We start from the raw sequence: 115343 nt of genomic DNA, 5'->3' as shown, positions 1-115343 counted from the left end.
CACCACCGACAGCCGCCATCTCCTCAACGTCCGGGCCAACAACATGTCGGGCTTCCCCGACGACCGCGACGACCTGCTGAACTGGGCGGCGGAGGCCGGCATCGAGCTCCGCCCGATCGACTTCCTGCCGCGCCGCGACTACGCGCGCTACCTGCGCGACCGGCTCGGGCAGGCTGCGGCGGCCGGGCCCGGGGCGTTGGAGACGGTCGGGGAGACGGTCGTCGACGTCGAGCCGGTCGGTGCCGGATTCCGGGTGCTGACCAGCGACGACGATACGGGCCACGTCGCGGACGCGGTCGTCCTCGCGTACGGTAACCCGCCGCCGCAGCCGCTGGCCGGGCTGCCCGAGGCACCGTGGAACCTGTCGGACCCCTGGGACGTGGCCCGGATCAGCGCCCTGCCCGCCGACGCGACCGTGCTCGTCGTCGGCACCGGCCTGACCGCCGTCGACACCACGGTCACGCTCCTCGACGACTCCCCGGCCCGCCGGGTGATCATGGTGAGCCGCCACGGCCTGGTGCCCAACCCCCACGTCGACGACCAGTTCACCTCCTGGGTGACCCCGATCCCCGACGGCCCGCTGACCGCCGACGGCATCGCCGGCCTCGTACGCGACCAGATCGAGCACGCTGCCACCCTCGGCGTCGACTGGCGTGCGGTCATCGACGGCCTCCGCGGTCCGACCCAGTCGATCTGGCGCCGCCTGCCCGAGCCCGAGCGCCGTCGTTTCCGCGAGGTCTACGCCCGCGAGTGGGAGGTACGCCGCCACCGCATGGCCCCGCGCATCGCCGCCCTGCTCGACACCTATCAGGCCGAGGGCCGCCTGGAGATCCTGGGCGGCGGGGTGCTCGGCTGCCGGGCGGACGGCGTCGAGCCGGTCGTCGCGCTGGCCGACGGTGACCGCGAGGTCACCGCGGTGATCAACTGCACCGGTCCCTCGCCCGACATCACCCGCACCGACAACCCCCTCCTGCTCGCGCTCCAGAAGCGCGGCCTGATCGCCCCCGACCCTCTCCGCCTGGGCATCGACGTCACCGAGGACGGTCACGTCATCGGAGCGGACGGCCGCGTCGTACCTGGTCTTCTGACCGTCGGCCCGCCCTGCAAGGGCGCCCTCTACGAGGCGACCGCCATCCCCGAGATCCGCGGGCAGGCAGCGGCCGTGGCCGCCCACCTCGCCAGCTGAGATCCCACCGCTGGTCGAGCCGCCGGAGCCGCTAGGCGAAGGCGTGTCGAGACCAACACAGTCGCCTCGGCGCTCGATAGGACCGTGTTGGTCTCGACACGCTCGGCCGCAGGCGGCCTCGCGGCTCGACCAGCGGACGAGCTGGTCAGCCGAGGTTGAGCTGGCGGTCGGTGCGCGCGAACGTCTCGGCGGCGAGCTCGGGGTCGGCGCTGAGCTCGGCTCCGGTGGCCGGGATCATCGCCTTGAGCTGCGGCTGCCAGGCGTCCCAACGGTCGGGGAAGCAGCGGCGCAGGACGTTGACCATGATGGCCGGGGCGGTCGAGGCGCCGGGGGAGGCGCCCAGCAGACCGGCGATGGTGCCGTCCTCGGCGGTGATGACCTCGGTGCCGAACTGCAGGACGCCGTCGGGGCGGATGACCTGCACCCGCTGGCCGGCGATGATCCGCTCCCAGTCCTTGCGGTCGGCGGCGGGGAAGAAGTCGAGGAGGTCGTCGAACTTCTTGCGCGGCGAGCGCAGCAGCTCCTTGACCAGGTAGACGGTGAGGTCCATGTTGGTCAGCCCGGCGCGCAGCATCGGCACCAGGTTGTGCGGCCGCACCGACAGGAACAGGTCGGTGAGCGAGCCGGTCTTGAGGAAGCGCGGGCTCCAGCCGGCGTACGGACCGAACATCAGGTGGGTCTTGCCCTCGACGTAGCGGGTGTCGAGGTGAGGCACCGACATCGGCGGCGCGCCGACCGCGGCCTTGCCGTAGGCCTTGGCGCGGTGCTGGGCGACGAGCTCGGGCTTGGACGTACGCAGGAACTCACCCGACACGGGGAAGCCGCCGAAGCCGCGGATCTCCGGGATCGAGGCCTTCTGCAGCAGGGGCAGCGCGTAACCGCCGGCGCCGACGAAGACGAACCGTGCGCGCAGGTGGTACTTCCCGGAGCCGTTGCGGCCGTAGACGTGCCAGAAGCCGTCCATGGTCTGGTGGAGGTCGGTGACCTCGGAGCCGGTCTCGAGGTCGGCGCCCTTGTCGACCAGGGTGCGGGTCAGCATCGAGGTCAGCGAGCCGAAGTCGACGTCGGTGCCGGCGTTGGTCCAGGTGGCCGCGACGGGCTCCTCGGCGAGCGACTTAGCGGAGCGGCCCTCGAGCAGCAGCGGCGCCCAGCCCCGGATGACCTCGGGGTCGGTGGAGAACTCCATCCCCTGGAACAGCGGGTGGTCCGAGAGCGCCTCGTAGCGCTTGCGGAGGTATTCGACGTTGTCCTCGCCCCAGACGAACGACATGTGCGGGACGGTGTGGATGAACTTGTCGGGGTCCGGGATGCGGCCGTTCTCGACCAGGAAGGACCACAGCTGACGGGACAGCTGGAACTGCTCGTTGACGTTGACGGCCTTGGAGATGTCGACGGAGCCGTCGGGCTGCTGCGGGCTGTAGTTGAGCTCGCACAGCGCCGAGTGGCCGGTGCCGGCGTTGTTCCACGGGCCTGAGGACTCCACGGCGAGCGAGTCGAGCCGTTCGATCATCTTGATGGACCAGCTGGGCTCCAGCTCCTGGAGGAGCACGCCCAGGGTGGCGCTCATGATGCCGCCGCCGATCAGCACTACGTCAAGAGGTTCGTCCACAGGTCTTTTGTCTCGCTTTTGGGGCTGCAATGGTTAATCGGGGTCGTTAGATCGGTCTAACTTGTGGGCAACTTCACTGCCCGGACCCCAGGATGAGTCCAGCGGTTTCCGCCCTTCATTGTGGCTCACCGCACATGCCGGTGGTAGTTCAGGGTGGAGTTACGCTCGGGCGGTGCCACGCCTCTCTGACTCCCACCGCGCCTGGATCGACGAAGCCGTACGCCGCGTCGAGGCCGACGCGCAGCGCTCCGCCGACACCCATCTGCACGCCGTGCCGCTGCCGGGCTGTCCGGGCATCGACCTCTACCTGAAGGACGAGTCCGTCCATCCCACCGGCTCGCTCAAGCACCGGCTCGCCCGCTCCCTGTTCCTCTACGCGATCTGCAACGGCTGGCTGCACGAGGGCGCAACGGTGGTCGAGGCGTCGAGCGGGTCGACCGCGGTCTCCGAGGCGTACTTCTCCCGGCTTCTCGGGCTCCCGTTCGTCGCGGTGATGCCGCGCTCGACGTCGAAGGAGAAGGTGGCGCTGATCGAGTGGTACGGCGGCACCTGCCACTTCGTCGACCGCGCCCCCGACATGTACGCCGAGGCCGAGCGCCTCGCCCGCGAGTGCGGCGGCCACTACATGGATCAGTTCACCTACGCCGAGCGGGCCACCGACTGGCGCGGCAACAACAACATCGCCGAGTCGATCTTCGACCAGATGTCGCAGGAGCGTCACCCGGTGCCGACCTGGATCGTCGTCTCGGCCGGCACCGGCGGCACCTCGGCGACGATCGGCCGCTACCTCCACTACCGCCGCCACTCGACGAAGCTGATGGTCGCCGACCCGGAGAACTCCGCGTTCTACGGCGGCTGGGAGATGGACACCTCCGACTACGCCACCGGGATGCCGTCGCGCATCGAGGGGATCGGGCGGCCGCGGGTCGAGCCGTCCTTCGTCGGCGGGGTCGTCGACGACATGGTCCGGGTCCCCGACGCCGCCTCGATCGCCACCATGCGCTGGCTCTCGGCCCGGATGGGCCGCGCGGTCGGCCCCTCGACGGGCACCAACGTGTGGGCATCGCTGGGTGTCGTACGCGAGATGGTGGAGACCGGCGCGCAGGGCAGCGTCGTCTCGCTGCTGTGCGACTCCGGGGAGCGCTACCGGTCGTCCTACTACGACGACGGCTGGGTGAGCGAGAAGGGCATCGACCTGACGCCGTACGCCGCGGCTCTCGCCGACTACGAGCGCACCGGCGTCCTCGTAGACCCCTCCTGACGGGCCCATCGCCTCAGACCCAGGGTGATCAACGCCCAGATCCCGGCGATCAGCAGGATCTCGTTGAGGATGTAGACCGGCCACGGGCCGAGCACGTCGAGCAGCGACCCCGACGCCGGCTTGTAGCGGAGGTAGCCGTAGTTGGCGTCGAGGATCAGGTTGAGGACGTACGCCACCGCGGCCCACACCGCGGTGGTCGCGACCCCCCAGCCGTAGTCGCGCCAGCGTGGCAGCAGCTTGAGCCCGAAGACCAGGTAGACGGCGGCGAGCACGACCATCAGGTGCATGGCCCAGAAGGTGATGTAGCTGACCTCCGGGAAGTCCCGTACGTCCGGGGTGAGCACGCCCTGCGTGGTCAGCGTCAGTCCCCAGAAGCAGGTCAGCGCCGTCGGGTAGGGGCGGTGCGTCCACAGCGCCACCGCGGCCGCCATCCACGCCAGGTCGCACAGATGGATCGGCAGATCGATGAATAGATCGAAGTCGGTGACCCACTCGTGGGCCTGCAGCGGGATCGTCGTGAGCGGGATCGCGAGGGCGAACGCCCGAGAGAATCTCGACGGATTCTCGTCCCTCCGCTGCCGCCTGCCCAGCCAGACCACGGCCACGATCCCCGCTGTGAGCAGGGACAACGGCACCAGATGGGTCAGACCGTAAGCCTGCATATCGAAAGTCTGACGGGATTCCCGAAAAAATTCTTCCCAACCCGCGTCATGGGTCCGCGGGTGGCCCGTTTCATCGGCGAGAAGGTCGTCCGCCGGTGGGGGGCGGACGACCTTCCAACACCGAGGTTGGTGGCTGATCCGGGGGGATTCACCAGCCGGGTGGAGGTCCCTCTGAATGCACACTGCGGGGGTGGTGTGCAATCAGAGGGACGCCTCGCTTTTCAGACCGTTCCGGTCACCGCGGTCGCGTAGAGCTCCTCGTCGTGATGGATCTCCGCGACCAGCCCCTGCTCCCGCATCAGCCTCGCGGTGACGGGCGCCTGCTCCTGACCGGACTCGATGACGAGTACGCCGCCGGGTGTCAGATGCTTCGGCGCCTGCTCGATCACGCGTCGCTGCACGTCGAGCCCGTCCGCGCCCCCGTCGAGAGCCACGTGGTGCTCGTGGTCGCGCGCCTCGGGCGGCATGTTGCGGATCTCGGCGCTCGGCACATAGGGAGCGTTGGCCACGATCACGTCGAACTCGAGGCCGTCCGGGAGCGGGTCGTAGAGGTCGCCGAGGAGCACGCGGTCCGGCGGCAGGTTCTCTCGGGCACAGGCGACGGCGGCGGGGTCGATGTCGGTGGCCCAGATCTCCGCGGCCGGGACCCGGGCCGCAACCGCGGCGCCCAGAGCCCCGGTCCCGCAGCCGAGGTCGAGAACCCGCCTGACGGCGCCTCGCCCGGCAGCCCGGACGGCGAGATCGACCATCAGCGCGGAGCGCTGCCGCGGCACGAACACCCCGGGCGCGACCCGTATCCGGAGCCCGCAGAACTCGGCCCAGCCCAGGATGAGCTCCAGCGGCTCACCGGCCACGCGGCGTACGACCATCGCCTCTCGCTCCTGCGACGAGACGGGTTCGGCTTCGAGGAGGGCCGCCTCGTCCTCGGCGAAGACGCAGCCGGCGGCGCGGAGGCGGGCGACGAGACCCGGGTCGGGTGTTGTGGAGGTCATTGGGACAAGATTGGCACGTGGACGCCGTCACTCTGATCGCATTTATCGTGGCCGGCTACGCCGCATTCGTGACGATCGCGGCCGTCCTCGGGGTGGTGCTGAGAGCGCCCCGACCGAAGTGGCTGGATCAGATCAGCTGGATGCTGGAGGTCCTGGCGGTCGTGCTCGCGCTGGGCGCGCTGGCGAGCTGGTCGGCGGGGCGCAAGCCGGAGTCGCTGTCGACCTTCCTGGGCTACGTGGGGGCGCTGGTGTGCCTGATGCCGCTGGCCCTGCAGACGATGCGCGGGGACCGCTCGACCTGGTCCTCGGGGGTGATCGCGGCGGCCGCCCTGGCGACCGGGGTCGTGGCCGTACGCGTCATGATGGTCCGGTGACCGAGACCTCGCCCGCCAAGACCCGATCCGGTCCGCACCTGGTGCTGCTGACCGTCTACGCGATCTTCGTGCTCGCCGCGGGCGCCCGGTCGCTGGTGCAGGTCCTCACCCGCTTCGACGAGGCCCCGATCGCCTACTCGCTCTCGGTGGTCGCGGCGGCGACGTACGTCGCGGGCTGGTTCGCGATCCGCAGCGCGGCCAACGGGTCGGCGGGCTTCGCGAAGGTCATGCTCTGGATCGAGCTGGCCGGCGTGGTCGTCGTCGGTGTCCTGTCGCTGGTCGTGCCGTCCTGGTTCCCGGACGACTCGGTATGGTCGAAGTTCGGGATCGGATACGGATTCGTTCCCGCCCTGCTGCCGATCCTGGGTCTGCTCTGGCTCTGGAGAGGACGACCCGAAGGAGCCCGATGAGCCAGACGAGTCAGTCGACAGCCACCGCCATCTCGCCTGACTCGGGGGAGCACTGGTCCGCTCCCGGCGCGTGGACGGTCGCCCACGGCGTGCACCGGATCCCGCTGCCGCTGCCGATGGACGGGCTCAAGGCGGTCAACATCTACGTCCTCGAGGGCTCCGACGGGCTCTCGCTGGTCGATGGTGGCTGGGCGATCACCGAGGGTCGCTCCGCCTTGGAGAACGGGCTGAAGAAGCTCGGCTTCGAGTTCGGCGACATCCGACGGTTCCTGGTCACCCACGTGCACCGCGACCACTACACGCTCGCCTCGGTGCTGGGTGAGGAGTTCGGCGCCGAGGTGCTGCTCGGGGCCGGCGAACGGCCCACCCTCGAGCTCACCAACGGCGACCTCGACGGCTGGATCTCGACCGACCGCCTCCTGGCTCACGCCGGCGCACCCGAGCTGGCCGAGAAGTGGGCCGCGAACCCGCCTCCGCTGCCCGATCTCTCGCACTGGCGGATGCCCTCGCAGTGGCTGGAAGGGGACGTACGCCTGGACGTGGCCGGCCGCGACGTCGACGCCGTGCACACCCCGGGCCACACCCAGGGTCATTACGTCTACGCCGACCTGGCCGGCTCGGTCCTGTTCGCCGGCGACCACGTGCTGCCCACGATCACCCCGTCGATCGGCTTCGAGCCGGTCCCGGTCATCGACCCGCTCGGCGACTTCATGGCGTCGCTGACGAAGGTCCGGTCCCTTCCTGACCTGCGGCTTCTGCCCGCCCACGGTCCGGTCGCGACCTCGTCGCACGCGCGTGTCGACGAGCTCCTCGCCCACCACGAGGACCGGCTCGCCCAGTCGCTGGCCTCCTTGCGAGCCGGCCGACGCTCGGCGCTCGAGGTCGCAGGCGACCTCGGCTGGACCCGCCACGAGCGCGCCTTCGCCGAGCTCGACTACTTCAACGCCGGCCTCGCCGTCATGGAGACCAAGGCCCACCTCGAGCTGCTGGTCGCTCGGGGGCTCGCCACCCGGCAGGAGACCGAGGCGAGCGTGCTCTTCGCCCCGGTCGACACGGTCAGCGCCTGAGCCGCATCGGGGTGTGCGGGATGCCGTCCTCGAGGAACTCCTCGCCGTCCTTCACGAACCCGAACTTGGCGTACCAGCCGGCCAGCGGCGACTGAGCGTCCAGCACGATGTCGCGGTCGGTGACGGCCTCGACGGCGGCCCGCATGATCACGTCCGCCAGGCCCTTGCCGCGGTGGGCGGGGGCGAGGACGACGCGGCCGATCCGCCACTCGTCACCGTCGTCGAGGATGCGGGCGGTGCCGGCGAGCTCGTCGTCCTCGGTCAGCACCACATGACGCGTCCCCGGCTCGAGGTCACGGCCGTCCAGGTCGAGGTACGGGCAGTCCTGCTCGACGACGAAGACCTCCTGGCGCAGCTGCCACAGGGCGTACGCGGTCTTCGGGGTGAGGTCGTCGAAGGACGAGATGGAGACGTCGGTCATGGGTGGATTCTCGCAAGCAAGTAGTGTTGCCGGGAACAGACAGGGGAGGCCGAGAGGCCTGAGAGTGCGGCGAGCAGCGCCGCAGACCCTCCGAACCTGCTCCGGTTGACACCGGCGAAGGGAGTCAGAATGCGTACGCGTACGCCTGCCATCACTGCCACCGCGATCGCTGCGGTCTCCGCGCTGCTGCTGACCGCGTGCGGGGGCGGCACGCCCGCCGAGCCGGACGCGGAGAAGTCGAGTAGTGCTGACGACAAGAGCGTCGTGCTGCTGACCCACGACAGCTTCACGCTGCCGAAGGAGGTGCTGGCCGAGTTCACCGAGAAGACCGGCTACACCGCCGAGATCCGGCACGCGGGCGACGGTGGCGAGCTGACCACCAAGATCGCCATGGACACCGGCAATCCCGACGGCGACGCGGTCTTCGGCGTCGACAACACCTTCGCCAGCCGGGCGATCGACCAGGGTGCGCTGGAGGCCTACACGCCTTCCGAGATCCCCGAGGGTGTCTCCGACTTCGACCTTCCGGGCGACGAGGAGCACTTCCTCACCCCCGTCGACAACGGCAGCGTGTGCGTCAACATCGACACCGAGTGGTTCGCGGCCAAGAAGCTGACCCCGCCGGAGTCGCTCGACGACCTGGCCGAGCCTGCGTACAAGGACCTCTTCGTGGCCCCTGGCGCGGCGACCTCGACCCCGGGGATGGCGTTCCTGCTGGCGACCGTCGCCGAGTACGGCGAGGACGGCTGGGCCGACTACTGGGGCAAGCTGATGGACAACGGCACCAAGGTCGTCGACGGCTGGGACCAGGCCTACTACTCCGACTTCACCCAGGGCGGCGGGAAGGGTACGCGGCCGATCGTCGTCTCCTACGACTCCTCGCCGGCGTTCACCGTCAAGGACGGGAAGACCACGACCAAGGCCCTGCTCGACACCTGCTTCCGCCAGGTCGAGTACGCCGGCGTGCTGAAGGGCGCCGACCACCCCGAGGGTGCCAAGGCGCTGATCGACTTCATGCTCTCCGACAGCGTGCAGGGGGCGCTGCCGGAGAGCATGTACGTGTTCCCCGTCTCCTCCCGCGTCGAGCTGCCGGCCGACTGGGCGAAGTTCGCCCAGCAGCCGACCTCGCCGCTCTCCGTCGAGCCTGAGGAGATCGAGGAGAACCGGGAGGCGTGGCTGGCGACCTGGAGTGACACGATCGCGCAGTGAGCTCCACCCGTCGCGTAGGGACACTCGTTGCGCTCGCCGCCCTCCCGGTGGCGGTGCTGGCGGTCTTCTTCGTCCTGCCTGTCACGGGGATGGTGCAGCGCGGGCTGTTCTTCGACGGATCCTTCGACCCGTCGGTGGTCCTGCGGGTGCTGGAGCGCTCGGAGATCCAGCGGGCGCTCTGGTTCACGCTGTGGTCCTCGGGGCTGGCGACCGTGCTGAGCGTCGCGCTGGGGCTGCCGGCCGCGTTCGCGCTCCATCGGCTGGCGTTCCCGCTGCAGCGAGTGATCCGTGCCGGGCTGCTGGTGCCGTTCGTGCTCCCCACCGTCGTCGTCGGCGTCGCCTTCCGTGAGCTCATCGGCGAGGCCGGGCTGCTGGCTCCGCTCGGGCTGGACGGGACGCCGACGGCGATCATCCTCGGTCTCGTCTTCTTCAACGCCTCGGTCGTGATCCGCGCGGTCGGGGCGGCCTGGGAGTCGCTCGACCCGCGTCCGGGTGAGGCTGCCGCCGCTCTCGGGGCGTCGCCTTCGCGGGTCCTGTGGACGATCACCCTGCCCGCGTTGCGGCCCGCGATCGTCTCCGCGGCCTCGGTGGTCTTCCTCTTCTGCGCCACCGCGTTCGGGATCGTGCTCACCCTCGGCGGAGTGCGCTACAACAGCATCGAGACCGAGATCTACAAGCTCACCTTCACCCTGTTCGACCTGCCCGGCGCCGCGGTGCTTTCGGTGCTCCAGCTGGTGGTCGTGGTCGGGCTGCTGGTCGTGGCCGGTCGGCTGCGCTCGGTGCCGGATCCGGCGCAGTCCCGGGTCGTCGTACGCCGCCGCCGGGTGTCGCTGCGGGACCTCCCGGTCCTGCTGTCGACGTCGGTGCTCGTCCTGCTGGTGGCCGGGCCGCTGCTGGCCCTGCTGCTCGGCTCGCTGCGGGTCGACGACCGGTGGAGCCTCGGCAACTACGTCGCCCTACAGACCCCCGGGTTCGACCCGCCGCTTCCGGTGCCGGTCACGACCGCGCTGATGACGTCCCTGGCGGTCGCCGTGCAGGCCTCCGCGGTCGCGCTCGTGCTCGGGCTGCTGGTGGCCTTCGCGGTGACCCGTCGGTCGCGGACCCGGGCCGAGCGTCGGGTGCGCGCAGTGCTCGACGGGCTGTTCATGGTGCCGCTCGGGGTCAGCGCCGTCACGCTCGGACTCGGGCTCTATCTGACCCTCGGTTCGGGCGCTCTCGACTTCCGGGACGAGCCGTGGCTGGTACCGCTGGCCCAGGCTCTGGTCGCGTTGCCGCTGGTGGTGAGGACGTTGGTGCCGGTCCTGGGGTCGGTCGACGACCGGTTGCGGCAGGCCGCCGCCGGGCTCGGGGCCGGGCCGCTGCGTACGGTCATGACGGTCGACGTACCCGCCGTCTGGAAGCCTCTCTTCGCCTCCTCCGGCTTCGCCTTCGCGGCCTCGCTGGGGGAGTTCGGCGCGACCTCCTTCCTCGTCCGCGAGGAGCGTCCGACGCTGCCGGTCGTCATCCTCCGGCTGCTGTCCCGCCCGGGGTCCGACAACTACGGCATGGCCCTCGCCGCCGCCTGCGTCCTCGCCGCCGCCACCGCGGTCGTGATGCTCCTCGTCGAGCGTCTCCGCGTACCTTCGATCGGAGCACTGTGAACCAGGAGCGAGGTGGCGATGCTGTCGCTGCGTGAGGTGTCGGTGGCGTACGACGGGAAGGGTGCCGTCGAGGACGTCAGTCTGGAGCTGGCGGACGGCGAGGTGCTGGCGCTGCTCGGGCCGTCGGGGTCCGGGAAGTCGACGCTGCTGCGGGCGGTGGCCGGGCTCGAGCCGGCGACGGGCGAGATCGGCTGGGACGGACGGTCGGTGCGCGGGGTGCCTACGCACAAGCGTGGGTTCGCGCTGATGTTCCAGGACGGGCAGCTGTTCCCGCACCTCAGCGTGGCGGGCAACGTCGCCTACTCGATGCGGCTGCGTCGGATCCCGGCAGCGGACCGGGAGCAGCGGGTCGCCGACCTGCTGGAGCTCGTCGGCCTCGGTGGCTATCAGAACCGCCTCCCGGGCACCCTGAGCGGCGGCGAGCGGCAGCGGGTCGCGCTCGCGCGGGCGCTGGCGGTCGAGCCGCGGCTGCTGCTCCTCGACGAACCGCTCTCCGCGCTCGACGCCGGTCTGCGGGAGCGCCTCGCGGGCGACCTGCGACGGATCCTTCACCAGGCCGGCACCACCGCGCTCATGGTCACCCACGACCAGGAGGAGGCCTTCGCGGTGGCCGACCGGATCGCGCTGCTGCGCGACGGTCGCCTCGTCCAGGAAGGCACGCTGCGGGAGGTGTGGGCGAAGCCCGTCGACACCTGGGCGGCGCTGTTCCTGGGGTACGCCCGGGTGCTCGAGGGCCGAGCGGCACGGACCGTTCTGAAGGCCGCCGGGCTGAGCCCGGCCGACGCGGTGGCGCTCCGCCGATCCGCCTTCGCCGCCGACCCTGCCGGACCGCTCATCGGCAGCGTGATCTCGGCCAGGGCCACCCCGGAACAGCACCGGCTCGTCGTACGTCTCGAGGACGTCGGCGAGGTCGATGCCGTCGCCGACTCGGCGCCGGCGCCGGGAGAGTCGGTCAGGCTGCGGGTCGAGCCGAACCGTCTGGCTGTACCAGAATCTGTTGTTCCCGAATCGTGCATCCAGGAATCGGCGGAGCAGCCACCCGCCATTTAAACTAAGCGGCTATGTATCGCCGCGCTCAGATCTTCCTCGTCAGTAGCGCGCTGATCTTCGGCCTGATCGCAGTCGTTACCGCACAGATCGTCGACAAGCGCATGCTCGACCCGGAGGGCTTCCTCGGACCGTCCTGGCTCCGGCTGCCCCTCCTCGTCGGTGCTGCCCTCCTCGTCGACCTGGTGCCACGCACGCTGTGGCTGGCGAAGTTCAAGTGGAAGGACATGGGCCCGATCTTCAAGGAGCGGGTCCGCACCCACTGGACGCGCGAGCGACTGACGCTCGTGGCGATGGGCATCGTCTGCTTCTACCTGGTCTACGTCTGCTACCGGAACCTCAAGTCGTTCCTGCCGTTCGTCGTGCCGGAGACCTACGAGTTCGACCACGAGCTGCACCTGATCGACAAGGCGGTGCTCTTCGGCTCCGACCCGGCGATCCTGCTCCACGACCTGCTCGGCACCGGCTGGGTGGCGTGGTTCCTCTCCTACATCTACATGTGGTTCCTGCCGCTGGTGCCGTTCGCGGTCGCCGCGTGGCTGGTGTGGTCGCGCAACCTGGCCTACGGCTACTGGTTCGTCGCCTCGCAGTGCATCGCCTGGATCCTCGGCACCGTGTCCTACTACTGCCTGCCGACCGTCGGTCCGGGCCTGCAGTACCCCTACCTCTACGCCGACCTGCCGGACACCCCCGCGAGCAGCCTGATGGAGTCGCTGGTCTTCACCCGGCAGCACGTCCTCTTCGACGTCGACGCCAACGTGGTGCAGTCGGTCGGTGGGTTCGCCTCGCTCCACTGCGGCATCACCCTGCTGGTGGCGCTGATGATCCATGCCACGATCGAGAACAAGATCGCCCGCTGGGCCGGCTGGATCAACTTCGGGATCACCGTCGTCGCGACCGTCTACTTCGGCTGGCACTACCTCGCCGACGACATCGCGGGCTGCATGATCGCGCTCGTCGCCTACTACTTCGGTGGGCTCGCCGCCGGCCAGAAGTTCCAGCGCAAGGGCGTGCGGCGGCTCGTCGCGGAGTCCGACGAGATCGCCGGACGCGAGGCGAAGGTCGCGCACGAGCTGACCTGATCCGGACCTGATCGGGCCTAGTCTGGTGGCGTGACCGCCATCGATGCAGCCTCACTGACCGCACTTCTCGACGGGCGATACGCGGGAGTCCGGGAAGACGTACGCACGTCCCTGATCGAGCGCGCCGACTTCCTCGACGAGGTCGAGGAGCTGCCCCGGCCGGAATACCGCGAACGGGTCCGCGAGATGCTCCTCGACGTCTCCGCGACGGGACTGACCGGGCTCGGGTTCCCGAAGGAGTACGGCGGGGGCGGCGACGTCGGCGCCTCGATCGCCGCCTTCGAGGAGATGGCCGGCGGAGACCTGTCGCTGCTGGTGAAGTCGGGGGTGCAGTTCGGTCTCTTCGGAGGCGCGATCCTGCAGCTCGGTACCGCGCGCCACCACGACGCCTACCTGGAGGATGTGGTGGCCGGGCGTCTGCTGGGCTGCTTCGCGATGACCGAGCACGGCCACGGCTCCAACGTGGCCGCGGTGGCGACCGTGGCCACCTATGACCCGGCCACGCAGGAGTTCGTCATCGAGACGACCCGGGAGGATGCGTACAAGGACTACATCGGCAACGCCGCCTGTCACGGCGAGCTCGCCGTGGTCTTCGCGCAGCTCGTCGTCGGCGGCGAGGAGCGCGGGGTGCATGCCTTCGTGGTGCCGATCCGGGTCGACGGCGCTCCTGCTCCAGGGGTGCGGATCGCGGACGACGGGCCCAAGATGGGGCTCAACGGCGTCGACAACGGACGGCTGTGGTTCTCGGGCGTGCGGGTGCCGCGTACGTCTCTGCTCAACCGCTTCGCCGACGTCACCGAGGCCGGCGAGTACGTCTCGGAGATCGAGTCCGCGGGGCGGCGCTTCTTCACCATGCTCGGCACGCTCGTCCAAGGCCGGGTCTCGGTCGGCGGGGCCGCGATCCGGGCCTCGGAGGTCGCGCTGACGATCGCGGTCCGCTACGCGCTGCGGCGGCGGCAGTTCGAGGCGTCCGCGGATGCCGAGGAGTCGCTGCTCCTCGACTACGGCCAGCACCAGCGCCGGCTCATGCCGCTGGTCGCGCGGACCTACGCGCTGCGCTTCGCGCAGGAGGTCGTACGCGACGACCTGCACGACGTCTTCTCCGGCGTGACGACCTCGGAGCATGCCCGGCGCGAGCTCGAGTCGCGGGCCGCCGGCACCAAGGCGCTGGCGACCTGGCATGCGACCCGGACCATCCAGGAGTGCCGCGAGGCGTGCGGCGGCGCGGGCTACCTGGCCGCCAACCGGTTCGGGGCGCTCAAGGCCGACACGGACGTCTTCACGACCTTCGAGGGTGACAACACCGTCCTGCTGCAGCTGGTCGCGAAGGGGCTGCTCACCGGCTACTCCAGCGAGTTCGAGGAGATGGACCAGCTCGACCTCGTACGCTTCGTCGCCGGCCTCGCCGTCGAGACCGTCCTGGAGCGCACCGCCGTGCACAAGCTGCTCGAACGGGTCCGCGACGTCGTGCCGATTGCCGGTGAGCGCGAGCCCGACATCCTCGACGCCGACTACCACCTGGCGATGCTGCGCTTCCGCGAGGAGCACATGCTCGCCGGCGTCGCCCGGCGTCTGCAGTCCGGCATGAAGGCAGGGGGAGAGCCCGGAGCGGTGTTCTCGACCGTGCAGGACCACGTCATCGGCGTCGCCCGCGCGCACGTCGAGCGGCTCATCCACGAGGCGTTCCGGGAGAAGGTCCGCGGGCTGCCGTCGGGGCCTGTCCGGGAGGTCCTGGACGTCCTCTGCGACCTCAGCGCCCTCTCGGTCATCGAGGCCGACCGCGCGTGGTTCATGGAGCACGGCCGGCTCTCCTCGGAGCGCTCCAAGGCCATCACCGCCGAGGTCAACCGCCTCTGCCGCGACCTCCGCCCCCACGCCCGGCTGCTCGTCGACGGCTTCGGGGTGCCGGAGGAGCTGCTGCGGGCGGAGGATCTGATCGGCTGAGGGCGGCGGGGGGGGATGCTCACCGAGGTAACTCGGTGAGGTGTCACTGACTTCGTGGAGTTCCGTGAAGGAAGTAGTTGCTCACCGAGGTACCTCGGTGAGCATTCGCCGGCGGATCATGCGACACATGGGCCGCTGACTCTCCACAAGTGACGTTCGGGTCGCGGTTATCCACAGGGCGCCCGATTCCGGTCGGAAATGTCGGTGGGGCGGCGAAGCCTGGGCGCATGGACCCACTGCGAATCATCACCGCCACCGAAGGCTTCTTCACACGCCGTGAAGCGAAGAACGCCGGCTATGCAGACCGCGAGATCACCAGCGTCGTCCGTCAGGGCGCATGGCACCGGATCAGACGCGGGGCGTACGTCTTCGCCGACGAATGGGCAGGGCTCGACGCGGTCGGACGTCACCGTGTGCGTGCCCGAGCCGTGCAACGATCGCTGGGCGGCAAGATCGCTCTGAGTCACGTGTCGGGCATGGTCGCGCACGGGATCGACCTGTGGGGTGTGGACCTCACTAAGGTGCACGTGACCAGGCTCGATGGTGCCGGTCGACCGCTCGAGGGAGACGTCGTCCATCACCTGGGTGCCGTCGAGGAGGACGAGATCGAGACACGCGACGGGCTGCGTACGCTTCCAGCGGTTCGATGTGCGCTGGAGACCAGCCTCCAGGCCAACGACGAGGTCGCCCAGTGTCTTCTCGATGCCGGCCTTCGAGCGAAGGCGTTCACCAAGGAGGAGCTGATCGCCGAATACAAGCGGATGAACCAGTGGCCCTTCAGCCATCCGCTCGGAGCCGCTGTGGGGCACGCGGATCCGCTGTCGGGCTCGATCGCGGAGTCGCGCTGTCTGTGGCTGTTTCGGGTCGGAGGCCTGCCGCGTCCGGAACTCCAGGTGCCGGTGTACCGCGCCGACGGTTCACTGGTCGGCATCGTCGACTGGGCTTGGCCCCAGTTCCGGTTGTTCGGCGAGTTCGACGGCAGGGTGAAGTACGGAAAGCTGCTCAGGCCCGGTCAGTCGCCCAGCGACGCGGTATTCGAGGAGAAGCGGCGCGAGGACGAGATCCGAGAGATCACCGACTACCGATTCGTGCGTGTCGTCTGGGACGACCTGGACTATCCGCGGCGGACGTTGGCTCGGTTCGAGTCCCGGATGCAGATCGCCAGCTGAACACCCACGGTGGTTGACTGGCCGCGTGGCCAGGCTGATCCTCATCAACGGAATGCCCGGCGTAGGAAAATCCACGCTCGCCAGGCGCTTCGCCGCCGACCACCCTGGCACGCTGGTGTGTGACATCGATCTTCTGCGCACCTACATCAGCGGGTGGCGAGACGACTTCATCGGCGCCGGCGCACGGATCCGGCCGGCGGCGCTGGGGCTGATCCGCGGCTACCTCAGCGAGGCCGGCGACGTCGTGCTCCCACAGCTTTTCGCCCGAGTCAGCGAGCTCGAACGCTTCGAGCAGGCGGCGCGCGACGCCGGGGCCGAGTTCGTGGAGGTCATGCTCGAGGCCGTAGAGGACGACGCGCTGCTCCGATTCCACGGACGCGACGACGGCTCCGACCCGTGGCACCCGATCGTGCGCGAGATCGTGGCGGAGTCCGGGGGCGACGAGCACCTGCGTGCGTACGCTTCCAAGCTCGCCGACCTGGTGACCCAGCGCCCCGCCACCAAGGTCGTCCCGAGCGTCGCGGGCGAGCTGGAGGCGACGTACGACGCCTTGCACGCCGCGCTGGGCGGATGCTGACCGAGTTACCTCGGTAAACAGACACTGCCTTCGTGGAACTCCACGAAGGCAGTGAGGCTCGACCGAGTTACCTCGGTGAACATCCCGCGCGCCCGCCGACCGATCGGTCAGCAGCCGGCAGGACTCAGTGAGCGGTGTTCTTGAACCGGTCGATGGACGCGGCGATCTCCGACTCCGCGGCGGCCTTGCCGACCCAGTCGGAGCCCTTGACGGTCTTGCCGGGCTCGAGGTCCTTGTAGTGCTCGAAGAAGTGCTTGATCTCGTTGAGCGTCCACTCGTCGACGTCGGCGAGGTCCTGGATGTGGTCGAAGCGGGGGTCGCAGGGGACGCAGAGGACCTTCTCGTCCTGGCCCTTCTCGTCCTCCATGACGTACATCGCGACAGGACGGGCCTGGACCAGCACACCGGGGAACAGCGGGTAGGGGGTCAGCACCAGCGCGTCGAGCGGGTCGCCGTCGCCGCCGAGGGTGTCTTCGATGTAGCCGTAGTCTGCGGGGTACATCATGGAGGTGAACAGAACGCGGTCGAGACGAAGCCGATTCGACTCGTGGTCCACCTCGTACTTGTTGCGGGATCCCTTGGGGACCTCGATCAGTACGTCGAACTCCTGCGTCACTTCTCTGCCTCCAGACAAACCCAAAAACGGAATGCCGGACAGTCTGACACCGATTTGTGTCAGATCCGGCATCGAGGAGGATATCCGTGGAGTCCCAGAGCCCGCCGAAGTGGCCTTCCGAGGAGCCGGAAGAGGGTCGCGGGAAGCTCGCGATCGTCGTGCCGCTGGTGCTCGCGCTGCTGGTGGGGACGGCGGCAGCGGCGTACGCCTTGGGGTGGGTGCGCTACGCCCAGGGCAACGTCGCGCCGACCCCGCCGCCGGCCCCGCTGAACATCGCCGCGGTCAGCCCCGCAGCGGTCGCGGGCGAGCAGACGAAGACCCCCGGAAAGCCCGATCAGGCCGCGCTGGAACGGGTGATGCGCGAGATCGTCGGCGACAAGCGTCTCGGCCGACACCTCAAGGCGGCGATCGCGCCGCTCGAGGGCGCCCCGCTGGTCACCCACGGCACCGGGGCCGCGACCCCGGCGAGCGTCACGAAGGTGCTGACGAGCGTGGCGGTGCTGGAGGCGTACGGCCCCGAGCGCAGGTTCGAGACCAGCACGACGCTCCAGGGGCGCACCCTCACGCTCGTCGGCGGGGGTGATGTATCTCTCACGACCAGCGACCTCGACGCCCTCGCCGCCGAGACGGCCCGGGAGCTCGGCACCACCAAGACGGTCACCCTCGCCTACGACGACAGTCTCTTCGCCGGTCCGATGATCAGCCCGGCCTGGCGGCGCACCTACCTGGGTGAGGAGGTCGGCGGGATCACCGCGCTCTCCGTCGACCACGGCGGGTCCCAGGCGCGGGGTTACAGCCAGGACCCGTCCCTGCAGGCCGCCGAGCAGTTCAAGAAGGCACTGGCCAAGCACGGGATCAAGGTCGCCGGCAAGCCCACCCGGGGGACGAAGGCGGGCACCCAGCTCGCCGTACGTCACGGCGACACCCTCCGTGAGATCGTCGAATACACGCTGCAGCACAGTGACAACCAGCTCGCCGAGGTGCTCGCCCGCCACGTCGGGGTCGCCGACGGTGACGCGACCTTCGACGGCTCCACCGCGGCGATCACGGCCCGGCTGAAGGAGCTCGGCATCGACACCACCGGCCTCGTCCTGCGCGACGGATCCGGTCTCTCCCGGCAGAACCGGATCCCGCCGACGCTGCTGGTGAGCACGCTCCAGACCGCCGCCAACCCCGACAGTCCCGAGCTCGCGCCCGCGATGACCGGACTCCCGGTCGCCGGCTGGGTCGGCTCGCTCTCGCGCCGGTTCAACTTCGACGCCGAGCCGGGCCGCGGGCTCGTCCGCGCCAAGACCGGCACCCTCACCGGCGTCTCCGGGCTCTCCGGGATCGTGGTCGACGCGCGCGGGACGCCGTTCGTCGTCGTACTCATGGCCGACGGGTTCAAGCCCGAGCAGACCCTGGACGTACGCGACGCCCTCGACGACGCGATGGCGGCGGTCGCGACGTGTCGATGCTCGGCATAGGGCAGCCGGCATAGGTCTGGTCGGCTACGGTCGTACGCATGACCCATCGTGCTGAGGACCCCAGGCCGTCCGGAGCGACCTTGGTTGACTGGGATCTGGCCGTACGCCTCGGTGCGAAGGTCGCCGGGGACGGCCCGATCGTCTCCCGCGACGAGGCCCAGCAGGCCGTGGAGGAGCTGCGTGCGGACGCCGCGAAGGCGACCGAGTTCGTACGCGACTTCACCGGCCTGGACGCGCCCCGCGACACCGCGCCGGTCCTGGTCGTCGACAGGCGGGGCTGGATCCAGGCCAACGCCGACACCTTCGCCCACGTGATCTCGCCGGTCGTCGACCGGATCACCGCGAAGCGGACGCCGGGAGTCCTCACGCAGGCGGTCGGCTCCAAGGTCAGCGCCGCCGAGGTGGGTGGCCTGCTCGGCTTCATGTCCTCGAAGATCCTCGGCCAGTTCGACCCCTTCTTCGAGCCCTCGGGCCGGCTGCTGCTGGTCGCGCCCAACGCCGTCCACGTCGAGCGCGAGCTCGGCCTGGACCCGACCGACTTCCGGCTGTGGGTCTGCCTCCACGAGGAGACCCACCGGGTCCAGTTCACGGCCAGCCCGTGGATGCGCGACCATCTCTTCGCCCAGATCGAGGGGCTCTCCGAGGCGATGGACCCGGCCTCGATCTTCGACGGCGGCCTGCAGCGGGTCACCGAGGCGCTCAAGGGCAACGGATCGATCGTGGACGCGTTCGCGAAGCCCGAGCAGAAGGAGATCATCGACCGGGTCACCGGGATGATGTCGCTGCTCGAGGGCCACGCCGACGTGGTCATGGACGACGTCGGTCCCGGCGTGATCCCGACCGTCACCACGATCCGCAAGGCGTTCAACAAGCGCCGCCAGGGCATCGGCATGCTCGACCGCCTGCTCCGCCGCCTCCTCGGGCTGGAGGCCAAGATGGCGCAGTACCGCGATGGCGCGAAGTTCGTACGCCACGTGGTCGACCGGGTCGGCATGGAGGAGTTCAACGCCGTCTTCGCCGGCCCCGAGAACCTCCCGTCAAAGGCCGAGATCGTCGACCCGGACGCCTGGGTCACGCGCGTCCTGGCATGAGCCTCCACCCCTCGATCGCAGCCGTACGCCGCCCCGTCCGCGCCACGCTCGAGCAGCTCGAGCCGGGCGAGAAGGTGATCGTCGCCTGCTCCGGCGGAGCGGACTCGCTCGCACTCGCCTCCGCGGCGGTCTTCGAGGGCCACAAGCTGGGGCTGCACGTCATCGGCGCGACCGTCGACCACGGGATGCAGGAGGGCAGCGCGACGCAGGCCGCGAAGGTCGTCGGGCAGCTCGCCGAGATGGGCGTCGACGAGACGGTCACCGCCACGGTCGAGGTGAAGGCCGAGCGCGACGGTCCCGAGGCAGCGGCCCGGCAGGCCCGCTATGCGGTCCTCGATCAGCTCGCCGAGAACCTCGGCGCGAGCGTGATCCTGCTCGGCCACACCCGCGACGACCAGGCCGAGACCGTGCTGCTCGGGCTGACCAGGGGGTCCGGTGCCCGTAGCCTCTCCGGGATGCGCGCGCGGTTCGACCGCTACCGGCGTCCCCTGCTCGAGACGACCAGGATCGACACCGAGACCGCCTGCCAGATCGAGGGTCTCGACGTCTGGCAGGACCCGCACAACCGCGACTTCGCCTACACCCGCGCGCGCATCCGTCACCGGGTCCTGCCGACGCTCGAGGAGGACCTCGGTCCCGGGGTCACCGAGGCGCTGGCGCGCACGGCCGAGCAGCTCCGCGAGGACGCCGACTTCATCGACGACATCGCCGAGGCGATGCACCGCGAGCTCGGCGGCACCCTCCCGGTCGAGACGCTCGCCGGATATCCGCCCGCCGTCCGCACCCGAGTCCTCCGGATCGCCGCCCTCGAGGCCGGCAGCCCGCCCGCGGAGCTCACTCGCGAGCACGTCAAGGCGGTCGACCGGTTGATCACGGACTGGCGCGGCCAGCGCTGGATCGACCTGCCGGGACACCTGCGGGCGCGGCGTACGGACTCGTCGATCGTCTTCGAATCAGGCCCATTCACCGGCAGCATCTAGAGTGGCGCTCATGGACACCGAGTACGTCGGCGACGACCTCGTGAAGACCCTGTTCACCCACGACGAGATCCAGGCGAAGGTCGAAGAGCTGGCCCGCCGGATCGAGAAGGACTACGAGGGCGAGGAGCTCCTGATCGTCGGCGTCCTGCGCGGCGCGGTGATGATCATGGCCGACCTCGCGCGCGCCCTGAACCGTCACGTCGAGATGGACTGGATGGCCGTCTCCTCCTACGGCTCCGGCACGAAGTCGTCCGGGGTGGTGCGGATCCTGAAGGACCTCGACACCGACGTCACCGGCAAGCACGTGCTCGTCGTCGACGAGATCATCGACTCCGGTCTGACCCTGACCTGGCTGACCTCCAACCTCAACTCGCGCGGGCCGGCGAGCATCGAGATCGTGACCCTGCTCCGCAAGCCCGAGGCGGTCAGCATGCCGGTCGACGTGAAGTACGTCGGCTGGGACATCCCCGACGAGTTCGTGGTCGGCTACGGCCTCGACTTCAACGAGAAGTACCGCAACCTCCGCGACATCTCGACCCTCGCGCCGCATATCTACAGCTGAGCCCTGGGGCCTGCCTAGCGGGCCGGCCGCAGGCTGGCGATCACCTTCTCCAGCGCTGCGTCCGGGTTCGACCCCTCGGCGCCCCGGTCGGCGACGACCACGAAGAGCGCCGGGCCCGCGGGTGCGGGCACGGACACCACGGTCACCTCGATGCTCGGCACCGGGCACTTCTGGCTGAGCGGGGTGGCCGTGGCGGTCACCGCGGTCGCGGTGGTCCGGCCACGGTCGACCTCGACCGTCCGCGGCTCACCGAGCGACCCGGTCGGGTTGCTACCGCCGTCGTCCTGGGCAGCCTGCTTGGCCCAGTGCATCGCGGTGGCCTCGATCGAACCCTTGTCGGAGATCGAGCCCGGCGTCACGAAGCCGACCAGGGTGTGCCAGTTGTCGTCGCACCAGTCGTCCCCGTACGTCGCGATCCCATGCATGAGCGCGGTGATCTCGCCGGCGGGTGACTCGAAGCCGGCGAGCGTGTCCGGACCGGGCTCCCAGTCCGGAGGTACGTCGTAGGTCATCCGGTCCTTGGCCGAGGTCACCGGCTGCCAGGCACCGTCGGGGACCGGCGCGGGAGCGACCGACGCCGGCGCGGCCGCGCTCGGTGACCCCGTGGCCGCCGTGCCGGACGGCGGCGCCGCCGGACCACGTACGTCATCGGACTCCTGCGCCACGAGCCGCCAGGCGACCAGCCCGGCAGCGACCACGAGGACGACCAGGAGCACGACGAGCACTCCGACGAGAACCAGGGCGAGACGGCTGCCGGAGCCACCGCCCGACCCCGGTCCCGAGACTTTACTTTCGGCCATGGCGACACCCTAGGACGGTTTCGCTCCGGCACCTCGCCGGATCGCCGCTTTCGCTGATGGCAGAACCGCTCAGGTGGGTTCGGGCACGATTTGGCGTGTACCGTCGTTCTAAATGACGTGCACGCTCCCCGGCGTGCGGTGTCTGACCCCGTAACGGTTGAAAGAAGCCTGTGAAGCGCATATTCAAAGGTCCCTGGCTGTGGATCATCCTGGCAGTGCTCGGTGTGATCCTGGCGCTGCAGTACCTGGCCCCTCGTAACGGCGGCGACGAGATCACCACGAGTCAGCTGACGTCCTACATCGAGAAGGACCAGGTCAAGGAGATCACGTTCGTCGACGGCGACCAGGAGATCAAGGCGACCCTGGTCAAGGGCGTCCGCGACGGCGGTTCCGAGGTCACGACCTCCTGGGTCGACGGCGACCAGGAAGCGCTCATCGAGATGGTGCGCAAGACCCAGGCCGAGGGCGACAACCTCGAGAAGTTCAACTCCGAGGTGGCCAAGCCCTCCGTGCTCGGCTCGATCCTGAGCTTCCTGCTTCCGTTCGTGCTGATCATCGTGCTGTTCCTGTTCCTGATGAACTCGGTCCAGGGCGGCGGTGGTCGTGGGGTCATGCAGTTCGCCAAGTCCAAGGCGAAGCTGATCACCAAGGACATGCCGAAGACGACGTTCGCCGACGTCGCCGGTGCTGACGAGGCCGTCGAGGAGCTCCAGGAGATCAAGGAGTTCCTGCAGGAACCGGCGAAGTTCCAGGCCGTCGGCGCCAAGATCCCCAAGGGCGTCCTGCTCTACGGCCAGCCCGGCACCGGTAAGACCCTGCTCGCGCGTGCCGTCGCGGGCGAGGCCGGCGTGCCGTTCTACTCGATCTCCGGCTCGGACTTCGTCGAGATGTTCGTCGGCGTCGGTGCGAGCCGTGTCCGCGACCTGTTCGAGCAGGCCAAGGAGAACGCTCCCGCCATCGTCTTCATCGACGAGATCGACGCCGTCGGCCGTCACCGCGGCGCCGGCATGGGCGGTGGCCACGACGAGCGCGAGCAGACGCTCAACCAGCTCCTCGTGGAGATGGACGGATTCGACGTACGCGGCGGGGTCATCCTGATCGCAGCCACCAACCGTCCCGACGTGCTCGACCCGGCGCTGCTGCGCCCGGGCCGTTTCGACCGCCAGATCCAGGTGGACGCTCCCGACCTCGCCGGTCGCGAGAAGATCCTGCAGGTCCACGCCCGCGGCAAGCCGCTGGCCGGCGACATCGACCTCGACTCCGTGGCTCGCCGCACCCCGGGCTTCTCCGGTGCCGACCTGGCCAACGTGCTCAACGAGGCCGCGCTGCTGACCGCCCGCAGCGACCAGAAGCTGATCACCAACAAGGCCCTCGACGAGGCGATCGACCGCGTCATCGCCGGTCCGCAGAAGCGTACGCGCCTGATGAGCGAGCAGGAGAAGCTCATCACCGCCTACCACGAGGGCGGCCACGCGCTGGTCGCCGCGGCCCTGCCGGGTCCGGACGTGGTCCAGAAGATCACGATCCTGCCGCGCGGCAAGGCGCTGGGCTACAACCTGGTGATGCCCGACGACGACCAATACAGCCAGACCCGGTCGTCGATGCTCAACAAGCTCTCCTACATGCTCGGCGGCCGTGCCGCGGAGGAGCTCATCTTCCACGACCCGACCACGGGTGCCGGCAACGACATCGAGAAGGCGACCAACCTCGCCCGCGCGATGGTCACCCAGTTCGGCATGACCGAGCGTCTGGGTGCGATCAAGCTCGGGGAGTCCAACGGCGAGCCGTTCCTGGGCCGCGACATCGGCCACCAGCGCAACTACTCCGAGGAGGTTGCGGCCATCGTCGATGACGAGACCAAGAAGCTCCTCGCGACCGCTCACCAGGAGGCGTTCGACATCCTCGAGGAGAACCGGGACGTCCTCGACAACTTGGTCCTGCAGCTCCTGGAGAAGGAGACGCTCTCCAAGCAGGAGGTCGCCGAGATCTTCGAGCCGCTGCGTCGTCGCGACCCGCGTCCGGCCTGGACCGGCTCCGACACCCGCCGCCCGTCCGACCGTCCCGCGGTCGAGATCCCGCAGTGGATCGTCGAACGCGACAAGGAGAACCTCGCCAAGGCGATCCGCGCTGCCGGGAAGCAGTCTGGCACCCAGTCCGCCAACGGTGTCGACGTCACCAAGCCGACCGAGGCCGGTTCGCCCGAGGGCACCCCGCCCGCCTGATACTGAGCACATGTCCGAGACCTTCGATGATGTTGCGCCCGTCCACGTCCCCGAGCGGGACGTGGCGGACGTTCCGGCGTTCGACCAGAAGCGGGCCGAGGCGGCCGTGCGCGAGCTGCTCTACGCGATCGGGGAGGACCCCGACCGCGAAGGGCTGCTCGAGACCCCCGCCCGGGTCGCCCGCGCCTACCAAGAGGTGACCCGCGGGCTCCACCAGGCGCCCGAGGACGTGCTCACCACGACCTTCGACCTCGGCCACGACGAGATGGTCCTGGTCCGCGACATCGAGCTGTGGTCGATGTGCGAGCACCACCTGGTGCCGTTCACCGGGGTCGCCCACGTCGGCTACATCCCGGCGGAGTCCGGCAAGATCACCGGCCTGTCCAAGCTCGCCCGGCTCGTCGACGTCTACGCGAAGCGACCGCAGGTGCAGGAGCGGCTCACCACCCAGGTCGCCGACGCCCTCACCGACATCCTCGAGGCCCGCGGCGTCATCGTGGTGATCGAGGCCGAGCACCTGTGCATGACGATGCGCGGCGTCAAGAAGGCCGGGGCCCGCACGATCACCAGTGCCGTACGGGGCTCGATGCGCTCCAACGCCACCACCCGCGCCGAGGCGATGGCCCTGATCAGGGGTGGCACCCGCTAGTCCTGCGACACCTGGAAGGCTCCTCCGGCCCAGGCCGGAGGAGCCTTCCGGCTCAGTACCGCGAGATGCTCACGTAGCCGGGGCTGCCCGAAGCCGGCTTCTCGACGATGCAGCCGGCGTTGTACGCCGCGTTCCAGGCCGCTCTCTTGGCAGCGCTCGAGGAGGAGTAGGCGAAGTTGACCTGCCCGGCGTAGAAGCACAGCTTGTTCCAGGTCTTCGGCCCGACGATGCCGTCGGAGGTCAGGTAGGTCCACTTCTGGAAGCGCCGGACGTTGGTCTCGGTGTTGGCGCCGAAGCTGTTGTCCACGGTGAGCTGGTAGCCGGTGTAGCCGTAGGACTCGTTGTAGGCCGAGTCGATCCCGTTCAGCATGCGCTGGATGTAGCCGATGCAGGTGGAGTAGCCGCCCCGGGAGTACTGGGTCGCCGTGCAGCCCTTGCCGCTCGTGCCGCTGTAGGCGCTCGCCGGGGCCGCGGTCAGGGCGAGGCCGGCGGCGACGACGGTCGAGACCAGGAGGCTGGCGAATGCTCCTGAAATCCACTTGCTCATGAGTGTGTCCTCAACTTTCTGGGATCCGTGGATCCGTGTGTCCTTCGGTCGAAGGGCAGCCGCCACGTTAGGAACGCCGCGGGACGGCGGGTACCAACGAATCCGCGATCTCCGGGACCGAAACCGCAGTGGGTAGGGTCGTGCAGGTGAAGGTCATGGGGATCGTCAACGTCACGCCCGACTCGTTCAGCGACGGCGGACGGTTCTTCGCGACCGATGACGCCGTGGCCCACGGACACCAGCTGCTCGCGCAAGGGGCCGACCTGCTCGACATCGGCGGCGAGTCGACGCGCCCGGGGGCGACCCGGCCGTTGGTGGCCGACGAGCTCGCCCGGGTGGTGCCGGTCATCGAGACGCTGGCTCAGGAGGGCGCGACGCTCTCGGTCGACACGATGCGACCTGAGGTTGCCGAGGCGGCGCTGAAGGCGGGCGCCAAGATCATCAACGACGTCTCGGGCGGTCTGGCCGACCCCGGGATCCTGAAGGTCGCGGCCGAGCACGATGCGACGTACGTCGTGATGCACTGGCGCGCACACGGCGCGGAGATGCAGCACGACGACCACCTCGTCTACGCCGACGGCGTGATCGCCACGGTGAAGCAGGAGCTGGAGCAGCGGATCGAGGCGGCCCGAGCGGCCGGGATCCAGGACGACAACATCGTGATCGACCCGGGGCTGGGGTTCTCGAAGACGGCCGACGACAACTGGCAGCTGCTGGCCGGGGTGGAGGAGTTCCACAAGCTCGGCTACCCGGTGCTCGTCGGCGCCAGCCGCAAGACCTTCCTCGGCCACCTGCTGGCCGCTCCCGACGGCACGCTGCGCCCGGTGACCGAGCGGGAGAGCGCCCACGACGCGATCACCGTCTTCCTGGCGCAACGTGGTGTCTGGGCCACGCGTGTCCATGACGTACGTGCCGCCAAGGACGCCCTCGCGGCGGCCGCGAGACTGGGGATGATTCGATGAACATTGAGGAACCTGCCGACGAAATCCAGATCCTCGGTCTGGAGTGCTACGGCCACCACGGGGTGTTCGACTTCGAGCGCCGCGAGGGGCAGAAGTTCATCATCGACCTGGTCATCGGCACCGACTCCCGCAAGGCCGCCGCGACGGACGACTTGCAAGACACCGTGGATTACGGAAGTCTCGCGATGGCGGTCAAAACCAATGTTGAGCGCGACCCGGTGGACCTCATCGAAACGCTTGCCCAGCGGATCGCGGACATTTGCCTTGCAGACATCCGCGCACTTTGGGTACGTGTTACGGTTCACAAACCGGGGGCGCCTATCGAAGCGACGTTCAAAGACGTCACCCTGACGATCACCCGGAGGCAGAGCACGTGACAGAAGTACCCAACCCGTACATCATCGACGCCGACACGCTCACCGGGGAGATGCGGCCGATCCGGCGGGCGGTGCTGTCTCTCGGCTCCAATCTCGGGGACCGGTTGGCAAACCTGCAGGACGCGTTGAACACCCTCGCCGAGACCCCGGACGTCTGGGTGACCACGATCTCGCCGGTCTACGAGACCGAGCCGGTCGACTCGCCCGAGGGTGCCGAGCTCTACCTCAATGCGATCGTTCTCGCCGACACCACCCTCACCCCGACGCGCCTGCTCGACCGTGCGCTCACCATCGAGGACGCCTACGGACGTTCGCGCAGCGGCATCTTCAACGAGCCGCGTACGCTCGACATCGATGTCATCGCGGTCGGCGACAAGATCCTCGAGGAGGAGTCGCTGACCTTGCCGCACCCGCGTGCCCACCAGCGCGCCTTCGTGCTCAAGCCGTGGCTGGACCTGGAGCCGGCTGCGGAGCTTCCGGGCAAGGGACCGATCGCCGCGCTCTTCGAGCAGTCCGACCAGACCGGCATCACCCGCCGCGACGACCTCGTCCTCGAGCTCTGAGCACAGCACCCGAGGATCCCGACCAGGGTCCTGAGAAGGATCCCGCCGACGACGAGCGCCGGCTCCGCCCGATGTCGGGCGGAGCGATCACGGCATGGGCGGTGATCGGGATCGTCGGCGGCTGGCTGGCGCATCCCGTGCTGGAGAGCTGGCGCGGGGTCGCCCCGGTCGTCACCTGGGCGCAGCCGGTGGTGCTGCTGCTGATCGCGGCCACCCTGGGTGTGACGGCGTGGATCACCCACCGCCAGCTGCAGGTACGCGGTGAGCGGATCGAGGCGCACCAGGCGGTCAACCGGCTGGTGCTGGCCCGCGCCTGCACCCTGGTCGGAGCGCTCCTCGCCGGCGGCTATCTCGGCTACGCGGTGAGCTGGCTGGGCTACGACGCCAACACCGCCGCAGGGGAGCGACTGGTGCGCTCGACCCTGGCGGCGGTGGCCGGAATCGCGATCGTGATCGCCTCGCGACTCCTCGAACACGCGTGCCGGGTCCGCAAACAGGATGAAAACTAGCCGTACCGTGGAAGCATGCCTTCCCCATCCGCAACTTCAGTCACACGCAGGCGTCAGCGAAGCACACGCCTGACGGTTGCTGTAGCCCTGCTGGCGCTGGCCGCCATCACGATCGCTGCCGCGGTGACCTCCGGGTCCTGGCTGGTCGTCGTGCTCGCAGCCGTTCTCGGGCTCGCCTGTGGCGCTGCCGCTACCAAGATCACCCACTCCGAGCTCCTCCAGACCCGCCGCGACTGGGCGCGCGACCGCGCCGCGCAGGCCCAGGCCTACCGGGTCGAGTCGGAGAAGCGCGCCGCGGAGAACGCCGAGTTCCGCGAGCACATGGATGCCAAGCTCGCCGACCGCGTCCAGGCCGTCGAGGAGCTCGAGGCCGCTCTGGCCGCTGCTCACCAGCGTGCCGCCGAGGCCGTCCGCCGTCGTGGCGAGGAGGCCCGCCGGGCCGCTCAGGCCGAGCTCCGCGGTGAGCAGCTCGAGGCCAGGCTCCAGGCGGTCGAGGCCGATGCCGCCGAGGCGGCCATCCGGGTCGCCGAGCTGGAGTCGGAGCTGGACGCCGTACGCGCCGAGCTGGAGGCCGAGCGCACCAGCTGGACAGGGGCCCAGTCCGCCTGACCGACGGGCGGCACACGGATGTACGGATGGTGACGGAACGCCAACATTCGCGTCGCGACCTGCGTCGACGCGCGTAAAACGCCACCGTGATGGCCCGATCCATACTCGGGCGGGTAACTGTCGGCGGTCTGCCTCGTTATGATTTTTCCGAACGGGTAACGCGACCGTCGCGTCCCCGCGCTCCGCGGTGACGCCGCGACGAGGGTCGTTGGAAAGGGGGAAGCCGGTGACGTTGATCGCCGAGCAGGCAGTCACGATCACTGAAGGCCTTTCCTACCTACGCGACCTGATGGTCACGTACGCGAAGAGAACGCCGGTGACCTCGGTCGCTGTGCTGGGGAACGCCCCTCTGGGCCCCAGCGACATCCGGGCACAGGCGATCGACGACTCCGACCTGGTTATCCGCGTGAACAGCTTCGTGCTGGATGTCCCCGGCGAGCCGCGCTGCCAGGGGTCGCGGGCAGACGTCGTGGTCTGGAACCGGATCACCCGCCCGACCCGGTTCACGTTCGATCGCTACCGCGAGCGCCTCTACCTTCTCGCCGAGCCCATGCGCTTCCATGGCCGTCCCGAGGTGTGGCCGCAGTCGTGGCCGCCCGATCTGGGGTTCGTGCCTCTCCCCAATGCCGAGATCCTGCCTCGTATCGGCGACGAGCTCGACATCCCCTGGCGCGCAGAGAAGCTGGCTCCGACAACCGGATTCACCGCCGCGTGGCTGGCGGTCAACCTGTTCCCGGAGTGCGACATCCGGCTGTCGGGGTTCTCGTTCATCGATGATCCGGGTCAGACGGAGTGGACCTACCAGGTCGGTGGGTCGTCGCCGGTGGCCCCGGAGCATCGGATCGAGGCAGAGGCGCGTGTGATGACTGACTGGCTCAAGGAGGAACGGGTGTCCCTATGGCGTTGAACCGGCTGCGGGGCGAGGTCATCAGAAAGGTCAGGTCTGCTGCTGAGGCGGAGGAGTCGCGGGCCATCATCGAGGAGCTGCGCGCGATCACCGACCGCCAGCGGGTACGCATCGGAGACCTCGAGCGCGAGCTCGCTCGGGTCAGCCCGCAGGTCGCTGCTCTCGAGGCGCGCCTGGAGACGCTTCGCGACATCGTCGAACGAGGCAACATCGCGACGACCGCTGCGGCAGGCGGCGACGTCGACACCGCCGCGATCTGGGCCGAGATCCAGCGTCAGCAGGAGCAGGTGCGCGCTCGCATCACCGCAGCCACGCGGTTCGAAGAGCGGTTGCGGAGGCTCGAGGAGCGAGCGACTTAAGGTGAAAACCGTGCCGCATCCCGCTCTGAGCATCGTGATCCCGTTCCACAACGTGGAGCCCTTCCTGCAGACGTGCCTGGAGTCGCTCCGCGCCCAGACCTTCTCGGATTTCGAGGTCGTCATGGTCGACGACGCGTCCACCGACGGGTCCGCGATCGTCGCCGACCGGTTCGCGTCGTACGACTCCCGCTTCCGGGTGGTCTCGTCGGAGAAGGTCGGGGTCGGCGTCGCCCGGAACATCGGGGTGCAGAACAGCACGGGCGACCTGCTCGCGTTCGTCGACGCCGACGACTACGTCCCCGAGTACGCGTACCAGCTCATGACGGACACGCTGGCGAGCACCGGGTCCGACTTCGTGGCCGGCAACGCCCGCCGGTTCGACTCGGTGTCGGTCTGGCAGTCGTGGTCCCACCGGCGTCCGTTCGTCACCACCCGGATGGCCACCCACTGCAGCCGCACCCACATCCTCGGCATCGACCGCTACATCTGGAACAAGGTCTACCGGCGCGACTTCTGGGACTCCGCCGGCCTCAGCTACCCGGACATGCTCTACGAGGACTACCCGGTCGCCCTCGCCGCCCACATCCGCGCCCGGCAGGTCGACGTCCTCGCCGACCCCGTCTACTACTGGCGCCACCGCGACGGCGGCGAGGCGTCGATCACGCAGAGCCACTGGAACCTCGACAACCTCGGTGACCGCGTACGCTCCGCCGAGATGCTCTTCGCGATGGTCGACGAGCACGCTCCCTACCTGTCCGACCTGGTGAAGTCGCATCTCACCGCGACCGACGTGCAGGTGCTCGCCCGGTCGATCGAGGACCACCCGGCCGACGAGGCCGGACGCATCTTCGACCTGGCGGCGCGCTACCTGTCGCACATCGACGAGGCGATCCTCAACCGTCAGGGACCGTTCGAGCGGCTCGTGTTCGATCTGCTGAAACGTCGTCAGCGCGACGCGCTGACGACGTTGACCCGCTATCGCGCCGAGCACGGGACCCAGGCGCCGCTGGCCCGCCGGAAGGACGGCTGGTACGCGAAGCTCCCCTCCTTCGAGGACGCCGCGGTCGGCGCTCCCGACTCTGTCTTCCGGCTGGCCCCCGCCTACATGAAGGCCAAGGCGGTGGCGACCGAGGCCTGGTGGAGCGGCTCCCGCGTCGAGGTCCGGGTCAACATCGGCATCAACACCCTCGCGCTGGCCCCACGCACCCGCTTCAAGGTGTGGCTGGAGAGTCCCACCGGTGCCCGGGTTCCGGTCGACCATGTCACCCGGCCGCGGGCGATCCCCTTCGGCCAGGTGGACCGGTCCACGCTCGAGCTGAGCATCGACCCGGCGCGGCTGGCGGGCGACCGTCAGTGGCGCCTGATGATTGACATCCGCAACCGCGACGTCCGCGACGTGATCCAGGTGACGACCTCAGGAGACGGACGCGAGCGGTGGCAGGGCTGGCGGCGCATCGGCAACCGCTGGTGTCGCCCCGGGCGGCTCCCCGGCGGCTTCGGGATCACGGTGCGCGACCTCCCGGACGCGTGGGTGGACCACGCCACGGACCTCGGCGACGAGATCGAGATCCGGGGCGCGTTCCGAGGCACTCCTCCTGCGAGCGCTGAGCTGACGCTCACCGGCCGCGGTGGCTCGGTGGTGACCCATCCGCTGACGATCGGCGAACGGGGGGACCGGGGCATCACGCCGTGGCGGGTGACGGTGCCCGTCGAAGCAGTTCTCGAGAAGTCCGGGCTGGACATGCCCATGGAGGAGATCGTGCCGACCCGGGTGAAGATGATCCGGAAGGGACGTACGTCACCGCTGCCGGTGCATCCCGACTTCCTCGGTTCCCGCTCCCTGATGAAGGGGCGGGCGGTCAACGCCACCCGCGACCCGAACGGCTCCTTCGTCCTCACCGCGACGCCCGACCGCCCGGTCGTGCACGACGCCTGGTGGCAGGGCGAGGATCTGGTCCTGCGTGGCCCGGACGGCCCCCGGCTCGAGTCCACCGGTGCGGTGCTCCGCACCTGGCCGACCCCGGAGAAGCTCCTCGACGTCTCCCTCGACGTGGCCGATCGTGACGGGGTCTTCCTGGTCACCGTGCCCGTGGGTAGGTTGCGGAGCACGGCGGTCGAGCACGGTGCCTGCGAGACGACGCGGTGGTCGCTGCTGGACGGCCGTGACCACAAGCCGATCGTCGTGGCCCGGGAGCTCTGTGAGCGGGTGCCACAGCCCGCCGCGGACGAGGCGGCGAAGCTCGAGTTCGGATGGTCCGACGAGATCCACCTGCGGCTCGCGCCGGTCACGCCCAGCGAGGCGTGACCGGCCTAGCGACGGCCGCCGAGGACCCTTCTGAGCAGACGAGCCGCGCGCCGAGCCCCGGGGACGCGTGCGCAGCGGCCGCGGACCCGCCTGAGCAGGTCTGACGCCCGCTTGGACACCCTGCTGACCGGCGTCGCCCGGCCGGCGCTCAGCTGCTCCTCCAGCTCCTTGATGCGACTGTTGAGGGCCGCGACGTCGCGCCGGGCTGCCATCCGGACCTCGTGGGTCATCGTCTGACGCTGGCGCATCTGCTGCTTGAACCAGGTGACCTGTCCGCGCAGCGCCTCGTTCTCGTCCTTCAGCTTCTGCCGTTCGCTCGGGTCGGCGTCCGTGCTGACCGGACGGGACGCGACCACGGGTGTCATCCCGGTCGACGCGAGTGCGGACTCCCGCCGGCGGCGCACCTGGCGTACGTCGGCCGGGGTCACCGTCATGTCGATGGTCGCCGCGAGCAGGACGGTGAGCTCGTCGCGGCCGCGACCGGCGGGCCAGGGGTGGCGCCACCCGGTCACGCAGAGGAAGGCGGCCAGCTCGTCCAGCAGCCCCAGGAAGATCTCGTCGGCGGACTCGGCCAGCTTCACGGCTGACTCGTGGACGGGGACGACGACGCCGGCGTCGAGGCCGATCTCGTCGACCTGGAGACCGCACCATCGCTCGGGGGCGCCGTCCACCGCGTCGCGCAGCAGGCGTACGTGGCGGCGAAGGCCCGACGCATCGCGCCGTGCCGAGTCGCGCATGGCCTCGACCAGCCACGACCGCTCGGCAGCGACCCAGGTCGTCTCCTCGCCGGTGCGATCGACACCGAGGACGCTCGGGACCGGGGCGAGGCCCCGGGTGACCAGCCATCCGCCGGCGGCTGCCGCGGCTCCCAGCGTGTCCAGCGCCTGGCCCAGCGCCGGCTGGACCTCGCGCAGCGTGGGGGTGTCGGACGGGCGGCCGTGGGCGATGGCGAGCGCCATCGAACAGGCCTCGGGTACCGCCGCCAGCGTCGGAGCGTCGACCTCGGGCCACAGCGTGTGTCCGCGACCCTCGAACCGCGCGGCGGCGTCCGCGAGGCTCCGCGGGATCGACCGGTCGTGGACCGGGAACGACCAGGCGGTGTTGTCGTTGGCGGCCTCGGGTGCGACGGCCCTGAGCTGTGCGAGCGGTGAGGCCGGGTTGGGGACGGCCACGGCCAGACGAGCCTCGGGCGTCGCGACGCCGGCGAGGTGGTCGGAGATCGCGTGCCAGTCCGCCGGGGCCGAGTCGATCGTCGCGACCCGTCCGAAGCCGTCCAGCGCGAGCACGGCGTCGACCGGTCGGTCCGGCGTCCAGGAACGCAGGTCACCGCAGACGACGTCGACCGAGCCGGCGGCGTACCGCCCGGACACGGTCTCGGCGTCGGAGTGCGCGCGGAGGAGGACGGTCGTCGCCGCGGCTCGACCGACGGCTGCATCCAGCAGGTCGAGGTCGTGCGGGCCGACGACGAGCAGGTGGGACGCGCCGCTCGCCGTCGCGACCGCGAGCCGGGTCAGGACCGGTCCTCGGGGGAGGGTGCGGGCATCGGCCAGGTCGGACCAGTCGTACATGTCCCCGGCGATGACGCCGTAGGTGGTCGTCGAGGCGGTGTCGACGTCGTTCATCCAGTGATCTCCCATCCGAAGAGCGCGCGCAGCTCGGCCGGCGACGCCATCGAGTCCAGCCCGAGCTCCTGCACGGTCGTGGCGCGTACGGCCTCGGCGTCGGTCTCGACGCCATGGAACTCAGGAAACAGACGCCTGGCCTGCTCGTTCCCGTCCCGGACGCTCGCGTCCCTGACGTCGGCGAAGGTCATCGGGTCGCCGTAGACAGCGACCTCGGCGCCGACCGACGCGCCGTAGAAGATCGCCGTGGTCAGCCGGTTGGAGGCGACCCGGCGGTGGCGGATCTGCTCGGCGTACTGCTTGTGGAGGAAGCGCTTGTCCGTGCCCTGGCGCAGCGTGCCGCGCTTGCCGTGGCAGATGACCCGGAAGCCGGCGTCCTCGTAGCGGCGACGGATCTCCGGCATGTCGTACTCGATCCAGTACAGGCAGACGGTGACCGGGCCTTCCTCGGTGTCCTTGATCTCCGCGATCAGCCGGTCGTGGTCGCCGCTGACCTCACCGTGGTCCCAGGTGTGGAACGGGTAGAAGATGGTGCCCTCGCGCTCGGCAGGGTCGGGAATCGGCTCGACGTCCTTCTTGAGCTCGAGCAGGTAGTTCCACGGAGCGCCGATCACGGCGTAGTCGCGCCAGCCGATCGCCTGTCCGCGGCGCAGGTTCGCGTGGGACCAGACGAACTTGGGGAAGCCGTAGGGCGGCTCGTGGCCGGGGCCGAAGCCGTGGAGGAGGTTCCAGCCGTGCTGGAGCACACCCCAGATCGTGCGGGGCTCCTCGAAGGAGAGCCCGCAGTACTCGGACAGGATGTGTGCGTGTCCGTACCAGTGATTGCTCGTGTCCAAATGTCAGTCTCCGAGATCTAGCGGCCTGAATCGGCCCGCTCAGGTCGCACGCCGAGGCATGTCTGAGTGTATGTGCGGTTCCGGGTCGGACTTGACCGCGACCACCAGGACCGAAGACCCGAATGCCAGATCGATCCTGGGCAGCAGCCGCTCGTCGATGCGGCTCGCGCCGAGCAGGACCTTCTCGATCGCGGGCGACACCTCGGGGAGCGGCGCGACGCCGCCGCTGGGAAGCTGCTGGGCAGTGCCGCGCTCCTTGAACCGCGTGACCAGCCGCTGGGCCGCGAACATCGGGAACGTCCCCGCGAAGCCGTACGTCGCACGCACCGGCGACAGCCCGGCCGCCCTGACCGCGTCCACCGCCCGCCGCCGCGTGTAGCGCCGGTGGTGGTGGTTGTGGTCGTCGTGGCTGGTCCAGGCCCAGTCGTACGCCGGCACCGACATCAGGAACCGGCCACCGGGGGCGAGGACGCGCGCGATCTCCGCGAGGGCGGTGGCCTCGGGCTCGCAGTGCTCGATGACGTCGAAGGCGGCGACCACGTCGAAGGAGCCGTCGGCGAAGGGCAGCCCGGTCGCGGAGCCGCACACGCCGCCGGCGGCCAGACCGCGCGGGTCGACGTCGAGCGAGACGTGGTGCTCGGCGGTGCCCTCGAGCCAGGTCACGCTCGGTCCGTCCGCGCTGCCGACATCGAGGAGGCGGCGTGGGGTGCCGACGTACGGCTTCATGACGGTCTCGAGGATGCGGGTGCGCGCCCGGTACCACCAGTAGTCACCCTGGGCGATCGACGGAGACCCACCCGCCCGGGTGCCCAGCAGCATGCCCAGCTCGGTCATCGGATGGAGATCTCGCTCACGTGAGTCGGAAGGGCGGACGTGCCAGCAGCGTAGGTCAGCGCGACGTCATCGGCGGTGCGACGCACGCCGACGGCGAACGGTGTTCGTGCCCGTCGCCCGAGCTCGGGCCACACGACGCTGCGGACGCGGAGGTCGCGTACCTGGCCGGGGGAGTCCGCTCCCGGGATGCGCAGCCTCGCCCGGCGCCTGAAGATGCGGTTGATCTCGCCGATGACGGCCGCGAGGGTCACGCCGGTGCCGGCGGCCAGGATCTTGACGACGGCGTTCGATCCGGAGCGCTGGGCGTGCTCGTGAAGCCCGTCGAGGGCCTCGACGATCATCTCGGCGCAGTCGCCGACGTAGAGATAGTCCCGGATCGTGTCGAAGGAGACCCGGACCGGCAGCGGCGTGCCGCGCAGCTGAGCTAGGCACAGCTGGGAGACGAGGCCCTGCGGCTTGGAGAGCTTCTGGCCCGGTCCGTAGAGATTTGTGATCCGGCCGAGGAGCGCCACCGACCCGGTCTCGGCGCAGAACGCGGTCAGCGCCTCCTCCATGGCCAGCTTGGCCGAGCCGTACGCCACCAGCGGGCGCGGCTCGGAGAGCTCGGTGAACGGCGGATCGGCCGAGCCGGCGTAGACCCCGCCAGCGGAGGAGGCAAAGAAGAACGCGGCCCGGGTGTCGGGCCGCAGCGCCGCTCGCAGGTCGGTGAGCACCTCACGGAAGAGCGTCACCTCGGTCTCGAGCTCGTCGGCCGGGGTGGCCACGATCCCGGCGCCCGCGCACCAGGCGACGTTGACGCGGCCGTCCGTCGCCGAGGCGACGAAGGAGGTGAGCTCCGATCTCAGGACGTCGCGCGCGGCGACCGGGTCGTGCCAGGGCACGCTCACCATCCGCACGGGTGCGCCGGAGCGCTCCAGGGCGGTGGCCACGTGGCGACCGAGCAGGCCGCCACCGCCGACGACGAGCGTGGGCGGTCTGGACGGGGACGGGTGGCCGGTCACTCGGCGCGACCAGGTAGCGGCCCATCACGGAGCGGGCCGTTCGCGGGATCGCTGACGATGACGTAGAGCGGCTTGCCCATGGCCATGTTGACCGCGACACCGAGGTATTCGGCGATCACTCCGAGAGTCAGCATGATGGCCCCGGAGCAGACCAGCACAGCCGCCATCAGCGAGGTCCAGCCCTGGACCGGGACCCCGCCGGCGAGGCGGGCGACGACGAGCGCGACCGCGAGGACGATGCCGGAGGCGGCGAGCAGCGCTCCGCAGATGCTGACCACCCGCAGCAGCCGGGTGCCGCCGGTGAGCACCATCCGCCAGAAGTGGGACATCAGGGAGCGGTAGTTGTAGCCCGAGGGCCGCTCGCCCTCCTCGCGCAGCTCCACGGGGCAGGTCGCGACGTCCGAGATCACCCAGCTCAGCGCGACGTCGAGGTAGACCCCGTTGGCGGCGTAGGCGGACACGCTCCGGCCGTACTCGCCCAGGATCAGCCGGAAGCTGTTGAACTGCCGCGCGCTCCCGCCGGGCATGAGCCGGTCGACGACGGCCTTCGAGCCGCGCGAGGTCAGGTTGCGTACCGGACCGTGGGGCGCGAGGTTGGTGGGGCGGGCGTAGACGAGGGCGGCCCGCTCCCGGAGCGCGGTGTCGAGCATCGGCCCGATGTAGGCCGGGTCGTGCTGGCCGTCCTCGTCCATCGTGACGATCCAGTCCGAGCCCGACGACGCCAGGCCGGCGAGGGTCGCGGCGTGCTGGCCGAAGTTGCGGCTCAGCCAGATCGGGCGGACGTTGTCGTACTTCTCGGCGAGCTGCCGGATCGCCAGATCCGAGGTGTCCGGGCCGTGGTCGTGGACCAGCAGGATCTCGGCGATACGCCCCTGGTGCCCGTCCGTCGTGACGAACGGCTCCGCGAGATCGACGATCTCGCTCACCAGGTCCGGAAGCGTGTCGGCACCGCGGTAGACCGGGATCACGACGGAGACAGTGTGGGTGAGGGACATCGCTAGGAAAATAGCGCATCCGGAGGGTCTTCGGTGTACTCCGTGTAGTCGTTTTGTTGGCATGATCGCCCGCGTGACTGCAGACCCGGCAACCGTGGGCGCCGCCCGTGACCCAAAGCCCTCCTCGGACCGCCTGTTCTCGGGCCGCGCGCTCTCCGGAGGATCCTGGTCCGGGCTGCTCCCGGGGGTGCTCGTCGTTGCTCTGACTCTCGTGCTCGCGATGGTCGTGGCCGGCGTCGCTGTCGGTGATGCTCTGCTCTTCACCGGGTACGTCCTGGCGTTCCTCACCTTCCCCGGCACCGTGGTGTGGCGGTCGGTCGCCGGACCTGGACCGGGGCTCGGCAACGACCTGGTGCTCGGCACCATCCTCGGGCTCGTCCTCGAGATCCCGGTCTATCTCCTGCTGCGGCTGTTCGACCTCACGCCGCTGATCTACGGCTACCCGGTCGCGGTGCTGGTCGTCACGCTGGTCGTGCTCCGGCGCCGCCGGCGGGTCGGTCCGGTCGTGGTCGGGCGGGCGAGCCTGTGGTCGTGGGCCGGGGCGGCGGTGGCCTGCGTACAGATTCTGCTGGTCACCAAGCAGATGTGGACCTACCGACCCCTCGACGCGTTGCGGGCGCCGTACGTCGACGAGCCATTCCACCTCGCCATCGCCGGCGACCTGCTGCACCACTTTCCCGCCCAGATGCCGTGGGTCGAGGGCACCCCGCTCTTCTATCACTGGCTGGTCTACGTCCACCTGGCGTCGGCGGCGACGGTCACCCATATCGAGCTCATCGTGCTCATGCGCAGCCTGTCGATCGGGTTGCTCGTGCTGCTCACCGTCGCAGGAGCGTACGCAGCAGCCACCCGCCTCACCGGACGGCCGTGGACCGGCTTCGTCGCTGCCCTCGTCCTCGCCATGGGTGCCACTCCGGACTTCTTCGGCTGGACGAGCCTGGTCGCTCCCGCGCAGCTCGCCTTCGACTCAGTCACCCGTGCCTTCTACAGCCCGACGCACGCGTTCGTGATGCCGCTCCAGATGGTCCTGATGGTGCTGATCGTCGAGATGATCCGGCGGGAACGGTGGCGATGGCGGCCGTGGCTGCTGACGGTGGCCGTCATGGTCGCCGTGGCCGGCGCGAAGTCCTCGGCCCTGCCGACGGTCATCGCCGCCCTGCTGCTCGCGCTGGTCGTCGCTGCCGTGCTGCGCCGCAAGCAGATGGTCCGCACCCTTGCGACCCTGTTCGGGTCGGCCGTGGCCGTCTTCCTGGTCGCGCAGCAGGTGTTCTACGGCGGCGGCACCCGAGCGACGACGATCGACATCAACGGGAGCACCGTCCAACGGCTGGGCATCCTGATGCTGCCGGAGGGGGAGACCCTTCCCGGGTCCGCGCCGGTCTCGATCTGGATCTGCTTCACCGTCGGGTTCGCCCTCGGCGCCGTACCGCTGATCATCGCCCTGGGTCGCGGCGGCTGGCGCCGCCCCGAGCTCGTGTTCCTGGTCGGCCCATGGGCTGCTGGTGCCGGTGCGCTGATGGTCCTGAGCCACCCGGCGCTGAGCCAGGCGTACTTCCTCTTGGGTGCCGCCGGCTTCTTCGCCGTGGCCACCGCCGTCGCGCTCTCGGACCTCCTCCCCGTCGAGCTGTCACGGCGCGACGTCGTACGCATCCTCGGCTGCGCCGCTCTCGGCTGGCTCGCGATGGTGGCCGTGAGGCTGATCGTGGGCGGCAAGATGCCCGCCACCGGCTCGGTCTTCACGTCGACGTTGCTGACCCAGCTCGCGATCGGGCTGCTGGTGCTCGCCGTCGCGGTCGTCCTCGTGCTGGTGTACGCCAGGCGCGCCACGATCGCGGCGATCCCGGCGGTCGTCGCGCTGATGCTGGGAGTCGTGCTCGCCGGCGCACCGCAGACCACGGCCCTCGCCGTGGTCGGCCCCTCGCTCTCCCGGGCTCCCGACACCGACATCATCGGACCTGGTGGGATCGCGGCCGCCCGGTTCGTCCGCGAGCACTCGCAGCCGGACGAGCTGATCGCGACCAACGCCCACTGCATCGGGCTGCCCGTGCCCGACTGCGACCGCAGGAACTTCTGGATCGCGGCGTACGCCGAACGCCGGGTGCTCGTTGAGGGCTGGGCCTACATCGACCCGCTCGTCGTCGGGCAGCCGTCGACCGACCTCAACAACTCGGCCTACCTGCCCTTCTGGGACCCCGAGCTGCTCGCGGCCAACGACGCGGCCATCACCCGGCCGTCGCGGGCGACGATCGCCACCCTGCGCGACGACTACGGCGTCGACTGGCTCGTCGTCGACCGCCGCTACCGCGCCGACCTCCCGGGCATCCGCCGCCAGCTCGGCCAGCCGCGCTTCAAGGGCGGGCTGTACTCCGTGTTCGACCTGCGCTGAGGAGTCCGTGGTTCAGGTAAGTGGGCCTCAGGGCTGAGCCTGCGGGGCTGGCAAGCCGTGTAGCCGGTGACTCGGAGCTCGCTGGGCGTGTTCGCAGTAGGTCAAGCAGGCAGGCTGATGCCTCGGAGTACGTCCACCTGAATGATCCCGTCAGCCGCACGAGCGAGCTTCGCATCGCTGGTCAGCAGCGGTAGGTCGAGCTCGTCGGCGAGGCTGACGAACAGTGCGTCGTACATCCTGAGCATCTTCGATGCCGCCAGTCGGGCGGCGCGCTCGAGGCGATCGGCTCCGGTCTGGTGAACGGTGACACCGAGATCGTCGATGATGCGGACCGCGGCGGCGAACTCGTCCTCCGAGAGCAAGTTGGCCAGGAGACCCTTCTTTCGCAGGACCCCGGCGACCTCGACCCTCGCGAAGTCGACCGTCGCAGCGGTGATCGTCTCATTGACCAGGGCTTCCTGGATCTCTCGCGCATGCTCGAAACCGTCTTGGTCGACGAACCAGCGAATGAAGACGCCCGTGTCGACCACGTAGACGTCAGCCACGGTCGCCAGTGCGCAACGCGTCGATTTCTTCGTCCACCCCGGTGACACCAGCCATCCGCTGCTGGACCGTCTTGAGCGTCGCGACTGCTTGAGCGCGTCGCTCATCACGCCGGATCAACTGCAGCACGGGGGCCAGCTGCTCTTCCGGCAGCCGATCCACCAGCTGGTGGAGCTCATCCCTCATTGCGCTCATGCTCCTAGTGTAGGCCGCCGCGACCGCCATGGGGCGGATCATGATTGCGGGGGGATCGCGGACGCGATCTAGGAGACGGCGATCGATCAGGGCGTACGCAGGTGACGACTCAGCGGCGCAGGAGGCCGCGGAGCGACCTGCGGCGCGGCTGTGCCGCTTCCCTGCGACGGGCACGGGCCGCCTCGACCTCCTCCTGGATCTCCTCCGGGATCGTGTGGAGGCCCTGCATGACCAGCTTCACGACCTGCATGACCTCGTCACCGGGGATGGAGGCGTAGTCGCCGATGTTGTAGTCGGGGAAGGTGCTCTGCTCGATCATCGCGGTGAAGTCGAAGCCGCCGAGCTTGCCGATGAGGAGGTTGTCCTCGCGGTAGTCGTCGAGGAGCTCCTGGCGGAACTCGGGGGTCATGTAGACCGCGCTGGTGTTGTTCCAGCCGAGCTGGGTGGTCAGGGTGACGAAGTCGCCGCGGATCATCTGGATCCACCTCAGCCGGGTGGCCTTCCAGGAGTCGGCGCCGCGGAGCCGGCCGCGCATCGGCGCCGCCGCCACGATCGGAGCCAGGTGGCGCGCGGTCTCGACGGTCCGCCAGCCGGATCCGACGTTGGTCGCGCCGGCCCCGTTGCCCTGGAGAGGGAGCTCGCAGGTGCTGAGGAAGTCAGCGACGGCGTTGCCGTCGCGCAGCTCCTTGCGGATGAACGGGCGGAGCCGGAGGTCGACGCCCGGGATGGCGGTGGTGATGGTGTCCGCGAACTGGCCGTAGTGGAGGAAGCTCATGTCGAGCGGCGACCACTCCCGGAAGTCCTCGAAGGGCAGGTCGACCAGCTCGGCGTGCTCGGGCCGCATGACCATCAGCCGCTCGACGTAGAAGGCGTTGTAGAACGTGGCCTGGTCGCGTACGTAGTGGACCCAGCGGACCTGCGCACCCGCCTGGCGCGCGTACTCGCCGATCGCGCTGATGTGCTCGGGCTTGAGCAGCGAGAACGCCTCGCACGAGATCACCGTGGTCTCGGCGGTGCCCGAGGCGATCGACTCGACGAGCTGCTCCCACGTGCCGAGGGCGGGGGAGAAGAGCACCTCGCCGAGCAGCTGGGAGTAGAGGTTCTGGTGCTGGATGCTGTGCTCGCCGCGGCCGATCGTCGGATAGGCCACCTCGGGCGGCAGGCTCCCCTCGCGACTTGCGCGTGCCAGGAAGGTCTGGATCGCCGTGCTCCCGGTCTTGAAGGTGCCGGAATGGACGATCAGAGTCTTCTGCATGGAACGCTCCCCATGTCGCTGCTGGAACGGAAGGGTGCGACATCCCCTGTGTGTACGGATCCTACTTGCCGAGGCTCACTGGCCGAGCTTCTTCTGCTCGATCTGAGCATTGATCTCGACCAGCTCGGGATGGTCCTCCAGCAGTGCGACGAGGCCGTGTGTGTCGAGACGGTGCGCGTCGTGGTCCTCGATGAGGGTCCTCAGCAGCCGCAGGTCCTCGGGGGTGTCCAGGGTGATCCGGTACGCCGAGGCGTCCCGCTCCCACGGGAGGTTGAGCTTGGGCCGGATGCTGTCGGTGTAGAGCCACGGGGTGACGTGCTCGCGGTGGGGCTGCTCGGTCGCGAGCCGGTCGGCATCGAGCAGCGCCGTGGCCGAGAAGACCTCGAAGTCGAGCCCGCGCGGGTAGGTGCGCTCCAGGGCGTTGCTGGCATAGAGCGCGGGGTCGTCGGCGGCGACCCAGGCGTCGATGCCGCGGCGTACTACCTCGCCGTCGATGAGCGGGCAGTCGCTGGTCACCCGGACGACGACATCGGGCCGGAACTCCCGCACCGCCAGCGCGAAGCGGGAGAGCACGTCGTGCTCGCTGCCGCGTACGACCCCGGCACCGAGCTTGTCGGCCAGCACGGCGACCGGGTCGTCGTCGGCGTTGGTGGTCGTCGCGACGATCACGGGGAGTCCGGCCGCGGTGAGACGGGCGAGGTGGTGCTCGAGCATCGTGACGCCCGCCGCTTCCAGCAGCACCTTGCCGGGGAGGCGGGTGCTGGTCATCCGGGCCTGGGTGACGACAGCGGTCTTCACAGGATCCCGATCAGCGTCTCGACGACCTGGTCGACCTGGTCGTCGGTCAGGTCGGGGAACAGCGGCAGCGAGAGCTCCTCGGCGTAGAAGGCCTCCGCGTTCGGGCACATCCCGCGCCGGTAGCCCAGGTCGGCGTAGACCGGGTGCCAGTAGACCGGGATGTAGTTGACCTGTACGCCGATCCCGGACGCCCGCATCTTCTCGAAGACCTCGCGTCGCCGGTCCTCGAGGATGCGGACGGGGTAGAGGTGCCAGGCCGGGTCGACGCCGTCGCGCCGGGCCGGCAGCCGCAGCCCGTCGACGCCGGCGAGGGCCGCGTCGTAGCGGGCGGTGATCTCCGTACGTCGCTGCTTGAACCCGGCGAGCCGCTTGAGCTGGGAGAGGCCGAAGGCGCACTGCAGGTCGGTGAGCCGGTAGTTGAGCCCGAACTCGTGGACCTCCTGGTGCCACGGCCCCTCGTCCTCGATCCGGAACCGGTCGGGGTCGCGCATCAGGCCGACGAAGTGGAACTCGTGGGCCCGCTGGGCGACGGCCGGGTCCTTGGCCACGACGGCACCGCCCTCGGCGGTGGTGAGGTTCTTGGTCGGGAAGAACGACAGCGTGGTCAGGTCGGCCAGGTCGCCGACCGGGCGCCCGCCGGAGAGCCCGCCGATCGAATGTGCCGCGTCGGCCAGGGTCAGCGCACCGACCCGGTCGGCGATCGGCTGCAGCGCGGCGTAGTCGGCCGGGTGACCCGCGTAGTCGACGGCGGCGACGACCTTGGTGCGGTCCGTGACAAGGGCGTCGACGGCGGCCGGGTCGATCAGGGCGGTGTCCTCCTCGACATCGGCGAAGACGACCTTCGCGCCGAGCAGCGAGGCGCTGGAGGCGGTCGCGACGAACGTCATCGGCGTGGTGACGACCTCGTCGCCGGCACCCACCCCGGCCGCGGCGTAGGCGATGTGGAGCGCGGCGGTGCCGGAGGTGCACGAGATCGCCCGGTGCCCGCCGACCAGGTCGGAGAGCGCCTCCTCGAACGCCGTGACCGTCGGCCCGGTGGTGAGCCAGTCGCCACGCAGGACCGCGGTGACTGCCTCGATGTCTTCCTCGGAGACCGACTGGCGGCCGTAAGGGAGCATGCTCAGATCCCCGACTCCAGCACCTGACGGAGGTCGTCGGCGTCGTACCAGATGTCGTTCTTGTCGGAGGCGCAGTGGAAGCCATCGGGGACCGGCACGGCGTCCATGATCGGCTTGTAGCCCCACTGCGGGTTCTCCGGCTCGATCACGTAGTACTTGCCGTCGCGGATGCTGACCGCGCGGCGGCCCTCCTCGGGGCTGATCATCTCCTCGTGGAGCTTCTCGCCAGGGCGGAGCCCGATGTCGACGAAGCTCGCGTCGGGAGCGACCGCCTTCGCCAGGTCGACGACCTTGTGGGAGGGGATGTGGGGCACGAGCAGCTCACCGCCCTGCATCAGCTCGAAGGTGTCGAGCACCATCTGCACCGCCTGCGGCAGCGTGATCAGGAACCGGGTGCACCGCATGTCGGTGATCCCGAGCGGCTCGCCCCGCTCGGCCATCGCCTTCCACTTCGGGATGATCGAGCCGCGGGAGCCGGTCACGTTGCCGTAGCGCACCACGGAGAAGCGGGTGTCGTACGAGGAGGCGTAGTTGTTGCCGAGGATGAAGATCTTGTCGGCGGTCAGCTTGGTCGCGCCGTAGAGGTTGATCGGCGAGGAGGCCTTGTCGGTCGAGAGGGCGACGACCTTCTTGACGCCGGCGTCGATGGAGGCCTCGACGACGTTCTGCGAGCCCAGGACGTTGGTCTTGATGAACTCGAAGGGGTTGTACTCCCCGGTGTCGACCTGCTTGAGCGCCGCGGCGTGGACGACGTAGTCGACGTCGTGGAGCGCCCGGTGGAGACGGTCGCGGTCGCGGATGTCGCCGATGAACCAGCGAAGTCTCGGGTCGTTGCCGAACAGTTGGCGGCACTCGTACTGCTTCAGCTCGTCACGCGAGAAGACGATCACGCGCCTCGGGTTGAGGTGGTCCAGGACGTGGCGGATGAACGCCTTCCCGAACGAGCCGGTCCCACCGGTGACCAGGACGCTGGCGCCGTCGAGAGGGTGGGGGGTCGGGAGGGGGGATTCGTGGACGTCCGATTTGGGCACGGTCAAGGGGATGCTCTCTAGTGTGAACCTCATCTGGAGCGCCAACGATGTGGCAACAAAAAGGTGACACGCGCCGTTCCGCCAGAAGGGATGAATCGAGAGGTTGGGCCGACATGACCATGAGTCCTTGGGACCTACGTCATCTGGTGGCGATGGTGTGCGACGCAGGTCCCGATGTCGGGGTCGGACACGTCATGCGTTGCCTGGCGCTGGGGGAGGAACTGGTCGCCCGAGGCGTACGTGTCGTGATGGTCGCGAATCTCGACCGGGTTCCGTGGGCGGCGGAGCAGGTGAGGCGGCGTGGGATCGAGAGCGTAGCGCCGGGGCCGGGCGACGTCCTCGACGTTCTGGTCCGTCTCGAGCCGACCTCGGTGGTGGTGGACTCCTATCTCCTTCCTGCCTCGGTCTATGCCTTGGTGCGGGACCGCTGGCCGTTGCTGGCGCTCACCGACGGCGACCCTCGCGGGCGGGCCGCCGACCTCTACCTCGACCAGAACCTCGGCGCTGAGACCTCCGCCTGGGAGCTCGCCGCGGGGTCCCAGCATCTCGGCGGGCTCACCTACGCCCAGCAGCGACGCGACATCGTCCGGCAGCGGCCGAGCGCGCCCAAGACCGCCCGCGAGGAGCACACGCCGCTGCGGGTGCTGGCGTTCTTCGGTGGCACGGACGCCTTCGGGGTGTCCCCGCGGGTCGCCCGCCTGGTCGCGGAGACCGGGGTCCCCGTGGAGCTGACCGTCATCGTGGCCACCCCGGAGCTGGCCGAGTCGGTCTCCGCCGTCGCACCGGCCCCGGGGCAGGTCATCGACATGATCGGGCCGACCGACACCCTTGCCGAGCTCGTCGCCGACGCCGACGTGGTGCTCAGCGCCGCGGGGACATCCGCCTGGGAGCTCTTCTGCCTCGGCGCGGCGGTCGGGTTCGTCTGTGTCGCCGACAACCAGCAGGACGCGTACGTCCGGATGGACGAGGACGGGCTGGCCGTCGGAATCGCGACCCTGGCTGAGCTCGACGCCGATCCCGAGGATGCCCTGGCCCAGCTGGCTGCGCTCCTGGGTGACGTACGTCTGCGGGAGCGGCTGCGCGCCGCCTGCTGGGCCACGGTCGACGGCCGGGGCCCGGCCCGCGTCGCCGACGCGCTCCTGGCCCTCGAGCTTGATCGGGTCTAGACCAGATCCCAGCTGAGCGGCGTCCCGGCCGGTACGTCCTGGGTGAAGGTGCGGCCGAAGACGATGTCGACGTCGGCCGGCGGCAGCCCGTCGGCAGGGCGGACGGAGCGTACGTTGTCCGGTCCGACCTTCTCCCCGGCACGTACGTCGCGGGTGACGAACAGCGAGCGACGGAACCGCAGGCCCTCGCGCTCGGCCGACTTCGGGCCGATCCGGGCCTCGCCGAGCGCCTGCCACGCGATCTTCGTCTCGCTGACCAGCGAGGCGAACTCGTCCGGCTCCAGGGAGAAGTCGGAGTCGACGGCACCGTCCGCGCGGGAGAGCGTGATGTGCTTCTCGATCACGCAGGCGCCCAGGGCGACGGCCGCGACCGAGGCGCCGATACCGAGGGTGTGGTCGGAGAGGCCGACCGCGACGTCGAGGCCGTCGCGCAGCACCGGGATCCCGCGGAGGTTGGAGGCCTCCGGGGGAGCGGGGTAGGACGCGGTGCAGGCCAGCACGACGAGGTCCTCGTTGCCCGTCGCCCGCGCGGTGCGCACCGCTGCGTCGATCTCGGCGAGCGTCGCCGTGCCGGTGGAGATGATCGTCGGCAGCCCGGTCCCGGCGATCGCCCGGACCAGCGGCAGGTCGGTGATCTCGGAGGAGGCCGACTTCAGCATCGGGACCCCCAGCCCGACGAGGAAGTCGACCGCGGTCGGGTCGAAGGCGGCAGAGAACGGGACCATGCCCAGCTCCGAAGCCAGCGCGAAGATCGGCTCGTGCCACTCCCACGGCGTGTGCGCCTCCTCGTAGAGCTCGTGGAGGCGGCGGTTGGGCCACAGCGGGTGGTCGGCCGAGAGCCGGAAGGCGGGGGTGTCGACGTCCAGGGTGATGGTGTCGGCGGTGTAGGTCTGGATCTTCAGCGCGTGCGCGCCGGCCTCGCCCGCGGCGCGGACGATGTCGAGCGCCCGCTCCAGGTCGCCCCCGTGGTTGCCGGACATCTCCGCGATCACGAACGGCTCGTGGCCGGGACCGATCAGCCGGTCTCCCACGGCGATCTCGTGGTGGGTCATCACTGCTCCTTGCCAGAACGTCGAGTGGGTCGGTCGTCGCGGTGCAGCCGGACCGGGATGGCGGTCACGGAGGTGTCGCCGACGGTCTGCTCGTAAGGCTCGCCCTCGGTGAACCCGAGGCGGCGGTTCATGGTGCGTACCGCCTCGTTGTGGGGGAGCACCTCGCCTTCGAGCAGGTCGACGTCGAGGCCGTCGGGCTCCGGAGCGAAGGCGTACGCCACGGCCTCCCGCATCACCTTGGCCCATGCGATCAGCGCGGTGCCGTCGGCGGCGGTGCCGTCGTGGTCGAGGTAGAACCCCCAGGACGCCGACCGGGCGACGGGATCGTGGTCGAAGAAGGTCACCACGCCGAGCGGGCGGGCGGCGTACTCGAACATGAGCACCCGCCGGGTCGGGTCCTGGCTGACCCGCGACCACCAGGCCGCGTGCTCCTCGGCGGTGATCACGTGCTGGTGGATGCTCACCGACCGGTTCGCCTCCTGGTTGCGCCACGCCAGCATGCTCGGCAGGTCGGCGTCGGTCGCCCGTCGTAACATCGGTCTCCTCAGACGTCAGGGGTTGCGCCCTGACGTTATATGGTCCGAGGCCATGGAGACTCTTGACCGACCGGCGGTCCGCAAGCTGATGGGCGAGGTCCTCGCCGTGCAGGGGAAGACCCTGCCCGATGACGACACCGCGAAGCTGGCCGACATCGGCTTCCGCTCCCTCGACTTCTCCGAGCTCGCGCTCCGTGTCGAGGACGAGATCGGCGACGAGCTCAACTTCGAGGCGGCCGGTCTCCGCTCGATCGAGACGATCGGTGACGTGCTCGACCTGCTCGTGGAGATCCAGGGGCAGTGATCGCCGGCAACCTCGTCGTCGACGCCCGGACGGGGAGGCGCACGACCTGGGGCGAGCTCGCCCAGCGGTCGGCGCCACGCTCGGCGCCGACCGCCCACGTGGTGGAGCACAGCGTCGACGCGCTGCCTGCGGTCACTGCGCTGGAGGACGGCGGAGAGATGCTCGTCGTCGCCTCCGCACGGCTCGACGAGTCGCTCGCCGAGGAGCTGCGCGCGGCCGGCTTCGACCTGGCTGCAGGCGACGACGTCCGGGCGGCGACCAGCCCGCGCGCGGCCGAGGACGGCCGGGTCTGGCTGCTCACCTCCGGGTCGACCGGCCGGCCCAAGCGGGTCGGCCACACCCTGGCCTCGCTCTCGACCGTGACCGGCGAGCTGGCGCCGCGCACCTGGCTGTGCCCCTACTCGCCCGGGACGTACGCCTGGTGGCAGGTGATCACCCTCGGCCTGGGCGTGCCCGGCCAGGACCTGGTGCTCGTCGACCCGGCCGACCTCGACGACTGGGTGACGCCCGCGCTCGAGCACGGCGTCACCGCGGTCTCCGGCACCCCGACGTTCTGGCGGCGTACGCTGATGCGCCACGGCCCTGAGCTGGGCAAGCTTCCGCTCCAGCAGGTCACGCTCGGCGGCGAGCCGGTCGACCAGGCGGTCTTGTCGCAGCTCAGCGTGGCTTTTCCGGACGCGCGGGTCTCCTGGATCTACGCGTCCTCCGAGGTCGGTGCCTCGATCGTCGTCCACGACGGCCGCGCCGGGTTCCCGGAGGAGTGGCTCGACCGCGACGTCCCCGGTCGGCCGCGGCTGTCGGTCGTCGACGGTGAGCTGGTGATCACCTCGCCCCACCACGGCACCGACGCCTCGGGCGCCGAGATGGCCGGCGCCGTACGCACCGGAGATGCCGCCCGGATCGAGGACGGCCGTGTGCTCGTCACCGGTCGCCTGGACCGCGACGAGCTCAACGTCGGCGGCTCGAAAGTGTCCGCCGGGTCGGTCCGGGATCTGCTGCAGTCCCACCCCGACGTCGCCTGGGCCTCCGTACGCGGCCGGAAGGCGCCTCTCGTCGGCACCATGGTCGTCGCCGACGTCGTCGCCGGCCAGGGGGCGACCGTGAGCGCCGACGACCTGACCCGATGGGCGGCCGAGCGGCTGCCCGAGTACGCCGTGCCCCGCCGTATCAAGATGCTCGCCGAGATCCCGGCCAAGGAGACGCTGAAGAGCGATGTCTGATTTCCAACCCGTTCCGCCGGCCTCCGTCGTGCTGGTCTCCGGTGCCTCGCGGGGCCTCGGCCTCGCGATCGTCACCGACCTGCTCGAGCGGGGCGTGAAGGTCGCGGCCTTCGCGCGCACGGTGACCCCGGAGCTCGACCGACTGGCCGAGAAGTATCCCGAGGCCACCCACTTCGGATCGGTCGACGTGACCGACGAGAAGGCGGCCCAGGCGTTCGTCAAGGAGGTCGAGGCGAAGCTCGGCGTCATCGACGGGCTGGTCAACAACGCCGCGATCGGGCAGGACTCGCTGCACGTCCACACCTCCTCGGACCGCATCGCCCAGATCATCGAGACCAACCTGACCGCGCCCCTCGTGCTCACCCGGTTCGTGCTGCGCCGCCTGATCGGCAAGGGCCTGAAGGGCCGGGTCGTCAACGTGACCTCGATCTGCGGCCAGCGCGGCTACCAGGGCCTGGTGGCCTACTCGGCCACCAAGGGCGGTCTCGACGCGGCGACCCGCTCGCTGGCCCGTGAGCTCGGTGGCCGGGTGCTGGCCAACGCGGTCGCTCCGGGGTTCTTCGCCTCGGAGATGTCCGCGGTGCTCGGCGCGAACCAGCTCGAGTCGATCGCCCGACGTACGCCCTCGGGTGCGATGACCACGCCCGAGGACGTCGTCCCGACCGTGCGGATGCTGCTGCTCGAGCAGACCAACATCAACGGCCAGTCGATCGTCATCGACGGCGGCGGCTCGATCTGATGCACCCCAGCCCGCTCCGCGTCGGCAGCGACCATGAGCTCGCCGGCTACCGCGCCCGCAGCCACCTCCACGACGGCCGGGTGGTCGCCTGGACGGGTTCCGACGACGTCCCGGTGGCGATCGACGCCGAGGTGGAGCGTACGGTCCCGGTGGCTCTGGCGCGGCGGTTCGGCGCGGCGGGGTTCTGGGAGCGGTGGACCCGGGCGGAGTGCCTGGCGAAGCTCACCGGCCGCGGGGTCCTCGACCTGGTGGACCTGATGGCCGGCGGCCCCGATGAGGGCGCTGCCGGGGTGTGCCTGAGCACCGTACGGCTGCCCGACGGCATCGTCGTCTCGATCGGCAGGCTGGCCTCTGATCACTCCGGGGGTATCGGCCGGAGTGCGGGAGAACGTTCGTGCGCCTGTAACCTCTGGGTTCGATCAGATTCGCGGGGACGTCGTCTTCGGCGTGCCCGAACCGAGAGGGAATGTGCATGGGTCAGGGAATCGTCGACGTCCTGCGTCGCGCCGAACGAAGGATGCCGCAAGGCATCCGTCGACTGGCTCGTGACGCCGGGCATCGCGTTCTCGGCCACGAGCGCGGACCGCTGGTCTCGGTCGTGGTGACGGTCACCGACCAGGACAAGCAGTATCTGAACGAGTCCCTCCTCTCGGTGCGCGAGCAGACCCATACGACGCTCGACATCCTCATCGCCCCCTACGGCCAGGCCGGCGTGGTGAGCGACCAGGTCCTCGCCGACCTCCCCGACGACTACCGGCTGCGGCTGCTGGAGACCTCGGCGACGCAGGCCGAGGCCCGTGACCGCGGCGGTCGTGCCGCGCGCGGCGACTACGTCTGCTTCCTGCTCGCCGCCGACCTCCTCACCCCGAACGCGATGCGTACGCTGGTCACCTCGCTCGAGCAGAGCGGCTCCGACCTCGCGGTCGGACGCATCGAGAGCCGCCAGCGGCTCTCCCCACCGGTGGTGCCGGCCTACGACCTCGTCCACGCTGAGAACCGCTCCGGCCTCACCCTGGACGAGTTCCCCGTCGCGCTGAGCGACGTCGGGGTGAGCAACCGGCTCTTCCGCACCTCCTTCTGGCGCCAGAACGGCTTCAGCTTCGGTGGCCGTGGCGGCGCCGCCGCGGTCGGGTTCGACGGCTACCTGAAGGCCAACCGCTTCGACGTGGTCACGGCGCCGGTGTGCGTCGACATGGACCGCGCCGACGGCACCCCGGTCGAGCAGCTCCACGACCAGACCCTCGGCATGGAGGAGTGGATCGAGCAGACCCGCTCGACCTGGGTCGCGATCGGTGAGCTCGCCTCCGACCTGCGCGACCACTGGGCGCTCGGCGAGCTGGCCAGCCGCGCCAACACCATCCTCGGTGACGTCGAGCGGATGAGTGCCGAGCAGTGGACCGCCCTGCGCGACCTCGTCGTCGAGATCGAGCGCGACGTCTCCCCGGAGGTGTGGCTCAAGCTCCCGGTCGAGGTGCGGGCACGGCTGACCTACCTCCTCGCCGACCAGCGGGAGGAGCTGACCGCGTTCGTCGCGTCGCGCTGGTTCGAGCGCGGCAACCTGCGCACGCAGGTCGCCGGCGGCCAGGTGCACGGGATCTTCCCCGACACCGACCTGCCCGAGGCCGTGACGACGCTCAACGTGCACGAGACGCCGGCCCGGGTGCTGGTGCGTGACGTACGCCCGCTCGACTCCGACCGGGTCGAGGTCGACCTGGTGGCGCGGATCGAGCTGGTCGACCTCGCCGAGAAGACTCCGGTCATCACCGCGCGTCTGGTGCCGGACCTGGTCGACATGGACGACGAGGACGGCTTCGCGAGCGATCCCGACGAGGTGCTCCCCGACCCCATCGAGCTCACGGTGACGCCGCGCTACGACGCGCAGGCCAACATGACCGTCGGCCACAAGTACCAGGACTACCGCCCGGGCGGGTGCCGCACCGAGGTCGACCTGACCCGGCTGACCGCCGGCCGCTGGCACCTCGAGGTCACCGTCGACGTCGACGGCGTCGTCCGCACCACCAGCGAGGTCCAGATCGACACCCGCGGCCCGGCGGGCAACCTGGCGACCCGCTACCGGCCCCGTGTCCACACCTCCGCCGGCCTGTCCGTCGCCTGCGACCGGTTCAACGACCAGCTCAGCTTCCGCGCCGTCCCGACGATGCCCACCTCGCTGGAGCGGGCGGAGGTCGACGGCCGCACCGTCACCCTGACCCTGGCCGGCGACCTGCCGCGGGTCGTGCGGGCGATCGGCGGCGGCGTACGCATCGAGGCGCCGGTCCGCGACGGCAAGGTCGCGCTCGACCTGCCTGCCCACGGGGCCGTCGAGCCCGGCGCGCCCGCCGCCTGGCGGCTGGAGACCGTCCACGACGGCGGCTCGGGCCGGATCATCTGGACCGACCCGGTCGGGACGCCGTGGACCGGCGAGCGCGGGGGCAGCGTGCTCGCCTCCCGCGACGGCCGTGGATTCGCGCAGATCATCGAGGTGGCCGACACCGTGGCGCTCGACCGCGTCGAGCTCGGCGAGAGCCGCATCACCGTGCGCGGCCAGTGGCTCAGCACGGTCCCGAAGCACGCCCGGCTCACCCTCGCCGGCTCGCGGCACCGCGAGACCGTCAAGATCGACACCGGCTCCCCCGAGTTCGAGGTGGTCTTCTCGCTGCGCTGGGACGAGTGGGGCCTGGGCGAGACCGTCCTGCCGAGCGGCGTCTACCAGTTCCAGCTCACCTGCGGCGCCAACCGCACCGGCAACGTACGCCACACCACCGCGTTCCTCGAGCACCAGGCGGAGTTCCAGGTCAACGACGAGGTCCGGCTTCGTCCGGTCAACGGCAACGGCCCCGGGATCACCCTGCAGCCGCCGATCCCCGTCGACCACGCCGGCAGCTACGCCCACAACCTCGCCCGCGAGCGCGTGCTGGCCGCCGAGGAGCCGATCGACGAGTCCGCGGTCTACCTCTCGACCTACGCCGGCTCGACCGCCACCGACTCCCAGCTCGCGATCCACGAGCACCTGCGCCGCACCCGCCCTGATCTGACGCTCTACTGGGGCATCGCCGACCACGCCTCCCGGGTGCCCGAGGGCGGCGTCCCGGTCGTGCTGCAGAGCCCGGAGTGGTACCGCGTCATCGGCACCGCGAAATACCTGGTGCAGAACATCGACTTCGACCGTTGGTGGCACAAGCGCGAGGGGCAGCGGTTCCTGCAGACCTTCCACGGCTACCCCGCCAAGTCGATGGGCCTGCGGATGTGGCGCGCGAAGATGTTCTCGCCGCTGCGCTGTGAGGCCGAGCTCGACCGGACGACAGCCGGCTGGGACCTGATCCTCATCCCGACGCCGGAGATGGACCGCTACTACCGCGAGGAGTACGCCTACGACGGCCCGATCCACAGCGAGGGCTACCCGCGCGACGACGCCCTGGTGGGCCCGTCGGCGGAGGAGGACCGCGAGCGTACGCGCAACCTGCTCGGCATCGGCTCCGACCAGAAGGTGATCCTCTACGCCCCGACGTGGCGCGACCACCTGGCGCTCAACTACCGCTCGGCGAAGATGGTCGAGCACCTCGACGTGGTCGCGGCCAGCGAGGCGCTGGGCGACGAGTACGTCATCCTGCTGCGCGGCCACCGGTTCAACTCCAAGGGGAGCGAGCGCAGCGAGCGCACCGCCCGGATCATCGACGTCACCGACTACCCGGAGATCAACGACCTGATCCTGGCCTCCGACGCGGCGGTGCTCGACTACTCCAGCCTGCGCTTCGACTTCGCTCTCACCGGGCGGCCGATGGTCTTCCTGGTGCCCGACCTGTCCGACTACACCGGCGGCATCCGCGGCTTCCTCTACGACTACGCCGACACCGCCCCCGGGCCGATGCTCGACACCGCCGAGGAGGTCGTCGCGGCCCTGTCCGACCTGGACCGCCTCGCGGCCGACTACCGCGAGCAGATCGCGGCGTTCAACGCGAAGTACCAGTACACCCAGGACGGGAAGGCGACCGAGCGGGTCGTCGAGGCCTTCTTCGACAAGCCCTGAGGGCCTTCGACAGTCGCACGAGCGCAAGCCTGCCCGTTCTCAAGGACTCATGCTGACGTCCGGGCATATTCCATCTGGCGGCACGATTCAAGCCTGACGCGCGGAGCGCCTCTGCTCTTTTGCGGATGTTTCTTCAATTGTGGTTGCGGCCATATGCCCGAGGGGCTATCTGTTTGGTGACGGCTTCACGGCATCGGGTCGTGTCGCTTGGCCCCCGGAGGCTGCTGTGAAGCATTATCTGGTTCGTCGGCTGGTGCCGATGGTTGTCATCGCTGTTGGTGTTTCCCTGGGGTCGGTCGTTTCGACCGATATTGGCCTGGCCGGGCGGGCGTCAGCGGTTCCTGTTCAGTCTTCGAAGGCGCTGACCGCGCCGCCCCCTGCGGTAGCTGCGGAGTCTTCGCGTACGGCTGCGTCGTTGCGGTCGATCCAGGAGGCTGATCGGCGCCAGGCCGACAAGCGGGGGTCTGGGAAGCCGTACCGGGTACGTGAGTTGACCGGCGAGCGTGGCGAGTCCTCGTCTTCGTACCTGATGTCGGATGGCACGACCCAGATGGTGTTGTCGACGTCGCCGGTGCACTATAGGTCGTCGGCGAAGGGCAAGTGGCAGCCGATCGAGACCGAGGTCGAGCCCGGGACTGGCGCGACGGCGTTCGTGAACACGACGAACGTGTTCGAGACCCGTTTCGGGGAGTCCCGCGGAGATCTGGCGTCGCTGACCGGCGATGGCTGGTCGGTCAGCCTGGGCGCGACCGGCTCGGATGGCAAGTTGGCACCGAAGGCGAAGGGCTCGCGGGTCACGGTCGCCGACGTGTTCGGCGATGCCGATCTAGACTATTCGGTGGGCGCGGGGGTGTTAAAGGAGGACATCGTTCTCCCCAACGCGACGGCCGTGCCCGCTGCCGGTTTCACGTTCACGCTGGACACCAAGGGCCTCGTCGCCAAGCCACTCGCCGACGGCAAGGGCGCTGGGGAGGCCGAAGGTGGTCCGATCGGCCTGTTCACGAGCGAGAAGGCGAAGCGGCCACGGCTGGTGCTGCCGGCACCGTTTATGGTCGACGGCGCCGAGAAGCGGTCGGAGGCGGTCTCCCAGGTGCTGGGCGAGACCACGGATGGTGTCACGACGGTGACGATCAACCCCGACACGGACTGGCTCGGGGCCAAGGACCGACGTTTCCCGGTCCGGGTCGACCCCACGATCGTGTACGCCCCGGATGCCGTCGATGGCAAGGATGCGGCGATCTATTCGGGTGACAATGATGCACGCCCGGCGGACCCGACCATCCCGATCGGCCGAGCCAACGGGGGTATATGGCGAGGGTTGTTCCAGTTCGACACCTCGGCGATCCCGGCAGGCTCGACGGTCTACGGGGCGCAGTTGCGGCTGTACATGTCGGCGCCGCACACCAACCAGGGGTCTCCGGTCAAGATGAATGCCTACCCGATCGAGAAGTCGTGGGAGGAGACCACCGCGACGTGGGCCACGATGGGGACCGATGGTCATGACGAGACCCCGCCGAGGGTCTCGGAGCCGTTGCACTACAACTGGTTCACCGTCGATGACGGTGATGCAGGGGCGACCTCGTTCACCGGGCCGTGGAAGGAGATCTCCGACCCCGAGACGTGGGGTAGGAGCTTTTCTTCGCCGACCTCGGGCACCACACCGGACACGTTCGACTGGAACGCGAAGCTGCCGTGGTCAGGCTGGTTCGACGTCGACGCGCGGGTGCCCCCGCGGACCGGTCAGGGAAGCCCGACCTACCAGGTCACCGGCGATCAGCTCCCGGCGGTCTCGACGACGGTGAACCAGACCACCGGCGGCTTGTACAAGTCGCTGTCGAAGAATCAGCACTTCTCTCCGGGCGCGACCGCACAGGTGCGGCTGACGCGTCAGTCCGGGTCCGGTGCACCAGCCACGACGCCGATGGCGGATGCGATTCGGTGGATGGAGTACGCAACCGCGACCAAGGGCGCGACCCAGTACGACGCCTGGCACAGCTACGGGCTGGGGTCGATGGTCCAGAAGTGGGTCGACTCACCTGCAGAGAACTTCGGGGTGTTGGTCAAGGCCGAGAACGAGGATCCGGCCACCGCATCACTGGGCGGGCCCCAGTACCACTCCTCTGATGCCACCTTCGCCAGCGAGGGCGACACTCGGCCCCAGTTGGTGGTCGTTCTGGGGACACCTGGCCCGACCCAGGATGTCCCGACCACGGTGCATGCAGACGGCCCGGAGCTGTCGTGGTCGCAGGCCAACGACATCACCTACTCCGAGAACGACGATGTCGTCGAGTACCAGATCTTCCGCGGCTGTGTGTCCCTGCCGCAGGCAGCCTGCACGACACCGGTGGGGGAGGACTTCACCACCGAGTACGCCCGTAACGGGGCCTTGGAACTGGTTGGCACCGTACCCGCCGACACCACCACGTTCCGTGACGACACTGCAGTGGCCTCGACTGCGACCGAGAAGGCGACCTACCGCTACTGGGTGGTCGCACGTTCCGTCGCGGATCTTCGGGCACCATCTGAGGGGAGCGCGGCGGAGGAGGGCCGCGATGGCACGGCCGCGGCGGCCCCGCAGACCGTCGAGATCCCCCGGGAGGGCCGGATCGCCAGGATCTTCACCGCCAGTCGTACCGGCGGCCCGGGCGGTGATGTCGCAGACACGACCCTCTCGGCGGCGAAGCCGACCACGAACCTTCCCAACCCGGACGAGATCACTAAGGGGGACCGGACCTGGGTCCAGGTCGGCAACAACCACTGGAACTACGGCGATGAGCGCGCCGTGTTCGGGTTCGACACCTCCACGATCAAGCGCGGGGTCAAGGTCACCTCTGCCTCCTTCGAGCTGTGGAAGTCGAGTGGGCAGGGGACAGCCTCGACCTATGACCTGCACGAGCTGACCCGTGGGTTCATCGAGGACGAGGCGACCTGGGAACGTGCCTCAACCGCTGGCGCGTGGTCGACGCCAGGTGGCGACTACAAGGCCACCGCGGCGGCCTCCGCGTCGCTGAACAACGACCCCGACCGGGTGGCGTTCAACACCACCGGGTTGAAGTCGACCGTCCAGGGCTGGATCGATGGCGCCGCCGGTGCCCCGAACGGGTTGTTGCTGAAGATCCGCGACGAGGGGCCCTCCACGCACCGGGTCTGGTTCCTCAACAGCGAAGGGGCCGAGCCGAGCCTGCGGCCGCGGCTGCGAGTGGAGCACCTGGTGAAGAACGACGACCAGGTCTTCGAGGCCCCCACGATGCCGGAACGGTTCGTGCCAGGCACGATCACCAGGGTGCCGGTCACGGTCACCAACACCACCGACACCACTTGGCCCTCCAGCCTGGAGCTGACCTACCGGTGGACCCTGCCTGACGCCGAGAAGGACGAGACTGACGAGGGCGACCGGCTCGAGGTCGCGCTCGGCCGGGCGCTGGATCCGGGGGAGTCGGTCGAGGTGACGCTGCCCGTCCGCACCCCGATCCAGTCCGACACCGGCAGCAAACGGCTGGCCTACGACCTTTACTTGGACCTGCGCAACACCGCCGATGGCGCGTGGTGGTCGACGGCGCATCAGTACAAGCCGGGCGGCACCGAGAACTCGACCCCAGGGTGCGCGATGGCGACCAACGGGCTGCTGTGCCAGGACCGGTACGTGGAGAACCCGACCTCGAACGTGCTGGGCTTGGAGAAGTTCGGCACCTACGCGGGCGAGGAGAGCGGCGCCGGATCCCAAATCCTCACGAACCTGTCCTCCGGCAACGTGACCTGGTCCTATGAGCCGATCTCGAACCCGTCGATCGGCCCCTCAGCGTTCGTCCGGATCGCCTACAACAGCATGGATGTCTCCGACGCCGGCGCCGGCTGGGGTGTTTCGGTCCAACCCGCCACCCTGCTTCGGCTCGGATCCAGGCTCTCGGTGCCATCGGGCGGATCGACGAACAACCTGATGACGTTCGTCGATGGCGATGGCACCACCCACGTCTACAAGCTCAACGACAACACGAGCACCCCGAACCGACTGGAGTACGACCGGCCTGCCGGCGTTGCGTTGAAACTGCACCGCGACACCGCAGCGGATACCGCACATCAGTGGGTCTTCACCCGTCCCGACGGCACCCGGTTCTTCGTCTCCCAAGAAACCGGGCTGCAGACCAGCGTCGTCGACACCTTCGGCAACGAGCTCACCTTTACCTATGACGCCCAGAACCGGCTCACCAGTGTGACCGACTCTCTGAACCGCACGGTTTTGACCTTGAACTGGGATACCGATGGTCTGACCTCGATCACCGATATCGCCGGGCAGCGGCTCGGGTTCAGCTACAGCGACTCCCACCAGCTCACCGGCCTGTCGGACACCGCTGCGCCGGTCGAAGGCGTCCCTACAGCACCGGTCAAGCGATTCGGGTTCGCCTACTCCGCGACCTCAACCAACGGCAACGCGCTGTTGACCAGCGTCACCGACCCGCGGAACAACACCTCCCAGATCGACTACTACACCTCCACGGAGAACTCTGCCTACGCCAACTGGCCCCAGACCTTCACCGATCGTCGCAGCAAGACCACCGGTTTCACCTACTCCGATCCCGACTCTTCAGAGGGCAAGGACACTGTCGCGGTCGTTACTGACCACAACGCGACTACCGGTAGCCCAGGGAACACGGTCACGACCTACCGCTCCGACGGGTATGGCCGCACCACCCAGATCACCGACTCTCTCCAGCAGACCACCAAGCTCGGCTGGGACCGCGACCACAACGTGATCCGCCTCGAGGAAGCCAACGGCGCGGTCTCGACCTGGGAGTACGACCTTCTCACTGGCTACCCGACAAAGGTCCGGGACGCGGAGGCCGTCAAGAACGGCAGAGCCGCCACTCGCCTGCACTACCAGGAACTCCCAAACGCCCCCGGCGCCCCCACGATCCTGACCGAGAAGATCTCGCCCGCGGGCCGCACCTGGAAGTTCACCCACGACCCTGCCACCGCCGCCTTGAAGACGGTGACCAACCCGCTCCAGCACACCACCAGCTACGCCTACAACACCGATGGCACCCTCGCCACGGTCACGGACGCGAAAAACCAGGTCACCACCTACAACGCCTATGACGAGTCCGGGATGCCACTCACGGTCACCGACGCACTCGGCAAGGTCTCCCGGTTCACCTACGACAAGCGCGGCAACACCCTGACCGCCACCGACCCGCTGACCAACAAGTCCACGGTCGCCTACGACGGGTTCGGCCGTCCCACCGCCGTCACGACACCAGGCGATGACAGCGGGGAGGGGTCCCCGACCAGCCGCCGCACCACCGCGACCGAGTACGACCTCAACGACAACACCACCACGACCACGGCCCCCAATGGCGCGGTCACCCGCACCGCTTACAACGCCACCGACCTCCCCACCCGGGTCGAACTGCCCGACAACAACACCACCGGCCGGGCCACCGAGGCCAAGTACGACGACCTGGGCCAGGTCATCGAGGAGACCGCCCCCGCCGGTGTGGCCACCACGACCGATCCCGACGACTTCGTCACCCGCTACACCTACGACAAGGTCGGCCAGCAGGTCCGGGTCCAGGTGCCCTTCGCGGACACTGATGGGACCAACAAGACCGCGACGACCCGGTTCTCCTACGACAAGGTGGGCAACCAGGTCGAGACGATCGATCCGGTCAAGAACGCGACCCCGATCGATTCGGACTACACCACCAAGGTCGGTTACGACCTTAACCACCGTCCGATCTCGGTCACGGACGCGAAGGGGTATGTCACCCGCACCGAGTACGACCCCGACGGCTTGGTCACTGCCACCATCGACCCGCGCGGCATCCGGGTCCGCAGGGTCTACGACACCGCTGGCCAGCTGATCGAGACCCACGTCCCCCACACTCCCTACGGCGCCAGTTCGGCACGTGACCAGGTCACCAAGACCACCTATGACCCGCTCGGTCAGGTCACCAAGACCACCAGCCCCACCGGCAGGGTCGCCGAAACTGTCTACGACGCCCTGGGCCGCGTGATCCAGACCAAGGCACCCCACAAGGCGGGCAACGCGACCTACCCGAACCCGGCCTCGACGTTCTACGAGTACGACGACGCAGGCAGGCTGACCAAACAGTCCCTGCCTACCTTCGCCAGCGAGAAACCGGCAGCGGCCAATCAGTGGACCAGCTATGAGCACTACCCGTCCGGTGAGATCAAGAAGTCGATCGATCCGTTTCAGCTGACCACCACCTACGCCTACAACGAGCTCGGCCAGCAGATCGAACGCTCTTTCTCCTCGGTCGGCAACGCCGGTGAAGACGGCACCACCCGCACCCAGACCAACACCTACCACCCCGACGGCTCCCTCAAGTCCCGATCCGAGGGCGGATCGAGGGCGCTGATCCAGAACTACGACAACGCCCACGGCTGGATCACCGACTCCACCGGCACCTGGGGCACCGTATCCGGGGGCACGAACACCTACGGCGCGAACTACCGCACCCACGCCGCTGCCGCCGCCGGCTCGGCGGGCGCGAGCGACACCTTCACCTGGAAGGTCACCCCCGAGGCCACCGACACCTACCAGGTCCGTGCCTCCTGCCCGGTCCGCACCGACACCTCCACCGCTGCCAAATACACGATCAACCACGCCGGCGGCGCCAGCACGGCGACCGCCAACCAGCGCACCTGCACCGCGGGCCAGAAGTGGGTATCGCTGGGCTCCTACCAGTTCACCGGCGCCACCACGAAGACCATCGTCCTCAAACCCTCCACTGACGGCGTCGTGGTCGCCGACAACATCCAGCTCGTCCCCACCGCGCCCGGGCCGTCGAAGGACTACACCTACGCCTACGACCGTAACGGACTCACCACCCGCGTCGACGACAAGACCCCCGGCGCGAAGACCAACGCGTATGAGACCACCTACGACGGCCTCGGCCGCGCTGCACTCACCCGCGAGCTCGCCGGAACCACCGAACGCCGCTCCACCGCCTACACCTACGACCTGAACTCCAACCTGACCAGCTCGAACGCGACCCGGCCGGCCGACGCCGACCAGACCGTCGGCAACATCGCCGCCTCCCGCTACACCGCCTACACCTACGACGTACGGGACATGGTCGCCACCGTCCGCACCGGCGCCACCCCGACCACAGCGACCTCGACCTACACCTACGAATACGACTCCCGCGGCCTGCCTACCTCCCTGACCAAACCCAACGGCAACCGAGTCGGATACTCCTTCTACGAAGACCGACTCCTGCGCACCACCGACGAACGCCGGAACGACGCGGGCGGCAACCAGGTCGTCGCCGCTCACACAGTCGACTACGACGCCGACGGGCAGAAGACCTACGATCTGGCCAAGCTCGACCAGCCCGGCTCCACCGGGACCCTGGACCAACGCTCCACCTTCGGCTACGCCCCCGGTGGGCAGGTCGCCTCAATCACCAAGACCGGCGCCGATAACGGCGAGAACGAGACCTACCAGTACGACGCCGCCGGCAACGTCATTGAACAGAAGATCGGCACCACGACCACGACCTTCACCTACGACCGCAACCGACTGGCGACCACGAAAGTCGGCGCAGCCGCCACCGCGACCAGCCGCTACGACGTTTACGGACGAATGATCTCGGTCGACCAGTCAAACGTTGTGCTCGAGCGATACGCCTACGACGGGTTCGACCGCACCACCCGTGAACAGCGTTTCGACACCGCCGGCGCGTTGCAGATCACCAAGAGTCAAACCTTCGACCCGTTCGATCGCACCACCACCCAGACCACCGCGATCACCGGGAAGCCCACCAAGTCGCTGCGGTTCACCTACCTCGGCACCAGCGAGCGGGTCGCTGTCGAGGAGGAGAAGAACACCCTCGGCGCATGGGAGGTTGCCAAGACCTACGCCTACGGCCCTGACGGATCCATGCTGCAGTTGACCGATCCTCAGGAGACGGACACCGCCAAGAAGACCCAGTACTACGGCACGAACCCGCGTGGTGACGTCGAGTCCCTGTCGAAGTCTGACGGCACCACCGAGTCCACCTACCGCTACACCGCCTACGGGCTTCCGGACAAGAAGGGAACGACGGGAGAAGACGCCTATTCCACCGCCCCTGCCGAGGCAGACCGACTGGCAGCCGACACCGAGGTCGTCAATCCCTACAGGTTCAGCAGCAAACGAATCCATGGCGGCACCGGGACCTACGACATCGGATTCCGCGACTACGACCCGGGGATCAACCGGTATCTGACCCGCGACCACTACAACGGTGCCCTCAACGACGTCGTCCTCGGGATGGACCCCTGGAGCGCCAACCGCTACGCCTATGCAGGCGGTAACCCGATCGGAATGATCGACCTCGACGGCCACCGACCTATCGACATCTACGGCAACGAACGCCCCGACCTCGACTCCCGTGTCACCCAGAAGTCCGCCGGTGTGGCCGACGACGAAGGCGACTTCGACGGCTGGGACAACGACGGCGGAGATTCCAACCCGACCTGCGGCTCGTTCGGAGTCACGGTATGCGGCAACCCCGACGGCACCCCCGGTGCTCAAGGGAGCCCGCAGGACATTCCTGCCGGCTTGGTTCGGAGCGTTGCCACGGTCGCAGACATGAACGCGCTCTACGCGCTGCTCGGGCTCACCCCTGGCGACGACACCGCCGACTGGTTCGATGACCTGATCAATGCCGATCGAGACAGCGGCGCCTATGGATTCGGCGAATTCGTCCTGCCCGGACTGCCCTTGATTTTCGTTCCCGGCGATGAGTTCGCTGGGCCTGCGAAGGTCGGAGCCCCAACACTGAAGACCACAAAAGCAGCCGCTGAGTCCTGCTCCTTCAGCGGTACCACGCTCGTGTTGATGGCCGACGGTTCGAAGAAGCCAATCGACGAGATCAGGCCAGGCGACGAGGTTCTGGCCACCGACCCTGAGACCGGGAAGCAGGGCGCCAAGAGAGTTGAGGGGACGATCAGGCACTGGGACCAGATGTCGGACTTGGTGCTCGAGGACGGCAGGACACTGACAACCACCGAAGACCACCCGTATTGGTCGGTCGACGATCAGCGGTTTGTGCGAGCTGATGAGCTCAGCGCTGGTGAGAGAGTCTTGACTGCCGACGGCCGTGCCGTCCGGGTTATAGGCCTGGAGCTGGCCACGGGGCGCGACGGTTGGGCGTACAACCTGTCCGTGGAGGGCATCCACACCTACCACGTTGGTGCCGACGAGGTTCTCGTGCACAATGTGTGCAAGGTCCGTGGCCTATGGAACTTGACTCGCGAAGGGTCGTCCGAGATCAAGAGGGGTGGTCCTTTCAAGACCACCTTCTACAAGAGCAAGTCGGACGGCACGTGGTGGACGCCGGACGTCACCGGTCATGGTGGATCCGCGTTCAAAGTCTACCGAGAGACGAGCACTGGGCTCGAGTGGTATCGCGACGCCGACCAGTACGGAGACTTCATGACCAACAAGTGGAAGGGCAGCACCGGCCGCTTCATCCCGTGGAACAACCTGCGAGGTGCTCGATGATGATTGCGACCGCTACTGAGTTGCTTGGTCTCCTAGCAGATGAATCCCCAGAATCCGTCAGGCGCATTCGTCATGACACGGCGCCCGCAGAGGTATGGCTCGAAGTGCTTCAGAGGGCCCCTGAGCACGCTGACACTGTGGCGCTGAATAAGGCACTGCCACTGACAGTTCTCAGGGTGCTGGCTAAGAGCGAAGACTCACGGGTACGGTTCGCCGTCGTTCAGAAGAAGCGATTGTCCTCAGACCTTCTGACGCAGTTGGCTACGGACCCCGACGAGGGAATCAGGCTGGCCGTTGCCGAGCATCGGAACACCGCCCAATCGACGCTCCGGACCCTTGCGACGGACTCGTGGGACCGCGTGCGCGATGCAGCGGAGCGTCGACTGGAGGATAAGTCAGGCTCGTGATCGTCGCGCGTGCTGGTGTCGGGCGACAGCAATCGGCCGCTGATCCCCCCAGCGGCACGGCGATGGCCGAACGACGTCTACGTACGGATGATCTCGGTCGACCAGTCCAATGTTGTGCTCGAGAGATACACACACGACCAGCTCAAACGCTTCAGGTGTGCTCTCCAAGCGGCTGCATCGGACTGCGTTGGAGGTTGCCCAGTCCGCTCGTCTTCACCAGCACGATCGACGCGACGAGGTGGCTGAGGTGCTGGAGACCGTTCGTACCGTTGGCGTCGCCTCGTGAGCCAGACCTCAGCGCTCGGACCGGCTGAGATTCTCGCGGCTGCCTAAGCCGGGTTGCCGGCTGTGGTTGCACAGGTGCTGAGTGCAGGCGAGAACCACGTCTACCGCCTCTGGGGCGGTGTGATCGCCAGGGTCTCCAAGCCCGGTCAAGAACAGGCTGCAAGCCGGGAGGTCTTGCTAGGTAGCTGGCTCAATGTCAACGGAGTCCGTGCGGTCCAGCCGTACGCAGGCATCCAAGGCGACCAACCAGTCGTCGTCGAGGGCCATCCGGTCACCTTCTGGCACGATCTCGGAGATCATCGCCCAGGCACCCCTCGCGAGGTCGCGGCAGCGTTGAAGCAACTCCATCCCTGCCCATCCCCGGCAAGATGGTCGCCCGGCTGGCGCCGTTCGTGCGCCTCGAGGAACGCATCACCGCCGCGACCTGGCTACCGACCGACGATCGCACCTGGCTGCTGGCGAGGCTCGAGGACCTTCAAGCAGCCTGGACGGATCGGCCCCGTGGCCTCCCTGACTCTGTGATCCACGGAGACGCCTGGGCCGGCAACGTGGTCGGTACCCCCGAAGGGGTCACCCTCCTCGACCTGGAGCGATGTACCGTCGGCCCTCCCGAGTGGGACCTGACCTCGACCGCGTGCCGGGTGACGTCGTACTCAACGCTGTCGGCAGTGGACTACGCCGACTACTGCGAGGCCTACGGACGCGACGTCACCCTGTGGGACGGGTTCGACCTCTTCCGCGACATCCGCGAGCTCCGAGTCACCTGCTACGCCGCCTACCGAGCCCAGCACGACCCAGCTCTGAGACCTAACGCAGTCACTCGGGTCGGCTGTCTCAGGGGACTGAACGGTCCGCGACCGTGGCGCTGGGACCCGCTGCCCTAGACAGCCGACGAGCCGACCGCGACCGGATCACAGCCTCAGTGCATCGTTTCCTTTCAGATCACGGCAGCCGGGCGAGAGCCGGCTTGTTCACCGAGGTCTTGCCGGGGATCGCGTTCCAGCGCTCCGGGAGCACCGTGCGGTGCGGGCCGACCTCGAGGAGGACCACGTTGCGGTAGGTCATCCCGTAGGTCTCGACGTAGGGCGCCAGCGAGGCGAGCAGCCCCTTGTCGCGCCACTGCGCGGCGTCGAGAACGAGCACCTCGATGTCGAAGGCGTCGAAGTCGAACGCGTGGCGCTGGTGGCCGTCACGACGCAGCTCGGCAGCCTCGGTGGTGCGCTCGGCCTGCTTGTTGGCAGCAGCGTGGATCTGCTGGAAGCCGCTGACCCCGCGGGTGCCGACGACGTCGGTGGCCGCCAGCAGGTTGCCCTCGAGGTCGGTGTCGGCCAGGCCGGCGATGTCCTCGGTGAGCACCGCGGAGACCGGCAGGATGACGAGCTTGTCGACGTCGGGCAGCAGGTCGGCGACCACGAGGCGCTCGACCTGGCCGATCGGCATCGTGCTGCCGTCCGGCAGCTTGATGCCGTCGAAGCCGGACACGTCCAGCGCGCTGAGGGTGATGCCCGGGCGGGCGAGCTCGTCGAGCCGCAGGTCGGCGCCACCGGTGTTGACCCAGAGGTGGACCGGACGCGACGAGTAGGCCTTGATCGACTTGATCAGCCGGCGCAGCTTCGGGCGCTGCTTCGGGCGGGCGGAGACGGCGACGTGGATCGCGTCGGCCGGGACCTGCTCCGGGGTGTGCACCGGGTTGCTGCGTACGTCATCGGCGATGGAACTGCGCAGCTCGCCGACCTTGCGGGCGGCGGCCCGGCGCTGACGCGCGATCTCGACCTCGGCGGCGTTCATCTCGCGCCACTGCTCATAGACCTCCTCGACGCTCGCTCCGGAGAAGATCTTGGTGAGGATCGTCTCGAGCCGGTCGTTCATGCTCTCCCGGATGCCGTCGAACTCGTCCGGGGTGAGCGGGTTGAGACCGGCGAAGCGGGGGTCGGAGAGGTTCTTCGGGCGGAAGTCGATGTCGATGCCGATGCTGCGACCGGGCAGGTAGCAGTGCAGACGGCTGGTGACCAGCTTGCGGTGGTCACGGCGGTAGCCCTCGAGCATCGCGATCGCGTCGTCGATGTTGCGCACGAACGGCCGGAACCGGACCTCGTCGAGACCGCCCTGGGCATAGGTCGGGGCGCCCTCGGGGATGGAGCCGTCGAAGACGTCGACGTAGCCGACGGGGGCGTCGGGGCCGGGCAGCTCGTCCGCGTCGGGGAAGACGGTCGAGACCGTGGTGGTGAGGCAGCCCGAGAAGAACGCGGGCACGCCGACGGAGAGCAGGATGTCGACGGTCGTCCAGTCGCGGCAGCCGATCGGGGCGTACTTCTTCAGGTACTCGATCGTCTCGTCGGTCATCATCGCGCGGGTGCTGCAGTGGAACGAGACGAAGATCGGGCGCAGGTTCTTGTGGAACGGCATCCCGTAGCGCATCTCGAAGATGGGGTGCATGTACCACCCGAAGCCGAGCATCCAGGTGTCCTTCGGGACCGGCTGGTACATCGACGCGTCGCGCTGGAGGGTCATCAGCTGGACCTTGGCCGAGAGGCCCTCTCGGACCCGCTCGGGACGGACCCGCGCGCGCAGCCGCTCGGCGAGGTCGTCGAGCTCGGACTCGCCGGTGAACTCCAGGTCCTTGTGGCGCACCACGTGACCGAGGGAGGCGAGGGTCTGGACGTGGTCGCCGATGTTGGCCGAGGCGCGGGAGCGGCCGGGGTGACCGTAGTCGACGACGGCGTAGGAGACGGTGTCCTCCGGGACCTCCGGGCCGTCGGGCTCGTCGTTGTCGGCCGCCACCCACGAGCGCAGCCAGTCACGGCTCTCGACGACCCACTTCGTGTCGCCCTTGGTGCCGTCGCCGACGGCCTCGTCGAGTCGGGCGTAGAGACTGCGGGCCAGCTCCTGGTCGCCGAAGCCGAAGATCCGGCTGGTCATCGCCAGCCACGCCCGCCCCGCGACGTACGCAGCGCCGGACTCGGCCAGGTCGCGCAGGGTCGCGCGGGTGGCGTCGGGGTCGACGTGGAGCCCGGACATGACGTACTCGTCGGCGGCCGTGACGGCCCACTTCTCGACCGGGATGCCCTGGAAGAGGGCCCAGGCGCGCTCGTAGAAGCCACCACCGGCAGCGTTGACCGCGCCCTCGAGGTCAGCGGCGACGACGAGCGGCTCGACCTCGATGGAGATCGGTGCCGGCTTCGCCTGCTGCGGTGCGCCCTCCGAGATGGACGGGACCCGGGCGGTCAGGCTCTGACGCAGGCGCTCCGGGAGCAGCTGGCGAGCGAGTCGTCGAGCTGGGCTGGCCATGGGACTCCTTCATTGGTGTTCGACGTGATGTCGTTGGGCGGAGCCGCGTCGTTCGCGGTCCGTTCACGCGATCCCCCCTATGATCCAGACGGGATATCCTGCCCGAAGAATCGGCGATCCCCAAAGACGCGGACTAACCTCTCCGCATGCCGATCGCCAACCCCCACGAGCAGGTCGCGCTCCCTGAGGGCCGCTACCTCACGATGTGCAACGAGATCGCGACGAAGTTCGGTGGACAGACCCGCGCGATGATCATGCGCAACCGCCTGATCACCCAGCACACCGGGATCCCGACCACGCTGCTGACCACCGAGTCGAAGCCCGTCTACGACGAGGTGCGCCAGGTGCTGCGCGAGTCCGGCCAGCTGATCGAGGGGATGGAGCTCCTCAACCTCTACGAGTGGTACCGCCAGCACACGCCCACCGACGAGCCGGACGAGTCCGTCGCCGGGCTCGGCGGGCGACTGGGCGAGGTGCCCGGCACGACTACGTCGGACGTGCTCCACCCCGACGGCACCGTCTACTACACCGCCCACTCCCAGTCCGGGAAGGACCTGGCGCGCGACTACCGCCGCGCCGACGGGTCGATCTACCTGCGCGCGCCGGGACCGGGCGCTCCGGCCGCGTCCCGGGTGCCCTACATCCTCACCGACGCCGAGGGGCGTCCGATCCGGTCGTGGGAGGCCGTCGGCGGCTGGCTGTGGCACTGGCTCGAGCTGCTCGTCGGCGACGCCGAGCGGGTCTTCATGGTGACCGACTCCCGGTTCGCGCTGCGCGACGTGATGCCACGCCAGGACGACCGGTTCTACTTCCTCCACCTCATGCACAACAACCATGTCGTGAAGGAGCGGCGCTGGAACTCTCAGCTCTCGGGCAAGTACGCGCCGCTGCTCGACAACATCCACGAGTACGACGCGCTGGTGAACCTGACGCACCGCCAGTCCGAGCACATCGCGATGCGCTACGGCTCGACCTCGCACCGGTTCGTCGTGCCCAACCCGGTCGAGCTGCCGGAGCTGCCCGAGACCATGCCCGAGCGGGAGCCGGCGACGTTCGTCACGGTCGCCCGGCTGGAGCCCCAGAAGCGCCTCGAGCACGCCATCAAGGCCTTCGCGAAGGTGATCGAGAAGCGGCCCGAGGCGAAGTTCCAGATCTACGGCGACGGCAAGCTCTACAAGCCGCTGGCCGACCTGATCGAGACCCTCGACGTCGGCAAGAACGTCCAGCTCATGGGCCACGACCCGCGGGCCAAGGAAGCGCTGCTGCACGCCACCGGCTTCATCATGACCAGCGTCAACGAGGGCTACCCGCTGGCGACCCTGGAGTCGCTCTCCTTCGGCTGCCCGGTGATCAGCTACGACATCAACTACGGTCCGCGCGAGCAGATCAGCGACGGTGTCGACGGTTTCATCGTCGAGGCCGAGGACATCGACGCCGTCGCCGACCGCTGCATCCGGATGATCGACGCCCCCGAGATGGTGGCCGAGATGTCCCGCAAGGCGCTGGAGAAGGCGGACAAGCACACCTGGCGCGCCTTCCTCGAGGACTGGCGGGTCGCCTTCGAGGGTGCCGTCGCCCAGCGTCCCGGCCGGATCGAGAAGGCCCGTGCCCGGCTCGACGTCCACGCCCTCGGCTGGGCGCGACCGATGCCCGAGGGTGTCGCCACCCGCCTGCCGGGTCCGGCCAGCCGGCTGGGCCGCACCCAGGCCAGCTCGGCCGCCTTCCGGGACTCCCGTACGCTCCGCTTCGACGCCACGCTCACCGTGACGGGCGAGTGGCCCAAGGGCGTGATGGCCGACCGCATCGTCACTCTCGACGCCGTCTGCAACGAGACCGGCGAGGTCGCCTCGCTGCCGCTCGAGGTCTCTCCCGAGGGCCGCGGCGCCTTCCGGCTCGCCTCCCGGTTCGACCTCGCCGAGGTCTTCGAGCAGTTCTCCGACGAGTCGCGCAACCTCGACCTGCGGCTCCGGTTCACCGTCCACAACTGGAGCTGGCAGACCAAGCTCGGCCGGCCCCGTGACGTACGCCCGAACTTCGAGGTGTCGTTCGGTCCGAACGACGTGCTGCACCTGCAGCGGCGCTGAACGCGATGTAGGAATACCCGGTTAACCGGGTATTCCTACACGGTGCGGACGACGTGCAGCTTCGTACGTCGCTCCAGCCTGAACCCGGGCCGGTCCTGGAAGTACTCGTCGACCGCGTCCCGGCACCCGCTGTAGTGGAAGTAGTCGTCGAGGACGATCCGCCCTCCGACGACCAGGTGCGGAGCGATCCGCTCCAGACAGGTCATCGTCGACTCGTACCAGTCGCCGTCGAGGTGGGCGAAGGCCACCGGCTCGTCGATCTTCAGAGTGTCCTGGAACAGTCCCTGCACGAGCTCGACGTTGTGCTCGGCCAGGTCGATCCCGTGCCGGGCGAAGGAGTCGCTCACCTCGTCGTAGAGGTTGTCGCGGTAGCCGTAGTAGGTCTCCCCGCCGATGCCCTTCGACGTGCCGCTGACGATCTTGCGGTAGCGCTTGTGCACGTCCTCGCCGTCGCGCTCGGACGGCTCGGGGATCATCCCGAAGACGTCGTAGACCCGCATCGGCCGCTTCGGGTCCTTGGCTGCCGCCATCGTGATCGCGGAGCCGCCCAGCGCCGCGCCGGTCTCGATGATCAGGCCGGGCCGGTTCCGGAGGTCGGCGTCGAGCACCTGGCGGGCGAGCACCTCCAGGTTCTCGGGCTTGAGGTAGGTGAGGTGCTCGGCACGGACGCCGTCGAGGACGGTGCGGACCTCGGCAGGGAGCTCGAGGTCGACCAGCGGGTCGCGTACCGACTCCCGGGTGCGGATCGTCTCCGCCCGCAGCCGGGCGACCTCGGCCTCGAGCTCGGCGGTCGTCGTGGTGGCCTTCTTCTCGACAGCCGGCGGCTTCGGCTTCGCCGGCGTGGCCGTCTCGGGCTTGCGCGCGACCACGACGTAGTTCTTCGGCATCCCGCGCTCGAAACGGCTGCCGGAGATCTCCAGCCGTGCGTACAGGCGGCTGAGCCGGACCGCGAGCTTCCGGTTGAGGAGGACGATCGGGGCGATGTAGGCGAGCTTCCAGCGCAGACCGCGCCCGCGGAGCTCGTCGACGCTCGTGGGGAGGTTCTTCGCCATCATCTGGTAGCTGTAGGCGACCGTGCCGAAGTAGCCCTCGAGCCAGTTCATCCGGGCGATCTCGAGCCCGGCCTCCTCGAACATCTTCCGCAGCGAGAACTGGGTGTAGCGGAAGAAGTCGTAGGGCTTCTGGTGCTCGGCGAAGAAGAGCGGAGCGGAGAGGAAGATGCGCCCGCCCGGCTTCAGCACGCGGTGCAGCTCCGCGATCGCCTTCTCCGGCTCGGGCACGTGCTCGAGGACCTGGTTGCAGATCACCCGGTCGAAGCGGCCGTCATCGACCGGGATGTCGGTGATGTCGCAGACGTAGTCGAGGGGTGCGTACGCCGAGTCCAGCTGGGCGAAGTCGGCGGCCTCGTACTGGGCGTGCCTGAACAGCTTCCGGTAGGGCGAGCGGCCCGCCCCCGCGTCGAGGACCCGCATGCCTCGCTTGGTGCCCCTGGCGAAGCGCGTCATCTCCTGCCGGAGGCGTACTCGGGACGGGTTGATACGTGGGCGGCGCTGCATGGAGCGACACTAGCGCCCCTGACGTGGGCCTTCCCGCAAACCGCGCAAGACGGCGTCACGCACCGGGTCGTGGAGGCGGCGCTCGACGAGGTAGTGGAGCGCGATGGCCAGCACGAGGGCGGTCGCGACGGCCGAAGCCAGGACGACGTACTCGTCGTAGCGGCCATGGAACACGTCGATCACCCAGAACGCGAACTGCGCGTGGATCAGGTAGAGCGGGTACGTCAGCGCCCCGAGCGTCGTCAGGAAGCGCGCCTCGACGCGGCCGAGCGGGCCGGCGGAGACGAGCCAGACGAGCGCGGCGAACGCGACGATCGCGAGCCCGGTCACCAGCGGCGAGACGGTCGCGCCGACGAGCTCGGTGGCCCGGTCGGCGTACTCCGTGGCCTGGCGGATGCCGAGGATCACGTTGTAGGCGACCGCGAGCCAGGCGACGAACGAGTTGCCGAACCGGTAGACGAGGAACAGCGCCATGCCCATCGCGAAGAACGGGGCGTACTCCGCGAACAGCAGCGAGTTGAGCATGCCGGAGTCGGTCGCCCGGGCGATCTGGGCCAGCAGCGGCCACAGGAACGCCACCGCGATGACCCGCTGCTTGGTGATCCCGACGAGCAGGAAGACCCCGATCAGCAGGTAGAACTTGAGCTCGATCCAGAGCGTCCAGAACGCGCCCTGCGCACTGAGCACGTCCCAGGCGTCCTGGGTCATGGTCAGGTTGATCAGACCGCCGACGAACCCCTGGTCGCGGCCGCCCTTCCAGTAGGCCTGGAGGATCAGCGTGATGGCTACCGCGACCCAGTATGCCGGGAACAGCCGGGCGACCCGGGAGGAGACGAAACCGGGCAGGTCACGTCCCCACGCGGTCATCAGGATCACGAACCCGCTGATGATGAAGAAGAGCTCCACGCCGAGGTAGCCGTAGCGGGTGACGTGGTTGAGGGTCGGGAAGACCTGGTGGGGGTCGAGGCCCCAGTAGGGCGTCGCGATGCCGGTGAGGTGGTAGCCCACGACGACCGCCGCCGCGATGAACCGGAGCGCGTCGAGCGCGCCGAGCCGGGGGCGGCGTACGGACTTCTTGGTCTCGGGGGCGGGCGCGGCGGCTGGGGCGGTGTCCGCGGGGACGGTCGGAGCGCTCGTCATCGGATCAGTTCCCCGCTGCGGCGTCCAGGGCCTCCTGGATCGGATCGATGCGGCGCAGGTCGATGACGTGGCCGGTGCTCGACGCGATCAGGGTGTCCAGCGACGCTCGCGCGACCGCCTTGGACTCCAGGAGCGTGTGGGACGGCTCCTGGCCGAACGCCTTGGTGCGCATCGGGGTGGCGGTGCGCTCGGGGTTGATCGCGTTGACGCGTACGCCCTGGTCGGCCCACTCGTCGGCGAGCGCCTGGGTCAGGTTGACGGTGGCGGCCTTGGCCGAGGAGTAGAGCGCATAGCCGCGGCGGCCGCGGGTGTAGGAGCTCGAGGTGAAGAAGAGCAGCGAGCCCTTCGCCCGGGCCAGGTAGGGGAAGAACTCCTGGGCGATCAGGACCGGCGCGATGTAGTTGATCTCGGTCGCGGTGTAGATCGTCTCCTCGGAGACGCTGGCGAGCTCGCCACGCGGCAGCACACCGGCGGTGTTGACCACGAAGTCGATCGAGCCGAAGCGCTTGCCGGCGTCGGCCGCCGCGGCGACGATGTCGGCCCGCTTGGCGACGTCGGTGTTGGTGGCCGAGCGGCTGTAGGAGGCGACGTTGGCGCCGTAGGACTCGGCCAGCTCCGCGATGTCGGCGCCGATGCCGTAGCTGCCGCCGAAGACGACCATGTTCTTGCCCTCGAGGGCGGCCCGGTAGTCGGACTCGTCCTTCTGCGGGAACTGCTGGTGGGCGGTGAGCTGGAAGAGCTTGTCGGCGATGTAGACGTCGATCGGCTCGGTGACCTTCATGTTCTGCTCGTGGCCGTCGACCACCCAGATCTTGGTGTCGGGCAGGTACTTCAGCACCACGCTGCAGTCGTCGGTCGCCTTGAACTTCGGGTCCTGGTCGGCGATCTCGTAGGCGCGCTTCAGGGTCGAGGCGAGGAAGGCCTGCGGGGTCTGGCCGCGGCGCAGCCGCGAGCGGTCCGGGATCTGCGCGATCGTGTTGTCGTCGTCGATCTCGATGATCGTGTCGGCGGAGGGGATGGCCACGTCGACGGCCTGGTAGGTCAGCAGCGCCTTGAAGCAGTTGGTGATCACCTCCTCGCTGAGCAGCGGACGCACGGCGTCGTGGAGGAGTACGTTGCAGTCCTCGCCCTCCGGCAGGGCGGCCAGGGCGCGCTTGGTCGTCTCGTTGCGGGTCTCGGCGCCCTCGAGGATCTTGGAGACCTTCGGGTAGCGGCCGTCGCGGGTCATCGCGTGCACGGCGTCGAGGTGGCCGGGGGCCATCAGGATGATGATCTCGTCGATCTCCGGGTGGCGGTCGAGCACGCCGAGGGTGTGCTCCATGATCGGCATCCCTGCGATCTTGATGAGCTGCTTCGGGATGTCGAGGCCCACTCGGGAGCCCACACCGCCGGCAAGCAGCACGGCAACGTTACGAAGCACTGAAATCTAACCCTTTGATAGATGACGAGGAGGGGTGGATTCTTCCATGCCGCGCGTTGTCGACTCCAATGCTGGAGGCGAGGTGATACCGAGCCGTTGGTCCGGCGTGTGGCCCGCCGCCCGCGCTCGTGTGATGGCAGTCACGTCATCGTGATGTTTCGGAAGAGCGACCGGCGGCGTACCTTTGTTTCGTCTCGGTCACCGTGGCCGAGCACGCAGGCACAACGTCTGGTACCCAACCCGGCTCCGCTCACAAGGGGGAGTGGTCGGAGGGACTGGAACGAAAGGTCTACCACCATGAACCCACTCAGGGTGGGCGTCGTCGGCGCGGGTCGCGTCGGGGCCGTCCTTGCTGCGGCGCTGCGCTCCGCAGGCCATTCGATCGTCGCGGTCGCAGGCGAGTCCGACGCCTCTCGCGCACGCATCGCCGCGCTTCTCCCGGGGGTCCCGGTCGAGAAGCCGACCGCCGTCGCCCGCGCGTGCGACCTCCTTCTGCTCACGGTCCCCGACGACATGCTCGGCAACGTCGTCCAGACGATGACCGACGCCGGCGCGATCCGGCCCGGGATGTACGTCGCCCACACCTCCGGTCGCCACGGCCTGGCGATCCTCGCCCCCGCTGCCGCCATCGGGGCACACACCATGGCCGTGCACCCGGCGATGACCTTCTCCGGCACCTCGGTCGACCTCGCCCGCCTCTCCGGCTGCGTCTTCGGCCTGACCGCGGCCACTCCGGCCGACCGTGCCTTCGCCGAGGGGCTGGTCCGCGACCTCGGCGGCAACCCGATGTGGGTGCCCGAGGAGATGCGCACGCTCTACCACGCCGGGCTCGCCCACGGCGCCAACCACCTGGTCACCCTGGTCACCGAGGCGATGGAGATCCTCGCCGCCGCCGGTGCCACCGACCCCGCGGGCACGCTGCGTCCGCTGCTCACCGCCGCCCTCGACAACGCCCTCGACCACGGCGACGCGGCGCTGACCGGCCCGATCGTCCGCGGCGACGCCGGCACGGTGGCGGCCCACCTCGACGACATCCGCACCAACGCTCCGCAGACGCTGGCCTCGTACGTCTCGATGGCGCGGGCCACGCTCGACCGGGCTGTCTCCGACGGCCGGCTGCTGCCCATCCGGGCGCTCAAGATCAAGAACCTGCTCGACGAGGCCGACCGCGCGGCCGTGCAGCCGCTGCCGCGTCCGATCCACGTCTGGAACCAGTGATGAGCGAACTCGCCTCCACCCGCGAGGAGCTCGCCAAGCTCCTCGAACCCGCCCGCCGTGACGGCGCCACGGTCGGCCTCGTGCCGACGATGGGCGCGCTGCACGAGGGGCACGCGTCGCTGATGCGCGTCGCCCGCGAGCGCGTCGGCGGCGGTCCCGTCGTGGTGTCGATCTTCGTCAACCCGCTGCAGTTCGGCGCGGGCGAGGACCTCGACCGCTACCCGCGCACGCTCGAGGCGGACCTGGAGGTCTGCGAGCGGGAGGGTGTTGACGTCGTCTTCGCGCCGTCGGTGGACGAGGTCTACCCGGGTGGCGACCCGCAGGTCACGGTGGCCCCCGGGCCGCTCGCCGAGGTGCTCGAGGGCAAGACCCGGCCGGGCCACTTCGGCGGTGTGCTGACCGTCGTCGCGAAGCTGTTCGGGCTGGTCAAGCCCGATGTCGCGGTCTTCGGCGAGAAGGACTACCAGCAGCTCGCGCTGATCCGCCGGATGTCGGCCGACCTGTGCCTCGGGGTCGACGTCGTCGGCGCCCCGACGCAGCGCGAGCCCGACGGCCTCGCCCTCTCCTCGCGCAACCGCTACCTCTCGCCCGAGCAGCGGGAAGAGGCGACGACGCTGTCGCGGGCGCTCTACGCCGCGCAGCGCGAGGCCGAGCACGGCGTCGAGGCTGCGCTCCAGGCCGCCCGCGCCGAGCTGCGCCGCTCGAAGGGCGTCGACCTCGACTACCTCGTGGTCACCGACCCCGCACTGGCGGCGCTGCCCACCGACCCGGCACCGGGCGCCGAGGCCCGGATCCTCATCGCCGCCCGGGTCGGCACGACCCGACTCATCGACAACATGAGCCTCACGATCGGAGCATCCCGATGACCCGTCTGCGCACCATGATGACCGGCAAGATCCACCGCGCCACGGTCACCCAGGCAGACCTCCACTACGTCGGCTCGGTCACCGTCGACGCAGATCTCCTCGACGCCGCGGACATCCTCCCCGGCGAGCTGGTCTCCATCGTCGACATCACCAACGGTGCCCGCCTGGAGACCTACACGATCGCGGGCGAGCGCGGGTCGGGCGTACTCGGGATCAACGGCGCCGCCGCCCACCTGGTCCACCCCGGCGACCTCGTCATCCTCATCGCGTACGCACAGATGACCACCGAGGAGGCTCGTGCTTTCGAGCCGCATGTGGTCCACGTCGACGAGGCCAACCACATCGTCGCGCTCGGCTCCGACCGGAGCGAGCCGGTTCCAGGGACCGACCAGATGCGTGGACCGCTCGTTCTCACGCAGTAGCGTGCGGGCATGAACATCGAGCTCCTGTCCGCCCGCGACCCGGGCTGGACCGAGTGGGCGGACGTGATCGTGGTCGGCTCGGGGATCGCCGGGCTGACCGCGGCGCTGCGGCTGAAGGACCAGGTCGAGCGGGTCGCCGTCGTCACCAAGGACGTGCTCCAGGCCGGGTCGACGCAGTGGGCCCAGGGCGGCATCGCGGCCGCGCTCGGCGAGGGGGACACCCCGGCCCAGCACGAGGTCGACACCCTCGTGGCGGGCGCCGGCGCCTGCGACCTGGAGGCCGTACGCGTCCTCGTCGGTGAGGGCGCCGAGGCCGTGCGCGAGCTCATCGAGTGGGGCGCCGACTTCGACAAGGACCCCGAGGGCAACCTGTCGCTCACCCGGGAGGGCGGCCACCGCCGCGACCGGATCGCGCACGCCGACGGCGACGCGACCGGCGCCGAGATCCAGCGTGCGCTGATGGAGGCGGTCCGGCGCGCTCCAGAGATCCTGGTCTTCGAGCACGCCATGGTCGTCGACCTGCTGACCGCCGCCGACGGCGGCGTCGCCGGGCTGACCATCCACGTGATGGGCGAGGGCGACCCCGACGGCGTCGGGATCGTGCGTACCCGGGCCGTCGTGCTCGCCTCCGGCGGCCTCGGTCAGGTCTTCTCGCAGACGACCAACCCCGCCGTCGCCACCGCCGACGGGATGGCGATCGCGCTGCGGGCCGGCGCGACCCTGCGCGACCTCGAGTTCGTCCAGTTCCACCCCACGGTGATGTACCTGGGGGAGGACTCCCGGGGGCAGCAGCCATTGATCTCCGAGGCCGTACGCGGCGAGGGGGCCTTCCTCGTCGACTGGGACGGCAACCGGCTCATGGAGGGTGTCCACGAGCTGCGCGATCTCGCGCCGAGGGACATCGTCTCCAAGGCGATCATGAAGCGGATGCTCGAGACCGGCCACCCCAACATGTGGCTCGACGCCCGCCACCTCGGCCGTGAGTTCTGGGAGAAGCGCTTCCCCAACATCCTCGCCTCCTGCGAGCAGCACGGCGTCGACCCTTCTGCTGATCTGATCCCGGTCGCGCCGGCGTGCCACTACGCCTCGGGCGGGGTCCGCACCGACCTGTGGGGCCGTTCGGACGTGCCCGGGCTCTACGCCACCGGTGAGGTCGCCTGCAGCGGCGTCCACGGCGCCAACCGGCTCGCCTCCAACTCGCTGCTCGAGGGCCTGGTCTTCTCGCGCCGGATCGCCGAGGTGCTCCCCGGCGAGCTGCGCCAGCTCGAGGATCCGGCCCCTGGCGACGGCGCCGGCCGCGTGCTCGTCCCCGGCACCGCGCTCAAGCAGCTGCAGGAGACGATGACGACCAAGGTCGGCGTCCTGCGCAACGCCACCGGTCTCGCCGAGGCGATCGACGAGCTCGAGCAGCTCGGCACCACGCCCGCGACCGAGATCGACCCGGCGGCCTGGGAGGCGACCAACCTGCTGACCGTCTCGCTCGCGCTGGCGAAGGCGGCGTTGCTGCGCGAGGAGACCCGCGGGTCCCACTGGCGCGAGGACTTCGCCGATCGTGACGACGCCGGGTTCGCCGGCCACTTCGACCTCAGACTCCGGGACGGCGAGACCGTCGCCACCTTCGTCCCGGCCCCAGCCACCGATCCCTCGACCACAACCATGGCAGGAGCCTGATGACCATCCGACGCGTGCCCTTCGACGAGATCCCGCAGTCTCTGCGCGACGAGCTGACCACGGCCGGCCTCGACGCCGGCGAGGTCTACGACGCCGTCGAGCTCGCTCTCGACGAGGACCTGCCCTCGGCCGCTCCCGGCGAGATGCCCAGCGAGGACGTCACCTCCGTCGCGACGATCGCCCCCGACTCCACCGGGATCGGCGTCTTCGCCGCCCGGGAGGACGGTGTGGTCGCCGGCCTCGGCGTGGCCGAGCTCGTCTTCGCGTACGTCATGGGTGACTCGGTCACCGTCACCGACCGCGTCAAGGACGGCTCGAAGGTGAAGGCCGGCGACGTCATCATGCGGATCGCCGGGCCGACCCGCGGGCTGCTGACGGCGGAGCGTACGGCTCTCAACTACGCCTCCCACCTCTCCGGTGTCGCCACCGGCGTCGCGGCCTGGACCGAGGCCCTGGAGGGCACCGGTGCGCAGGTGCTCGACACCCGCAAGACGCTGCCGGGCTTCCGGGCCCTGGAGAAGTACGCCGTACGCTGCGGCGGCGGCGCCAACCACCGGATGTCGCTGGCCGACATGGCGCTGGTCAAGGACAACCACATCGTCGCCGCGGGTGGCGCGGTGCAGGCCTACGAGGCCGTGAAGTTTGCCTACCCGGACGTGCCGATCGAGGTCGAGGTGACCACGCTCGAGGAGCTCAAGGCGCTGCTCGACGCCGGGTGCGGCCGGATCATGCTCGACAACATGTCGACCGCGATGATGAAGGAGGCCGTCGAGATCACCGCCGGCCGCGCGGTGCTCGAGGCGTCCGGCGGCCTCACCCTCGACCGGGCCCGTGAGGTCGCCGAGACCGGTGTCGACTATCTCTCCGTCGGCGCGCTGACCCACTCGGTGAAGGTCTTCGACATCGGCTTCGACCTGTCCGAGGGCTGAGGCGTCCCGCCATGTCCCTGCTCGCTGTCAACATCGGCAACAGCCACACGGTTCTCGGGCTGATCGCCGACGGCGTCGTGTCCGCGGACTGGCGGGTCTCCACGCTCGAGCACCGCACCGCCGACGAGTGGTGGGCGCTGCTGCGGGGGACCCTCGGCGATGCGCTGGTGGCGAGCGTCTCCGGTGTCGTGGTGTGCGCGACCGTCCCGTCGGTCCTGCACGAGTGGCGCGAGATGATCGCCCGCCATCTCGGCTCGGTCGAGAGCGTGGTGGTCGAGCCAGGCGTACGCTCCGGCATCCCGATCCTCATGGACAACCCGCGCGAGGTCGGCACCGACCGGATCGCCAACGCGGTCGCCGCCGTGGCGCTCCACGGCGGCCCCGCGATCGTGGTCGACTTCCGCGGGACGGCGACGACCTTCGACGTGGTGAACGCTGCCGGACAGTACGTCGGTGGCGCGATCCTGCCCGGGATCGAGCTGTCGTTGGAGGCGCTGGGGCGTCGTGGCGCGCAATTGCGGAAGGTCGAGCTCGCCCGGCCACGCTCGGTGATCGCCAAGAACACGGTCGAGGCGCTGCAGTCCGGAATGGTGTTCGGTGTCGCCGCTCAGGTCGAGGGTCTGGTCGCCCGGATCATCGCCGAGCTGGGTGCCTCCACCGACGATGTGACGGTGATTGCGACCGGCTATCTCGCGGAGTTCGTGCTGGGGGAAAGTAAATGCTTCTCCGTGCATTCTCCGTGGCTCACGATGCAGGGGCTGGAGCTGATATTCCAGCGGAATGTCGCGCGTTAGAGCGTTTTGGTATGCCTATCTGTTGATCTGTTCGGCCCGTGTGTAATGCTATGGGCATCTCGCGTCATCGCGATGGCTATATTCGACCCGTCTCTCGGGTGATGAGCAGTGAAGGTAGGGACATGGCTAAGAAGGTTCAGATCATCCTCGAGGACGACATCGACGGCTCCGAGGCCGCCGAGACGGTGTCTTTCGCGCTGGACGGCACGAATTACGAGATTGATCTCAGCGAAGCCAACGCGGCCAAGCTGCGGGACTCTCTTGCACTCTTCATCGGGCACGCGCAGAAGATCACCGGTCGTCGTGGCGGTGGGGCGAAGAAGGCGGCTGCCTCCGGCGGATCGACTCCGAAGGTCATGCGCGAGTGGGCCAAGGCAAACGGCTACACCGTGCCCGATCGGGGCCGCATCCCGGCCGAGGTCCGCGAGGCGTTCGAGGCGGCTCACTGAACGAGCTGCCACGGCTCCACTCGGCCGCGCCTGGTTCATTCGACCAGGCGCGGCCGTTGTTTTGCGTTCGACTTCGGGGGCTTTCGTGCGCGCTTCGATGAAGGCAGTGCTCGGCGTGATCGTCGCACGGGTGCTTCTGGGCGGAGAAGGTTCCCGACACCAAGATCGAACTCACCCGACGTCGAAGAACGGCGTCTTCGTTCGTTATATCCCCAGGATGCCCAGGCCGGGGTCGAGGGCGAACACCTCACGGTCGCGACGTACGACTCGATCGGGAGTTATGAAGGATTGGCTGAAGCTCGAAGAAAGTCCCTGATGTCGAGCACGGAAAGAGCGGTGCTGTGATCACGGTCTTCAAGGACCAGTCGCTGTCGACGTACTTCTCTTTCGAGAACGCACTTTCCAGGTGGAGGTCTTCTCGCTGAACAAGGGCAAGGCACCGAGTGTCGAGTACGTCGTCGTGGTCGAGCTCGAGCAGGATCTCGACCTCGGCCAGCGCGCAGGCCGCCTTCTTCGCCGCCCCCACCAGCCCGGCCGACTCGCTCCGGGCGACCTTGATCCGCGGGTCGGGAGTGTCGGGAGCCCGCTCGGCCGACCCGTTGAGCTGCACGATCCACTCCCGGTCCCGGTGGGTCTGGGCCCGTACGCTGCGAAGGCATTCGTCCAGGTGGACCGGGTCATGGCTCGGGGTGGACACGGAGACCCTCACGCGATCGATCCTCGCACGCGAGGGTGGTTCGTCCTGGCGTACGAAACGGGGTTTGTTCGCTCTCAGCGCACGGATCGTGTTGCGTTGCGGGGAACGCGTAGGCTGTCTGTGGGGTTGATTCTTGGTGACGCCCCAGAATTCTTAGGAGAGATGCGTACATGTTCGAGCGGTTCACTGACCGAGCCCGCCGGGTGGTCGTGCTGGCCCAGGAAGAGGCCCGCATGCTCTCCCACAACTACATCGGGACCGAGCACATCCTGCTCGGTCTGATCCACGAGGGCGAGGGCGTCGCGGCCAAGGCCCTAGAGTCCCTCGACATCTCGCTCGAGGCGGTCCGCAACCAGGTCGAGGAGATCATCGGCCAGGGGCAGCAGGCGCCGTCCGGGCACATCCCGTTCACCCCGCGTGCCAAGAAGGTGCTCGAGCTGTCCCTGCGCGAGGCGCTGCAGCTCGGCCACTCCTACATCGGCACCGAGCACATCCTGCTCGGTCTGATCCGTGAGGGCGAGGGCGTCGCCGCCCAGGTGCTGCAGAAGCTCGGCGCCGACCTCAACCGGGTCCGCCAGCAGGTCATCCAGCTGCTCTCGGGCTTCCAGGGCAAGGAGGGCACGGCCGGCACCTCCGGCGCCACCGCGTCGACCGGCACCACCTCGACCGAGGCGCCTTCGTCCAGCCTCGTGCTCGACCAGTTCGGCCGCAACCTGACCCAGGACGCCCGCGAGGGCAAGCTCGACCCGATCATCGGTCGCGAGGGCCAGATCGAGCGCGTCATGCAGGTGCTGTCGCGGCGTACGAAGAACAATCCGGTCCTCATCGGTGAGCCCGGCGTCGGCAAGACGTCGATCGTCGAGGGGCTGGCACAGGACATCGTCAAGGGCAACGTGCCCGAGACGCTCAAGGACAAGCAGATCTACACGCTGGACCTCGGCGCGCTGGTCGCCGGTTCGCGTTACCGCGGTGACTTCGAGGAGCGCCTCAAGAAGGTGCTCAAGGAGATCAAGACCCGCGGCGACATCGTGCTGTTCATCGACGAGATCCACACCCTCGTCGGTGCCGGTGCGGCCGAGGGCGCGATCGACGCGGCCTCGATCCTGAAGCCGATGCTGGCCCGCGGCGAGCTGCAGACCATCGGTGCGACCACGCTGGACGAATACCGGAAGTACCTGGAGAAGGACGCCGCTCTCGAGCGTCGTTTCCAGCCGATCCAGGTGCCGGAGCCGTCGATCGCGGTCGCGATCGAGATGCTCAAGGGCATCCGCGACCGTTACGAGGCCCACCACCGGGTGACGATCACCGACGAGGCCCTGGTCGCCGCGGTCACCATGGCCGACCGTTACATCTCCGACCGGTTCCTGCCCGACAAGGCCATCGACCTGATCGACGAGGCCGGCTCGCGCCTGCGCATCCGCCGGATGACGGCTCCCGCCGATCTGCGGGAGTACGACGACAAGATCGCCGACGTGCGCCAGCGCAAGGAGGCCGCGATCGACGGTCAGGACTTCGAGGCGGCCGCCCGTCTGCGCGATGAGGAGAAGCAGCTCATCGCCAAGAAGGCCGAGCGCGAGAAGGCCTGGCGAGCCGGTGACATGGACGAGGTCGCCGAGGTCGATGAGGAGCTCATCGCCGAGGTGCTTGCCGTCGCGACCGGCATCCCGATCGTGCAGGTCAACGAGGAGGAGTCCGCGCGACTGCTCCGCATGGAGGAGGAGCTCCACAAGCGCGTCATCGGCCAGGACGAGGCGGTCAAGGCCCTGTCCCGCGCCATCCGACGCACGCGTGCCGGTCTGAAGGACCCGAAGCGCCCCGGCGGTTCGTTCATCTTCGCCGGTCCGTCCGGTGTCGGTAAGACCTGGCTGTCCAAGACGCTCGCCGAGTTCCTCTTCGGCGACGAGGACGCCCTGATCCAGCTCGACATGTCCGAGTTCGGTGAGAAGCACACCGTCTCGAGGCTCTTCGGTTCGCCTCCGGGCTACGTCGGCTACGAGGAGGGCGGCCAGCTCACCGAGAAGGTGCGCCGCAAGCCGTTCTCCGTGGTGCTGTTCGACGAGGTCGAGAAGGCCCACCCGGACATCTTCAACTCGCTGCTTCAGATCCTGGAGGAAGGTCGCCTGACCGACTCCCAGGGCCGCGTGGTCGACTTCAAGAACACCGTCATCATCATGACCACCAACCTCGGCACGCGAGACATCGCCAAGTCGGTCAACCTGGGCTTCTCCCAGGCCAGCGACACCGCGGGCTCCTACGAGCGGATGAAGTCGAAGGTCTCCGACGAGCTCAAGCAGCACTTCCGTCCGGAGTTCCTCAACCGTGTCGACGAGGTCATCGTGTTCCCGCCGCTGTCGCAGGAGCAGATCATCGCGATGGTCGACAACATGATCGGCTCCGTCGAGATCCGCCTCAAGGACCGCGACATGGGCATCGAGCTCACCACGGCCGCCAAGAAGCTGCTCGCCGAGCGCGGTTTCGACCCGGTCCTGGGTGCCCGACCGCTGCGCCGCACCGTGCAGCGCGAGATCGAGGACGTGCTCGCCGAGAAGATGCTCTACGGCGAGATCGGCCCCGGCTCGCTCGTCGTCGTGGACGTCGAGGGCGAGGGCCCGGCCGCGAAGTTCACCTTCGAGGGCCAGAAGCGCTCCTCGATCCCGGACGTACCTCCCCTCGAGGGGGCCTCGGTGACCGACATCGAGCTCCCCGACCAGGATGAGCCGACCAACATCGACAAGCCGAAGCCCGACTCCGAGTAGTCGATCAACAGCGACGCCCCGGCCATGAGGCCGGGGCGTCGTCCATTTCGCCGAGACGGCAGAAGCGTCGGCCGAGACGGCAGTTGTGGCGGACGAAAGTAGAGTTTCGTCCGCCATTTCTGCGGTTTCGGCTGGTGTCAGGGGAGGGCGAAGAAGTCTGGTTCCACCTCGGTGGCCAGGTTGTCCTTCAGCAGGCCTTCGAGCGCTCGTCTGCGCTGGGTCTCGTCGGACCAGACGACGTCGAGGCGGCTGCGGTGGACGGGGGAGTCGGCGTCGCGCAGGACGGCGAGGAGGCGGCCGCGGCACTGACGGTCGGTACCGGCCCAGGTCTGGACCTTGCGAGGAGGACCGTCGTACGCGGGGTGGCCGGCGGCGCGCCAGGCGCAGAGGTCCGCGACGGGGCAGCGGGCGCAGGACGGGTTGGCGGCCGTGCAGACGAGGGCGCCGAGCTCCATGACGGCGACCGACCAGGTGGCGGCGGTGGGCTCGTCCTGGGGGAGCACTCCGGCGGCGAGCTCGCGCTCGGCCTTGTTGACCGACTGGGCGGGGAACTCGACGCCGCTGAGGGTCCGGGCGAAGACGCGGCGTACGTTCGTGTCGAGGACGACGTGGCGCTTGCCGTAGGCGAAGGTGGCGATCGCCGCGGCGGTGTAGTCGCCGACGCCGGGAAGGGCGATCAGCTCGTCGTAGGAGTCGGGCACCTCGCCGCCGTGGTGCTCGACGATCGCGGCGGCGGCCGCGTGCAGCCGCAGCGCGCGGCGGGGGTAGCCGAGGCGGCCCCAGGCGCGTACGGCCTCGCCGGTGGGCTCCGCGGCCAGGGCGGCCGGGGTCGGCCAGCGCTCCAGCCAGGCCTCGTGGACGGGGAGTACGCGGGACACCGGGGTCTGCTGGAGCATGAACTCGCTGACCATCACCGACCATGGCGTCGCGGTCGCGGTGCGCCACGGGAGGTCGCGGGCGTTGGCGTCGTACCAGTCCAGAACGGCGTCGTGGAGATCGGTCACACCCAGATTGTGCCGTGCGACAGGTATTGCCACGGAGTGGCACCCCGAAACCTCGGCGCGGGGTCACTACCGTGTCGCCTATGGCCCGTGCGAGAAGGACTGGAGGACGGCTACCGGCCTCGGTCTACTGGCGCCGGCGGCTGGCGGTGCTCGGCATCGTCCTGCTCCTGATCGTCGGGATCTCGCGGTTCTTCTTCAACGGTTCCGACGGGGCGGACGACACCGCCAAGCCTGTCGCCGACGAGCCCACGGCGACCGTGACGGTCACACCGACTCCCAGCGCCGAGCCGTCGAAGAAGGCAGGCAACGCGGGCGGTGGCAAGAACAAGCCCCGGAAGCCGAAGAGCAGCGCCCCGCCGGAGCCGACCGGCGAGTGCTCGCCCGCCGACATCGTCGTCGAGCCCGCCGTCACCGACGGCTACTCCTACGACAACGTCACCATCCCGCTGCAGCTGCGTACCGTGAAGGCCTCCGCCTGCACCTGGAAGCTGTCTTCGGACGCGCTGCAGGTGCGGATCTCGCAGAAGGGCGGCGACCTGGTCTGGTCCACGGTCGACTGCCCCAAGGCGGTGCCGACCAAGGAGATCGTCGTACGTCGCGACGTCGTCACCACGCTCCCGCTCACCTGGACCGGCCGTCGTGTCGTCGCCGGAGAGTGCACCGGGCACGGCCCCTGGGTGAAGCCGAACTTCTTCACGATCGTCGCCGCCGCCCTCGGTGGCGAGCCGTCATCGGCCACCTTCGGCCTCTACAAGCCGGGCACCGCCCTGTCGCGTACCGAACCCGACTCCCCGGCCAGCCGATAGCCGAGACGTCACCCGCGTCGGCCGAGACGTCAACCAGGACGGCCGAGACGGCAGCCCCTGCCAGCTCGATCGACGTAACTGACGTCTCGATCGACGTAAGTGACGTTTCGGCCGACGTAAGTGACGTTTCGGGCGGCGGGGCCGACGCCTCGGCGAGGGGTCAGACGTAGCGCTCGAGGATGGTGGACTCGGCGAGGCGGGAGAGACCCTCGCGGACAGAGCGGGCGCGGAGCTCGCCGACACCCTCGACGGCCTGGAGGTCGTCGACGCTGGCGGAGAGGAGCTTCTGCAGGGTGCCGAAGTGGTCGACGAGACGGTCGACGACGGCGGGTGGGAGGCGGGGGACCTTCGCGAGCAGGCGGTAGCCGCGCGGGGCGACGGCGCCGTCGAGCGCGTCGGAGGTGGTCAGGCCCAGGACACGGGCGGTGGCGGCGGGATCGACCAGCTCGGCGGAGTTGAGCGCCTCGAGCTCGGCCAGCAGCTCCTCGGGCGAACGGGCCCGACGGCCGCGCGGCAGGTAGTCGCGGATGACCATCTCGCGCTCGGCATCGACGCCGGTGATGAGCTCCTCCAGCTGGAGGGAGAGCAGCCGGCCGTCGGTGCCGAGCTCGAGCACGTAGTCCTCGATCTCGCGGGCGATGCGGGTGACCATCTCCAGGCGCTGGGCGACGACGGCCACGTCGCGCACGGTGACCAGGTCCTCGATCTCCAGCGCCGACAGGGTGGAGGCCACCTCGTCGAGGCGCAGCTTGTAGCGCTCCAGGGTCGCCAGCGCCTGGTTGGCGCGGGAGAGGATCTGGCCGGAGTCCTCCAGGACGTGGCGGGTCTCCCCGACGTACGCAGCGATGATCTGCATCGACTGGGACACCGAGATCACCGGGTGACCGGTCTGCTTCGCGACCCGGTCGGCGGTGCGGTGGCGGGTGCCGGTCTCGGTCGAGGGGATGGTGTGGTCGGGCATCAGGTGGACCGCGGCCTGCACGATGCGGCTCAGCGAGTCGTCGACGATGATCGCGCCGTCCATCTTGGCGAGCTCGCGCAGGCCGGTGGAGGTGAACGGCACGTCCAGCGTGAAGCCGCCGGTCGAGATGGCGTCGACCATCTTGTCGTGGCCGAGCACGATCAGTGCACCGGTGCGGCCGCGAAGGATGCGCTCGAGCCCGTCGCGCAGCGGTGTTCCGGGCGCGATCAGAGCGAGCGTCTCGCGCAGTCGGATGGAGTCCGCAGTGCGTTCGGCGGGCACGGGATTCCTTTCGGAGTGGGATGGGGCGATTCTAACCGTGGATCCAACCGTAATGCCGAGAACCTGTGGCCACGAGTCACCAAGCCGATCACACCAAGCGGAGGAATTCCAGCGCGGCACTGATGCTGTGCACCTCAAAGACACGCATCCCGTCGACATCGCGCTCATGGGGACGGTTGGGCACGGGCGTCCCAGGGTCGGCGGGGACGACCGCGACCGTGAACCCCAGCCGCGCCGCCTCGGAGAGCCGCTGGTCGAGGTCGCGCACCCGGCGCAGCTCGCCGGCCAGGCCGATCTCGCCGAGCGCGACCACGCCGCGGGGCGTCGGCGTGCCGGTCTGGCTCGACGCGACCGCGAGCGCCATCGCGAGGTCGGCGGCGGGGTCGCTGATCCGGGCCCCGCCGACGGTCGAGGCGAACACGTCGCGACCGGAGAGGCCGACCCGCGCGTGGCGCTGCAGCACGGCGAGGATCATCGCGAGCCGGGAGCCGTCCAACCCCGAGGTCGTACGCTTCGCCCGCTCCTCCGCGCCCAGCACCGTCAGCGCCTGGATCTCGGCGAGCAGAGGCCGACGACCCTCCATCGTCACGGTGACGCACGTGCCGGGGACCGAGACGTGATGGGTCTCCACGAAGAGCCCCGAGGGGTCGGTGACCGCCACGATGCCCTCCGAGGACAGGTCGAAGCAGCCCACCTCGTCGACCGGGCCGAAGCGGTTCTTCATCGCGCGCACCATCCGGAACCGGGAGTCGCGGGCACCCTCGAAGTGGAGCACCACGTCGACCAGGTGCTCCAGCACCCGCGGGCCGGCGATCGCGCCGTCCTTGGTCACATGGCCGACCACGACGGTGGTGATGTTGCGGGTCTTGGCGACGCGGATCAGCGCCGCCGCGACCTCGCGCACCTGGGTCACGCCACCTGGAACCCCCTCGACCCCGGAGGCCCCGATGGTCTGCACGGAGTCGACCACGATCAGCTCGGGCCGGGTCTCCTCGATGTGGGTCAGCACGGCACCGAGGTCGGTCTCGGCGGCGAGGTAGAGCTCGTCCTGGATCGCGTTGGTCCGGTCGGCCCGCAGCCGCACCTGTGACGCGGACTCCTCACCGGTCACATACAGCGCGCGGCGCCCGTAGCGGGCCGTCTGCGCCGCCACCTCGAGCAGCAGCGTCGACTTCCCGACGCCCGGCTCGCCGGCCAGCAGGATCGCGGCGCCCGGCACCAGCCCGCCGCCGAGGACACGGTCGAGCTCCGGCACCCCCGACGTACGCCGCTCCGACTCGGTCACCGACACCGTGCCGATCGGCACCGCCGCGGTGGAGACAGGCGCCGCCGGCGTACGTCCGATCGGGGCTGCGGCCTCGGCGACCGACCCCCACGCTTGGCACTCGCCGCAGCGACCGACCCACTTCCCGGTCTCCCAGCCGCACTCCGAGCAGCGGTAGGTGGCGCGTTTGGACGAGCGAGCGTTTGCCATGGCCAGCAACCTAGACCAAGGCACCGACATCCGAGCCTGCGTTCCCGCGAGGAACGAGCGGGGACGCAACGGGAGGAGGTCGAGCGAGCGCAGCGGGTGAGCTTGCGAACCCGCGAAGCGGGTCGAGACCCAGCCACTGCGTGTGACCTGGGCCGAACCATCAGGCCGACGTTTAGCCCGATAGCATCCCAAGCGGCCAGCAGTCGTTACCATGGCTTGGAACGATCCAGAGTTTCACATCGGCATCAAGGGAGGCAGAGCGTGGCGGTGCCGCGTTCCAGCGGTCATATCTCGGCCGCTCCGCCGACCCTCGCCGACGTCGCGGAGCTGGCCGGCGTGTCCCGGCAGACGGTGTCCAACGCGGTCAACAACCCCGACCTGCTGCGCGCCGACACCCTGGCCAGGGTGCAGGACGCGATCGACAAGCTCGGCTACCAGCCCAACCGGGCCGCGCGCAGCCTTCGCACGCGAGCAAGTCATCTGATCGGACTCAGGATGCCCGCTCTCCAGGAGGGCACGGCCAACGCGATGATGGACCGGTTCGTCCACACCTTCGTCGAGGCAGCGGCCGAAGCCGGCTATCACGTGCTCCTCTTCCACGGCGACCCCGCCGACCCGCTCGACGGCTACGACGAGCTGCTCCGCTCGACCGCGGTCGACGCGTTCGTGGTGACCGACACCCACCTCGGCGGCCAGCAGACGACCTGGCTGCAGTCCCGGCGAGCACGCTTCGTCTCCTTCGGACGACCCTGGACCCAGCCCGACGCCAAGCATCCCTGGGTCGACGTCGACCTCGCCTACGGTGCCGAGATCGCCACCGAGCACCTGATCGAGCGCGGCCACTCCAAGATCGCGTGGATCGGGTGGCACAAGGACTCCCTCCTCGGCGAGGAACGACGCAGCGGGTGGATCCACGCGATGCACACCCACGGCCTCTCCACCACCGGCCTGGCCTCGCGCACCGAGGACTCGATCAGCTCGGGCAAGGCCGCCGCCGACGCGATCCTCGACGAGACCCAGCCGACCGCGCTGGTCTGTGCCTCCGACACCCTCGCCATGGGGGTCCTCCACTCCCTCTTCGAGCGGCGCCTGCGGCTCGGGGAGGACGTCGCGGTCGTCGGCTTCGACGACTCCCAGGTCGCGCAGACGGTGCCGCCGGGCATCACGTCCGTACGTCCTCCGCTGGAGGAGGCCGCACGTGAGCTGGTCAAGGCGCTCGAGGAGCTGCTCGCCACCCCGTCCTACGCAGCCCCGGGTGTGATGCTGAAACCCGCCCTGACGGTCCGAGGGTCTTCATAGAAACCCCGATCCGCGCGACGATGGCCTCATGGGAACTGAGGAGATCGTCGTCATCGGTGCTGGTCTCGCGGCAGTCAGCGCCATCGAAGCCCTTCGCGACGAGGGGTACGCCGGCCCCCTGACGCTGGTCGGGAAGGAACCGGAGCTGCCGTACGAGCGACCGCAGCTCTCCAAGGACTTCCTCTCCGGCGCCAAGGAGTTCAAGCTCTCCCACGACAAGGAGTGGTACGCCGAGAAGGATGTCACCGTCCTGACCGGCGCCACGGCGACCGCCCTGAACCTGGACGCCGGGACCGTCACGCTCGACAACGGCGAGGAGCTGCCCTTCGGCACGCTGCTCCTGGCCACCGGCGCCGACCCGAAGACCCCGCCGATCCCCGGCATCGAGGACGCGACGACCCTCCGCACCGTCGACGACGCCCGTCGCCTCAAGGACGCGGTCCAGCCCGGCACCAGGGTGGTCATGGTCGGCGGCGGCTGGATCGGGCTCGAGGTGGCGGCCTCGGTGACCGCGCTCGGCGGGAAGGCGGTCGTGCTCGAGGCGGCCGCGCAGCCCCTGCTCAACGTCCTCGGCCCGACGCTCGGTGAGCACGTCGCCGCCCTCCACACCCGCCACGGCGTCGAGGTCCACACCGGCACCACCGTCGAGGCGATCGAGAAGGGGGTCGTACGCACCAGCGTCGGCGAGATCCCCGCTGACATCGTGCTCGTCGCCGTCGGGGCGGCACCGGCCACGGGCCTGGCCGCCGACGCCGGCCTCGAGGTCGGCGACGGCATCGTGGTCGACGAGCGGCTGCGTACGTCTGATCCTCGGGTCTTCGCGGCGGGCGACGTCGCCCTCGCGAACCACACCGTGCTCGGCCCGCTCCGTGTCGAGCACTGGGACAACGCGATCAAGCAGGGCCGGCTGGCGGCCAGGACGATGCTGGGCAAGGACGGTGCCTACGACTGGCAGCCCTACTTCTTCACCGACCAGTTCGAGTTCTCGATGGAGTACGTCGGCCACTCCTCGCCCGAGGACGAGGTGGTCCTCCGCGGCAACGTCGACGGCGACGAGTTCATCGCCTACTGGCGAGACGGTGGGACGGTCACCGCCGGGATGAACGTGGGCATCTGGGACGTCAACGACAAGCTCCGCGAGCTGGTCGGGACCGATGCCGATCCCGACCAGCTCACCGATCTGTCATGACCTCAGAAGCACTGCGAGGCGCTGTGATAGACGCTCGACTGGATGCCGAGGTGGATGTGGTCGCTGTGGTCGGGGTAGCCCGGCCCGAGCACCTGCGGGAACGACTGGCGTGAGGCACGCGCGATGCCGCACATGGTCGTCGCACTGCTGCCGGGCACGAGGTCCATCGCCCGGCCGTAGAGGTGGTTGCTGTTGGAGGCGCCGCCGACCTGGTCGTTGCACGCCTTGGAGCGGTAGGCCGAGGTCACCCGCAGCGGGTTGTCGCCGAGCCGGTGCCTGATCGCCTCGGCGCGCCACATGGCCTGCATCAGGTTGGCCTTGACCTGCGTGATCGTCACGCCGGAGATCGGCGTGGGCCAGCCTCCGTAGCAGACGTCGTCGACCTCGCTCCACGAGAAGTGGATCGGGGTGCAGTCGTCGTCCTGGAGCGCGTAGATCTTGTTGAACGTGTTCGCGCCCGCGACTCCGTCGGCGGCGAGCCCGTAGGCGGCCTGGAAGTTGCGGACCGCGGTCGTCGTCGCCGGGCCGTAGGACCCGTCGATCGAGAAGACCGTGCCGGTGGCCGCCCATCCGGCGACCCGGATCTGCAGCTGGGTGACCGCGTTGCCCGTGGACCCCTGCTGGAGCGTGCCGCTCCAGGTGTAGCAGGCGTCGGCCTGAGCGGGTGCGACCGTGGAGGTGATGGCGACCAGGCTGGTCGCCAACGTGACGAGAAGGGAACCGATGACCGTGCCGAGGCGGCGTGGGGTGAGGCGCATCTGTGGAGCTCCTGTCTTCCGAGAGGTCCGAGAGGACCCGAGTCGCTCCCTAGAGTGGCCTCCTTTGACGTCGTGTACTTGGATTTCGCGTGAATGTAATCACCAGGGAATGGGGCCGGCGTCCTCGAAGTAGCCTCCGGTCGGCCCGTCGTCGGGAAGAGTCGCCAGGCTGATCGCGATCCGGGCGCCCTCCTCGGGCGTGCGTACGCCACGGAAGCCGTTCAGGTCGGTGGCCACGAACCCGGGGCAGCCGAGGTTGATCAGGATGTTCGTGTCACGCAGCTCCTTGGCGTACTGCACCGTGACGGCGTTGAGGAACGTCTTCGACGGGCTGTACGCGCCCGAGATCGGCCCGACCGTCATCGGGTCGTCCGTCGCCGTCTGCCGGGTGAGCGAGCCGACGCCGCTGGACATGTTGACGATCCGCGGCGATGCCGACCGTCGCAGCAGCGGCAGCATGGTGTTGATGACCCGGACGACGCCGAAGACGTTCGTCTCGACCGCGGTCCGCATGGTGTCGATCGAGAGCTCGGTCGGGTTCTGTGGCATCCCGCCGGTGATGCCGGCGTTGTTGACGAGTACGTCCAGTCCGCCCTGCTCCATTTCGAGCAGCCGGGCAGCGGCCGCGACGCTGGCGTCATCGGTCACGTCCAGCGGCACCCCGAAGGCGTCGGCGCCGTTCGCCCGCAGCTTCTCCACCGCGGCCTCGCGACGGGCGTAGTCGCGGGCGCCGACGCCCACCTTCCAGCCGCGCGCACCGAGGCCCGCGGCGATCTCGTATCCGATTCCCTTGTTGGCGCCGGTGACCAGCGCGATCGTGGTTTCGCTCATGCCGTCAAGCCTGGTCAGCGGCCGCGGAACACTCCAATATCGCCTCGGTCGCCGCCTATACCGGCCGGGTATGTTCGCAGGTCGGAGTAGGGTCGAGGCCATGGAGACCCGGGAGCTTCGCTACTTCGTCGCGGTCGCCGAGGATCTTCACTTCAGTCGTGCCGCCGCTCGCCTCGGGATCGCCCAGCCGCCGCTGTCGCGCGCGATCAGCCGGCTCGAGCGACGCCTGGGCGGCCCGCTGCTCGAGCGCAACAGCCGCGGCGTCACCCTGACCGACGCCGGCCGGGTGCTCCTCGCCGAGGCCCGCGCCGCCCTCGACGCGATCGACGCCGCCGAGCGCCGCACGCGCCGCGCCACCGGCGACGGTGCCGATCCGGGGCTGGTCCTGGTCTCCAAGGCCGGGGCGGCCACCGAGCTGCTGACCAAGCTCCTCGACGCCTACGCCGCCGAGCCGGGGTCGGTGAAGGTCGAGGTCGACCTGTGCGGCATCGGTGAGCAGGGGCCGCGGCTCCGCGACGGCCGGGCGGACGTCGCGCTGCTGCACCTTCCGTTCGACTCCGTCGACGGACTCGACTCCGAAGAGCTGCTCACCGAAGGGCAGGTCGCGGTACTGCCGTCCGGCCACCCCTGGGCGACGCGCTCAGAGCTGACCCTGGCCGACCTCGACGGCATCCCGGGCCTCCCGCCGATGCGCTGGCCGTCGGGCGAAGGCGGCACCTTCTCCGACGGCCGCGGACCGGAGGTCCGCGACTCGGCCCAGCTCTATCAGCTGATCGGGCTCGGCCGGGCGTACGCGCTCCTCCCCGAGTCCGCCCGCGCCGAGCAGCATCACGGCATCGCCACCGTCCCGGTCTCGGACGCCCCGGAGGTCACCACGGTCATCGCCTGGCCGCAGCACAGCCGTTCGCTCGCCCTGGCCGCCCTGGTCCAGACCGCGACCCGCCTCTGACGGTTGGGCGTACGTCTGGGCGCGAGCGCCGGCTGTAACACGTCGTTCGTGGTGCTACCCGCCCTATCAGAACGACCGGATAGTGCTACGAACGACGTGTTACAGGCGCCGTCGCGCGCGCAAGGGCGAGGTCAGAAGCGCTTCCACCAGAGGTTGACGGCGTAGTCGACGTACGTCCCCTGGTGCTCGTCGAGGATCGCGGCCGCGGTCGCGGGGTCGAACTCGATGCGTACGACCGCCTCCAGGTCGGCCCGCGAGCCGAAGGACCAGTCCATGTCGACGGGCACGCGGGTCCAGCCGTGCATCGACCAGAACCGCTCCTGCTCGTCGGGAGGCGGGACCTTCGGATAGCCGCGGCGGAACCAGCCGCCGAACGTCGAGCGCGAGCCGTCGTTGTCGATCACCATCGCCACGCCGCCGCGGCGCATCACCCGGTCGAGCTCGCCGAGCCCCGGCTCGGAGCCGGGGCCGAAGAAGTAGGCCCAGCGGGCGTGCATGACGTCGACCGACGCCGGCGGGAGCGGCAGCCGCTGCGCGACGCCGTTGTGGACGGAGACGTTCGGCAGCCGCCTGGTGCGCCGCCGGGCCAGCGTCACGAGGTCCGGATGGGGCTCGATACCGGTGACGGTGCGCGCTTCCTCGGCGAACCGCGGCAGGTAGAACCCGGTGCCGCAGCCGAGGTCGAGGACGTCGCGCCCGGCCCACGGAGCGACCTCGTCCATGGCGGCCCAGAGCCGGCCGTGCGGGTCGAGCGCACGGTTCTCGATCTCGTACGTCGCGGTGTGGTTCCAGATGTTGGGCGACGGGATCGCTCCCGTCGCTCCCGGCAGGTCGAGCCTGGTCAGATCCGGACCTCGCCGCGCGGGGTCACGAACTGCGCGGCCAGGAGACCCGGGGTGCCGTGCTCGGCGACCCACTCGATGTTGACGTTCTCGGCCGGCTTGCCGGTCCAGGGGTCGACGCGCTCCTTGAGTTCGTCGCCCAGGTAGTCCTTGACCCGGTCGGGGTCGCCGGAGATCTCCAGGCAGGTGAGCGTGATGTCGGAGCCGGCATTGCCGGGGTGGAGCTCGGGGGTCTCCCACTTGATGAAGTAGGGCAGCTGCGGGTCGGCGATCAGGCCGTTGATGCCGATCTGCTGCCAGTGGAGCTCGCGGCCGTCGGGGAGGTGTCGGTTGCCCGGGACCGCCTTGCGGCCGAGCCGCTCCTCGATCGGGGCCATGTCGTCGACGCCGATCACGAAGCCGATCCAGCCGCCGCCCAGGGCGGAGCGGGCCTTGACGGCCTGCCCGAACGGGGCCTTGTCGCTGGCCGGGTGCTCGAGCGCCTCGACGACCTCGAGGTAGAGGCCGCCGCGCATCGGGAGGATGTAGTTGCGGGTGCCGAAGCGGGGGTGGACCCCGCCGTCGACGAACTCCTGGCCGAGCAGCTCACCGAGCTGCTTGGCGGTCTGTACCAAGCCATCGGGTCCTGCAGCGTACGAAACATGGTCCAGGCGCATGTAACGATTCTGAACTCTCCCTGAGAGAGAGACCAATCCAGGGTCGCTATCTCTTGATGTCGAGATACACCCGGGGGTTCAGCGCGGGCTGGCAGGATGGAGCGCCAGCGCGGAACGCGACCGGACGTGCGCCTCGCAGTGACGGACGAGCTCGGCGTACGCGGCCTTGCCCATCAGCTCGGTCAGCTCGGCCTGGTTGGTGATGTAGACGGGCTCGACGGCGACGTGGGCCTCGGTGTTGCCGGAGCAGTACCAGTCGAGGTCGTGGCCGCCCGGGCCCCAGCCGCGCCGGTCGTACTCGGTGATCGTCACCTCGGTGTAGGCCGTCCCGTCGGTCAGCTCGACGTCGCGGAACGTACGCCGGATCGGCAGCTGCCAGCACACGTCGGGCTTCGTCTCGAAGTGCTCCCGGCCCTCGGCAGCGGCCAGGATGTGCAGTGCGCAGCCCGCCCCGCCGGGGAAGTCCGGCCGGTTGGCCAGCACGCACGACTCCTGCCCGCGGAACTCGGTCACGCGGGTCTTCCGCTCGCCGTCGTCGTCGAGCTCGACCCAGTCGTCGGTCTCCACCGCGCGGCCCGGGTGCTGCTCCCAGATCTCGGGGGTCAGCTCGGCGACGAAGCCCGCCGTCCGCGCCTCGTCCTCCTCGTCCGCGAAGTGGGCACCCAGCGTGCAGCAGCCCACGTCCGGTGAGCTCTCGAACATCCCCGGGCAGCCGTTGCCGAAGATGCAGGAGTAGGCCGACGTCAACCAGGTCAGGTCGCATCGCATCCGCTCGTCGGGGTCGTCGGGGTTGACGAACTCCACCCACGCACGCGGGAAATCCAGGGGTACCTCAGGCACCTCGCAAGCCTACGGGGTCCGTCGGCGTCGGAGGCTTCACCCGACGCTCCACGGACGCAGCTTCTCGGGGTTGCGTACGACCCAGATGCGGGTGATGCGGCCGTCGGCGACGTCGAAGGCGTAGACGGAGACCGTGGCGCCGTCGAGCCGGCCGACGAGGCCGGGCTGGCCGTTGACGAGGCACTCGTGGAGCGTCACCGCCATGCCGCGGGTGGCGATCTCCATCCAGGCGCCCGCGATCTGCTCGGCGCCGCTGATCGGCTCGAGGAAGGCGAGGGCGAGGCCGCCGCTGTCGGCGGTGGCCACCGCCTGCGGGTCGAGCAGGCCGACGAGGGCCTCGATGTCCTGCGACTCCCACGCCTGCTTGAAGCTGCGGACGACATCGGCGCGCTCGGTCGTCGAACGGTCGCGTTCGGTGTCGAGACGTCGGCGCGCGTTGGAGGCGAGCTGGCGGCAGGCGGCCGGGGTGCGTCCGACGATCTCGGCGATCTCGGGGAAGGTGTAGCGGAAGACGTCGTGAAGCACGAAGGAGACCCGCTCGGTAGGGGTCATCGAGTCCAGCACCACCAGGAACGCCATGCTGATCGACTCGTCGAGGGTGACCCGGTCGGCGGGATCGGTCGGAGCGGACCCGGTGCCGTCGAGCCAGCCGCCGGGCAGCGGCTCCGGGATCCAGTCCCCGACGTACTGCTCCCGCCGGGCCCGTGCGGAACCGAGCAGATCGAGGCAGATCCGGCTCGCGACCGTCGTCATCCAGGCGCCGGGGGACTCGATCGCCTCCCGCTGCTGCTCCGTCAGGGCGTACCAGCGGGTGTAGGTCTCCTGCGCCACGTCCTCGGCCTCGGCGAGCGAGCCGAGCAGTCGGTAGGCGAGGTTGATCAGCTGGCGGCGCTCAGCGATCACCTCGGCGAGGTGCGGGTCGGTCATGGCGGCTCCTTCGGTCTGCATGTCTACATCCGGTCCGACGAAACAGCGACCCGATCTGTGAGACCGGCCTGACACTTCGGCCGACTGCGTCGTCGGAGGGGCAGCACACCCGCCCGAAACACCGACAAGGAGACGTACGTGATCAGCATCGGCATCATCCTCGGCAGCACCCGCCCCAATCGTGTCGGCCCGCAGGTCGCCCGCTGGGTCCACGATCAGGCCTCGCGCCGCGACGACGCGACCTTCGACCTCATCGACCTGGCCGACCACCCGCTTCCGCACCTGGACGAGCCCGTGCCGCCGATGTTCGGGCCCTCGGTGAACCAGCACACCCGCGACTGGACCGCGCGGATCGCCCCGTTCGACGGCTTCGTGATCGTGACGCCGGAGTACAACGGCGGCATGCCCGGCGTCCTGAAGAACGCCATCGACCACGCCTGCGCGGAGTGAACGAACAAGGCGGTCGGGTTCGTCTCGTACGGAGTCAGTGGCGGCGCGCGGGCGGTCGCCCAGCTGCGCACGGTCTGCGGAGCGCTGGGTATGGCCGATGTGAGCCGCCCGGTGGAGCTCTCGCTCTTCACCGACTTCGAGAACAACACCACCTTCGCGCCCGGCGACCGGCACGCCGCCACCCTGGCCACCACGCTGGACCAGGTCGTCGCCTGGAGCACCGCGCTCGCCCCGCTGCGTGAGCGCAGCCTGGTCGGCGCCGAGGCGGCTCGGTCGTGAACGCGCACGAGGAGGCCGTGATCCGCGGCCAGATCGAGAAGGTCATCGACGGTCTGCGGGCCAAGGACCTCGACGCAGTCCGGGAGGCGTACTCGCCCGATGTGGTGTCGTTCGACGTCGAACCGCCGCTCCAGCACGTGGGGATCGACGCGAAGCTGGCCAACTGGGCGAGGGTCTTCGAGGTCTTCGAGACGGTCGACTACGAGCTCCGGGAGCTGACGCTGAGGATTGGTGACGACGTGGCGTTCGGGCATGCCTTCGGCCGGCTCAGCGGCACCACGAAGAACGGAGTCACCACGTCCGGGATGTGGGTGCGGGTCACCTACGGCCTGTGCCGGATCGATGGCGCCTGGCGGATCGTCCACGACCAGGTCTCGGTGCCGTTCGACATCCTCAGCGGCAGGGGTGTGGTCGACCTGGAACCGTGACCAAGACGACTCCGCGGCGATTCCGGAGGGGCGGGGCGAGCGGCGTATCCTTGTAGGTGCGGAGCGACCGCTCCGTTTCCATCGTGTGTATCACCTCGCGCTGGCCCCGCCAGCGGACCAAGGCGGCACAGAGCCGCGGTTCGCAGCGGGAGGTTCGAAGAGATGTCAGAGCAGCGCGAGCAGAGTCTGGTGCGCGCCGTCGGAGGGACGTACTTCCCGCTCGCGCTGGTCGCGCGGCTGCCGTACGCGATGATGGTCGTCGGGGTGCTGACGCTCGTCGTCGCGGGTCGTGGCTCGCTGGCGCTCGGCGGCCTGAACTCGGCGATGGTCGGCATCGGCGCCGCGGTGTGCGGGCCGATCCTCGGTGCCGCCGTCGACCGGTTCGGCCAGCGCCGGGTGCTGCTGGCGATCAGCGTCGCGAGCAGCGCGGCGCTCGGCGCGATGGCCTGGGTCGTCTACAGCCCGCTGCCGGACGCGGCAGTGCTGGCCGTGGCGTTCCTCGTCGGCGCGACCGCCCCGCAGATCGCGCCGCTGTCGCGGTCGCGGCTGGTGGCGATCATCTCCTCGCACGTCGTCCCCGGGCGTCGCGTCCGCGTGCTCAACTCGACGATGGCCTACGAGTCCGCCGCTGATGAGATCGTCTTCATCGTCGGTCCGGTCGTCGCCGGCGTCCTCGCCGTGACGATCGACCCGTGGGCGCCGGTCGTCGCCGCGGCGGCGCTCACCCTGGTCTTCGTCTCCGCCTTCGCCCTCCACCCGAGTGCCACGACCGCCCAGACCTCTGCCGGACGTACGCCGGTCGCCGGCCCGGCGCGCGAGCTCGCCCGTCCGGGCGTGGTCGTCATCGTCGTCGGCATCCTCGGCGTCGGCCTCTTCTTCGGATCGATGCTCACCTCGCTGACCGCGTTCATGGGCGACCACGGGCGACCCGAGCAGGCGGGGCTGGTCTACGCCGCGATGGGCATCGGCTCGGCCGCGCTGGCGCTGGGTGTCGCCGCCTTCCCGGTGGGCTTCACCGCGACCGCGCGCTGGCTGGTCTTCGGCGGCGTGATGCTCGCCGGCGCCCTCGCGCTGCCGGGCGTCTCCTCGGTGACCGGGATGGTGGTCGCGCTGCTCGTGATCGGCCTCGGCATCGGGCCGACCCTGGTCACCCAGTACGGCCTCGGCGCCCGCCGCAGCCCGGTCGGCCGGTCCGCCACCGTGATGACGATGCTCGGCTCCGCGGTGATCCTCGGGCAGTCGCTGGCCTCCGCGGTCACCGGCGAGATCGCCGAGCGCTGGGGCACCGACGCCGCGCTGCTCCTGCCGGCCGCCGCCGCGCTCGTGGTCGTGCTCGCCGGGCTGGTCAACGCCCGGATCGGCGAGCCCGCCGCCCCCGTCACCGCCGGCTCCGAGCGCGCCACGGCTACGGCCGGCCGCTGAGCGCCTCGGCGACCCGGGTCCGTAGCGCGGGCAGGACGTCGGACACGAACCAGGGGTTGCGCGACTGCCATCGGAAGTTCAGCGGTGACGGGTGGACGAGCGGGAACCGCTCCGGCAGATAGTCGCGGAACCTGCGTACGCGCTCAGTGAGCGAGCTCTTTCCGCCGAGGTAGTAGCGCTGCGCGTAGTCGCCGACGAGCAACGTCAGACCGACCTGCGGCATGAGCTCGAGCAGACGCGGGTGCCAGGCCGGGGCGAAGTCGGCTCGTGGTGGCAGATCGCCCGTCGCGCCCTTGCCGGGGTAGTAGAAGTCCATCGGCAGGATCGCGAACGCCGTGGGATCGCGGAAGGTGGCTTCGTCGACGCCGAGCCACTCGATGAGACGCCGCCCGCTCGCGTCGTTCCACGGGATACCGCTCTGCTGGGCCTTGATGCCCGGTGCCTGACCGATGATCAGGCACCGGGCTTCCGGATGGGCGACGTAGACGGGCTCGAATCCTGCCGAGGCGGCCCACGCGTTGCTCGGGTCGGCCGTGATCTCCCGGCGGATGCGGTCGAGCTCCAACATGTCGCCATCATCATGGACGTACGGCAATGGTCGTCTTCCTCGGCTTCGTTCGGTCGACTCGAGGCTTTGCGGTCGAGGTCGACCCGGACATGGGTCGCGTGGGCTCGGACGGACTACCGTAGACCCATGCGTCTGGGCGTACTCGACATCGGATCGAACACGGGACACCTGCTCGTGGTCGACGCCCACGGCGGGGCGGCCCCGCTTCCGGCGTTCTCGTTCAAGCAGCCGCTGCGGCTGGCGGAGCACCTCGACGAGTCGGGCGACGTGACCGAGGCGGGGATCGAGGCGCTGACCGAGTTCACCCGCGAGTCGGTGCGGGTCGGGGAGGAGAAGGGTGTCTCCGAGACGCTCGCCTTCGCCACCTCGGCGGTGCGCGACGCCCGCAACTCGCAGCAGGTGCTCGACCACGTACATGCCGAGACCGGGGTCGAGATCGAGGTCCTGCCCGGCGACGACGAGGCGCGGCTGACGTTCCTGGCCGTACGCCGCTGGTTCGGGTGGTCCGCCGGGCGGCTCGCCGTCTTCGACATCGGCGGCGGCTCGCTGGAGATCGCGGCCGGCCTGGACGAGCAGCCGTACGTCGCCTGGTCGCTGCCGCTGGGCGCGGGCCGGCTGGCGCGCACCTACTTCGGTGACCGGCCGGCCGAGGAGGAGCTGCGGGAGCTGCGCCGGGTGATCCGCGCCTCGATCGCCGAGGACGCGGGCAAGATACTGCGCGGCGGACACCCCGACATGGCGGTGGCGACCTCGAAGACGTTCCGCTCGCTGGCGCGCATCTGCGGCGCCGCGCCGAGCGGCGAGGGGCTGCGGGTGCGCCGCGAGCTGCCGCTGGTGGAGCTGCGGCGCTGGATCCCGAAGCTGTTGGAGATGTCGCTCGAGGAGCTCTCCGAGCTGCCCGGCGTCAGTGCGTCGCGGGCCCATCAGATCGTGCCGGGTGCGCTGGTCGCCGAGGCGTGCCTGGACATCTTCGACCTGGAGTCCTTCGAGATCTGTCCGTGGGCGCTGCGTGAGGGGTTGATCCTCGACCGCCTCGACCACCTGTCCTTCATCGGCAGCTCCGACTTCGGCAGGTCCGAATAGGAGGCCCGCATTGATCTCGCTGTCGACCTCATCGACCTACCCGGAGTCGACCGCCCACGCCTTCTCCTACGCCGCTGAGGTCGGTTACGACGGGGTGGAGATCATGGTGGGCATCGACGCGCTCTCGCAGCAGACCCACGCGGTCAAGCAGCTCGCGGAGCACCACGGCCTGCCGATCGTCGCGATCCATGCGCCGACCCTGCTGTTCACCCAGCAGGTCTGGGGCTTCGAGCCGTGGGGGAAGCTCGAGCGGTCGGCCGAGATGGCCGCCGAGGTCGGGGCGGAGGTGGTCGTCGTACATCCGCCGTTCCGCTGGCAGCGCGAGTACGCGGCAGGGTTCGTCGAGGGGATCGCGACCCTGGAGCGGTCGACCGGGCTGAAGTTCGCGGTGGAGAACATGTACCCGTGGCGCGCGGCCCGGCGCTCGACGCCGATGTACCTGCCCCACTGGGACCCCTCGACCGAGGAGTACGCCAACACCACCATCGACCTCTCCCACGCCGCGATCGCCGGGGACGATGTGATCGAGATGGCGGAGCGGCTCGGTTCGCGGCTCCGCCACATCCACCTCACCGACGGCACCGGTTCGGCCAAGGACGAGCACCTCGTCCCCGGGCGCGGCCACATGGGCGCCGACAAGTTCCTGCGCCATCTCGCCGCCACCGGGTTCGACGGCGAGATCGTCCTCGAGATCAACACCCGTCGGGCCCGTACCCGCGCCGAGCGCGTCGCCGACCTCCGCGAGTCCCTCGAGTTCGCGCGGGAGCACTTCCAGGTCTGACCGGCTGCTGGTCGAGCCGGATTCGTGAGGGACGAACGAATCCGTGTCGAGACCAACAGGGTCGTGCCGAGCAGGGAAGGGACCTGTGTTGGTCTCGACACGCCTCCGCCTGGCGGCTCCGGCGGCTCGACCAGCGGGTGGCGAGGCTCGACCAGCGGGGTGATCGTCAGTCGCGGGCGGCCAGCCAGGACCAGGCGAGCGAGGTCAGGGCGAGGACGAGGACGGCGCAGGCGACGCCCCACCAGCCGACGACGTACGCGTAGCCCAGCAGCCAGCCGAAGAGGCTCGAGCCGCCGTAGTAGAAGAGGTTGTAGAGGGCGCTGGCCTGGGCCTTCCCGACCCGGGCACGGGCGCCGACCCAGCCCGACGCGACGCCGTGGGCGCCGAAGAAGCCGGTGGTGAGGACGAAGAGGCCGGTCAGGACCAGCGCGAGGTTGTCGGGGAGGGTCATCACGACGCCGGCGACCATGACGAGGACGCAGGTCAGCATCACCTTTCGGCGCCCGTGGGTGGTGGCCAGGCGGCCGGCGACCGAGGACGAGACCGTGCCGCCGAGGTAGGCGAAGAAGATCTGGCTGGAGATCGCCACCGGCAGGCCGAAGGGCTCGCGTTCGAGGCGGAACCCCAGATAGTTGTACGTCGCCACGAACCCGCCCATCAGCAGTGCTGCCTGCCCGTAGAGGACGAGCATGCCCGGGTCGCGGAGGTTGGCGAGCACCCCTTCGCGTACGGAAGTGGCCGGCCTGCCGGTCGGCCGGACCCAGCCCTGGGCGCGCGGGATCAGGGTGATGGCGATGATCGCGGCGATCGCCGAGAGGACGCCGCCCGCTGTGACACCGAGCCGCCAGCCGCCGAGGTCGGCGAACGGGCCGGTGATGACCCGGCCGAGGAGGCCGCCGACCGTGGTGCCGGAGATGTAGATGGCCGCGGCGAGGCTGACGTGGCGTACGTGGATCTCCTCGGCGAGGTAGGCGACCGCCAGCGCGGGGACGCCACCGAGCGCGAGGCCCTCGAGGCTGCGCAGGACGAGGAGGGTGGTGAAGCCGGGGGCGAGCGGGGTGAGCAGCCCGAGGACGAGGGAGATCGAGAGCGCGATCTTCATCGCCGGCGCCCGGCCGATGCGGTCGGCGACCCACGACCAGCCGAGCACGCTGACCGCGAGCCCGAGGGTCGCGGTCGAGACGGTCAGCGCGGCCGAGGCCTCGCTGACCTCGAGCGCGTGCGCGACGGTGGGGAGGATGCCCTGGGTGGAGTACATCTGCCCGAAGGTCGCGATCCCGGCGGCGAAGAGGCCGACCAGGATCCGCCGGTAGCCGCTGCTGCCGGCATCGTGCCCGACCCATTCGCGGGTCGAGGCGGTATCTACGGACATCGTTCCCACGGTAAAGCAGGCGATGTGGGTGGGTGAACCCGCGGCCTGCGTGAGATATCTCTACTCTTGGGGCGATGTCCGCGCTCACTGACCGCCTCTCGACGCGTCTCGTCGGAGTCGACGTGGCGCGGTGCCTGGCGCTGCTGGGGATGATGGCGACCCACGTGCTCGACCCGGTCGACGCCACCGGCGAGCTGACCAGGGTCCAGGCGGCCGCCGGCGGCCGGTCCGCCGCGCTCTTCGCGGTGCTGGCCGGGGTCAGCCTGGCGCTGATGACCGGACGTCAGCAGCCGGTGCGCGGACGGGTGCTCGCGACGCGGTCGGCCGGCCTGGCCGTGCGGGCGGTGCTGATCGCCGCGCTCGGGCTGGTGCTCGGCTCGCTCGGCACCAACATCGCGATCATCCTGACCTACTACGGCGTGCTCTTCCTGCTCGCGATCCCGTTCCTCGAGCTGCGGGCGCGCTGGCTGTGGCTGCTAGGCGTGGTCTGGGTCGTCCTGGGACCGCTGCTGTCGCAGGTCGTCCGGCCGGTGCTCCCGCCACGACAGTTCGAGAGCCCGGAGCCGTCCCAGCTGCTCGAGCCCGGCCGGCTGCTCGCCGAGCTCCTCTTCACCGGCTACTACCCGGCCGTCCCGTGGCTGGCCTACCTGCTGATCGGAATGGCCATCGGCCGCATCGACCTGCGCAACCGCAACCTGGTCACGATGCTCTGGACGGGCGGCGTCATCATCTCGGTCTCGGCCACGTGGCTGTCCGGCAGGCTGACCCGGCTGCCGTCGGTGGCCGAGGAGCTGCTGCGCGCCTATCCGGGGATGGACATCGACGGGGCGCTGGTCTCGATGAGCCACGGCCTCTACGGACAGACACCGGTCGACGGCGGCTGGCAGTGGCTGCTGGTCGCCGCGCCGCACTCGTCCACGCCGTTCGACCTGGCCCAGACGATCGGCAGCTCGATGTTCGTGATCGGCGCGTGCCAGATGATCGCGCTGCGGCTTCCGTCCCGGTGGCGGGTCGCCATGGCGGTGCTGTTCGGTGCCGGCACGATGACCCTCACCCTCTACACGCTGCACGTGGTGATGAGGACCGAGGCGGTCTGGCCGCCGGAGACCCCCGACACGTACGTCGTGCATGTGCTCGTCGTGATGGCGATCGGCGCCCTCGTCACCGCGTGGGGCCGCCCGGGGCCGCTGGAATGGCTCGTCGGTCGCCCCTCTGCCTGGCTGCGCCGGACGGAGCCGCGCCCGCGGTCGGTGGCGTCGGGTTAGCGTTCTGCCATGAGCACGACGGCACCGCGGCGAGGGCGCAGGCCCGGTTCGCCGGACACGCGGGCGGCGATCCTGGCGGTGGCTCGGCAGCGCTTCGCGCAGCAGGGGTACGCCGCGACCTCCGTCCGCGGGATCGCGACCGCCGCCGGTGTCGACTCCGCTCTGGTGCACCACTACTTCGGGACCAAGGAGGACCTCTTCGTCGCGTCGCTGGAGCTGCGCGTCGACCCGCGGGAGATCGTGCCCGTGGTGGCCGCCGGAGGGCGCGATGGTGTGGGGGAGCGGCTCATCCGCCTGCTCCTGAGCGTCTGGGATGACGAAGAGTCCCGGCTCCCGCTGATGGCGTTGATGCGCAGCGCCTTCGAGCCGGAGGGCAAGGCTCTGGTGCCGGACGCCTTCGGCCGGCTGATCCTGGGTCCGGTGAGCGAGGCGCTCGAGCTCGACCAACCGGAGCGGCGGGTCACGTTGGTGGCCTCGCAGCTGGTTGGGCTCGTCGCGCTGCGCTACATCGCCCGGATCGAGCCGCTCGCCTCGGCTCCGGTGGAGACGCTGGTGGCGACGTACGCACCGGTGGTCCAGGGCTATCTGACCGGTCCTTTGCCGTAGCGCCTCTTGCGCGTGGGGCCTCGTCGTGCCACATTTCATCATGTGATGAATAACGTGGTGGAGGTGTCCGGCCTCCGGGTCGTACGCGGGAAGCGCGAGGTCCTCCACGACCTCGACTTCTCCATCCGGGCAGGCGAGCTGACCGGCCTGCTCGGGCCGTCGGGCTGCGGCAAGACCACGCTGATGCGCGCGCTGGTCGGCGTCCAGGCGAAGGTGACCGGGAGCTTGACCGTGCACGGTGAGCCTGCGGGCTCCGCCTCGCTGCGCTCCCGGATCGGCTACGTCACCCAGGCCAGCAGCGTCTACGACGACCTGACCGTCACCGAGAATCTCCGCTTCTTCGCCAAGGTGCTCGGCGCGCCCGCGTCCTCGGTGACATCGGCGATCGAGACCGTGGACCTGGCGTCCCATGCCGACCAGGTCGTACGCGACCTCTCCGGCGGCCAGCGCTCCCGGGTCTCGCTCGCGGCGGCGCTGCTCGGCTCGCCCTCGCTGCTGGTGCTCGACGAGCCGACGGTCGGGCTCGACCCGGTGCTGCGCGAGCAGCTCTGGGGCACCTTCCGGACCTTGGCCGAGGCGGGCGCCGGGGTGATCGTGTCGAGCCACGTGATGGACGAGGCGGACCGGTGCGACCGGCTGCTGCTGATGCGCGAGGGCGCGATCCTCGCCGACGGCAGCCCGTCGGAGATCAAGCAGAAGGCCAACGCCGAGGACATCGAGCATGCCTTCCTGACGCTCGTGAAGGAGGCTGCGCGATGAGTCTGCGACGAACCCTAGCCGTCGCCGGACGGGTGCTCGCCCAGGTGCGGCGCGACCACCGCACCCTGGTGATGCTGGTGGTGCTGCCGACGCTGCTGATGTCGTTGCTGTGGTGGATGTACGAGGACTCGCCCGCGCCGATCTTCGACCGGATCGGCCCGGCCCTGCTGGCGATCTTCCCGTTCATCGTGATGTTCCTGGTCACCTCGGTGACCACGCTGCGCGAACGCTCGTCGGGGACCCTCGAGCGGCTGCTGGCGATGCCGCTGGGCAAGGGCGACTTCCTGCTCGGCTACGCGCTCGCCTTCGGACTGCTGGCGGCGGTCCAGTCGGGGGTCGCCGTCGCGGTGAGCGTGGGTCTGCTCGGGCTGGAGATCACCGGCTCGGTCGGTCTGCTCGTGGTCGTCGCGATCGTCGACGCCGTACTCGGCACCGCGCTCGGCCTGCTCGTCTCGGCCTTCGCCGCGACCGAGTTCCAGGCGGTGCAGTTCATGCCCGCGATCGTGGTCCCGCAGATCCTGCTCTGCGGGCTCCTGGTGCCGCGCGACTCGTTACCGGGGGTCCTGGAGGCCATCTCCGACGTACTCCCGCTCTCCTACGCCGTCGACGCGATGACCCACCTGGTCACCACCACCGACACCGGCGAGGTCTGGACGGATCTGGCCGTCGTGGCCGGGTTCGTCGTGGCCGGGCTCGCGCTCGGCTCGGCGACGCTGCGGCGACGTACGCCCTGACAGCCGAGTCCGCACTTTTGGGGGCCGAGTCTGCAGTTGTGGGCGACGAGACTCTACTTTCGCCGTCCACAACTGCAGTCTCGCCCGCCAGAACTGCAGTCTCGGCGGGTGGGTTGTGAGGTGGTGAGAGGAAGTTGACGGAAGGGGTACGGAGAGCCGATCGGTGCGAAACGTTGACGCCGGAAGGTAGAGGTCGCCAGTCCCCGACCCGAAACGGTGTGAGTACGCGTGACCGACACCCACTGTCCTTACTGCAGCTTGCAGTGCGGGATGACCCTTTCACGCAAAGGGCCCCGGCTGGAGGTCAGTGAACGCTCGTTCCCGGTGAACGAGGGGGCACTCTGCCGCAAGGGGTGGACGGCAGCCGGTCTGCGCGGGAGCCGGGAGCGGCTGACCACGCCGATGGTGCGCGACCGGGCGACGGGGGAGTGGAGCGCGGCGACGTGGGACGAGGCCCTCGACCTGATCGCCACGAAGCTCTCCGCCCTGCGGGACGAGAACGGCGCCGATGCCAACGCCGTCTTCGGTGGCGGCGGGCTGACCAACGAGAAGGCCTACCAGCTCGGGAAGTTCGCCCGGGTCGCCCTCGGCACATCCCAGATCGACTACAACGGCCGCTGGTGCATGTCGTCCGCGGCCTCTGCGGGCAACCAGGCGTTCGGCGTCGACCGCGGGCTGCCGTTCCCGCTGGCCGACATCGAGCAGACCGACGTCTGCGTGCTGGTCGGCTCCAACCTCGCCGAGACGATGCCTCCGGCGGCCCGCCACCTCGACCGGCTGCGCGAGAACGGCGGTCGCGTGGTGGTCATCGATCCCCGGCTGACGCCCACCGGGGAGCGTGCCGACCTCTTCCTGCAGCCGGTCCCCGGCACCGACCTGCCGCTCGCGCTCGGTGTCCTGCACCTGCTGGACGCGGCCGGCGCCGTCGACGAGGACTACATCGCCGAGCGGACCACAGGCTTCGAGGACGTACGCCGCTCCGTGGCTGCCTGGTGGCCGGAGATGGTCGAGCGGGTCACCGGCGTCGAGGCCAGCCAGGTGCGCGAGCTCGCCTCTCTGCTGGCGAATGCGGAGAAGGTGATGGTCCTGACCGCCCGCGGCGCCGAGCAGCACGCGCAGGGCACCGCCACCGTCCTGGCCTGGCTCAACGTCGCGCTGGCGCTCGGCATGCCGGGGAAGGCGTACGCCGGCTACGGCTGCCTCACCGGCCAGGGCAACGGCCAGGGTGGCCGCGAGCACGGCCAGAAAGCCGACCAGCTCCCCGGTTACCGGATGATCGACGACCCCGCGGCCCGAGCCCACGTCGCCGCGGTCTGGGGTGTCGACCCGGAGACGATCCCCGGCAAGGGCCGCTCCGCCTACGAGCTGCTGGACGCACTCGGCACCCCCGAGGGTCCAAAGAGCCTGCTCGTCTTCGGCTCCAACATCGTCGTCTCGGCCCCCAACGCCAACCACATCGCCGCCCGGCTGGCCGACCTCGACCTGCTCGTGGTCGCCGACATGGTGATGAGCGAGACCGCGGCCCTGGCCGACGTGGTGCTGCCGGTGACCCAGTGGGCCGAGGAGACCGGCACCATGACCAACCTCGAGGGCCGGGTCATCCTGCGCAACCAGGCGATCAGCGCTCCCGACGGCGTCAGGAACGACCTCGACATCATCGCCGGTCTCGCCACGCGCCTCGGCGCCGCCTCGACCTGGTCGACCGACCCGGCGGAGATCTTCGACGAGCTCCGAGCGGCCACGAAGGGCGGCAAGGCCGACTACAGCGGCATCACCTACGACCGCATCCGTGACGAGGACGGTGTCTTCTGGCCCTGCCCCGAAGGCAGCGAGGGCACCCCGCGGATGTTCGCCGACGAGTTCTTCCACGCCGACGGCCGGGCCCGCTTCATCGACGTCGCCCACCGCGGCCCGGCCGAGCAGCCGACCGCCGACTACCCGCTCCACCTGACCACCGGCCGGGTGCTCGCGCAGTATCAGTCCGGTGCCCAGACCCGGCGGATCAAGGACCTCCCCGACGAGGGCGCCTTCGTCGAGCTCCACCCGCTCCTGGCCGACCGGGTCGGTGCCCACGACGGCGACCCGGTCGTCGTCCGCACCCCGCGCGGTGAGATGAAGGCGCCCGCCCGGATCGTCACCACGATCCGTCCCGACACGGTCTTCGTGCCGTTCCACTGGGTCGGCGCCAACAAGCTCACCAACGACGCCCTGGACCCGTCCAGCCGGATGCCGGAGTTCAAGGTCTGCGCCGCGGCGGTGAGCGCATGAGCGGCGAGCCGATCACGTGTAACACGTCGTTCGACGGACTATCCGGTCGTTCAGATAGGGCGAGTAGTCCTACGAACGACGTGTTACACGAGCCCGCGGCGCAGCCGAAGAGGATCGTCATCATCGGCGGTGGCATGGCGGCGGCGCGGCTGGTCGAGGGACTGGTCGCGCGCGGCCTCGGTCCGCAGACGACCGTGCTCGCGGAGGAGCAGCACGTGCCGTACAACCGGATCCTGCTCTCCGCGGTGCTCGAGGGAACCCACCGCCCCGGGGCGCTCGCGCTCCGCGAGAAGCAGTGGTACGCCGACCGGGGCGTCGACCTCCGCCTGAACAGCCTCGTCGTGGACATCCACCGGGACACCAAGACCGTCGAGCTCGCCGACCGCACGACCGTCCCCTACGACCAGGTCGTCCTCGCCACCGGAGCGATCCCGACCCTGCCGCCGATCCGCGGCGTCGTACGGATGGACGGTTCGATGGACCCGCGGGTGCAGGCGTTCCGCAGCCTCGACGACTGCGCGCGGCTGCTCGACACTCTGCACGACCACCTGCGGAGCGCGGTGATCGTCGGTGGCGGGCTGCTCGGGCTCCAGGTCTCCCGTGCCCTCGCGGTGCGCGGCATCGAGACCGAGATCGTCGAGGGCCGCGACCATCTGCTCAGCAGCCAGGTCGACGCCTCGGCCGGCAAGGTGCTGAAGCGTTCGATGGCCAAGCTCGGCACCCAGGTCTACCTCGGCGCCCGGGCGACCCGGCTGACCGAGGAGGGCCTCAGGCTCGACAACGGCTACACCCTCGAGACCGACCTGGTGGTGCTCACCGCCGGCGGCCGTCCCCGCGCGAATCTCGCCAGACGAGCCGAGCTCACCGTCAACCGCGGCGTCGTCGTCGACGACCAGCTGCGCAGCGTCGACGACCCGGACGTGTACGCCATCGGCGACTGCGCCGAGCACAACGCGATCACCACCGGCTTCGTCAGCCCCGCCTGGGAGCAGGCCGGGGTCCTCGCCGACGTCCTGGCCGGCAACGAGGCGGCCTACGAGGGACACCGGATCGTCGCCCGCCTCCGCGCCACCGACCTCGACGTCTGCGTCCTCGGCGAGCCCGAGAACGAGACCGGCGAGGTCGTCGAGATCGCCAACCCGATCAAGGGCACCCACCGCAAGCTGGTCGTACGCGACGGCCGCATCGTCGCCGGCGCCCTCGTCGGCGACCTGAGCCGGGTCGGCCTGATCACCCAGGCCTTCGACCGGCAGACCGTCCTCGGCGAGCACGAGGCCGGACAGCTGCTGCTGCCCGAGCCGTCCTCGTCGGGTTCCGGGATCGCAGACCTCCCCGACGACGCGGAGGTGTGCGCCTGCGCCGGTGTCAGCGCCGGACGGATCCGGGCGTGCCGGTCCCTCGAGGACGTACGCGACACCACCCGCGCCACCACCGGCTGCGGCGGCTGCGCGCCGACCGTACGTCAGCTCCTGGCCACGCGGCCCAGCGGCAATCAGCTCGATGCAACGCAGCTCAGTCTGGAAGGAACTACGTCATGAGCCCTCACCTCCGCAAGAAGGTCGTCGTCGTCGGCCACGGCATGGTCGGTCACCGCTTCGTGACCGCCGCGATCGAGCGCGGTCTCACCGAGACCCACGACATCGTGGTCTTCGGTGAGGAGCCGCGTCCGGCGTACGACCGGGTCGCCCTCACCAGCTTCTTCGAGGTCGGCGCCGAGGCGCTCTCCTTCCTTCCCTCCGGCGCCTACGAGGACCCTCGGGTCACGCTGCGCACCGGCACCACCGTCGTCGAGATCGACGCCGCCGCCCAGACGGTGATGCTCGCCGACGGCGAGGAGATGGCGTACGACGAGCTGGTGCTCGCCACCGGAGCGGCCCCGTTCGTGCCGCCGGTGCCGGGTGCGGAGCTCGGGAACGTCTTCGTCTACCGCACGATCGAGGATCTCGAGGCGATCCGCGAGGCCGCGAAGACCGCGAAGGCCGGCGCGGTGATCGGCGGAGGCCTGCTCGGTCTGGAGGCCGCCAACGCGCTGCACCAGCTCGGCGTCGAGACCCACGTGGTCGAGCTCGCGCCGCGACTGATGGCCGTCCAGGTCGACGACGCCGGCGGCGCCACCCTCAAGCGTCACATCGAGAAGCTCGGCCTCACCGTCCACACCGGGGTGATGACGGAATCGATCTCGCCGGACGCGCTCGCCGACATCTCCGTCGTCGACGAGGACGAGAGCGGCGTGCTCGACGGCAACGTCAGCGCACTGAAGTTCAAGGACGTCGAGGAGCCGCTGGCGGTCGACATGGTGGTCTTCTCGGCCGGCATCCGGCCGCGGGACGCGCTCGCCCGCGCGGCCGGCCTGGACCTGGCCGAGCGCGGCGGCGTGCTCGTCGACGAGCAGTGCCGTTCCTCCGACCCGCACGTGTGGGCGATCGGCGAGTGTGCCGCGCCGGGCGGGAAGATGTACGGCCTGGTGGCCCCCGGCTACGACATGGCGGAGGTCGTCGCCGACGCCCTTCTCGGCGGCGCCGGCACCTTCACCGGTGCCGATATGTCGACAAAGCTCAAGCTTCTCGGGGTCGACGTCGCCAGCTTCGGCGACGCCCACGGCACCACCGACGAATGCCTCGAGCTCACCTACTCCGACGCCGTCACCGGCGTCTACAAGAAGCTGGTGATCAGCGAGGACGGCACCCGCCTGCTCGGCGGCGTCCTGGTCGGCGACGCCTCCGCTTACGGCCTGCTCCGCCCGATGGTCGCATCCGGCATGGCGCTTCCGGAGAACCCGGAGGAGCTGATCCTCCCCCAGTCCACGGGCGGTGGGGGAGGGATCCAGCTTCCTCCGGAGGCACAGATCTGCTCCTGCAACAACGTCACCCGCGGTGACATCGAGGCGGCCGTCGACAACGGCTGCGAGAGCGCCGCGGAGGTCACCAAGACCACGAAGGCCGGCTCGACCTGCGGCTCCTGCAAGGTGCAGGTGAAGAAGATCGTCGAGGACTACTTCACCGCCCAGGGCAAGACCGTCGACACGAGCCTGTGCGAGCACTTCAGCATGACCCGTGCCGAGCTCTTCGACGTGGTCCTGATCCACGGCTACAAGACCTTCGACCAGATCATCGAGGCCCACGGCACCGGCCGCGGCTGCGACCTGTGCAAGCCGGCGGTCGCCTCCATTCTGGCCTCGCAGCTCAACGGCCACGTCCTCGCCAAGGAGAACCGCAAGCTCCAGGACACCAACGACGCCTACCTGGCCAACCTGCAGAAGAACGGCTCCTACTCCGTCGTCCCGCGGATCCCCGGCGGCGAGATCACCCCGGAGGGCCTGATCGTGATCGGTGAGGTGGCCAAGGAGTTCGGCCTCTACACCAAGATCACCGGCGGCCAGCGCATCGACATGTTCGGCGCCCGGATGGAGGACCTGCCCGCGATCTGGAAGCGCCTGGTCGACGCCGGGTTCGAGTCCGGCCACGCGTACGGGAAGTCGCTGCGTACCGTGAAGTCCTGCGTCGGCTCCACCTGGTGCCGCTACGGCGTCCAGGACTCCGTCGGCCTCGCGATCATGCTGGAGACCCGCTACCGCGGGCTGCGCTCACCGCACAAGCTCAAGGGCGGAGTCTCCGGGTGCGCCCGCGAGTGCGCGGAGGCCCGTGGCAAGGACTTCGGCGTCATCGCCACCGAGAAGGGCTGGAACCTGTACGTCGGGGGCAACGGTGGCGCCATCCCGGCCCACGCGCAGCTGCTCGCCGGTGACCTGACCACCGAGGAGCTGGTCCGCTACCTCGACCGCTTCCTGATGTACTACGTACGCACCGCCGACCGCCTCCAGCGCACCTCGACCTGGATCGACTCCCTCGACGGTGGTCTGGACCGGGTCCGCGAGGTCGTGGTCGACGACGTCCTCGGTCTGGGCACGGAGCTCGAGGCCGCGATGGCGCGGCACACCGAGACGTACTTCGACGAGTGGAAGGCGACGCTCGAGGACCCGGAGAAGCTGCGCCGGTTCGTCTCCTTCGTCAACGCCCCCGAGATCCCGGACCCCAACATCTCCTTCGGGTCCACCCGTGGCCAGATCGTGCCGGACGTCGCGGACGGCCCGGCTGTCGTCGGACCGGTGGGGCTCGGTGCCACCATCCCTGTCGGCGCACCCAACCTGGAGGAGTCGCGATGACCCAGACGCAGACCCAGACGTACATCTCCGTCTGTCGCCTCGACGACATCGACCCCGAGACCGGCATCGCCGCGCTGGTCAGGGGCGAGGCGGTGGCCGTCTTCCGCACGCTCGACGACCGCGTCTTCGCGCTGTCCAACTTCGATCCGTACGGTCACGCCTCGGTGCTCGCCCGGGGCATCGTCGGTACGCGTGGCGAGGTGCCGTTCGTCGCATCGCCGCTGCTCAAGCAGCCGTTCGCGCTCGAGACCGGTCTGTGCCTCGACGACCCGTCGGTGTCGGTCCCGACCTACGAGGTCGAGGTCGTCGACGGCGAGGTCCGCATCGGGGCCCAACGGGCCTAGATCGTGCCTGTGAGGCCGTGAGGGAAAGTTTGCGCCCACGATCGAGCAGCCCGCGTTCCGGTGAAATGCGGTCGCCGCAGGGTGGAAGCATGGCGGTGCAGAATGCGCAGGAGATCTACGATTCCGATGTGGACAGTGGCGCGCTGAGCGGCTTCCGCGTCGGCGTGACCGCGGCGCGGAAGGCCGAGGAGCAGATCAACCTGCTCGAGCGGCGAGGCTCCCAGGTGGTCTGGGCGCCCGCGCTCTCCGTCGACCCCAACCGGGTCGACGCCGGTGCGCTGCGCGCGGTGACCGAGCAGATCATCGGCCAGAAGATCGACATGTTCCTGGCGACGACCGGCATCGGGACGCGTACGTGGTTCGACGCCGCCGAGGAGTGGGGACTGCTCGACCAGCTGTTGGAGACGCTCGGCGGCTCCGAGATCCTGGCGCGCGGACCGAAGTCGGTCGGGGCGCTCCGACGGCGCGGGCTGCGGGAGCTGTGGGCACCGGAGTCGGAGGAGTTCGACGACGTCCTGGAGCACCTGCGCGGCCGAGACCTCACCGGGAAGCGGATCGTGGTGCAGGAGCACGGGCAGTCGCTGTCGATGGTCGCGCACGCGCTGACCCGGCAGGGCGCCGAGGTCATCAACGTGGTCGTCTACCGGGTCGAGTCGGCCTCGGACCCGGAGCCGATGTTCCGGCTGGTCGAGGCGCTGGCCGACGGTGAGCTGGACGCGGTCACCTTCACCTCCGCTCCCGCCGTGGCCGCGTTCATGCAGGCGGCCGGCTCGGTCGGGCTGCGCGACGAGGTCGTGGCGGCCTTCCAGGCAGACGTGGTCGCGGCCTGTGTCGGCCCGGTGACCGCCGCCGCCTTCGAGATGTGGGGCGTGCCGACGATGGTCCCCGACCGCTCCCGCACCGCCGCCATGGTCAAGATGCTCGAGACCGAGCTGCCGCTGCGCCGCTCCGGGCTGATGATCGAGCTGGTCGGCGGTCACCAGCTGCTGCTCCACGACGACGCGGTCATCCTCGACGGCGCGGAGGTCAAGCTCTCCCCGGCGCCGCTGGCCGTCCTGGGGGCTCTCGTCGCCAACCCCGGCAACGTCGTCTCCCGGCAGGCGCTGCTCGCCATGCTCCCCTCCGGCACCGCCGGCTCCGAGCACGCCGTCGAGATGGCCGTGGCCCGGCTCCGGTCGGCGCTCGGCACCAAGGCGGTCCAGACCGTCGTCAAGCGCGGCTACCGGCTGGCGGTGGCCGGATGAGGCTCGTCGTCGCCGCCCACGGCACCCGGCAGCTGCTCGGCAACGCGGTCGCCTCGATCATCGCCAAGCGCGCGGGCCGCGCTCTGGGGATGGAGTCGAGGGCCGCGTACGTGGAGCTCTGCGAACCGCTGCTCACCGATGTCCTGGCCGACCGCCAGCCCTCGGTCGTGGTCCCGCTGCTGCTCTCGACCGGCTACCACATCAAGGTCGACCTGCCGCAGGCCGTCGCGGGGATGCCGGTGACGATGGGCCGCGCTCTCGGTCCCGACCCGCTGCTCGCCTCGGCGCAGGTCTCCCGATTGGTCGCGGCGGGTGTTTCGCCTGGTCATCCTGTCGTCTTGGTCGCTGCCGGCTCCAACGACCCCTCGGCTCGCGCCGACATCGCCGCGGCCGGCCGGCTGCTGGCGGAGGCCTGGGGCGGCCCGGTCCGGGTCGCCACCGTCTCCGGCTCCGGCGCCCCCGCCCTCGACGAGGTCGTACGCCCCGGCGACGCCGTCTCCCCCTATCTGCTCGCCCCCGGCTTCTTCTCCGACATGGTCCGGGCACGTGCCGAGGCCGCCGGCGCCGAGACCGTCGCCGACGTCATCGGCCCGCATCCCGACGTGGTCGAGCTGGTCGTACGCCGCGCCTCGGCGCTCCTCGCCCGAGGCTCTTCGGACCAGGCCCAGGTCGGGTAGGCGCCGTCCCGCGCTGGTCGAGCCGCCGGAGCCGCTAGGCGGAGGCGTGTCGAGACCAACACGGTCCCCTCGGCGGTCGACAGGACTGTGTTGGTCTCGACACGCTCGGCCGTGGCCGGCCTTGCGGCTCGACCAGCGAGCGGCTGTTACGTCGTGTAGTCGGCGTTGATGCGGATGTAGCCGTCGGTGAGGTCGCAGCCGTAGACGGTGAACTCACCCGAGGCGATGCCGAGGTCGACCTCGATCGAGACCTCTTCACCAGACAGATAAGTCGACAAATCCGCCAATAGATTTGCCGAGACCTGGGCGGGGTAGGTCTCGGTGCCGCCGAAGGCGATGCGGACGTGCTCGGGGGAGATGTCGGTCTCCTCGCGGAGCTTGCCGATGGCCATCGCGACCCGGCCCCAGTTGGGGTCGGCGCCGTGGACCGCGGTCTTGACCAGGGGCGAGTTGACGATCGCCTTGCCGACCCGCTTGGCCTGGGCGTCGTCGCGGGCGCCGGTGACCGAGACCGTGATCAGCTTGGAGGCACCCTCGCCGTCGGAGGCGATCTTCTTCACCAGCGCGAGCGCGGCGTCGTAGAGCGCCGCCTCGAACTCGGCGAGGTCGACCGCGCCCGCCGCACCGGACGCGAAGATCGCCGCCGTGTCGGAGGTCGAGGTGTCGGTGTCGATCGAGACGGCGTTGTAGGTGCGGTCGACGACCCGGCGGAAGGCCGCGTCGAGCTCGGCGGCGGGCACCTCGGCGTCGGTGAAGAA

102 protein-coding genes and 1 riboswitch (2 of these 103 cut by a window edge) are annotated in these 115343 nt (G+C 69.6%); of the genes, 65 read left to right on the top strand and 37 right to left on the bottom strand.

Annotated features, from left to right (window positions below):
- Positions 1–1186, top strand: the 3' portion of a protein-coding gene (locus tag G5C66_RS02955) for an FAD/NAD(P)-binding protein (RefSeq protein WP_338144046.1). The gene continues 164 nt to the left of window position 1, outside the view; only the last 1186 of its 1350 coding nucleotides appear in the window; its start codon lies off the left edge, out of view; it ends in the stop codon at positions 1184–1186.
- A gap of 145 nt (positions 1187–1331) precedes the next feature.
- Here G5C66_RS02955 and G5C66_RS02950 read toward each other — a convergent pair whose 3' ends face one another.
- Positions 1332–2795, bottom strand: a complete 1464-nt coding sequence (locus tag G5C66_RS02950) for a malate:quinone oxidoreductase (RefSeq protein ID WP_165109467.1) — start codon at positions 2793–2795, stop codon at positions 1332–1334.
- 172 nt (positions 2796–2967) lie between these two features.
- Between G5C66_RS02950 and cds1 the strand changes: the two genes are divergently transcribed.
- A complete protein-coding gene (gene cds1 / locus G5C66_RS02945; RefSeq protein WP_165109466.1) occupies positions 2968–4056 on the top strand; it encodes an L-cysteine desulfhydrase Cds1 in 1089 nt (362 codons plus the stop codon).
- On the opposite strand, the gene G5C66_RS02940 is transcribed toward cds1, so the two are convergent.
- Together G5C66_RS02940 and G5C66_RS02935 are read right to left on the bottom strand one after the other, a co-directional pair.
- Complete coding sequence (locus tag G5C66_RS02940; RefSeq protein ID WP_165109465.1) at positions 4020–4718, bottom strand: YwaF family protein; 699 nt, start codon at positions 4716–4718, stop codon at positions 4020–4022. The genes cds1 and G5C66_RS02940 overlap by 37 nt on opposite strands.
- 221 nt (positions 4719–4939) lie before the next feature.
- Complete coding sequence (locus G5C66_RS02935) at positions 4940–5710, bottom strand: putative protein N(5)-glutamine methyltransferase (RefSeq protein WP_165109464.1); 771 nt, start codon at positions 5708–5710, stop codon at positions 4940–4942.
- A 17-nt stretch (positions 5711–5727) separates the two neighbouring features.
- Between G5C66_RS02935 and G5C66_RS02930 the strand changes: the two genes are divergently transcribed.
- From G5C66_RS02930 to G5C66_RS02920, 3 genes are read left to right on the top strand one after another with little or no spacing between them, the layout of a single operon-like run.
- Entirely contained in the window at positions 5728–6084 is a 357-nt protein-coding gene (locus G5C66_RS02930; RefSeq protein ID WP_165109463.1) for a hypothetical protein, read from the top strand.
- Entirely contained in the window at positions 6081–6494 is a 414-nt protein-coding gene (locus G5C66_RS02925; protein ID WP_165109462.1) for a hypothetical protein, read from the top strand. The genes G5C66_RS02930 and G5C66_RS02925 overlap by 4 nt, the downstream gene beginning before the upstream one ends.
- Complete coding sequence (locus G5C66_RS02920; protein WP_165109461.1) at positions 6491–7561, top strand: MBL fold metallo-hydrolase; 1071 nt, start codon at positions 6491–6493, stop codon at positions 7559–7561. Before G5C66_RS02925 ends, G5C66_RS02920 begins: the two co-directional genes overlap by 4 nt.
- Here the strand turns inward: G5C66_RS02920 and G5C66_RS02915 are convergent.
- On the bottom strand, positions 7551–7982 hold the full coding sequence (locus G5C66_RS02915; protein ID WP_165109460.1) for a GNAT family N-acetyltransferase: 432 nt from the start codon (positions 7980–7982) through the stop codon (positions 7551–7553). The two genes, G5C66_RS02920 and G5C66_RS02915, sit on opposite strands and share 11 nt — an antisense overlap.
- Positions 7983–8013: 31 nt before the next feature.
- Positions 8014–8122: riboswitch (TPP riboswitch) on the top strand.
- On the opposite strand from G5C66_RS02915, the gene G5C66_RS02910 reads away from it, so the two are divergent.
- The 7 genes from G5C66_RS02910 (at position 8112) to G5C66_RS02880 (ending at position 16650) form a co-directional block, all read left to right on the top strand.
- Positions 8112–9191 (top strand): thiamine ABC transporter substrate-binding protein, encoded by a 1080-nt coding sequence (locus G5C66_RS02910; RefSeq protein WP_165109459.1) that lies wholly within the window; start codon positions 8112–8114, stop codon positions 9189–9191. (Overlaps the previous riboswitch by 11 nt.)
- Positions 9188–10831, top strand: a complete 1644-nt coding sequence (locus tag G5C66_RS26365) for an ABC transporter permease subunit (RefSeq protein ID WP_165109458.1) — start codon at positions 9188–9190, stop codon at positions 10829–10831. The genes G5C66_RS02910 and G5C66_RS26365 overlap by 4 nt, the downstream gene beginning before the upstream one ends.
- 18 nt (positions 10832–10849) lie before the next feature.
- The gene (locus tag G5C66_RS02900; protein WP_165109457.1) at positions 10850–11881 is read left to right on the top strand and encodes an ABC transporter ATP-binding protein; all 1032 of its coding nucleotides are present in this window, start codon (positions 10850–10852) and stop codon (positions 11879–11881) included.
- An 11-nt stretch (positions 11882–11892) separates the two neighbouring features.
- Complete coding sequence (locus tag G5C66_RS02895; RefSeq protein WP_165109456.1) at positions 11893–12960, top strand: phosphatase PAP2 family protein; 1068 nt, start codon at positions 11893–11895, stop codon at positions 12958–12960.
- Positions 12961–12990: 30 nt separating this feature from the next.
- A complete protein-coding gene (locus G5C66_RS02890) occupies positions 12991–14904 on the top strand; it encodes an acyl-CoA dehydrogenase family protein (RefSeq protein WP_165109455.1) in 1914 nt (637 codons plus the stop codon).
- Positions 14905–15131: 227 nt separating this feature from the next.
- Entirely contained in the window at positions 15132–16073 is a 942-nt protein-coding gene (locus G5C66_RS02885; RefSeq protein WP_165109454.1) for a type IV toxin-antitoxin system AbiEi family antitoxin domain-containing protein, read from the top strand.
- Positions 16074–16098: 25 nt separating this feature from the next.
- On the top strand, positions 16099–16650 hold the full coding sequence (locus tag G5C66_RS02880) for an AAA family ATPase (RefSeq protein ID WP_165109453.1): 552 nt from the start codon (positions 16099–16101) through the stop codon (positions 16648–16650).
- A 124-nt stretch (positions 16651–16774) separates the two neighbouring features.
- Here G5C66_RS02880 and G5C66_RS02875 read toward each other — a convergent pair whose 3' ends face one another.
- Positions 16775–17266 (bottom strand): inorganic diphosphatase, encoded by a 492-nt coding sequence (locus G5C66_RS02875; protein WP_141796010.1) that lies wholly within the window; start codon positions 17264–17266, stop codon positions 16775–16777.
- 86 nt (positions 17267–17352) lie between these two features.
- Between G5C66_RS02875 and dacB the strand changes: the two genes are divergently transcribed.
- From dacB to hpt, 4 genes are read left to right on the top strand one after another with little or no spacing between them, the layout of a single operon-like run.
- Positions 17353–18732, top strand: a complete 1380-nt coding sequence (gene dacB, locus G5C66_RS02870) for a D-alanyl-D-alanine carboxypeptidase/D-alanyl-D-alanine endopeptidase (RefSeq protein WP_165109452.1) — start codon at positions 17353–17355, stop codon at positions 18730–18732.
- A gap of 38 nt (positions 18733–18770) precedes the next feature.
- Positions 18771–19823: a zinc-dependent metalloprotease gene (locus tag G5C66_RS02865; RefSeq protein ID WP_241248171.1), complete on the top strand. Its 1053-nt coding sequence runs from the start codon at positions 18771–18773 to the stop codon at positions 19821–19823.
- Positions 19820–20803 carry a tRNA lysidine(34) synthetase TilS gene (gene tilS / locus G5C66_RS02860; protein ID WP_165109451.1) on the top strand — a complete coding sequence of 328 codons (984 nt, stop codon included), beginning with the start codon at positions 19820–19822 and terminating at the stop codon, positions 20801–20803. The genes G5C66_RS02865 and tilS overlap by 4 nt, the downstream gene beginning before the upstream one ends.
- Positions 20804–20813: 10 nt before the next feature.
- Positions 20814–21365 (top strand): hypoxanthine phosphoribosyltransferase, encoded by a 552-nt coding sequence (gene hpt, locus G5C66_RS02855; RefSeq protein WP_165109450.1) that lies wholly within the window; start codon positions 20814–20816, stop codon positions 21363–21365.
- A gap of 14 nt (positions 21366–21379) precedes the next feature.
- Here the strand turns inward: hpt and G5C66_RS02850 are convergent, their stop codons facing one another.
- Entirely contained in the window at positions 21380–22165 is a 786-nt protein-coding gene (locus tag G5C66_RS02850; protein WP_165109449.1) for a DUF8017 domain-containing protein, read from the bottom strand.
- A gap of 170 nt (positions 22166–22335) precedes the next feature.
- Between G5C66_RS02850 and ftsH the strand changes: the two genes are divergently transcribed.
- Positions 22336–24387: an ATP-dependent zinc metalloprotease FtsH gene (ftsH, locus tag G5C66_RS02845; protein ID WP_165109448.1), complete on the top strand. Its 2052-nt coding sequence runs from the start codon at positions 22336–22338 to the stop codon at positions 24385–24387.
- A gap of 10 nt (positions 24388–24397) precedes the next feature.
- Positions 24398–25036: a GTP cyclohydrolase I FolE gene (gene folE, locus G5C66_RS02840; protein ID WP_206443658.1), complete on the top strand. Its 639-nt coding sequence runs from the start codon at positions 24398–24400 to the stop codon at positions 25034–25036.
- A gap of 52 nt (positions 25037–25088) precedes the next feature.
- On the opposite strand, the gene G5C66_RS02835 is transcribed toward folE, so the two are convergent.
- Positions 25089–25583 (bottom strand): peptidoglycan-binding domain-containing protein, encoded by a 495-nt coding sequence (locus tag G5C66_RS02835; RefSeq protein ID WP_165109447.1) that lies wholly within the window; start codon positions 25581–25583, stop codon positions 25089–25091.
- 155 nt (positions 25584–25738) lie between these two features.
- Between G5C66_RS02835 and folP the strand changes: the two genes are divergently transcribed.
- From folP to G5C66_RS02795, 8 genes are all read left to right on the top strand, one after another.
- A complete protein-coding gene (gene folP, locus G5C66_RS02830) occupies positions 25739–26545 on the top strand; it encodes a dihydropteroate synthase (protein ID WP_165109638.1) in 807 nt (268 codons plus the stop codon).
- Complete coding sequence (folB, locus tag G5C66_RS02825) at positions 26542–26922, top strand: dihydroneopterin aldolase (RefSeq protein WP_165109446.1); 381 nt, start codon at positions 26542–26544, stop codon at positions 26920–26922. The genes folP and folB overlap by 4 nt, the downstream gene beginning before the upstream one ends.
- A complete protein-coding gene (gene folK, locus G5C66_RS02820; protein ID WP_165109445.1) occupies positions 26919–27485 on the top strand; it encodes a 2-amino-4-hydroxy-6-hydroxymethyldihydropteridine diphosphokinase in 567 nt (188 codons plus the stop codon). Before folB ends, folK begins: the two co-directional genes overlap by 4 nt.
- Before the next feature lie 71 nt (positions 27486–27556).
- A complete protein-coding gene (locus G5C66_RS02815) occupies positions 27557–27994 on the top strand; it encodes a DUF3180 domain-containing protein (RefSeq protein ID WP_165109444.1) in 438 nt (145 codons plus the stop codon).
- A gap of 15 nt (positions 27995–28009) precedes the next feature.
- Positions 28010–28603, top strand: coding sequence for a hypothetical protein (locus tag G5C66_RS02810; RefSeq protein WP_165109443.1), 594 nt, complete (start codon positions 28010–28012; stop codon positions 28601–28603).
- Positions 28604–28829: 226 nt separating this feature from the next.
- On the top strand, positions 28830–29510 hold the full coding sequence (locus tag G5C66_RS02805) for a hypothetical protein (protein WP_206443657.1): 681 nt from the start codon (positions 28830–28832) through the stop codon (positions 29508–29510).
- Positions 29501–29869 (top strand): hypothetical protein, encoded by a 369-nt coding sequence (locus G5C66_RS02800; protein ID WP_165109442.1) that lies wholly within the window; start codon positions 29501–29503, stop codon positions 29867–29869. Before G5C66_RS02805 ends, G5C66_RS02800 begins: the two co-directional genes overlap by 10 nt.
- 10 nt (positions 29870–29879) lie before the next feature.
- Positions 29880–32174: a glycosyltransferase gene (locus G5C66_RS02795; protein WP_165109441.1), complete on the top strand. Its 2295-nt coding sequence runs from the start codon at positions 29880–29882 to the stop codon at positions 32172–32174.
- A 5-nt stretch (positions 32175–32179) separates the two neighbouring features.
- On the opposite strand, the gene G5C66_RS02790 is transcribed toward G5C66_RS02795, so the two are convergent.
- Genes G5C66_RS02790 through G5C66_RS02770 form a run of 5 tightly spaced genes read right to left on the bottom strand, consistent with a single transcriptional unit; the run spans position 32180 to position 37462 of the window.
- A complete protein-coding gene (locus G5C66_RS02790; protein WP_165109440.1) occupies positions 32180–33796 on the bottom strand; it encodes a hypothetical protein in 1617 nt (538 codons plus the stop codon).
- Entirely contained in the window at positions 33793–34632 is an 840-nt protein-coding gene (locus G5C66_RS02785; RefSeq protein ID WP_165109439.1) for a hypothetical protein, read from the bottom strand. Before G5C66_RS02785 ends, G5C66_RS02790 begins: the two co-directional genes overlap by 4 nt.
- A gap of 39 nt (positions 34633–34671) precedes the next feature.
- A complete protein-coding gene (locus G5C66_RS02780) occupies positions 34672–35466 on the bottom strand; it encodes a class I SAM-dependent methyltransferase (protein ID WP_165109438.1) in 795 nt (264 codons plus the stop codon).
- Positions 35463–36467: an NAD-dependent epimerase/dehydratase family protein gene (locus G5C66_RS02775; RefSeq protein ID WP_165109437.1), complete on the bottom strand. Its 1005-nt coding sequence runs from the start codon at positions 36465–36467 to the stop codon at positions 35463–35465. Before G5C66_RS02775 ends, G5C66_RS02780 begins: the two co-directional genes overlap by 4 nt.
- Positions 36464–37462 carry a glycosyltransferase gene (locus G5C66_RS02770; RefSeq protein WP_165109436.1) on the bottom strand — a complete coding sequence of 333 codons (999 nt, stop codon included), beginning with the start codon at positions 37460–37462 and terminating at the stop codon, positions 36464–36466. Before G5C66_RS02770 ends, G5C66_RS02775 begins: the two co-directional genes overlap by 4 nt.
- 73 nt (positions 37463–37535) lie before the next feature.
- Here G5C66_RS02770 and G5C66_RS02765 point away from each other — a divergent pair, with 73 nt between their 5' ends.
- The gene (locus tag G5C66_RS02765) at positions 37536–39848 is read left to right on the top strand and encodes a hypothetical protein (RefSeq protein ID WP_165109435.1); all 2313 of its coding nucleotides are present in this window, start codon (positions 37536–37538) and stop codon (positions 39846–39848) included.
- Positions 39849–39949: 101 nt separating this feature from the next.
- Here the strand turns inward: G5C66_RS02765 and G5C66_RS02760 are convergent, their stop codons facing one another.
- The 6 genes from G5C66_RS02760 to pseB form a co-directional block, all read right to left on the bottom strand.
- The gene (locus G5C66_RS02760) at positions 39950–40393 is read right to left on the bottom strand and encodes a PIN domain-containing protein (RefSeq protein WP_165109434.1); all 444 of its coding nucleotides are present in this window, start codon (positions 40391–40393) and stop codon (positions 39950–39952) included.
- Positions 40386–40586, bottom strand: a complete 201-nt coding sequence (locus G5C66_RS02755) for a hypothetical protein (protein ID WP_165109433.1) — start codon at positions 40584–40586, stop codon at positions 40386–40388. The genes G5C66_RS02760 and G5C66_RS02755 overlap by 8 nt, the downstream gene beginning before the upstream one ends.
- Positions 40587–40695: 109 nt before the next feature.
- On the bottom strand, positions 40696–41841 hold the full coding sequence (locus G5C66_RS02750; RefSeq protein WP_165109432.1) for a hypothetical protein: 1146 nt from the start codon (positions 41839–41841) through the stop codon (positions 40696–40698).
- A gap of 75 nt (positions 41842–41916) precedes the next feature.
- On the bottom strand, positions 41917–42639 hold the full coding sequence (locus tag G5C66_RS02745; protein ID WP_165109431.1) for a cytidylyltransferase domain-containing protein: 723 nt from the start codon (positions 42637–42639) through the stop codon (positions 41917–41919).
- Complete coding sequence (gene pseC / locus G5C66_RS02740; RefSeq protein ID WP_165109430.1) at positions 42636–43757, bottom strand: UDP-4-amino-4,6-dideoxy-N-acetyl-beta-L-altrosamine transaminase; 1122 nt, start codon at positions 43755–43757, stop codon at positions 42636–42638. Before pseC ends, G5C66_RS02745 begins: the two co-directional genes overlap by 4 nt.
- Positions 43758–43759: 2 nt before the next feature.
- A complete protein-coding gene (gene pseB / locus G5C66_RS02735) occupies positions 43760–44788 on the bottom strand; it encodes a UDP-N-acetylglucosamine 4,6-dehydratase (inverting) (protein ID WP_165109636.1) in 1029 nt (342 codons plus the stop codon).
- 113 nt (positions 44789–44901) lie between these two features.
- Between pseB and G5C66_RS02730 the strand changes: the two genes are divergently transcribed.
- Entirely contained in the window at positions 44902–45954 is a 1053-nt protein-coding gene (locus G5C66_RS02730; RefSeq protein WP_165109429.1) for a PseG/SpsG family protein, read from the top strand.
- On the opposite strand, the gene pseI is transcribed toward G5C66_RS02730, so the two are convergent.
- Together pseI and G5C66_RS02720 are read right to left on the bottom strand one after the other, a co-directional pair.
- Positions 45951–47006, bottom strand: a complete 1056-nt coding sequence (pseI, locus tag G5C66_RS02725) for a pseudaminic acid synthase (RefSeq protein ID WP_165109428.1) — start codon at positions 47004–47006, stop codon at positions 45951–45953. The genes G5C66_RS02730 and pseI overlap by 4 nt on opposite strands.
- Positions 47006–47542 carry a GNAT family N-acetyltransferase gene (locus tag G5C66_RS02720; protein ID WP_165109427.1) on the bottom strand — a complete coding sequence of 179 codons (537 nt, stop codon included), beginning with the start codon at positions 47540–47542 and terminating at the stop codon, positions 47006–47008. Before G5C66_RS02720 ends, pseI begins: the two co-directional genes overlap by 1 nt.
- 52 nt (positions 47543–47594) lie before the next feature.
- Here G5C66_RS02720 and G5C66_RS02715 point away from each other — a divergent pair, with 52 nt between their 5' ends.
- The 8 genes from G5C66_RS02715 to G5C66_RS25740 all read left to right on the top strand — a co-directional run bounded on the left by G5C66_RS02715 (position 47595) and on the right by G5C66_RS25740 (position 64919).
- On the top strand, positions 47595–47846 hold the full coding sequence (locus G5C66_RS02715; RefSeq protein ID WP_165109426.1) for a phosphopantetheine-binding protein: 252 nt from the start codon (positions 47595–47597) through the stop codon (positions 47844–47846).
- Positions 47843–49066, top strand: coding sequence for an AMP-binding protein (locus G5C66_RS02710; protein WP_165109425.1), 1224 nt, complete (start codon positions 47843–47845; stop codon positions 49064–49066). The genes G5C66_RS02715 and G5C66_RS02710 overlap by 4 nt, the downstream gene beginning before the upstream one ends.
- Complete coding sequence (locus G5C66_RS02705; protein WP_165109424.1) at positions 49059–49805, top strand: SDR family NAD(P)-dependent oxidoreductase; 747 nt, start codon at positions 49059–49061, stop codon at positions 49803–49805. Before G5C66_RS02710 ends, G5C66_RS02705 begins: the two co-directional genes overlap by 8 nt.
- Positions 49805–50410 (top strand): hypothetical protein, encoded by a 606-nt coding sequence (locus tag G5C66_RS25755; RefSeq protein ID WP_241248170.1) that lies wholly within the window; start codon positions 49805–49807, stop codon positions 50408–50410. The genes G5C66_RS02705 and G5C66_RS25755 overlap by 1 nt, the downstream gene beginning before the upstream one ends.
- Positions 50323–53832 carry a bifunctional glycosyltransferase/CDP-glycerol:glycerophosphate glycerophosphotransferase gene (locus tag G5C66_RS02700; protein WP_241248190.1) on the top strand — a complete coding sequence of 1170 codons (3510 nt, stop codon included), beginning with the start codon at positions 50323–50325 and terminating at the stop codon, positions 53830–53832. The genes G5C66_RS25755 and G5C66_RS02700 overlap by 88 nt, the downstream gene beginning before the upstream one ends.
- Before the next feature lie 652 nt (positions 53833–54484).
- Complete coding sequence (locus tag G5C66_RS26360; RefSeq protein ID WP_165109422.1) at positions 54485–63343, top strand: DNRLRE domain-containing protein; 8859 nt, start codon at positions 54485–54487, stop codon at positions 63341–63343.
- The gene (locus G5C66_RS27030; protein WP_420901726.1) at positions 63340–63750 is read left to right on the top strand and encodes a hypothetical protein; all 411 of its coding nucleotides are present in this window, start codon (positions 63340–63342) and stop codon (positions 63748–63750) included. The genes G5C66_RS26360 and G5C66_RS27030 overlap by 4 nt, the downstream gene beginning before the upstream one ends.
- A gap of 653 nt (positions 63751–64403) precedes the next feature.
- The gene (locus tag G5C66_RS25740) at positions 64404–64919 is read left to right on the top strand and encodes a phosphotransferase family protein (protein ID WP_241248169.1); all 516 of its coding nucleotides are present in this window, start codon (positions 64404–64406) and stop codon (positions 64917–64919) included.
- A 58-nt stretch (positions 64920–64977) separates the two neighbouring features.
- Here the strand turns inward: G5C66_RS25740 and G5C66_RS02680 are convergent, their stop codons facing one another.
- Positions 64978–67323: a hypothetical protein gene (locus G5C66_RS02680; RefSeq protein WP_165109420.1), complete on the bottom strand. Its 2346-nt coding sequence runs from the start codon at positions 67321–67323 to the stop codon at positions 64978–64980.
- 146 nt (positions 67324–67469) lie between these two features.
- On the opposite strand from G5C66_RS02680, the gene G5C66_RS02675 reads away from it, so the two are divergent.
- Entirely contained in the window at positions 67470–69407 is a 1938-nt protein-coding gene (locus tag G5C66_RS02675; RefSeq protein WP_165109419.1) for a glycosyltransferase, read from the top strand.
- A 35-nt stretch (positions 69408–69442) separates the two neighbouring features.
- Here the strand turns inward: G5C66_RS02675 and G5C66_RS02670 are convergent, their stop codons facing one another.
- The 3 genes from G5C66_RS02670 to G5C66_RS02660 are packed head-to-tail and all read right to left on the bottom strand — an operon-like array spanning position 69443 to position 73523.
- The gene (locus G5C66_RS02670) at positions 69443–70963 is read right to left on the bottom strand and encodes a class I SAM-dependent methyltransferase (protein ID WP_165109418.1); all 1521 of its coding nucleotides are present in this window, start codon (positions 70961–70963) and stop codon (positions 69443–69445) included.
- A gap of 9 nt (positions 70964–70972) precedes the next feature.
- On the bottom strand, positions 70973–72103 hold the full coding sequence (locus G5C66_RS02665) for an acyltransferase family protein (RefSeq protein ID WP_165109417.1): 1131 nt from the start codon (positions 72101–72103) through the stop codon (positions 70973–70975).
- A gap of 4 nt (positions 72104–72107) precedes the next feature.
- Complete coding sequence (locus G5C66_RS02660) at positions 72108–73523, bottom strand: SDR family NAD(P)-dependent oxidoreductase (RefSeq protein WP_338144045.1); 1416 nt, start codon at positions 73521–73523, stop codon at positions 72108–72110.
- 297 nt (positions 73524–73820) lie between these two features.
- On the opposite strand from G5C66_RS02660, the gene G5C66_RS02655 reads away from it, so the two are divergent.
- The 7 genes from G5C66_RS02655 (at position 73821) to G5C66_RS02625 (ending at position 79872) form a co-directional block, all read left to right on the top strand.
- Positions 73821–74741 (top strand): Rossmann-like and DUF2520 domain-containing protein, encoded by a 921-nt coding sequence (locus tag G5C66_RS02655; protein ID WP_165109416.1) that lies wholly within the window; start codon positions 73821–73823, stop codon positions 74739–74741.
- Positions 74741–75607 carry a pantoate--beta-alanine ligase gene (gene panC / locus G5C66_RS02650; RefSeq protein WP_165109415.1) on the top strand — a complete coding sequence of 289 codons (867 nt, stop codon included), beginning with the start codon at positions 74741–74743 and terminating at the stop codon, positions 75605–75607. Before G5C66_RS02655 ends, panC begins: the two co-directional genes overlap by 1 nt.
- On the top strand, positions 75604–76029 hold the full coding sequence (gene panD / locus G5C66_RS02645) for an aspartate 1-decarboxylase (RefSeq protein ID WP_206443655.1): 426 nt from the start codon (positions 75604–75606) through the stop codon (positions 76027–76029). The genes panC and panD overlap by 4 nt, the downstream gene beginning before the upstream one ends.
- Before the next feature lie 9 nt (positions 76030–76038).
- Positions 76039–77700 (top strand): L-aspartate oxidase, encoded by a 1662-nt coding sequence (locus G5C66_RS02640; protein ID WP_165109414.1) that lies wholly within the window; start codon positions 76039–76041, stop codon positions 77698–77700.
- Complete coding sequence (nadC, locus tag G5C66_RS02635; RefSeq protein WP_165109413.1) at positions 77700–78629, top strand: carboxylating nicotinate-nucleotide diphosphorylase; 930 nt, start codon at positions 77700–77702, stop codon at positions 78627–78629. The genes G5C66_RS02640 and nadC overlap by 1 nt, the downstream gene beginning before the upstream one ends.
- An 11-nt stretch (positions 78630–78640) precedes the next feature.
- A complete protein-coding gene (locus G5C66_RS02630; protein ID WP_165109412.1) occupies positions 78641–79423 on the top strand; it encodes a type III pantothenate kinase in 783 nt (260 codons plus the stop codon).
- Positions 79424–79545: 122 nt separating this feature from the next.
- Entirely contained in the window at positions 79546–79872 is a 327-nt protein-coding gene (locus G5C66_RS02625; RefSeq protein WP_165109633.1) for a histone-like nucleoid-structuring protein Lsr2, read from the top strand.
- 247 nt (positions 79873–80119) lie between these two features.
- Here G5C66_RS02625 and G5C66_RS02620 read toward each other — a convergent pair whose 3' ends face one another.
- Positions 80120–80581 carry a glycosyltransferase gene (locus G5C66_RS02620; protein ID WP_165109411.1) on the bottom strand — a complete coding sequence of 154 codons (462 nt, stop codon included), beginning with the start codon at positions 80579–80581 and terminating at the stop codon, positions 80120–80122.
- A gap of 158 nt (positions 80582–80739) precedes the next feature.
- On the opposite strand from G5C66_RS02620, the gene G5C66_RS02615 reads away from it, so the two are divergent.
- Positions 80740–83325, top strand: a complete 2586-nt coding sequence (locus G5C66_RS02615; RefSeq protein ID WP_165109410.1) for an ATP-dependent Clp protease ATP-binding subunit — start codon at positions 80740–80742, stop codon at positions 83323–83325.
- A 137-nt stretch (positions 83326–83462) separates the two neighbouring features.
- Here G5C66_RS02615 and G5C66_RS02610 read toward each other — a convergent pair whose 3' ends face one another.
- A complete protein-coding gene (locus G5C66_RS02610) occupies positions 83463–84335 on the bottom strand; it encodes an A/G-specific adenine glycosylase (protein WP_206443686.1) in 873 nt (290 codons plus the stop codon).
- Between the two features lie 74 nt (positions 84336–84409).
- On the opposite strand from G5C66_RS02610, the gene G5C66_RS02605 reads away from it, so the two are divergent.
- On the top strand, positions 84410–85135 hold the full coding sequence (locus tag G5C66_RS02605; RefSeq protein ID WP_165109408.1) for a hypothetical protein: 726 nt from the start codon (positions 84410–84412) through the stop codon (positions 85133–85135).
- Between the two features lie 160 nt (positions 85136–85295).
- Here the strand turns inward: G5C66_RS02605 and disA are convergent, their stop codons facing one another.
- Together disA and radA are read right to left on the bottom strand one after the other, a co-directional pair.
- Positions 85296–86378: a DNA integrity scanning diadenylate cyclase DisA gene (gene disA, locus G5C66_RS02600; protein WP_165109407.1), complete on the bottom strand. Its 1083-nt coding sequence runs from the start codon at positions 86376–86378 to the stop codon at positions 85296–85298.
- A gap of 88 nt (positions 86379–86466) precedes the next feature.
- On the bottom strand, positions 86467–87852 hold the full coding sequence (gene radA / locus G5C66_RS02595; RefSeq protein ID WP_165109406.1) for a DNA repair protein RadA: 1386 nt from the start codon (positions 87850–87852) through the stop codon (positions 86467–86469).
- A 261-nt stretch (positions 87853–88113) separates the two neighbouring features.
- On the opposite strand from radA, the gene G5C66_RS02590 reads away from it, so the two are divergent.
- Together G5C66_RS02590 and G5C66_RS02585 are read left to right on the top strand one after the other, a co-directional pair.
- Positions 88114–89151, top strand: coding sequence for a substrate-binding domain-containing protein (locus tag G5C66_RS02590; RefSeq protein ID WP_165109405.1), 1038 nt, complete (start codon positions 88114–88116; stop codon positions 89149–89151).
- A 28-nt stretch (positions 89152–89179) separates the two neighbouring features.
- The gene (locus tag G5C66_RS02585) at positions 89180–90340 is read left to right on the top strand and encodes an NAD(P)/FAD-dependent oxidoreductase (protein WP_165109404.1); all 1161 of its coding nucleotides are present in this window, start codon (positions 89180–89182) and stop codon (positions 90338–90340) included.
- 2 nt (positions 90341–90342) lie between these two features.
- Here G5C66_RS02585 and G5C66_RS02580 read toward each other — a convergent pair whose 3' ends face one another.
- Complete coding sequence (locus tag G5C66_RS02580) at positions 90343–91098, bottom strand: M15 family metallopeptidase (RefSeq protein ID WP_165109403.1); 756 nt, start codon at positions 91096–91098, stop codon at positions 90343–90345.
- A gap of 99 nt (positions 91099–91197) precedes the next feature.
- Positions 91198–91929 carry an SDR family oxidoreductase gene (locus G5C66_RS02575; protein ID WP_165109402.1) on the bottom strand — a complete coding sequence of 244 codons (732 nt, stop codon included), beginning with the start codon at positions 91927–91929 and terminating at the stop codon, positions 91198–91200.
- A 100-nt stretch (positions 91930–92029) separates the two neighbouring features.
- Between G5C66_RS02575 and G5C66_RS02570 the strand changes: the two genes are divergently transcribed.
- Positions 92030–92878: a LysR family transcriptional regulator gene (locus tag G5C66_RS02570; protein ID WP_165109401.1), complete on the top strand. Its 849-nt coding sequence runs from the start codon at positions 92030–92032 to the stop codon at positions 92876–92878.
- Positions 92879–93009: 131 nt separating this feature from the next.
- On the opposite strand, the gene G5C66_RS02565 is transcribed toward G5C66_RS02570, so the two are convergent.
- From G5C66_RS02565 to sigJ, 4 genes are all read right to left on the bottom strand, one after another.
- Positions 93010–93795 (bottom strand): class I SAM-dependent methyltransferase, encoded by a 786-nt coding sequence (locus tag G5C66_RS02565; RefSeq protein WP_338144043.1) that lies wholly within the window; start codon positions 93793–93795, stop codon positions 93010–93012.
- Complete coding sequence (locus G5C66_RS02560) at positions 93720–94376, bottom strand: VOC family protein (protein ID WP_165109400.1); 657 nt, start codon at positions 94374–94376, stop codon at positions 93720–93722. The genes G5C66_RS02565 and G5C66_RS02560 overlap by 76 nt, the downstream gene beginning before the upstream one ends.
- A gap of 78 nt (positions 94377–94454) precedes the next feature.
- Positions 94455–95216 (bottom strand): DUF3109 family protein, encoded by a 762-nt coding sequence (locus G5C66_RS02555; RefSeq protein ID WP_165109399.1) that lies wholly within the window; start codon positions 95214–95216, stop codon positions 94455–94457.
- A 36-nt stretch (positions 95217–95252) separates the two neighbouring features.
- The gene (gene sigJ / locus G5C66_RS02550; protein ID WP_165109398.1) at positions 95253–96143 is read right to left on the bottom strand and encodes an RNA polymerase sigma factor SigJ; all 891 of its coding nucleotides are present in this window, start codon (positions 96141–96143) and stop codon (positions 95253–95255) included.
- Positions 96144–96281: 138 nt separating this feature from the next.
- On the opposite strand from sigJ, the gene G5C66_RS27025 reads away from it, so the two are divergent.
- The 4 genes from G5C66_RS27025 to G5C66_RS02535 all read left to right on the top strand — a co-directional run bounded on the left by G5C66_RS27025 (position 96282) and on the right by G5C66_RS02535 (position 98722).
- Positions 96282–96593, top strand: coding sequence for an NADPH-dependent FMN reductase (locus G5C66_RS27025; protein WP_420901725.1), 312 nt, complete (start codon positions 96282–96284; stop codon positions 96591–96593).
- Positions 96594–96683: 90 nt separating this feature from the next.
- Positions 96684–96872 carry a hypothetical protein gene (locus G5C66_RS27020; RefSeq protein ID WP_241248168.1) on the top strand — a complete coding sequence of 63 codons (189 nt, stop codon included), beginning with the start codon at positions 96684–96686 and terminating at the stop codon, positions 96870–96872.
- Positions 96869–97300, top strand: coding sequence for a nuclear transport factor 2 family protein (locus G5C66_RS02540; protein WP_165109397.1), 432 nt, complete (start codon positions 96869–96871; stop codon positions 97298–97300). Before G5C66_RS27020 ends, G5C66_RS02540 begins: the two co-directional genes overlap by 4 nt.
- Before the next feature lie 162 nt (positions 97301–97462).
- The gene (locus tag G5C66_RS02535; protein ID WP_165109396.1) at positions 97463–98722 is read left to right on the top strand and encodes an MFS transporter; all 1260 of its coding nucleotides are present in this window, start codon (positions 97463–97465) and stop codon (positions 98720–98722) included.
- On the opposite strand, the gene G5C66_RS02530 is transcribed toward G5C66_RS02535, so the two are convergent.
- Positions 98706–99290, bottom strand: a complete 585-nt coding sequence (locus tag G5C66_RS02530) for a uracil-DNA glycosylase family protein (RefSeq protein WP_165109395.1) — start codon at positions 99288–99290, stop codon at positions 98706–98708. The two genes, G5C66_RS02535 and G5C66_RS02530, sit on opposite strands and share 17 nt — an antisense overlap.
- 126 nt (positions 99291–99416) lie before the next feature.
- On the opposite strand from G5C66_RS02530, the gene G5C66_RS02525 reads away from it, so the two are divergent.
- Entirely contained in the window at positions 99417–100373 is a 957-nt protein-coding gene (locus G5C66_RS02525) for a Ppx/GppA family phosphatase (RefSeq protein WP_165109394.1), read from the top strand.
- 10 nt (positions 100374–100383) lie between these two features.
- Entirely contained in the window at positions 100384–101154 is a 771-nt protein-coding gene (locus G5C66_RS02520; RefSeq protein WP_165109393.1) for a sugar phosphate isomerase/epimerase family protein, read from the top strand.
- A 166-nt stretch (positions 101155–101320) separates the two neighbouring features.
- On the opposite strand, the gene G5C66_RS02515 is transcribed toward G5C66_RS02520, so the two are convergent.
- The gene (locus G5C66_RS02515; RefSeq protein WP_165109392.1) at positions 101321–102526 is read right to left on the bottom strand and encodes an MFS transporter; all 1206 of its coding nucleotides are present in this window, start codon (positions 102524–102526) and stop codon (positions 101321–101323) included.
- Between the two features lie 74 nt (positions 102527–102600).
- On the opposite strand from G5C66_RS02515, the gene G5C66_RS02510 reads away from it, so the two are divergent.
- From G5C66_RS02510 to G5C66_RS02465, 10 genes are all read left to right on the top strand, one after another.
- Complete coding sequence (locus G5C66_RS02510; RefSeq protein ID WP_165109391.1) at positions 102601–103791, top strand: heparan-alpha-glucosaminide N-acetyltransferase domain-containing protein; 1191 nt, start codon at positions 102601–102603, stop codon at positions 103789–103791.
- Between the two features lie 9 nt (positions 103792–103800).
- Positions 103801–104397, top strand: a complete 597-nt coding sequence (locus tag G5C66_RS02505; protein ID WP_165109390.1) for a TetR/AcrR family transcriptional regulator — start codon at positions 103801–103803, stop codon at positions 104395–104397.
- Between the two features lie 45 nt (positions 104398–104442).
- Positions 104443–105156 (top strand): heme ABC exporter ATP-binding protein CcmA, encoded by a 714-nt coding sequence (gene ccmA / locus G5C66_RS02500; RefSeq protein ID WP_165109389.1) that lies wholly within the window; start codon positions 104443–104445, stop codon positions 105154–105156.
- On the top strand, positions 105153–105890 hold the full coding sequence (locus G5C66_RS02495) for an ABC transporter permease (RefSeq protein ID WP_165109388.1): 738 nt from the start codon (positions 105153–105155) through the stop codon (positions 105888–105890). Before ccmA ends, G5C66_RS02495 begins: the two co-directional genes overlap by 4 nt.
- A gap of 228 nt (positions 105891–106118) precedes the next feature.
- Complete coding sequence (locus G5C66_RS02490) at positions 106119–108158, top strand: molybdopterin-dependent oxidoreductase (protein ID WP_165109387.1); 2040 nt, start codon at positions 106119–106121, stop codon at positions 108156–108158.
- An 80-nt stretch (positions 108159–108238) separates the two neighbouring features.
- Entirely contained in the window at positions 108239–109696 is a 1458-nt protein-coding gene (locus tag G5C66_RS02485; protein ID WP_338144042.1) for an FAD-dependent oxidoreductase, read from the top strand.
- On the top strand, positions 109693–112320 hold the full coding sequence (nirB, locus tag G5C66_RS02480) for a nitrite reductase large subunit NirB (RefSeq protein ID WP_165109386.1): 2628 nt from the start codon (positions 109693–109695) through the stop codon (positions 112318–112320). Before G5C66_RS02485 ends, nirB begins: the two co-directional genes overlap by 4 nt.
- Positions 112317–112664 carry a nitrite reductase small subunit NirD gene (gene nirD / locus G5C66_RS02475; RefSeq protein ID WP_165109385.1) on the top strand — a complete coding sequence of 116 codons (348 nt, stop codon included), beginning with the start codon at positions 112317–112319 and terminating at the stop codon, positions 112662–112664. Before nirB ends, nirD begins: the two co-directional genes overlap by 4 nt.
- Before the next feature lie 89 nt (positions 112665–112753).
- A complete protein-coding gene (locus G5C66_RS02470; RefSeq protein ID WP_165109384.1) occupies positions 112754–113908 on the top strand; it encodes a uroporphyrinogen-III synthase in 1155 nt (384 codons plus the stop codon).
- Positions 113905–114585 carry a sirohydrochlorin chelatase gene (locus G5C66_RS02465; RefSeq protein ID WP_165109383.1) on the top strand — a complete coding sequence of 227 codons (681 nt, stop codon included), beginning with the start codon at positions 113905–113907 and terminating at the stop codon, positions 114583–114585. Before G5C66_RS02470 ends, G5C66_RS02465 begins: the two co-directional genes overlap by 4 nt.
- Before the next feature lie 146 nt (positions 114586–114731).
- Here G5C66_RS02465 and argJ read toward each other — a convergent pair whose 3' ends face one another.
- Positions 114732–115343, bottom strand: partial view of a bifunctional glutamate N-acetyltransferase/amino-acid acetyltransferase ArgJ gene (gene argJ, locus G5C66_RS02460; RefSeq protein ID WP_165109382.1) — the 3' portion only. 537 nt of this gene lie beyond the right edge of the window; only the last 612 of its 1149 coding nucleotides appear in the window; its start codon lies off the right edge, out of view; the stop codon is at positions 114732–114734.

It is taken from the genome of Nocardioides turkmenicus, assembly GCF_011045035.1.
In the GTDB taxonomy this organism is placed as follows: domain Bacteria; phylum Actinomycetota; class Actinomycetes; order Propionibacteriales; family Nocardioidaceae; genus Nocardioides; species Nocardioides turkmenicus.
This window is presented reverse-complemented; position numbering and strand designations above follow the sequence as displayed.

What these genes read in the sequence shown, in the direction of transcription:
- G5C66_RS02865 (WP_241248171.1), top strand. Translation starts at nt 18,771, where the DNA reads ATGACCCATCGTGCTGAGGACCCCAGGCCGTCCGGAGCGACCTTGGTT.
- G5C66_RS02515 (WP_165109392.1), bottom strand. Translation starts at nt 102,526, where the DNA reads ATGTCCGTAGATACCGCCTCGACCCGCGAATGGGTCGGGCACGATGCC.
- G5C66_RS02770 (WP_165109436.1), bottom strand. Translation starts at nt 37,462, where the DNA reads ATGTCCCTCACCCACACTGTCTCCGTCGTGATCCCGGTCTACCGCGGT.
- G5C66_RS02670 (WP_165109418.1), bottom strand. Translation starts at nt 70,963, where the DNA reads ATGCAGCGCCGCCCACGTATCAACCCGTCCCGAGTACGCCTCCGGCAG.
- G5C66_RS02700 (WP_241248190.1), top strand. Translation starts at nt 50,323, where the DNA reads ATGCCGCAAGGCATCCGTCGACTGGCTCGTGACGCCGGGCATCGCGTT.
- sigJ (WP_165109398.1), bottom strand. Translation starts at nt 96,143, where the DNA reads ATGACCGACCCGCACCTCGCCGAGGTGATCGCTGAGCGCCGCCAGCTG.
- folE (WP_206443658.1), top strand. Translation starts at nt 24,398, where the DNA reads ATGTCCGAGACCTTCGATGATGTTGCGCCCGTCCACGTCCCCGAGCGG.
- G5C66_RS02510 (WP_165109391.1), top strand. Translation starts at nt 102,601, where the DNA reads ATGTCCGCGCTCACTGACCGCCTCTCGACGCGTCTCGTCGGAGTCGAC.
- G5C66_RS02505 (WP_165109390.1), top strand. Translation starts at nt 103,801, where the DNA reads ATGAGCACGACGGCACCGCGGCGAGGGCGCAGGCCCGGTTCGCCGGAC.
- folP (WP_165109638.1), top strand. Translation starts at nt 25,739, where the DNA reads ATGGGGATCGTCAACGTCACGCCCGACTCGTTCAGCGACGGCGGACGG.
- G5C66_RS02470 (WP_165109384.1), top strand. Translation starts at nt 112,754, where the DNA reads ATGGCGGTGCAGAATGCGCAGGAGATCTACGATTCCGATGTGGACAGT.
- G5C66_RS27030 (WP_420901726.1), top strand. Translation starts at nt 63,340, where the DNA reads ATGATGATTGCGACCGCTACTGAGTTGCTTGGTCTCCTAGCAGATGAA.
- G5C66_RS02615 (WP_165109410.1), top strand. Translation starts at nt 80,740, where the DNA reads ATGTTCGAGCGGTTCACTGACCGAGCCCGCCGGGTGGTCGTGCTGGCC.
- G5C66_RS02780 (WP_165109438.1), bottom strand. Translation starts at nt 35,466, where the DNA reads ATGACCGAGCTGGGCATGCTGCTGGGCACCCGGGCGGGTGGGTCTCCG.
- G5C66_RS02915 (WP_165109460.1), bottom strand. Translation starts at nt 7,982, where the DNA reads ATGACCGACGTCTCCATCTCGTCCTTCGACGACCTCACCCCGAAGACC.
- G5C66_RS02495 (WP_165109388.1), top strand. Translation starts at nt 105,153, where the DNA reads ATGAGTCTGCGACGAACCCTAGCCGTCGCCGGACGGGTGCTCGCCCAG.
- G5C66_RS02665 (WP_165109417.1), bottom strand. Translation starts at nt 72,103, where the DNA reads ATGACGAGCGCTCCGACCGTCCCCGCGGACACCGCCCCAGCCGCCGCG.
- G5C66_RS25755 (WP_241248170.1), top strand. Translation starts at nt 49,805, where the DNA reads ATGCACCCCAGCCCGCTCCGCGTCGGCAGCGACCATGAGCTCGCCGGC.
- G5C66_RS02755 (WP_165109433.1), bottom strand. Translation starts at nt 40,586, where the DNA reads ATGAGCGCAATGAGGGATGAGCTCCACCAGCTGGTGGATCGGCTGCCG.
- G5C66_RS02800 (WP_165109442.1), top strand. Translation starts at nt 29,501, where the DNA reads ATGGCGTTGAACCGGCTGCGGGGCGAGGTCATCAGAAAGGTCAGGTCT.
- G5C66_RS02605 (WP_165109408.1), top strand. Translation starts at nt 84,410, where the DNA reads ATGGCCCGTGCGAGAAGGACTGGAGGACGGCTACCGGCCTCGGTCTAC.
- G5C66_RS02675 (WP_165109419.1), top strand. Translation starts at nt 67,470, where the DNA reads ATGCCGATCGCCAACCCCCACGAGCAGGTCGCGCTCCCTGAGGGCCGC.
- G5C66_RS02630 (WP_165109412.1), top strand. Translation starts at nt 78,641, where the DNA reads ATGTCCCTGCTCGCTGTCAACATCGGCAACAGCCACACGGTTCTCGGG.
- G5C66_RS02655 (WP_165109416.1), top strand. Translation starts at nt 73,821, where the DNA reads ATGAACCCACTCAGGGTGGGCGTCGTCGGCGCGGGTCGCGTCGGGGCC.
- hpt (WP_165109450.1), top strand. Translation starts at nt 20,814, where the DNA reads ATGGACACCGAGTACGTCGGCGACGACCTCGTGAAGACCCTGTTCACC.
- G5C66_RS02705 (WP_165109424.1), top strand. Translation starts at nt 49,059, where the DNA reads ATGTCTGATTTCCAACCCGTTCCGCCGGCCTCCGTCGTGCTGGTCTCC.
- G5C66_RS02680 (WP_165109420.1), bottom strand. Translation starts at nt 67,323, where the DNA reads ATGGCCAGCCCAGCTCGACGACTCGCTCGCCAGCTGCTCCCGGAGCGC.
- G5C66_RS02850 (WP_165109449.1), bottom strand. Translation starts at nt 22,165, where the DNA reads ATGGCCGAAAGTAAAGTCTCGGGACCGGGGTCGGGCGGTGGCTCCGGC.
- panD (WP_206443655.1), top strand. Translation starts at nt 75,604, where the DNA reads ATGACCCGTCTGCGCACCATGATGACCGGCAAGATCCACCGCGCCACG.
- G5C66_RS25740 (WP_241248169.1), top strand. Translation starts at nt 64,404, where the DNA reads ATGGTCGCCCGGCTGGCGCCGTTCGTGCGCCTCGAGGAACGCATCACC.
- G5C66_RS02580 (WP_165109403.1), bottom strand. Translation starts at nt 91,098, where the DNA reads ATGCGCCTCACCCCACGCCGCCTCGGCACGGTCATCGGTTCCCTTCTC.
- G5C66_RS02570 (WP_165109401.1), top strand. Translation starts at nt 92,030, where the DNA reads ATGGAGACCCGGGAGCTTCGCTACTTCGTCGCGGTCGCCGAGGATCTT.
- G5C66_RS27020 (WP_241248168.1), top strand. Translation starts at nt 96,684, where the DNA reads ATGGCCGATGTGAGCCGCCCGGTGGAGCTCTCGCTCTTCACCGACTTC.
- folB (WP_165109446.1), top strand. Translation starts at nt 26,542, where the DNA reads ATGAACATTGAGGAACCTGCCGACGAAATCCAGATCCTCGGTCTGGAG.
- G5C66_RS02525 (WP_165109394.1), top strand. Translation starts at nt 99,417, where the DNA reads ATGCGTCTGGGCGTACTCGACATCGGATCGAACACGGGACACCTGCTC.
- nadC (WP_165109413.1), top strand. Translation starts at nt 77,700, where the DNA reads ATGACCATCCGACGCGTGCCCTTCGACGAGATCCCGCAGTCTCTGCGC.
- G5C66_RS02940 (WP_165109465.1), bottom strand. Translation starts at nt 4,718, where the DNA reads ATGCAGGCTTACGGTCTGACCCATCTGGTGCCGTTGTCCCTGCTCACA.
- tilS (WP_165109451.1), top strand. Translation starts at nt 19,820, where the DNA reads ATGAGCCTCCACCCCTCGATCGCAGCCGTACGCCGCCCCGTCCGCGCC.
- G5C66_RS02730 (WP_165109429.1), top strand. Translation starts at nt 44,902, where the DNA reads ATGACCATGAGTCCTTGGGACCTACGTCATCTGGTGGCGATGGTGTGC.
- G5C66_RS02815 (WP_165109444.1), top strand. Translation starts at nt 27,557, where the DNA reads ATGTCGGGCGGAGCGATCACGGCATGGGCGGTGATCGGGATCGTCGGC.
- G5C66_RS02935 (WP_165109464.1), bottom strand. Translation starts at nt 5,710, where the DNA reads ATGACCTCCACAACACCCGACCCGGGTCTCGTCGCCCGCCTCCGCGCC.
- G5C66_RS02720 (WP_165109427.1), bottom strand. Translation starts at nt 47,542, where the DNA reads ATGTTACGACGGGCGACCGACGCCGACCTGCCGAGCATGCTGGCGTGG.
- G5C66_RS02835 (WP_165109447.1), bottom strand. Translation starts at nt 25,583, where the DNA reads ATGAGCAAGTGGATTTCAGGAGCATTCGCCAGCCTCCTGGTCTCGACC.
- pseI (WP_165109428.1), bottom strand. Translation starts at nt 47,006, where the DNA reads ATGACCCACCACGAGATCGCCGTGGGAGACCGGCTGATCGGTCCCGGC.
- pseC (WP_165109430.1), bottom strand. Translation starts at nt 43,757, where the DNA reads ATGCTCCCTTACGGCCGCCAGTCGGTCTCCGAGGAAGACATCGAGGCA.
- G5C66_RS02900 (WP_165109457.1), top strand. Translation starts at nt 10,850, where the DNA reads ATGCTGTCGCTGCGTGAGGTGTCGGTGGCGTACGACGGGAAGGGTGCC.
- nirD (WP_165109385.1), top strand. Translation starts at nt 112,317, where the DNA reads ATGACCCAGACGCAGACCCAGACGTACATCTCCGTCTGTCGCCTCGAC.
- G5C66_RS02750 (WP_165109432.1), bottom strand. Translation starts at nt 41,841, where the DNA reads ATGCAGAAGACTCTGATCGTCCATTCCGGCACCTTCAAGACCGGGAGC.
- G5C66_RS02910 (WP_165109459.1), top strand. Translation starts at nt 8,112, where the DNA reads ATGCGTACGCGTACGCCTGCCATCACTGCCACCGCGATCGCTGCGGTC.
- nirB (WP_165109386.1), top strand. Translation starts at nt 109,693, where the DNA reads ATGAGCCCTCACCTCCGCAAGAAGGTCGTCGTCGTCGGCCACGGCATG.
- G5C66_RS02790 (WP_165109440.1), bottom strand. Translation starts at nt 33,796, where the DNA reads ATGAACGACGTCGACACCGCCTCGACGACCACCTACGGCGTCATCGCC.
- panC (WP_165109415.1), top strand. Translation starts at nt 74,741, where the DNA reads ATGAGCGAACTCGCCTCCACCCGCGAGGAGCTCGCCAAGCTCCTCGAA.
- G5C66_RS02560 (WP_165109400.1), bottom strand. Translation starts at nt 94,376, where the DNA reads ATGCGCCTGGACCATGTTTCGTACGCTGCAGGACCCGATGGCTTGGTA.
- G5C66_RS02585 (WP_165109404.1), top strand. Translation starts at nt 89,180, where the DNA reads ATGGGAACTGAGGAGATCGTCGTCATCGGTGCTGGTCTCGCGGCAGTC.
- G5C66_RS02640 (WP_165109414.1), top strand. Translation starts at nt 76,039, where the DNA reads ATGAACATCGAGCTCCTGTCCGCCCGCGACCCGGGCTGGACCGAGTGG.
- G5C66_RS02625 (WP_165109633.1), top strand. Translation starts at nt 79,546, where the DNA reads ATGGCTAAGAAGGTTCAGATCATCCTCGAGGACGACATCGACGGCTCC.
- G5C66_RS02535 (WP_165109396.1), top strand. Translation starts at nt 97,463, where the DNA reads ATGTCAGAGCAGCGCGAGCAGAGTCTGGTGCGCGCCGTCGGAGGGACG.
- G5C66_RS02895 (WP_165109456.1), top strand. Translation starts at nt 11,893, where the DNA reads ATGTATCGCCGCGCTCAGATCTTCCTCGTCAGTAGCGCGCTGATCTTC.
- G5C66_RS02885 (WP_165109454.1), top strand. Translation starts at nt 15,132, where the DNA reads ATGGACCCACTGCGAATCATCACCGCCACCGAAGGCTTCTTCACACGC.
- radA (WP_165109406.1), bottom strand. Translation starts at nt 87,852, where the DNA reads ATGGCAAACGCTCGCTCGTCCAAACGCGCCACCTACCGCTGCTCGGAG.
- G5C66_RS02715 (WP_165109426.1), top strand. Translation starts at nt 47,595, where the DNA reads ATGGAGACTCTTGACCGACCGGCGGTCCGCAAGCTGATGGGCGAGGTC.
- ccmA (WP_165109389.1), top strand. Translation starts at nt 104,443, where the DNA reads ATGAATAACGTGGTGGAGGTGTCCGGCCTCCGGGTCGTACGCGGGAAG.
- G5C66_RS02465 (WP_165109383.1), top strand. Translation starts at nt 113,905, where the DNA reads ATGAGGCTCGTCGTCGCCGCCCACGGCACCCGGCAGCTGCTCGGCAAC.
- G5C66_RS02575 (WP_165109402.1), bottom strand. Translation starts at nt 91,929, where the DNA reads ATGAGCGAAACCACGATCGCGCTGGTCACCGGCGCCAACAAGGGAATC.
- G5C66_RS02530 (WP_165109395.1), bottom strand. Translation starts at nt 99,290, where the DNA reads ATGTTGGAGCTCGACCGCATCCGCCGGGAGATCACGGCCGACCCGAGC.
- G5C66_RS02810 (WP_165109443.1), top strand. Translation starts at nt 28,010, where the DNA reads ATGCCTTCCCCATCCGCAACTTCAGTCACACGCAGGCGTCAGCGAAGC.
- G5C66_RS02920 (WP_165109461.1), top strand. Translation starts at nt 6,491, where the DNA reads ATGAGCCAGACGAGTCAGTCGACAGCCACCGCCATCTCGCCTGACTCG.